Origin of the sequence: Clostridium cibarium (assembly GCF_014836335.1) — a bacterium.
GTDB classification, from domain to species: Bacteria; Bacillota; Clostridia; order Clostridiales; family Clostridiaceae; genus Clostridium; species Clostridium cibarium.
Map to the genome: position 1 here is coordinate 57,672 of NZ_JACSRA010000009.1, position 93,567 is coordinate 151,238.

General features: G+C 29.9%; 78 protein-coding genes, 1 other RNA gene and 1 pseudogene. 14 read left to right on the plus strand and 66 right to left on the minus strand.

The window, feature by feature from the left end; translation table 11 throughout:
• Nucleotides 1-13: 13 nt before the first annotated feature.
• From H9661_RS07395 to H9661_RS07425, 7 genes are all read right to left on the minus strand, one after another.
• On the minus strand, nucleotides 14-1,186 hold the full coding sequence (locus H9661_RS07395) for an iron-containing alcohol dehydrogenase (protein ID WP_191768117.1): 1,173 nt from the start codon (nucleotides 1,184-1,186) through the stop codon (nucleotides 14-16).
• A 42-nt stretch (nucleotides 1,187-1,228) separates the two neighbouring features.
• Nucleotides 1,229-1,642: a cupin domain-containing protein gene (locus H9661_RS07400; protein ID WP_185966892.1), complete on the minus strand. Its 414-nt coding sequence runs from the start codon at nucleotides 1,640-1,642 to the stop codon at nucleotides 1,229-1,231.
• A gap of 144 nt (nucleotides 1,643-1,786) precedes the next feature.
• Nucleotides 1,787-2,485 carry a phage replisome organizer N-terminal domain-containing protein gene (locus tag H9661_RS07405; RefSeq protein WP_191768044.1) on the minus strand — a complete coding sequence of 233 codons (699 nt, stop codon included), beginning with the start codon at nucleotides 2,483-2,485 and terminating at the stop codon, nucleotides 1,787-1,789.
• 211 nt (nucleotides 2,486-2,696) lie between these two features.
• Nucleotides 2,697-3,416: an ABC transporter permease gene (locus H9661_RS07410; RefSeq protein WP_143318286.1), complete on the minus strand. Its 720-nt coding sequence runs from the start codon at nucleotides 3,414-3,416 to the stop codon at nucleotides 2,697-2,699.
• Nucleotides 3,413-4,333: an ABC transporter ATP-binding protein gene (locus tag H9661_RS07415; protein WP_143318287.1), complete on the minus strand. Its 921-nt coding sequence runs from the start codon at nucleotides 4,331-4,333 to the stop codon at nucleotides 3,413-3,415. Before H9661_RS07415 ends, H9661_RS07410 begins: the two co-directional genes overlap by 4 nt.
• Nucleotides 4,334-4,444: 111 nt before the next feature.
• Nucleotides 4,445-5,092 (minus strand): YczE/YyaS/YitT family protein, encoded by a 648-nt coding sequence (locus H9661_RS07420; protein ID WP_143318288.1) that lies wholly within the window; start codon nucleotides 5,090-5,092, stop codon nucleotides 4,445-4,447.
• A gap of 278 nt (nucleotides 5,093-5,370) precedes the next feature.
• The gene (locus H9661_RS07425; protein ID WP_143318289.1) at nucleotides 5,371-5,910 is read right to left on the minus strand and encodes a fasciclin domain-containing protein; all 540 of its coding nucleotides are present in this window, start codon (nucleotides 5,908-5,910) and stop codon (nucleotides 5,371-5,373) included.
• A 445-nt stretch (nucleotides 5,911-6,355) separates the two neighbouring features.
• Here H9661_RS07425 and H9661_RS07430 point away from each other — a divergent pair, with 445 nt between their 5' ends.
• Nucleotides 6,356-7,756, plus strand: coding sequence for a cellulase family glycosylhydrolase (locus H9661_RS07430; protein WP_191768046.1), 1,401 nt, complete (start codon nucleotides 6,356-6,358; stop codon nucleotides 7,754-7,756).
• Between the two features lie 112 nt (nucleotides 7,757-7,868).
• Here H9661_RS07430 and H9661_RS07435 read toward each other — a convergent pair whose 3' ends face one another.
• From H9661_RS07435 to H9661_RS07480, 10 genes are all read right to left on the minus strand, one after another.
• Nucleotides 7,869-8,402: an ECF transporter S component gene (locus H9661_RS07435; protein WP_143318291.1), complete on the minus strand. Its 534-nt coding sequence runs from the start codon at nucleotides 8,400-8,402 to the stop codon at nucleotides 7,869-7,871.
• Nucleotides 8,403-8,446: 44 nt separating this feature from the next.
• The gene (locus H9661_RS07440; RefSeq protein WP_191768048.1) at nucleotides 8,447-9,592 is read right to left on the minus strand and encodes a pyridoxal-phosphate-dependent aminotransferase family protein; all 1,146 of its coding nucleotides are present in this window, start codon (nucleotides 9,590-9,592) and stop codon (nucleotides 8,447-8,449) included.
• Between the two features lie 99 nt (nucleotides 9,593-9,691).
• On the minus strand, nucleotides 9,692-10,441 hold the full coding sequence (locus H9661_RS07445) for an alpha/beta hydrolase-fold protein (protein ID WP_191768050.1): 750 nt from the start codon (nucleotides 10,439-10,441) through the stop codon (nucleotides 9,692-9,694).
• 267 nt (nucleotides 10,442-10,708) lie between these two features.
• Nucleotides 10,709-11,758, minus strand: a complete 1,050-nt coding sequence (locus tag H9661_RS07450) for a carbohydrate binding domain-containing protein (RefSeq protein ID WP_191768052.1) — start codon at nucleotides 11,756-11,758, stop codon at nucleotides 10,709-10,711.
• Between the two features lie 179 nt (nucleotides 11,759-11,937).
• On the minus strand, nucleotides 11,938-14,316 hold the full coding sequence (gene lon, locus H9661_RS07455; protein WP_191768054.1) for an endopeptidase La: 2,379 nt from the start codon (nucleotides 14,314-14,316) through the stop codon (nucleotides 11,938-11,940).
• A 120-nt stretch (nucleotides 14,317-14,436) separates the two neighbouring features.
• On the minus strand, nucleotides 14,437-15,003 hold the full coding sequence (locus tag H9661_RS07460; RefSeq protein ID WP_143318296.1) for a TetR/AcrR family transcriptional regulator: 567 nt from the start codon (nucleotides 15,001-15,003) through the stop codon (nucleotides 14,437-14,439).
• Between the two features lie 148 nt (nucleotides 15,004-15,151).
• Nucleotides 15,152-16,108: a siderophore ABC transporter substrate-binding protein gene (locus H9661_RS07465; protein WP_191768056.1), complete on the minus strand. Its 957-nt coding sequence runs from the start codon at nucleotides 16,106-16,108 to the stop codon at nucleotides 15,152-15,154.
• A 16-nt stretch (nucleotides 16,109-16,124) separates the two neighbouring features.
• Nucleotides 16,125-16,883: an iron ABC transporter ATP-binding protein gene (locus tag H9661_RS07470; RefSeq protein WP_143318298.1), complete on the minus strand. Its 759-nt coding sequence runs from the start codon at nucleotides 16,881-16,883 to the stop codon at nucleotides 16,125-16,127.
• Nucleotides 16,880-17,830 (minus strand): iron chelate uptake ABC transporter family permease subunit, encoded by a 951-nt coding sequence (locus tag H9661_RS07475; protein WP_191768058.1) that lies wholly within the window; start codon nucleotides 17,828-17,830, stop codon nucleotides 16,880-16,882. Before H9661_RS07475 ends, H9661_RS07470 begins: the two co-directional genes overlap by 4 nt.
• The gene (locus H9661_RS07480) at nucleotides 17,827-18,774 is read right to left on the minus strand and encodes an iron chelate uptake ABC transporter family permease subunit (RefSeq protein WP_191768119.1); all 948 of its coding nucleotides are present in this window, start codon (nucleotides 18,772-18,774) and stop codon (nucleotides 17,827-17,829) included. The genes H9661_RS07475 and H9661_RS07480 overlap by 4 nt, the downstream gene beginning before the upstream one ends.
• A 181-nt stretch (nucleotides 18,775-18,955) precedes the next feature.
• Here H9661_RS07480 and H9661_RS07485 point away from each other — a divergent pair, with 181 nt between their 5' ends.
• On the plus strand, nucleotides 18,956-19,729 hold the full coding sequence (locus tag H9661_RS07485; protein WP_191768060.1) for a helix-turn-helix domain-containing protein: 774 nt from the start codon (nucleotides 18,956-18,958) through the stop codon (nucleotides 19,727-19,729).
• A 321-nt stretch (nucleotides 19,730-20,050) separates the two neighbouring features.
• The gene (locus H9661_RS07490) at nucleotides 20,051-26,572 is read left to right on the plus strand and encodes an OmpL47-type beta-barrel domain-containing protein (RefSeq protein ID WP_191768062.1); all 6,522 of its coding nucleotides are present in this window, start codon (nucleotides 20,051-20,053) and stop codon (nucleotides 26,570-26,572) included.
• Nucleotides 26,573-26,715: 143 nt separating this feature from the next.
• On the opposite strand, the gene H9661_RS07495 is transcribed toward H9661_RS07490, so the two are convergent.
• Together H9661_RS07495 and H9661_RS07500 are read right to left on the minus strand one after the other, a co-directional pair.
• Nucleotides 26,716-27,771, minus strand: a complete 1,056-nt coding sequence (locus H9661_RS07495) for a C45 family autoproteolytic acyltransferase/hydrolase (RefSeq protein WP_185966876.1) — start codon at nucleotides 27,769-27,771, stop codon at nucleotides 26,716-26,718.
• A gap of 266 nt (nucleotides 27,772-28,037) precedes the next feature.
• Nucleotides 28,038-28,652, minus strand: a complete 615-nt coding sequence (locus tag H9661_RS07500) for a sugar O-acetyltransferase (RefSeq protein ID WP_143318055.1) — start codon at nucleotides 28,650-28,652, stop codon at nucleotides 28,038-28,040.
• 221 nt (nucleotides 28,653-28,873) lie between these two features.
• Here H9661_RS07500 and H9661_RS07505 point away from each other — a divergent pair, with 221 nt between their 5' ends.
• Both H9661_RS07505 and H9661_RS07510 read left to right on the plus strand, forming a co-directional pair.
• Nucleotides 28,874-29,725: a Cof-type HAD-IIB family hydrolase gene (locus tag H9661_RS07505; protein WP_143318054.1), complete on the plus strand. Its 852-nt coding sequence runs from the start codon at nucleotides 28,874-28,876 to the stop codon at nucleotides 29,723-29,725.
• Between the two features lie 66 nt (nucleotides 29,726-29,791).
• Entirely contained in the window at nucleotides 29,792-30,640 is an 849-nt protein-coding gene (locus H9661_RS07510) for an SIS domain-containing protein (RefSeq protein ID WP_191768064.1), read from the plus strand.
• A 220-nt stretch (nucleotides 30,641-30,860) separates the two neighbouring features.
• Here H9661_RS07510 and H9661_RS07515 read toward each other — a convergent pair whose 3' ends face one another.
• The 16 genes from H9661_RS07515 to H9661_RS07590 form a co-directional block, all read right to left on the minus strand.
• A complete protein-coding gene (locus H9661_RS07515) occupies nucleotides 30,861-31,784 on the minus strand; it encodes a DMT family transporter (RefSeq protein ID WP_143318053.1) in 924 nt (307 codons plus the stop codon).
• 183 nt (nucleotides 31,785-31,967) lie between these two features.
• On the minus strand, nucleotides 31,968-32,924 hold the full coding sequence (locus H9661_RS07520; RefSeq protein ID WP_143318052.1) for an ABC transporter ATP-binding protein: 957 nt from the start codon (nucleotides 32,922-32,924) through the stop codon (nucleotides 31,968-31,970).
• Complete coding sequence (locus H9661_RS07525; RefSeq protein ID WP_191768066.1) at nucleotides 32,896-33,717, minus strand: ABC transporter ATP-binding protein; 822 nt, start codon at nucleotides 33,715-33,717, stop codon at nucleotides 32,896-32,898. Before H9661_RS07525 ends, H9661_RS07520 begins: the two co-directional genes overlap by 29 nt.
• Entirely contained in the window at nucleotides 33,714-35,246 is a 1,533-nt protein-coding gene (locus H9661_RS07530; protein WP_191768069.1) for an ABC transporter substrate-binding protein, read from the minus strand. The genes H9661_RS07525 and H9661_RS07530 overlap by 4 nt, the downstream gene beginning before the upstream one ends.
• 15 nt (nucleotides 35,247-35,261) lie before the next feature.
• A complete protein-coding gene (gene nikC / locus H9661_RS07535) occupies nucleotides 35,262-36,092 on the minus strand; it encodes a nickel transporter permease (protein ID WP_191768071.1) in 831 nt (276 codons plus the stop codon).
• Nucleotide 36,093: 1 nt separating this feature from the next.
• Nucleotides 36,094-37,062 (minus strand): nickel ABC transporter permease, encoded by a 969-nt coding sequence (nikB, locus tag H9661_RS07540; RefSeq protein WP_185966875.1) that lies wholly within the window; start codon nucleotides 37,060-37,062, stop codon nucleotides 36,094-36,096.
• 525 nt (nucleotides 37,063-37,587) lie between these two features.
• Nucleotides 37,588-39,009 (minus strand): cellulose binding domain-containing protein, encoded by a 1,422-nt coding sequence (locus H9661_RS07545; RefSeq protein WP_243240357.1) that lies wholly within the window; start codon nucleotides 39,007-39,009, stop codon nucleotides 37,588-37,590.
• Between the two features lie 54 nt (nucleotides 39,010-39,063).
• Entirely contained in the window at nucleotides 39,064-39,804 is a 741-nt protein-coding gene (bglS, locus tag H9661_RS07550) for a beta-glucanase (protein ID WP_143318048.1), read from the minus strand.
• A 445-nt stretch (nucleotides 39,805-40,249) separates the two neighbouring features.
• On the minus strand, nucleotides 40,250-41,509 hold the full coding sequence (locus H9661_RS07555; protein WP_143318047.1) for a response regulator: 1,260 nt from the start codon (nucleotides 41,507-41,509) through the stop codon (nucleotides 40,250-40,252).
• A 14-nt stretch (nucleotides 41,510-41,523) separates the two neighbouring features.
• On the minus strand, nucleotides 41,524-43,344 hold the full coding sequence (locus H9661_RS07560) for a sensor histidine kinase (protein WP_191768073.1): 1,821 nt from the start codon (nucleotides 43,342-43,344) through the stop codon (nucleotides 41,524-41,526).
• Nucleotides 43,345-43,502: 158 nt separating this feature from the next.
• Nucleotides 43,503-45,140 (minus strand): extracellular solute-binding protein, encoded by a 1,638-nt coding sequence (locus H9661_RS07565; RefSeq protein ID WP_143318045.1) that lies wholly within the window; start codon nucleotides 45,138-45,140, stop codon nucleotides 43,503-43,505.
• 354 nt (nucleotides 45,141-45,494) lie between these two features.
• Nucleotides 45,495-47,711, minus strand: a complete 2,217-nt coding sequence (locus H9661_RS07570; RefSeq protein WP_207729647.1) for a serine hydrolase domain-containing protein — start codon at nucleotides 47,709-47,711, stop codon at nucleotides 45,495-45,497.
• A gap of 629 nt (nucleotides 47,712-48,340) precedes the next feature.
• Nucleotides 48,341-48,697, minus strand: coding sequence for a hypothetical protein (locus H9661_RS07575; RefSeq protein WP_191768075.1), 357 nt, complete (start codon nucleotides 48,695-48,697; stop codon nucleotides 48,341-48,343).
• A 677-nt stretch (nucleotides 48,698-49,374) separates the two neighbouring features.
• A complete protein-coding gene (locus H9661_RS07580; protein ID WP_143318044.1) occupies nucleotides 49,375-49,737 on the minus strand; it encodes a hypothetical protein in 363 nt (120 codons plus the stop codon).
• 103 nt (nucleotides 49,738-49,840) lie between these two features.
• A complete protein-coding gene (locus tag H9661_RS07585) occupies nucleotides 49,841-51,418 on the minus strand; it encodes a multicopper oxidase domain-containing protein (RefSeq protein WP_191768077.1) in 1,578 nt (525 codons plus the stop codon).
• Nucleotides 51,419-51,744: 326 nt separating this feature from the next.
• The gene (locus H9661_RS07590; protein WP_143318042.1) at nucleotides 51,745-53,478 is read right to left on the minus strand and encodes a solute:sodium symporter family transporter; all 1,734 of its coding nucleotides are present in this window, start codon (nucleotides 53,476-53,478) and stop codon (nucleotides 51,745-51,747) included.
• 329 nt (nucleotides 53,479-53,807) lie between these two features.
• Here H9661_RS07590 and H9661_RS07595 point away from each other — a divergent pair, with 329 nt between their 5' ends.
• From H9661_RS07595 to H9661_RS07605, 3 genes are read left to right on the plus strand one after another with little or no spacing between them, the layout of a single operon-like run.
• Nucleotides 53,808-55,538: a sensor histidine kinase gene (locus H9661_RS07595; protein WP_191768080.1), complete on the plus strand. Its 1,731-nt coding sequence runs from the start codon at nucleotides 53,808-53,810 to the stop codon at nucleotides 55,536-55,538.
• A gap of 26 nt (nucleotides 55,539-55,564) precedes the next feature.
• Nucleotides 55,565-57,193, plus strand: a complete 1,629-nt coding sequence (locus H9661_RS07600) for a response regulator transcription factor (protein WP_191768082.1) — start codon at nucleotides 55,565-55,567, stop codon at nucleotides 57,191-57,193.
• A gap of 39 nt (nucleotides 57,194-57,232) precedes the next feature.
• Nucleotides 57,233-58,240 carry an arabinose ABC transporter substrate-binding protein gene (locus H9661_RS07605; RefSeq protein WP_143318037.1) on the plus strand — a complete coding sequence of 336 codons (1,008 nt, stop codon included), beginning with the start codon at nucleotides 57,233-57,235 and terminating at the stop codon, nucleotides 58,238-58,240.
• Nucleotides 58,241-58,403: 163 nt separating this feature from the next.
• On the opposite strand, the gene H9661_RS07610 is transcribed toward H9661_RS07605, so the two are convergent.
• The 7 genes from H9661_RS07610 to H9661_RS07640 form a co-directional block, all read right to left on the minus strand.
• The gene (locus H9661_RS07610) at nucleotides 58,404-59,315 is read right to left on the minus strand and encodes an EamA family transporter (protein ID WP_143318036.1); all 912 of its coding nucleotides are present in this window, start codon (nucleotides 59,313-59,315) and stop codon (nucleotides 58,404-58,406) included.
• A 260-nt stretch (nucleotides 59,316-59,575) separates the two neighbouring features.
• Nucleotides 59,576-59,950 carry a DUF956 family protein gene (locus H9661_RS07615; protein WP_191768084.1) on the minus strand — a complete coding sequence of 125 codons (375 nt, stop codon included), beginning with the start codon at nucleotides 59,948-59,950 and terminating at the stop codon, nucleotides 59,576-59,578.
• A gap of 152 nt (nucleotides 59,951-60,102) precedes the next feature.
• Nucleotides 60,103-61,014, minus strand: a complete 912-nt coding sequence (locus tag H9661_RS07620; RefSeq protein WP_143318033.1) for a PTS system mannose/fructose/sorbose family transporter subunit IID — start codon at nucleotides 61,012-61,014, stop codon at nucleotides 60,103-60,105.
• A gap of 19 nt (nucleotides 61,015-61,033) precedes the next feature.
• Entirely contained in the window at nucleotides 61,034-61,840 is an 807-nt protein-coding gene (locus H9661_RS07625) for a PTS mannose/fructose/sorbose transporter subunit IIC (protein WP_143318031.1), read from the minus strand.
• A 35-nt stretch (nucleotides 61,841-61,875) separates the two neighbouring features.
• Nucleotides 61,876-62,853 (minus strand): mannose/fructose/sorbose PTS transporter subunit IIA, encoded by a 978-nt coding sequence (locus H9661_RS07630; protein ID WP_143318030.1) that lies wholly within the window; start codon nucleotides 62,851-62,853, stop codon nucleotides 61,876-61,878.
• 353 nt (nucleotides 62,854-63,206) lie between these two features.
• On the minus strand, nucleotides 63,207-63,938 hold the full coding sequence (gene nagB, locus H9661_RS07635) for a glucosamine-6-phosphate deaminase (protein WP_191768086.1): 732 nt from the start codon (nucleotides 63,936-63,938) through the stop codon (nucleotides 63,207-63,209).
• A gap of 21 nt (nucleotides 63,939-63,959) precedes the next feature.
• Nucleotides 63,960-64,685, minus strand: coding sequence for a GntR family transcriptional regulator (locus tag H9661_RS07640; protein WP_191768088.1), 726 nt, complete (start codon nucleotides 64,683-64,685; stop codon nucleotides 63,960-63,962).
• Nucleotides 64,686-64,962: 277 nt separating this feature from the next.
• On the opposite strand from H9661_RS07640, the gene nagA reads away from it, so the two are divergent.
• Complete coding sequence (nagA, locus tag H9661_RS07645; protein ID WP_191768090.1) at nucleotides 64,963-66,093, plus strand: N-acetylglucosamine-6-phosphate deacetylase; 1,131 nt, start codon at nucleotides 64,963-64,965, stop codon at nucleotides 66,091-66,093.
• Between the two features lie 239 nt (nucleotides 66,094-66,332).
• Here the strand turns inward: nagA and H9661_RS07650 are convergent, their stop codons facing one another.
• Complete coding sequence (locus tag H9661_RS07650) at nucleotides 66,333-66,968, minus strand: flavodoxin family protein (protein ID WP_191768092.1); 636 nt, start codon at nucleotides 66,966-66,968, stop codon at nucleotides 66,333-66,335.
• Between the two features lie 276 nt (nucleotides 66,969-67,244).
• Here H9661_RS07650 and H9661_RS07655 point away from each other — a divergent pair, with 276 nt between their 5' ends.
• Complete coding sequence (locus H9661_RS07655) at nucleotides 67,245-67,586, plus strand: winged helix-turn-helix transcriptional regulator (RefSeq protein ID WP_143318023.1); 342 nt, start codon at nucleotides 67,245-67,247, stop codon at nucleotides 67,584-67,586.
• A gap of 195 nt (nucleotides 67,587-67,781) precedes the next feature.
• On the opposite strand, the gene H9661_RS07660 is transcribed toward H9661_RS07655, so the two are convergent.
• The 11 genes and pseudogenes from H9661_RS07660 to H9661_RS07710 all read right to left on the minus strand — a co-directional run bounded on the left by H9661_RS07660 (nucleotide 67,782) and on the right by H9661_RS07710 (nucleotide 76,802).
• Complete coding sequence (locus tag H9661_RS07660; RefSeq protein WP_143318022.1) at nucleotides 67,782-68,522, minus strand: NADPH-dependent oxidoreductase; 741 nt, start codon at nucleotides 68,520-68,522, stop codon at nucleotides 67,782-67,784.
• A gap of 51 nt (nucleotides 68,523-68,573) precedes the next feature.
• Nucleotides 68,574-69,323: an MBL fold metallo-hydrolase gene (locus H9661_RS07665; protein ID WP_191768094.1), complete on the minus strand. Its 750-nt coding sequence runs from the start codon at nucleotides 69,321-69,323 to the stop codon at nucleotides 68,574-68,576.
• Nucleotides 69,324-69,800: 477 nt separating this feature from the next.
• Nucleotides 69,801-70,853, minus strand: coding sequence for a LacI family DNA-binding transcriptional regulator (locus tag H9661_RS07670; RefSeq protein ID WP_191768096.1), 1,053 nt, complete (start codon nucleotides 70,851-70,853; stop codon nucleotides 69,801-69,803).
• Nucleotides 70,854-71,064: 211 nt separating this feature from the next.
• The gene (locus H9661_RS07675; protein ID WP_143318018.1) at nucleotides 71,065-71,376 is read right to left on the minus strand and encodes a PTS sugar transporter subunit IIA; all 312 of its coding nucleotides are present in this window, start codon (nucleotides 71,374-71,376) and stop codon (nucleotides 71,065-71,067) included.
• A 30-nt stretch (nucleotides 71,377-71,406) separates the two neighbouring features.
• Nucleotides 71,407-72,774, minus strand: a complete 1,368-nt coding sequence (locus tag H9661_RS07680) for a PTS sugar transporter subunit IIC (protein WP_143318017.1) — start codon at nucleotides 72,772-72,774, stop codon at nucleotides 71,407-71,409.
• 16 nt (nucleotides 72,775-72,790) lie between these two features.
• Nucleotides 72,791-73,093 carry a PTS sugar transporter subunit IIB gene (locus H9661_RS07685; protein WP_143318016.1) on the minus strand — a complete coding sequence of 101 codons (303 nt, stop codon included), beginning with the start codon at nucleotides 73,091-73,093 and terminating at the stop codon, nucleotides 72,791-72,793.
• Between the two features lie 65 nt (nucleotides 73,094-73,158).
• A complete protein-coding gene (locus H9661_RS07690; protein ID WP_143318014.1) occupies nucleotides 73,159-74,598 on the minus strand; it encodes a glycoside hydrolase family 1 protein in 1,440 nt (479 codons plus the stop codon).
• A gap of 101 nt (nucleotides 74,599-74,699) precedes the next feature.
• Nucleotides 74,700-75,596 carry an ROK family protein gene (locus H9661_RS07695; protein WP_191768098.1) on the minus strand — a complete coding sequence of 299 codons (897 nt, stop codon included), beginning with the start codon at nucleotides 75,594-75,596 and terminating at the stop codon, nucleotides 74,700-74,702.
• A 322-nt stretch (nucleotides 75,597-75,918) separates the two neighbouring features.
• Nucleotides 75,919-76,071: a hypothetical protein gene (locus tag H9661_RS07700; RefSeq protein WP_191768100.1), complete on the minus strand. Its 153-nt coding sequence runs from the start codon at nucleotides 76,069-76,071 to the stop codon at nucleotides 75,919-75,921.
• Between the two features lie 8 nt (nucleotides 76,072-76,079).
• Nucleotides 76,080-76,421 (minus strand): annotated as a pseudogene (locus H9661_RS20005) (FUSC family protein); the annotation flags it as partial.
• 24 nt (nucleotides 76,422-76,445) lie between these two features.
• Nucleotides 76,446-76,802, minus strand: coding sequence for a MarR family winged helix-turn-helix transcriptional regulator (locus H9661_RS07710; RefSeq protein ID WP_191768102.1), 357 nt, complete (start codon nucleotides 76,800-76,802; stop codon nucleotides 76,446-76,448).
• Nucleotides 76,803-77,080: 278 nt separating this feature from the next.
• Between H9661_RS07710 and H9661_RS07715 the strand changes: the two genes are divergently transcribed.
• Together H9661_RS07715 and H9661_RS07720 are read left to right on the plus strand one after the other, a co-directional pair.
• Nucleotides 77,081-77,374, plus strand: coding sequence for a zinc-ribbon domain-containing protein (locus H9661_RS07715; RefSeq protein WP_143318009.1), 294 nt, complete (start codon nucleotides 77,081-77,083; stop codon nucleotides 77,372-77,374).
• 1 nt (nucleotide 77,375) lies between these two features.
• Entirely contained in the window at nucleotides 77,376-77,738 is a 363-nt protein-coding gene (locus H9661_RS07720) for a DUF2085 domain-containing protein (RefSeq protein ID WP_191768104.1), read from the plus strand.
• Between the two features lie 342 nt (nucleotides 77,739-78,080).
• On the opposite strand, the gene H9661_RS07725 is transcribed toward H9661_RS07720, so the two are convergent.
• From H9661_RS07725 to H9661_RS07740, 4 genes are all read right to left on the minus strand, one after another.
• Nucleotides 78,081-79,037 (minus strand): hypothetical protein, encoded by a 957-nt coding sequence (locus H9661_RS07725; RefSeq protein WP_191768106.1) that lies wholly within the window; start codon nucleotides 79,035-79,037, stop codon nucleotides 78,081-78,083.
• Nucleotides 79,038-79,410: 373 nt separating this feature from the next.
• Nucleotides 79,411-79,560, minus strand: a complete 150-nt coding sequence (locus tag H9661_RS07730) for a hypothetical protein (RefSeq protein WP_191768107.1) — start codon at nucleotides 79,558-79,560, stop codon at nucleotides 79,411-79,413.
• A gap of 284 nt (nucleotides 79,561-79,844) precedes the next feature.
• Nucleotides 79,845-81,572 (minus strand): methyl-accepting chemotaxis protein, encoded by a 1,728-nt coding sequence (locus tag H9661_RS07735; RefSeq protein ID WP_143318005.1) that lies wholly within the window; start codon nucleotides 81,570-81,572, stop codon nucleotides 79,845-79,847.
• Nucleotides 81,573-81,727: 155 nt separating this feature from the next.
• Nucleotides 81,728-83,362, minus strand: a complete 1,635-nt coding sequence (locus H9661_RS07740; RefSeq protein WP_143318004.1) for a PucR family transcriptional regulator — start codon at nucleotides 83,360-83,362, stop codon at nucleotides 81,728-81,730.
• Nucleotides 83,363-83,675: 313 nt separating this feature from the next.
• Between H9661_RS07740 and H9661_RS07745 the strand changes: the two genes are divergently transcribed.
• Nucleotides 83,676-85,640: an alpha-L-arabinofuranosidase C-terminal domain-containing protein gene (locus H9661_RS07745; RefSeq protein WP_191768109.1), complete on the plus strand. Its 1,965-nt coding sequence runs from the start codon at nucleotides 83,676-83,678 to the stop codon at nucleotides 85,638-85,640.
• A gap of 231 nt (nucleotides 85,641-85,871) precedes the next feature.
• On the opposite strand, the gene H9661_RS20010 is transcribed toward H9661_RS07745, so the two are convergent.
• From H9661_RS20010 to ssrA, 4 genes are all read right to left on the minus strand, one after another.
• Nucleotides 85,872-86,102, minus strand: a complete 231-nt coding sequence (locus H9661_RS20010) for a nitroreductase family protein (RefSeq protein WP_341480413.1) — start codon at nucleotides 86,100-86,102, stop codon at nucleotides 85,872-85,874.
• Nucleotides 86,072-86,197 (minus strand): hypothetical protein, encoded by a 126-nt coding sequence (locus H9661_RS19855; RefSeq protein ID WP_279232124.1) that lies wholly within the window; start codon nucleotides 86,195-86,197, stop codon nucleotides 86,072-86,074. Before H9661_RS19855 ends, H9661_RS20010 begins: the two co-directional genes overlap by 31 nt.
• A 334-nt stretch (nucleotides 86,198-86,531) precedes the next feature.
• Entirely contained in the window at nucleotides 86,532-86,897 is a 366-nt protein-coding gene (locus H9661_RS07755; protein ID WP_191768111.1) for a DUF1304 domain-containing protein, read from the minus strand.
• Nucleotides 86,898-87,306: 409 nt separating this feature from the next.
• Nucleotides 87,307-87,661: a transfer-messenger RNA gene (gene ssrA, locus H9661_RS07760) on the minus strand.
• A 274-nt stretch (nucleotides 87,662-87,935) separates the two neighbouring features.
• On the opposite strand from ssrA, the gene H9661_RS07765 reads away from it, so the two are divergent.
• Nucleotides 87,936-89,234 (plus strand): amidase domain-containing protein, encoded by a 1,299-nt coding sequence (locus H9661_RS07765; protein WP_191768113.1) that lies wholly within the window; start codon nucleotides 87,936-87,938, stop codon nucleotides 89,232-89,234.
• A gap of 171 nt (nucleotides 89,235-89,405) precedes the next feature.
• On the opposite strand, the gene smpB is transcribed toward H9661_RS07765, so the two are convergent.
• From smpB to secG, 4 genes are all read right to left on the minus strand, one after another.
• Complete coding sequence (gene smpB / locus H9661_RS07770) at nucleotides 89,406-89,876, minus strand: SsrA-binding protein SmpB (RefSeq protein ID WP_143318000.1); 471 nt, start codon at nucleotides 89,874-89,876, stop codon at nucleotides 89,406-89,408.
• A gap of 35 nt (nucleotides 89,877-89,911) precedes the next feature.
• Nucleotides 89,912-92,137, minus strand: a complete 2,226-nt coding sequence (gene rnr / locus H9661_RS07775; protein WP_143317998.1) for a ribonuclease R — start codon at nucleotides 92,135-92,137, stop codon at nucleotides 89,912-89,914.
• Between the two features lie 174 nt (nucleotides 92,138-92,311).
• Nucleotides 92,312-92,929, minus strand: a complete 618-nt coding sequence (locus H9661_RS07780) for a DUF2238 domain-containing protein (protein WP_191768115.1) — start codon at nucleotides 92,927-92,929, stop codon at nucleotides 92,312-92,314.
• A gap of 179 nt (nucleotides 92,930-93,108) precedes the next feature.
• Nucleotides 93,109-93,342 carry a preprotein translocase subunit SecG gene (gene secG / locus H9661_RS07785; RefSeq protein WP_143317996.1) on the minus strand — a complete coding sequence of 78 codons (234 nt, stop codon included), beginning with the start codon at nucleotides 93,340-93,342 and terminating at the stop codon, nucleotides 93,109-93,111.
• Nucleotides 93,343-93,567: the final 225 nt, after the last annotated feature.

Below are 93,567 nucleotides of genomic sequence, written 5' to 3' on the forward strand. Positions count from 1 at the left end.
CCTTCTTTCTGTACTATCCCGCAGCACATGCAATCTTTAAAATTTCTAATATTTCATCTGCTGTCAATACTTTATATCCTCCTAAAAGCACAGTTGAATTTGCAATTAGTGGAAGTATCTCTTCTGTTGCACCAAGTTCTTTTATATTAGTTACTATACTGCATTCTTTCATAAAACTTTCCATAGCATCAATACCAGCTAAAGCAACTTCTTCCTTTGTCTTTCCAGTTTCATCTACAGCCCATACTTGCTTAGCAAAACGAACAAACTTATCTAAACCAAACTTATAGATATATCTGTAATATGGAAGTGATATTGCCGCAAGGCCCATACCATGTGCACAATCAGTATAAGCACCAAGTTGATGTTCTATCATATGCACTTCCCAGTCTTGTGTCTTGCTCAATCCCATAATAGGATTCATTGCAAGGGTAGAACTCCACATTAAATTACTTCTTGCTTCATAGTCATTAGGATTTTGTACTGCAATTCTTGCACTGTTGATAACAGAACGAAGAAGTCCTTCAATTAAATAATCACTAGTAACATCATCTTCACCTGAGAAATAAGCTTCCATCAAATGTGACATCATATCAAAGATTCCGCTAACCATCTGATATTTAGGTAGTGTAAATGTATATTCAGGGTTTAATATTGAAAATTTAGGATTCATTTCTGATGAAAAAACACGTCCCATTTTAAGTTTCACATCATTATTGGTAATAACTGATCCCCCATTCATTTCAGATCCAGTTCCTGCCAATGTAAGAATAGATGCAACTGATACTATTTTATTATCTACAGGTTCAAAGTTTACCCAGTAACGTGTCCAAGCATCTCCTTCGCAATATGCAGATGCGGAAATTGCCTTTGCACAGTCAATTACAGAACCACCGCCTACAGCTAAAATAAGATCTACATTATTCTCACGTACAAGTTTAGCTCCTTCCATGACTTTTTCATAAGTTGGGTTTGCCATAATTCCACATAATTCAACTATACTTTTACCATTTTCCTTTAAGATAGATATAACCTGGTCATAAAGTCCGTTTTTCTTAATGGCACCTTTTCCATAAGCAAGCATAATAGTATCACCATAATTTGCAAGCTCACTACTTAAATTATCTAAAGCTGATTTTCCAAAATGTATTGTTGTTGGGTTTTGATAAGTAAAATCTATATTCATTCTTTTCTCCATTCCTGCGCCTCTTTTGCGCATCAACATTTTTTATTTTAGTTTTCCATATTCCTCTTCAGATACAGGCTCTAACCACTCATTAGATGCTCCTTCTGCTGGAACTTCTACTGCAAGATGTGCAAACCAGCTATCTGGTGCAGCTCCATGCCAATGTTTTACTTCTGGCGAAATATTCACTACATCTCCTGGATGTAACTCTTGTGGTTCTTTTCCCCATTCCTGATAGTATCCTCTGCCAGCAGTACATAATAACACCTGGCCCCCCTTATGGTGTATATGCCAGTTATTTCGGCATACTGGTTCAAAAGTTACATTACCTATCCCTATTCCTTCCATCGTCAACATGTTTAAGTAGCTCTTTCCTATAAAATACTTTTCAAACATTCTATTTTCTTCTCCCATAGGGAATACTGTAGCTCTTTTTAATTCTTCTAAACTATTCATTAATATCACCTCCAAATTTTTTACTTTCCTATATTTTATGTTGTGAATCTTATACTAATTTAATTACGCAACAAAGAAATATTATATTTCCATCCTACTACTTAGAGCTAACTCCAAGTCAAGTTTTTTTATTTTAATCATTGGTCAGCAAAAAGCCCACCTATGAGCAATAGATTCATTTTTACCTAAAGGACTTTCTTCATATCCATCATGAAAGCAAACTAGTTCACTATCTTCAATTTCTTCACCTGTAATGTCAGAGTTTTTACTTTTCTTTTTCCTTTTATGTGTCTTCTTATTATTTTTGGCATCTAAAAATAAAGGAATATGCCCCTGATCGTTACAAACTATATCTTCACTTCCATTATTAATTACATTTATTTCTTTATTAAACTCATCATTAGTATCTTCTATTTTATTTTTATATTCCTCGTCCTTATTATGTATATCATCTTTCATATTAATTTCTTGCTCTTCTATTTTCTCTTTATTATCATTAAGTTTATTTTTCTCTTTAACTTTAATATTTTGATGTTTCACAAAATTTTTCACCCTATAAATCTTACCTTCATCAAATTCAATCATCTCTAAATCTATTAAAACATCTAAAGCTAATTTAATCTGATCTACATCCCTGTTAAATTCTATAGCCAAAGTTTCTACTGTATATGGAATATTTTTAGAAAGATATAAATTACCTTCCAAATTTACCTTTCCAGCTAAAGTTACAATTCTAGTCCAAACATAATGAATAAGGTCCCTTTCTGGTTTCATATCTATTATCTTAAATTTAGTATCATCGTACATATCAACTCTAAATTTCACATATTTTCTCTCTCTCATGAATTATCTTCCCCTTAACTTTTATTTTTTTATGCTTCTTCTATTTAAGATATATACTAAAATTAATAAAAGTTCAGTTAAATTCAAAATTTTTTTTATTTAAAAATTAAAGCATGACATAAAAAAACTGTAGATGATTTGTATTCACACAAAATCTATCTACAGCCCTATTTTCTTATACATCACTATTTTCAGTTGCTTCCTTTTACTATTAAATATACTTGTACTTTTTTATTGATATACCAACACCAATTATGAAAATTATTATTAGAGATACCATACAGAAAAGAGATGGTACATAATTTCTTCCTACATTTTCATGAGGACTAAGTAAAATTGGTGCGCTCCATGGATAAAATGATGCAATTTTTGTATTCACTACTACTAAATTTGCAAACGAAACAGAAATTATAAATATTATAGCAGGCAATACACTCTTTGACGAAATAGCTACAGCACTAACTATACAAATAAGCATAAAGTGAAATACCATCATTTTTATAAAAGCACCTAAATAATATAGAAAAATTGCTGCTGTTAAACTTTCATGTTTTATTAATAGACCTAATCCTATTGAAAGTAAGAATATGCCAACCAAGGTGCTAACTATAATAATGAAAATAAATAATAGCTTTGACATTAGAATTTTCATTCTGTTAATAGGATAAGTAAAAAGTATATTTATTGTTTTTGTTTCATACTCATGTCCAAAAGTATAAGCAGTTATTATTCCATAAACTATTGAACAGACAATATAATTTAAAAATGTTATTATGTTATTTAAATATCCATCCCATTCAACTAAATCATATTTTTCATTAAAAGCATACATTAAAAATGAAATAATAGTAGGAATACACAATACTAATAAACAATACTTTATTTTTTCTTTTCTAAACTTAAAGATTTCTTTCCTTACAAATCTAATCATAACTTTACTCCTCCTGAAAGACTTACAAAATACTCTTCAAGATTTTCTCTGCGATTAATTAGTTCAAATAACTCCAAATTATTATCTATTAATAGCTTACTTATAAGATTTGTTTTTATATTTTTTTCTTTTAAATCAATTCTTATATATTTATCTTCAATTAATTCACTATTCAAACCAAAGTGACTTTCTAAAATCTTTTGTGCTTTTTCTATATTATCAACCCTTATATCAGCATATTCTAAGCAGTTATTTTTAACTTCTTCCATAGCTACTTCTTTTAATAAAACGCCTTTATCTATGATTCCTAATTTATTTATCATAAGTTCAAGTTCACTTAAGATATGGCTGGATATTATTAATGTTAATTGATTTTCTGATGCAAGCCTTAATATAAATTGCCTAAGCTCTACTATTCCTAATGGATCAAGCCCATTTGTAGGCTCGTCTAATATTAAAAGTTTAGGCTCATGTAAAATTGCACGAGCTATGCCAAGTCTTTGTTTCATTCCCAATGAAAAATTTTTCACCTTTTTATTCCTATCTTTTAATAACCCAAGCTTTTCTAAAGATTTATCTATTGTCTTTTCATCTCTTATTCCCATATAATTTATGTGAAGCTTTAAATTTTCATAAGCAGTTAACTCTTCATACGATGAAGGAAATTCTATAATTGAACCAATATCCCTTAAATAAGAAATATCATTTCTTCTTACTTCACTTCCAAAAATATTAACACCTCCACTTGTAGGAGGAATTAATCCTAATATCATTTTTAACGTAGTAGTTTTCCCAGCTCCGTTTTTTCCTATAAATCCATATATATCTCCCTTTTCAACATTCATACATAGATTGTTTACACTTATCTGCTCTTTATATCTTTTAGTTAAATTTTTAGTTCTTAATATATATTCCATGCTAATCTCCTAAAAATTAAATCATCCATAATTTTTGCCTGTATTATTCATTGGATTATAATTTTGCACAGAACTTATTATAACATATTTTCAAAAATATTACATGTTAATCTAAGCTTGATTTTGCTCACTTGTAAGTATAAACATTCTTTCTTTAAAAAACATATTAAACAAGGCAATAGAACGACCTATACCAGGCACAGCTACTAAAGTTCCTAAACCAATACCGATTACTTTCCCTGAAAACACCATACCTATAGTAATGGCAATAATAACAGATGATATATCTACAATGTTCTTTGCAAATCCAAGATTTTTCCCAATTCTCTCCCCTAAAGCTTGTGTAAAACCATCTGCAGCATTAGGAACTAACTTCATTTCAACTGAAATAGCCACCCCTATTCCTGTAAGCACTATTGCTATCATAAGTAAAATTAGGTTTATTATAAAACTATCAATATTTATTTTTATCATCCCATCAAAAATATTAATCACTCTACTAAAAATAATACTCATAGGAATCTGTAACAAGTCGAGCGTTCTAACTCTCATTCCTCTAAGTGCTATCTGTCCAATTACACAAAATATATAAACACACAAAGTAGCATTACCTAAGTTAATTTCGAATATTTGCGAAATACTATAAGGAATTGCATTAATAGGAGAAACTCCAAGTCCAGTCTTTGTGTTCAAGGTAATTCCTAATGCAAGTAATACAAGTCCAATAATATACATAATTCCACGAAAAAATTTCTTCATATAAATTCCTCCATTCTCATAACATTCATTATATTGATTTTTAATCTAAAATTCTACTTTGTAAATTTATATCAAATATTTAAAACAAAAAATAATAGAAGCTATCTGTTAACAAATAACTTCTATATTTTACGTATTCTTATAAAGAATCTAGTTTAAAATGCTAATGAAAAGAAAATTAAATAGTGCAATAATTTTATTGCACTATTTAATCACCATTATTTAACTTTAAAAACCCCTCTATGTTTATTGATTCTTAAAAGATATATACATGCTTATTATGGCATCATTACTGTTTCTATTACATGTATAACTCCATTTTTCCCAATAATATCTTTACCTACAATCTTAGCCCCGTCAATATACACCTCATTATTCCTAACTTCTATTTTTGCATTCTTCCCATTTAACATTTTTATTTCCTTACCATTTAACTTTAATATTTCTTCTGACACGAGTCTTTGAGGTGTAACATGATAAGTTAAAATATTTTCAAGATTCTCCTTGTTGCCTGGTTTTAAAAGATCTTTCATAATATTTTCAGGAAGCTTTGCAAATGCATCATCTGTAGGTGCAAATACTGTAAATGGCCCTTGCCCCTTAAGTGAATCCTCTAACTCAGCAGCCTTTAAAGCAGCTACTAAAGTTTTAAATCTACCATCTCCAACAGCAATATCAATAATATTTTTTGAATTATCTTGTTGCTCCTTTTGTTGCGAATTTGTGACTTGTTCACTTGCGTAAGAACTTAACCCCACAGTGTTAAATAATAATACCATTATTAATATAGGTATTAGCTTTTTAATTTTCTTTTTCATAATAAATCTCCCTTTCTAAATTAAATTCAACGAACTTAGTATGCACAGTTACTTCTAGATTTATTAGACAATTTATAATTTTACATTTAATAATAATATATAAATAATTAATTATACTCTGAATAAAAGAACATTTTTAGCTACTGATTTTTCTGTAAATACCCAATATTTATGCATAAAATCTAATATAATGTAGATTACGATAATATTATTGTATTTTTTTATTTTTTAACATAAAATGTTAGCAAAGGTAGCTACTTTACATTTATATTCTTCATCTTAGCTTAGAATATAAATTTACGAAGTAAGCTTATTAATACATAAATAGATGATTTATTATACTTTACATAATAAATCGTTGTAACGTGAGACAAACTATCTTAGATTTTCTATTTAGAAAATGATGGATATATTAAATAAAAAAATATGAAAGGATGATTTTATAATGTTAAAATCAAAGTTATCTAAATTTTTCAAAGTATCTATACTAGCTGTAACTTTTCTATTTACAACTGCTATTTCTGGTTTAAATAACGCATCTGCAGCTACTACGCTATCATCTGACTTTAATCAATTAAACTCTACAAAAATTGTGTATGAAATGGGTGCAGGTTGGAATTTAGGAAATCAACTTGAAGCCACAGATGGGAATGGTAACCCTAGCGAAACAGCTTGGGGAAATCCTACAATTACAAAAACTCTAATCAAAAAAGTAAAAGAAGCTGGATTTAGAACAATTCGTATTCCTGTTTCATACTTAAATAAAATAGGTAGTGCCCCAAATTACACTATTGCTTCTTCTTGGTTAACTAGAATCAAAGAAGTAGTAGATTATGCATATAGCGAAGGTTTATTTGTAATTATAAATATGCATGGTGATGGTTATCCTACAGTTTCTGGATCATGGCTTTTATGTAATTCAAATGACCAAGCAACTATAAAAGCTAAATACCAAAAAGCATGGGAACAAATTGCAAATACATTTTCAAATTACAATGAACGTTTAATATTTGAATCAATGAATGAAGAATTTGATGGTACTTACACTCCACCAAACAGAACATACTACTCAAATATAAACGCTTATAATCAAATATTCCTTGATACAGTAAGGCAAACTGGTGGCAATAACAGTGCAAGATGGCTTCTAATTCCAGGTTGGAATACAAATATTGATTACACAGTTGGCGATTACGGTTTTGTTATTCCTACAGACAACTACAGATCAAATACAATTCCAAGTTCTGAAAAAAGAATAATGATATCAGCCCATTATTACTCTCCTTGGGATTTCTGTGGAGACCAATCTGGGAAAACAACCCAATGGGGACAAACTTCTAAAGACAGTACAAAAAAATCAACTTGGGGACAAGAAGATTATTTAAATTCACAATTTAAAGCTATGCACGATAAATTCACAGCACAGGGATATCCTGTTGTAATTGGAGAATTTGGTTCAGTAGATAAAACAAATGATGATTCCACTAACAATACTTATCGTGCTATATTTACACAAAAAGTATGTTCAACTGCAAAAAATTATGGAGCTGTACCTGTTGTATGGGATAACGGATATAATGGACAATATGGCTTTGGCTTATTTAATAGATCTAATGCTACTGTAACACAACAAGGGATTATTGATGCTATAATGAGCGTTGAAGGTGCACCTACCGTACTTAAAGGTGACGTAGATGGTGATGGTGAAGTATCAATGTCAGATTGTATTGCATTGAAGAAATATTTATTAAATCCTTCATTAAATATAAAAGAAAAGAATGCAGATATTAATGAAGATGGAGAAATAGACATTAGTGATTTATATGCCCTTTATGATTTATTATAATTATTAATAAAAATTAAAACTGGCAGTATGTTTATAACATATTGCCAGTTTTCTCATATCATAAAAGCAATTTAAATATTGCTGCCAAGTGATTCAAACTTATTAAGAATTTTTATATATATTTTGCATATCTTTTAAGAATCTTAGAAATAGGTAAAGCTAATATCAATCCAACGATAATTTGTGTTAAATTTCCAGGCATTGAAGCCACTGGTGTTATCCAATTCCCATAAAGAATTCCTTCTGTAATATAATATCCAAAAATCATCCAAGCACCAGATAAAATTATTCCAACTATATCTAAACAAAGACTATTTCCATCTCTTTTTTTACTCCATGCAATAGACCCAAGCATATACCCCATAACTCCTCTTACAACAAAGGTAAATGGTGCCCAAAGTGCCCATCCTGAAGATAAATCAAAAATTGCCATACCTACAGCTCCAGCTATAGCACCTTTTTCTTTTCCAAAGACTATTGCTGCAATAAATAACATCACAGTTCCCAAATGAACTAATCCACCATTAGATAAAAAGGGTAATCTAATATTAATAAATGCAGTTGATACAAAAACTAATGCTATTAATAGTGCTGTCTCCACCATGTCCTTCGTTCTTAACCTAACTTTTCCTTTACTTTCTTCCATTTTTTCTGCCCCACCTTTATTTATTTTTATAAAATCAATTTTGCTTATCTATCCAAGTATTTATAAAACAGACCCACTAATTCCTTATCACTATTAAAACCTAAATCCTTTAATCCATTATCAATGACATTTAATGCATAAACTATTTTATCTTGACGAGCATTTTCTCCCATATGTCCTATTCTTAAAATTTCATTATCGTATGGTTTCAATGATGTTATTATTAAAGTATTATATTTTTTTAACATATAATCTTTAAGCTTTAAAGCCCCTATATTTTCTGGCACTTTAACAGCAGTAACTGTATTAGAATAGCCGCCATTTAAAAATAACTGAAGACCATATTCCTTTATAGCTTTTCTTGTTGCATTTGCTATTTTTTCATGTCTAATAAGTACATTTTCAATACCCTCATCTAAAATATTATCCAATGCCTTACTTAGTCCCATAATATCGCTTATTGGCATTGTATATGGAAACCATTTATCTTTATAATAATTTTCCCAAATTGTTAAATTACAATAAAACCCTACTATAGGAGTTTTTCTATTCTTCATTGCTTCTTTAGCCTTTTCACTAATACTGACCATAGTTAATCCAGTTGGAGCTGAAAATGCTTTCTGTGATCCTCCTAAAGCTATATCAATTTTCCACTCATCAACTTTTATTTCTTCACCAGCCATTGCTGAAACAGAATCAACAACAGTTAAAATACCATATTTATTTAATAGAGGGCATATCTTTGATAAATTATTTAATACGCCTGTTGGAGTATCGCAATGGACTATTGTGGCATACTTAAAGTTGTGATCCTTTTCTAGAAACTCACTTAATTTCTTTTCATTTATAGCATTATCGTAGAAGTCTGAAAAATATACTCCTTCTCCTCCATACATTTTTACAAAGCCTTCAAACCCTCTTCCATAAATCCCATTATCTATCACAAGAACTCTATCACCTGCTTCTGTAAGAGATGCACATGCTGCTTCTAGTCCTAAAATACCTTCTCCACTTAGTATGTAAACTGGATTTTCCGTTTTTATAATTTTACCTATCTTATCACAAGTATTTTTATAGAACTCTACAAATTCTTCATCAACATCTGGATTAGTAGTTATCTTAGCTCTTTCTAATCTGACATTTTCTCTTACACTTGTAGGCCCTGGTGCATAGACAAATTTATTATTCATTAACAACACCTCCATCTTCTTTCTCCGCTTAATATTGATAAAATATCATATAAAATAAAAAAAGTAAATTGTACTGATACAATTTACTTTTTTGCTATACTATTTATTTAAAACTTTTTTACTTAGCAAAAACTCTAATGCAATTTTATATCTATTTAATACATTTTCATGATGATCATATTCATCCCAAACCATTTTTACATTCTTTATCCCAATTCTTCTTTTAAATATTTCATAAGATTCCTCAGAAAGCTTAGGTAAGTATTTATGTATAGTAATTTTATTTTTCCCCTCATTTCTACCTGCAATCATAATAAGTTTGAAATCATTATTTAGCATATTTTCTTCATTAATAAATTTAATCCAATTTTCATACCATTGAGAAGCACATATACTTGCAATTTCACCATAATCATCATTTTTATAGATTGAATATAATGAGACTAATGCCCCAAGAGAATACCCCATAATTTTTCTATCTTTTTTATCTTTGTTTACTCTAAATTCACTTTCAATATAAACCTGTAAATAACCTGATAAAAAGTCAAGATATTCGCCACCATTTCCTTTGAAATCCTGAAATCTCTTATCTAATGCTTTTGAGAACCATGGAGTATATTCGTTTACTCTATTCTTAGGCGTAATCCCTACTATTATATGCTCTTCTAAAGATCTCTTTAAAAATTCATCTTCTATATAATCAATTAATTCATTAAAAATCTTTTTAAATTTATCTCCATCAAGAACATAAATTACAGGATACTTTTTATCATTAGTTTTATATCCTTCTGGCAAATAAATCAACACTTCTCTATCCAATACTACTTTTTCTAAAATTAATCCTCTCACTCTTGTTTATCCTCTCTTTAATCTATTAAAAATAATCCACCTTCTGCTATTTTAATTTATTCTTTTAATACATTATAATTTTCATATTGTTGATAATAATTATCAATTACTATTAGTATATATTATTTTTTCTACCTATTCAAGGAATTATATTGTTATGAAAGATATAAAGAACTATCGCAAATAAATTTTAACTACTTTGGATTTGCGACAGCTCCCTTTTATAATTTATTATGATGTGCTAGTTTCCATCAAATATTTTTTAATTTAAATTATTGGTCTTATTAGCCTAATTGCATCTAACCCCATATAGCTATCAAGAGAAGAATCTAAAGCATTTGCAATTTGAGCCTCTATTGTAAATGTTCCATCTGCTGTAAAAGTGTGACTCCAATAAGTCCAAGGTGTATGCCCATAATCACCAACATCACTCACACTATAATTAAATGGTGTTGCTATTACATTATTTCCTGCTTTTATCCTTACTTTACTGTTATCATTAAAAGGTAAATAATCATTTGCCTTAAAAAATGCCCATCCTTCAATTTTATCTCCAGCCTTAGCAGCAAATGTTTGTGATATTGTTGTATATGATCCTGGACCATCTGTCTTCAACAAAGCAAAATAACATTCATCAATTGGTCTATAAATAAGTGTGGAAGATGGCTCAAAAATAAATACTGTTTCAGCAGATGCTCCTGTGGGAACAACTACATTCCAATCTGCAAAAGCATTCTCAAAACTTCCATTCCGTAGAGTTTCTACAATGTTCCCTACATTAATGATAAAGTTTCCTTTAATTTTTAGCGCATGATCTTCTCCATATACAAATTCTTCTGGACTATCAAATTGTAAATCCTTATAGCCAACTGAAACATGATAATTACTATTAAAATGCTCTAACACAAATCCAAGTATTCTATCTATGCGCATAGTATAAATTCCACTTATACTAGCATTGCTATCTGATATTCCCAATTGAGATGCCGTATATTGTGCACTTATTATATAATTTATAGATCCAACTACTCTCAATTTCTTTAATTTTAATTCATAATCTTTTACAACATGCTTTTTATTGCATGGATCATTAAATGTTATATCGGTTTTCTCTATACAAGGTTCTACTATACAATTTAAAGATGGCATTATAGAAATTTTCAAGCTATCCCAATCCCCACCAATAGATTTGGGTAAGAAATCCTTTGGTACATTAAGAAGGTTGTTGAAAGGTATTATATTTTTACAATCCCCTTTACAATCTCTAATACCACATTTATTGAAATTATACTTGTCAACTACTGATTTTGCTTTCATCTGGAGTTCCCCCTATGATTAATATTATTTTAAGAAAAACTCGTCCTTCTTCTTACTTATAATATATTCATTTACAATATGGCTTGATACAACTTTAGTTATGTAATCTAAATTTACGTATTTTCCCAAAAGAAAAAATAGGTTTGTAAAAAACCTATCTTTCCTAAATGTTTATTAAATTAAGCTTCATTTGTACTAAATGTTCCTTCTATAAAATTCTTAGGATTAAATACACGTTCTATTTTAGGTAATGTTATACCCAAAGTCTCCTTAAGAACATCCTCTACAGTTTCTACAGGTATTATAGTTATTTGTTCTTTTACCTCCTCAGGAACATCTTTTAGATCAATTACATTATCTTTTGGAATTAGAGCTTTTCTTATTCCAGCCCTTTGAGCTGCTATCAACTTTTCTTTAAGTCCTCCTATCGGAAGTACTGCTCCTCTTAATGTAATTTCTCCTGTCATTGCAAGTTTTGAATCTATCTTTATTCCTGTAACAAGAGATGCAAGTGCTGTAAATAATGTTATTCCAGCTGATGGACCATCCTTATGAACTGATCCTGAAGGGACATGAATATGTAAGTCTCTTTCCTTAAAATTCATTGCATTTACTGGTAACCTTGATTTTAATAAACTCAATGAAATTCTTGCTGACTCCTTCATAACATCTCCTAATTGTCCAGTTAAAATAACTTGTCCATTTCCTGGCATATCAGTAGCTTCAATAAATAATATTTCTCCCCCTACTGCTGTCCATGCAAGTCCAGTTACAACTCCTGGTGCATTATCCTTTTGAGCTTTATCATGACTTGAAATCTTTCTTCCAAGTATATCATCTAACTCTTCTGCTGTAATTTTAAATGGTAGGTCAACCTTATTAGCTACAATCTTCTCTGCTGCTACTCTGGCAAGTGTTGCTAACTGCTTTTTAAGTCCTCTTACCCCAGCTTCTAAAGTATATTCACTAATAATTCTTCGTAGTCCTTCATCTTCTATAACAAGTTGTGTGTCGGCCAATCCATGTTCTTCAAGAACCTCTGGAATCAAATACTTTTTACCAATATGGAATTTTTCATTCATAGTGTAACTAGATATTTGAATTACTTCCATTCTATCCAATAGCGGTCTAGGAATGGTATCTAAAGAATTAGCTGTTGCTATAAAGAATACATCCGATAAGTCATATGGTAAATCTAAATAATGATCAGTGAAAGTATCATTTTGCTCTGGATCTAATACTTCTAATAAAGCACTAGCTGGATCACCATTATAGCTAGAAGATAGCTTATCTACTTCATCTAAAACCATAACAGGGTTTGTTACTCCTGCCTTTTTTATACTTTGAATAATTCTACCAGGCATTGCTCCTACATAGGTTCTTCTATGTCCTCTTATTTCTGCTTCATCTCTTACACCACCAAGACTTAATCTTATGTACTTTCTATTAAGAGCTTCTGCAATACTCTTACCTAAACTTGTTTTTCCCACACCAGGAGGTCCTACTAACAATAATATAGATCCTTTTTTATCCTTTTTAAGTTGCATAACTGCTAAATGTTGAATTATTCTATCCTTTACTTTTTGAAGACCATAATGTTGCTGGTTTAATATACTTCTTGCACCTTCTAAATCAACTGTTTTTCCTTCATTCCTTTTCCAAGGCAACTGTATCAATAACTCTAAATAGTTACGTATTACATTATATTCAGAACTATTTGGACTTTGGTTTTGTAATTTTTCTAGTTCCTCTAAAGCTGTTTCACGAGCTTCATCTGGCATTTGAGCTTCTTCAATTTTTTTATAATAATCTTTATCTTTTTTAGCTTCTTTGCCTTCATTTAACTCATTTTGAATAGTTTTTAGTTGTTCCCTCAAAACTGATTCTCTATAATTTTTATTAGCTTTTTCAGTAAATTTTTGTGCCATTTCTAATTGTAATTTTATATGTTCTTTCTGCTTTAATAGATAATCCATAAACTTTAAGCCTCTAGCCTTTAAAGATTGAGTCTCTATTAAATCATATTTTTCTTCATTTGAAAGTGGCATAAAAGGTGCTAAAAGTCCAATAATTTTATTTAAATCCTGCTGTTCTTCCACACTTTCTATAAAATCTTCTGAACCTTTAAAATTCTCACTAATTTCTCTAGTGATCCTTTTAATGTAACTTACCATTTCTTCCTGATTTTTTTCTGTAATATCAACTATATCAGATGCAAATTCAAATTCTGCACTAATTAAAGCTTCTTCAAAGTTCATAGATTTTATCTCTACTCTATCTAATGCTAAAATTTCAATTTGATATCCTCTTCCCATTTTTTGAATTTTATTTATTTCAAATGAAACCCCTATACGATAAAAATCTTCTTCTTTTAAATTATTCTGATTGAAGTTTTGTTTTAAAGGTACTGCAACATTAACTGTTTCATCATTAGATAAATTTTCAATTTCCTTTTCACTAAATCTATTTAACCTTAAAATATGAGTCATTCCTGGAAGCAGAACTGCTTCTGATACAGGAATTACAACTCCTTGGTTATATTTTTTCTCTATATTCATCGTCTTAATCATCCTTTCTTTTGCTATTTAAATAAATGAGCATTCGTTTATATGTTTTTTAAAAAATAGCGAAACATTTCTGCTATTTACAAAATTTCTCGCTTACTCTTATATTAATCTCTATTTTATTAATATTGCATCTTGTATAATTTCAATCAATTCATTTAATAATTCAATCTTTTTATCATTATCGATACAGGAATTCATCACAATTGATTTAGTAGGATAAAAAAGTATTGCTCTCAAGTTATCATTTTCAAAATCTTTGAAAACTCCTCTTTTCTTCATTTCATCAAACAAGTTGTTAAGAATACTTATTCCATTTCTTGCTGAACATTGATTGGCTAATGCTGGACAACTAGCAAACTGATCAACAAAGTGAAAAATTTCATTATTATCATTGATATACAAATAATATTCTCTTACAAGTACCTCAATAATTTTTTCACCTTTGTTACAATTATTAAGTTTATCAAGCAGGTAATAAAAAACATCTTCAGAGTATTCACGATATATATCTTGCAACATAACTTCTTTATTTTCATAATATATATATACCGTAGCTGGCGAAACCCCAGCTTCTTTAGCTATCTTTGAAATAGATGTACCATGAAATCCTTCTTTAAGTATTAACTTAATAACAGCTTCTTTTATGCTTTGTTTCTTTTCATCATCTTTCCTTCTCATTTACACACCTCTATTGTTATATTTCTATAATAAACGAACGTTCTTTTATAGTCAAGTTTTTTATTACTTACCCTACATAGAGGACTAAATGTATATAAAAAACGCACAACAATCGGAATTTTATTGTTGTGCGTTACATATTATGAATTTATTTTTCTATTGCCTTTGTGATTTCATCAATCATAGTATTAGTTCCTGTAAATCCTCCAGAAGATACATACCATACTTGTGAATCAAGGTATATAATCCTATTGTTTTTATAAGCAGAAGTTCCTTTAATAATGTCATTATCTAGAGTCTTCTGAGCACTAACTCCTTTCCCTGTTACAGCTGATCTATCTACAACAAATAAATAGTCAGGATTTTTTTCTGCTAAATATTCAAATGATACATTCATTCCATGATTAGATTCTTCTATATTTTCATCTGCTTGTTTAAGTCCAAAATCTCTATGTATAATCCCAAATCTTGATTTTTCACCAAATGCACTTAAATTCCCTTCATTAGCCATTATCATAAGAGCTTTTGAGTTCTTTTCTTTAACTTTTTCATTAAGTTCTTTAATTTTAGTATCTATTTTATCTAATTGGTCTTTTACAACATCTTCTTTACTGAATATTTTACCTAAATTGTCCATATTCGCTTTAAAAGACTCAAAATAGCCTGTATCTGAGATACTTACATATAAAGTTGGTGCTATTTCTTTAAGCTTATCATACACACTTTCTTGTCTTCCTGAAATTATTATTAAATCTGGCTTCAATTCTTGTAACTTTTCAAAATTAGGTTCAAATAAAGTTCCTGCATCTACATATTTTTCATCTTTAAATTTACTTAGGTAACTAGGCAAACTACTCTTTGCAACAGCTTGTACCTCAATCCCAATAGTATCTAATGAATCCAATACACCATAATCAAACACAACGATTTTTTGTGGATTTTTCTTTATACTCACTTCTCCTAATTTATGATTTATCGTTATATTATCTTCTCCATTACTCTTAGTTTCATCCTTTGTTGAACTAAATTTAGTATATGTAAAACCTCCTACCATAACTATTAATATAACCAATAGGGATGATATTATCTTTTTATTTGTTTTCATTATTTTTCTCTCCTTACTATTTAAAATAAATACAGATTTTATTGTTTTCTATTTCTTGAATATTAAATTTCATATCATATATTTCTTCTAGCACATCATTTCTTATTATTTCATCCGTTCTCCCAGCCTTAACAAGTTTTCCATCTTTAAGAGCTAATATATAATCTGAATAACAAGATGCAAAATTTATATCATGTATTACAATAACAACTGTTTTATTAAGCTCTTCTGCTAAAGTTCTTAAAATTTTCATTATTTCCACTGAATGCTTCATATCTAAATTGTTTAGTGGCTCGTCCAACAATATGTAATCTGTATTTTGAGCTATTATCATTGCAATAAATGCCCTCTGTCTTTGTCCTCCACTAAGTTCATCCATGTACTTATCTTTTATATCTGTAAGTTTCATATATTCTATTGCATTATAAACATGTTCTAAATCTTCCTCTGTTAAATTTCCCTGACAATAAGGGAACCTTCCAAAGCTAACTATTTCTTTTATTGTTAATCTCATGTTGATAGAATTAGATTGCTTTAATACTGATATTTTTTTTGCTAAATCTTTATTATTCCACGACTCTAATTTAGCCTTATCTATTATAACTTCACCACTATCTCTACTTATTATCCTGCTCATTATTGAAAGCAATGTGCTCTTGCCTGCTCCATTAGGACCTATAAGAGACGTTACTTTTCCTTCTTTTATAGTTACAGAAACATTATCAACAACATTCTTTCCATTATATTTTTTCACTATATTCTTTAATTCAATCATGCCTTATTCCCCTTTAATAATAGAGATATAAAATATATACCTCCAACTAAATTGATCACTACAGAAACTGGTGTTGAAAAATTTAATAATCTTTCTATTACAAATTGACCACCAACCAAAGTGATTATGCTAATTAAAACAGAAGCTGGTATTAGATATCTATGTCTATAAGTTTTTAAAAACTCATGTGTTATATTTACTACTAATAATCCTAAAAAAGTTATTGGCCCAACTAAAGCTGTTGATACAGATACTAAAATTGATGTTACTATAAGCAAGGATTTAACTGTCTTTTCATATGATAATCCAAGATTAATAGCATGATCCCTACCAAGCGACAAAACATCTAATATATCAATGTAATCATACATATAAATCATTACTAGTAATATTATTACTATAGAAATTAACAATACATCGCTATTTACATTATTAAAACTTGCAAACATCTTACCTTGAAGAACTGAAAACTCGTTTGGATCTATTATCATTTGCATAAAAGAAGCTCCACTACGAAATAATGTTCCTAATATTAAACCGACTAATAAAAGAAAATAAATATTCCCTTTTTCTTTTTTAAGCATTACCTGAAATAGTAATATAGAAAATATAACCATAACCCCTACTGAAAGAATAAAATTTATATTACTTGCAAAAATCTCATTTTTATTGCTTGATAATATGAAAACTATAAAAGTTTGTACAAGCATATATAAAGAATCTAATCCCATTACACTTGGAGTCAATATTCTATTATTGGTTATGCTTTGAAATATCATAGCTGAAAAAGCTATAGCTGCACTTGTTATTACAACTGCCACAATCATTATTCCTCTTCTTTGAAGAATATATTGCCAATTATTATTGTTCATACCAACACATATAAAAAGAAGAATAAGTATAACTGATAAAATGAACATAAGTATTAAATTTCGTTTTATTTTCATGTTAACTTCCTCCTGAAAAGTAGATATAAGAATACTCCACTTCCTATGACCACAACCATAAGGCCTATTGGAATTTCATATGGATAAATAATCAACCTACCTAATATATCACAGAAAAGAAGAAATACTGCTCCAAATAAAGATGTTGAAACAAAATTCTCTTTTAAATTATCTCCATTATAAATCCTAATAATATTAGGAATTATAAGTCCTAAGAATGGTATTTTCCCAACAATAATAATCATTATGGAAGATATAAGCGCAACTATTACAACTCCGATATTTACCACTTTATTGTAATCTAATCCTAAATTCTTTGAGAATTCTTTTCCCATCCCTGAAATAGTAAACTTATTTGCAAATAAATAAGCTATTATCATAAGGGGAATACTTAAGTAAACTAGTTCATATCGATCCTTTATAATCATAGAAAAATTTCCTTGTGCCCAAGATTCTATATTTTGAATCACATCAAATTTATATGCAAAGAAAGTATTTATAGATTCTATTATTGCTCCTAACATAATTCCAATAAGAGGAACAAATATATCATTCTTAAATTTAATTTTTCTTAAAATGTACATAAATAAAAAAGTACCAGCTAGCGAAAATATAAAACATATTATCATTTTGCTAAAATAGCCTGCTGAAGGGAATAATATAATAGATACTAATATTCCAAATTTCGCACTATCTTCAGTAGCACCTGTAGTTGGTGATACAAAACTATTGCGACTTATTTGCTGCATTATAAGTCCACTTACAGCTATACTTGTACCAGCCGCTAGAATACTTATTAATCTTGGTATTCTACTTAAAATAAGTATTTCTAATTTATCTTTTTCAAAACTTAATAAGTCAATAATCTTTATATCTTTTGAGCCGATAAATATAGATATAATTGATAAAATAATTAAACTTATTACTAGATATCTTATCTTTATATCTCTTTTCTTTAAAATTTTTTCATTTTCCACTAAATTCCCCCTTACTATTAAATTCTTAGTAATTGATATTGATTATCACTCTTGTGTTATGTTATCATTAAACTCAATATTTGACTTAAATATATTTACTTTTTTTAAATATATTTAGGCTTTTTAATAAGGGAGGATTTATATTACAATGTTTAACAATTTTTCCGAAGAGAAGTGTATTAAAGAATCTTTAGATAAATTCTATTTTTGTACTAATGTCCCTGTTAAAGCTTATAGAAATGATGGTAACAGTATATATTCTAAAGGATATACCATTCATTTTGAGTCTTTAGCTGATCAATTTAATATATGTGAAAATCTTTCAAAAAAATTATATAAAAAATCACCTGATTCCTCAGTAAATATTTTCTATGATACTCACGTTATAGTTACAGGTTTCTCTATATGCCCTAATAATCTTAATAGAGGCATAATAATTATTGGTCCTTATACCACATCTAAAAATATGAACACTAAAGATATTTTATATAAGCCTAAAAGTTGTATAGCTCATCTTATTACTTTGTTTTATAACATAATGAATGATAGCGAATATATAAAACTGCAAAAAAAGTTCTCAACCACAGCTAACTATAGCCTACATATAAAAAAGGCCATAGAATACGTTGATTCAAAATTTTATGACCCTATTTCCTTAGATGTGATTGCTGAATATCTCAATATAAACAGATGCTATTTTTGTAATTTATTCAAAAAAGAAACTGGGAAAACCTTCTCTCAGTATCTTAATCAAGTAAGAATTGAAAGAAGTAAAGAATTATTATTAACTAAAGATTTACCTATAATTGAAGTTGCTATGTCTGTGGGATTTAGTAGTCAAAATTATTACAATATGGCTTTTAAAAAAATAACTAAAAAAACTCCATTAGAATTTAGAAATGAAAACTTTCAAGAGAATTAATTCAACATCTACCAATTTTTTCTTCAAAAAAGTATAATTTATAACATTTTTTGATTAATATTGCGAGTTTTGACTATATATGGTAAAATTATTATAGGATACATTTGCATGAAAATTAATCAATAATATTAATAAACTTACATCTTATACTGCAAGAGGATATATATTATATAGTTTTATTGACATTTTTTTTGCATACAGTATCCCAAAAATTATATGTGGAAATGGGGAAATTTTGTGCTTTTAACTAGTCAAAACTTTAAGATGCAAATCATTATAGGGTTTTCTTTTTTCATTTTCACAAAAAAAGGTGGGATTTTAATGAAAAAATGTTCTTTTCCAAATTGCAAGCGATTTGTATCGCTATTGATGGCATTTATACTAGCATTTGTACTAGCATATCCGCCAGTACGCTCATTTGCATCAACTAGTAATGATGTGTTGCCGCCAAGTAACTTAGCTTCTCAGCTAATTACCCCAAGTAATGCTAAACTTACATGGGATCCTGTACATGGAGCTACTGGATATAAGGTGTATGGAATTACTGATGGCCAACTCACAGTTCTAGGTACTACAACATCGACATCTTACACGTTTAATGACCTTAAAGAAGGTTCCTATAAGTATGTTGTATCCACCTTGAGTGCACAAGGTGAATCTGGTCCTTGCGCGCCTACTTCTTTTACCGTGACTTATCCAACTATGGCTGCACCAGCAACATTAACTAACAAAATACAAAATGTCAATGACGTGGTGCTAAATTGGACTGCCTCACAGTATGCCAATAGTTATAACATTTATCAAATTGCTGCTGATAATACTAAAACATTAGTTTCTTCAGTAAAGGCATCTACCACTTACACAATTGTTAATGCACCTGCTGGATCTTATACCTATGCGGTTTCTTCAGTGAATTCTCTTTATGGCGAATCTTCACTTTCGACTTCTACACAGGTACAAATAATTCATCCAACTATGACAGCACCTTCAAAATTAACATACTCTTTAGCAAATATTAATGATATAAACTTAAGCTGGAGTGCTGTAACTAATGCAACAAACTATAAAGTTTATCAGGTTGTTGATGGGCAAAAATTATTAAAAAGTACAACTACAGGTACTAATGTTGCATTTGCTAATATGCCTGGTGGTGATTATGTATATGAGGTTCACTCATTTAGCTCCCGCTTTGGAGAATCACAAGATGGAAGCCAAGTTTCCTTAAACTTAGTTCTTCCAGCTATGCAAACACCAACAAATTTATCTTATGAAATTAAAAACGAAAATGATATTACTTTAAAATGGGATGCAGTAAGTAATGCAACAAACTATAAAATTTATCAGATCATTGATGGGCAAAAAATATTAAAAAGTACAACTGCAGGTACTAATGCTACATTTAGTAATATGCCTGGTGGCGATTATGTATATGAGGTTCATTCATTTAGCAATCGTCTTGGAGAATCACAAGATGGAAGTAAAGTTTCCTTAAGCTTAGTTCTTCCAGCTATGGAAGACCCAACAAATTTATCTTATGACATAAAAAACGGAAATGATATCACTTTAAAATGGGATGCTGTAGACAATGCAACAAGCTACAAAGTCTATCAGATTGTTAATGGACAAAAAATATTAAGAAGTGCAACTGCAGGAACTACTATTACCTATACTAACATGCCTGGTGGTGATTATGTATATGAGGTTCACTCATTTAGCACTCGTCTTGGAGAATCGCAGAAGGGAATTAGTATTACTTTCTCATTAACTCCACCAATTATGCAACCACCAACAGACTTGGCACACAAAATTAATAATGCTACTAGCCTTAGTCTAACTTGGAGTCCTTCTGAAAATGCTACAGGTTACAAAATTTATCAGATAACTAATGGACAAAAAGTTTTAAAAAGTACAGTAAATAGTACAACAGTTTCTTATACAAACATGGCACCTGGTGAATACAAATTTGAAATTCACTCTTATTCCGCACGTTTTGGTGAATCTCCAGATGGAAGTACAATCACTGTTACCATGGATGGACAAACAATGCAAGCACCAACCAATTTAGTTTATAACATAACAAACCTTAATGATATAACATTAAGATGGACAGCTGTTCCATTTGCTACAAGCTATAAGATTTATCAAAAAGTTGATGGACAACTAGTTTTAAAGCAAACTGTTAACACTACTTCAGCAACATTTACAAATATGCCTAGTGGTGATTATGACTATATTGTTAATTCGGTTTCAACATTATTAGGCGAATCTCCAATAGGAGCTGAATCTACTTTTTCTCTATCACTTCCTAAAATGGGAGCACCAGATACCCTTACTTACAATGTAATAAACGGAAATGACATTACATTAAGATGGGCATCTGTACAATATGCAAATAACTATAAAGTTTATCAAATTATAGATGGTGAAAAAGTTTTAAAACAAACAGTAGCTGGTACTAGTGTAACTTTCACTAATATGCCTGCTGGAGATTATACTTATGAAGTTTGCGCATTTAGTACCCGCCTTGGTGAATCAGAAGTTGGACCAAAAACTACACTTTCTTTAACTTGGCCAACAATGCAAACACCAGAAAGCGTTACTTATACTTTAACAAATACATCTACTATTACGCTAAAATGGGCTCCTACATTATATGCAACCAACTACAAGATTTATCAAATTGTAAATGGAGAAAAGGTTTTAAAGCAAACAGCAAATACTAATAATGCAAGCTTTAATCTGCCTGCTGGAGATTATAGCTATGAAGTTCACTCTTATAGCACCCGTTTTGGTGAATCACAAGACGGAGGCCAAATTTCATTTACTTTAGACAATTCGCTAATGAAAGCACCTGGAAATTTAACTTCCACTATAACAAATGGAAATGACATTACATTAAGATGGACAGGTGTGCCATATGTAACTGACTACAAGGTTTATCAAATTATAGATGGCAAAAAAGTTTTAAAACAAACACTACCTGGTACTAGCGTAACTTTCACTAATATGGCCGCTGGAGATTACAACTATGAAGTTCACTCATTTAACAGCTCCTATGGTGAATCAGAAGATGGAAGCCAAACTTCATCTACATTAACTTGGCCAACAATGCAAGCACCAGCCAAATTAAACTACAATATCGCAAACGGAAATGATATTAGATTAAATTGGCTACCTGTACCATATGCAACCAGCTACAAGGTTTATCAAATTGTAAACGGAGAAAAAGTTTTAAAACAAACACTACCTGGTACTGGAACAACTTTCGTCAATATGCCTGCTGGAGATTATAGCTATGAAGTTTACTCATATAGTAGCCGTTTTGGTGAATCACCAATTGGAAGTACACTAGATTTCTCATTAACTTGGCCAGTAGTACAAGCCCCAACACTAAGCAGAACAATTTCCAACATTAATAACATTACTTTAACTTGGAATTCAGTTGCTTGGGCTAATGAGTATCGTGTTTATGAAATAGTAAATGATACAAAACAACTACTATTTAAGGGAAATGCTCTAAGCTACAAAGCTTTCAATTTATCAGAAGGTACTCATAATTTTCAGGTTACTGCATACAATACTCGCTTTGGTGAATCTGATCCATCTAATACATTAGCAGATAGTATTATATATCCTATTATGCAGGCACCTTTAGCAACCATAAAAGTTAAAGACAAGACAACAGCTTTTATTTGTTGGGATTTTGTTACTTTCGCTAATGGCTACAATATTTATGAGCTTATAGATAATAAGCCAGTTTTACTAGTTAAAAACTTAAACAATTTATCTTATACTTTCAATAATCTTCCTGCTGGGGATCACTTATATTATGTTACTTCTTGTAGTAACTCTTTTGGTGAATCTAGTCCATCAAGTACGCTTTTGGCAAGAATTATTATTGATGGAAAAGCACCAGTTACAACTTCTAATGCACCTACTAACTGGTCTAAAGATGACGTAACAGTTAACTTAACTGCAACTGATGATATCAGTGGTGTAGCTAAAACCTTCTATTCAGTTGATGATGCTGGTTATAAAGAAGGTACTACTTTTACAGTAGCTAATGAAGGTACTCACAAGATTTCCTTCTATTCTGTTGATGCTACTGGAAATACCGAAACTGCTAATACTGCTTATGTAAAGATTGATAAATCTGCTCCTGTTACTACTTCTAATACACCTACTAACTGGTCTAAAGATGATGTAACAGTAAGCTTAACTGCAACTGATGATATCAGCGGTGTAGCTAAAACTTTCTATTCTATTGATGATGCTGATTATAAAGAAGGTACTACTTTTACAGTAGCTAATGAAGGTACTCACAAGATTTCCTTCTATTCTGTTGATGCTGCTGGAAATACTGAAACTGCTAATACTTCCTATGTGAAAATTGATAAAGCAGCTCCTGTTACTACTTCTAATGCACCTACTGACTGGTCTAAAGATGACGTAACAGTAAGCTTAACTGCAACTGATACACTTAGCAGTATAGCTAAAACTTTCTACTCTATTGATGATGCTGATTATCAAGAAGGTACTACTTTTACAGTAGCTAATGAAGGTACTCACAAGATTTCCTTCTATTCTGTTGATGCTGCTGGAAACACTGAAACTGCTAATACTGCTTATGTAAAAATTGATAAATCTGCTCCTGTTACTACTTCTAATGCACCTACTAACTGGTCTAAAGATGACGTAACAGTAAGCTTAACTGCAACTGATGATATCAGTGGTGTAGCTAAAACCTTCTATTCAGTTGATGATGCTGGTTATAAAGAAGGTACTACTTTTACAGTAGCTAATGAAGGTACTCACAAGATTTCCTTCTATTCTGTTGATGCTACTGGAAATACCGAAACTGCTAATACTGCTTATGTAAAGATTGATAAATCTGCTCCTGTTACTACTTCTAATGCACCTACTAACTGGTCTAAAGATGATGTAACAGTAAGCTTAACTGCAACTGATACACTTAGCGGTGTAGCTAAAACTTTCTATTCTATTGATGATGCTGATTATCAAGAAGGTACTACTTTTACAGTAGCTAATGAAGGTACTCACAAGATTTCCTTCTACTCTGTTGATGCTGCTGGAAATACTGAAACTGCTAATACTACTTACGTGAAGATTGATAAGGTAGCTCCTGTTACTACTTCTAATGCACCTGCTGACTGGTCTAAAGGTGACGTAACAGTTAACTTAACAGCAACTGATGCACTTAGCAGTGTAGCTAAAACTTTCTACTCTATTGATGATGCTGATTATCAAGAAGGTACTACTTTTACAGTAGCTAATGAAGGTACTCACAAGATCTCCTTCTACTCTGTTGACGTTGCCGGAAACACTGAAACCGCTAATACTACTTATGTGAACATTGATAAAACAGCTCCTGTTACTACTTCTAATGCACCTACTAACTGGTCTAAAGATGATGTAACAGTTAACTTAACTGCAACTGATGCACTTACCAGTGTAGCTAAAACTTTCTACTCTATTGATGATGCTGATTATCAAGAAGGTACTACTTTTACAGTAACTAAAGAAGGTAGTCACAAGATTTCCTTCTACTCTATTGATACTGCTGGAAATATTGAAATTGCTAACACTACTTACGTAAAAATTGATAAAACTGCACCAACTATAGAAATGAAACTAGATAATGAATATACAATTGGTAGTATACTACCTGCTTATATTGCAAATGACAATCTTTCTGGTGTAGCTACTGAAAAGATGACTGTTTTCGCACCAAATGATGCTACTGGAAAAGTTATTGCAAAGGGTACAAGCTATATTCTTGATAAACCTGGTACTTACAAAGTAAATATTACAGTTACTGATGCTGCTGGCCTTACAACTACAATAGAAAAAGAAATCTATGTAATGGAAATATCAGATGCAGATATACAAGTATACTCAAGGGATGCCTTCCAATTATGTCCTTTTAGTAATACACTTTATCCAAGAATAATAGTAAGGAATACATCAAATAAAGAAATAAACTTAGCAGATCTTCAATTAAAATATTTCTTTACAAATGAAGGAAATGGACAAAGTATATTTGAATGTGATTGGGCTGGTTTAAATTGTTATCCAATAACATGTAGCGTAAGAAGTAATTTTGTTAGAGATAATTTTGGAAATAGCACATTAACTCTTTCTTTCCAAGGTAATAGAAAGCTAAAACCAGGCGCAATATTAGAGATTCAAGGAAGAATTCATGAGCCAAATTGGAAGATATATAATAAATTTAACGATTACTCATTAAACACTGAATGGTATTCAAAAAATGACAGAATACCTGTTTACTACAAAGGTCATAAAGTTTGCGGAACAGAGCCTAAAATAGATGTTGTAGATGATACAAAAATAACAAGTAATGACTTTACACTTTTATCTCAAGATGCAAACCAACAAGTACAATATACCCATACTCTTTATCCTAGAATAAAGATAAAAAATATTTCAAATAAACAAATAAAATTCTCTGATATGAATTTAAAGTACTTCTTTACAAGTGATGGAATAAGATGCAATATATTTTCTTGTGATTACATTTCAATCAATAATAGAGGAATAAGAAGCAATATCAACGGTAATTTTACTTGGGACAACTCTGGTAATACAGTTTTAAATCTTTCATTTGATGATGATGGAACAGTCTTTATGCCAGGAGATGAAATTGAAATACATTGCAGAATTTATAATCTAAATTTCTGTAGGGTATATAATAGATTTAATGATTACTCATTAAACACACAAAGTTCAAGAGGTTTTTCACCTAATGATAAGATATGTCTGTATGTAAAAGGAATAAACGTTAATGGTATAGAACCTCAATAAATAATAACTGTTAATAGTAATTTTTCAAAAAACAGCTCAAGCTATTTTTAAATAGCTTGAGCTGCCTTTCTTTGTCTAAAAAATAAAGTTTTCTTTGAAATCCACTACTTTATAACTTAATTCTTCTATAAAATCACTATATTCTAAAACTCATATCGTACATACTCGTATTCACAAGGATTGCCAGCAGCTATATATATAGCCCCTTCTTCAGGTACCATGATAAATGATGCAAGTGTCGCTGATGATACTGGAACAGTAGAATCAATGTGTCTGCATATAGAATTTGGCTTTTTGTCATGATCCACCAAGATTTTCTTAATGATTTCAATATTTATTTCTCCATAATGCTGATTCATTAAATTGAGAATTCTATCTAAACGATGGTAGCTGTCTGGCTGCAATTGTGGTGCAGTATCAACTTCCTTGAATCGTTCTGTAATATAATGATTAGAATGCAATATTATATCCCTTTCAGGATATATAAGTTCAAAGTCGTTATGAATACTCTCAATACCTAACATATGCCCATTTTTATCAGCTAAATGATAGTAACCAAGGCCACGAGCAACTTGTTTAAGGATATTTATGGCATCATTAATATTTTTCTCTCTCATAACTCTTGGGAGGTAACATCCTACAGGAATATTAAATGCGTAATTTTTACCTATAGTAGCGTTTGCACACATCCCGAATCCAGTAGATGAAAATGTAAATTCGCTTGAATTTGAAAAACTTAATATGAATTGTTTAAGACCATTGGCGTGATGAATTTTTAATAGATCTATAGGAACTTCAGGAAGAAAATCTATATTTTGTCCCAGTATAGTTTTCCCATCTTGTGTTGCCTTTCCTGTTACTGCAAATGAAGTGCAAAGTCCTGAGATATTGTCATAACAGAAAGTGAGCTCATTATAACATTTCTGAGTAAATATTTCTTCAAAACTAAGTCCAGTTGCGTCAGCCTGACCACGCATTATCTCAATTAAATAGGGATCGAATGCTTGAACCGCAGGAAAAAACTTCATAGCCCTAATGATAACATCTTCCTTTGATGCTTTGTGAAAAAGTGTCATGCTATTATAAATATTTTCTGAAATTTTTAGGATACTGTCTTTACAGCCTTCCCCCCATTGCCGCCCGATTTCATAAGGAGTACCTTGACATTCAATAAGTTTAAACTCTTTAAGATTCTTCATTGTATTTTCTCCTTTCATCTTCATTAAAATTAATCTTACCTATCTCTACAGACAAAAATATATTCAGCGTAAGTATATAGCATATTTTCATATTTTTGTAAATTTGTTTTAATTCTATTCCCTACTATTTCTTTTGTCAAGAAATAAAACAACTTAATTTTTTAGTACATCGCTTAACTATCTCATAAAAATAAAATATTACTGAAAACTTTAAATTCCAGTAATATTTTATAATTAAATTATACTTATTAACTTATAAGTCATGGTTAAATGCTGTAATCATCAACATCGAATTTACAATTTTTATAATAATATTTACGATCTTCTTCTGTAATCTCACGAACAACCTTGCATGGATTTCCTACTGCTATCATATTATCCGGAATGTCTTTAGTAACAACACTTCCTGAACCTATAACAACATTATTTCCAATATGAACTCCAGGATTTATGACAACACTTCCTCCTATCCATACATTGTCTCCAATTACCACTTCAACACCATATTCATAACCTGAATTTCTTGATTTAGGATGAATTGGATGCCCTGCTGTATAAATTGAAACGTTAGGTGCAAACATAACATTTTCACCAATTGTTACCTTCCCTACATCTAGTATTGTGCAATTATAATTGGCGAAAAAGTTATTACCAACTTCAATATTCTTACCATAATCACAGCGAAATGGTTGTTCTATAAAAACTTTATCACCAGTTTTCCCTAATATATCTTTAATTAATTCCTCCATTCTATTTGTTTTGTCTGGAGAAAGTAAATTATACTCATGTATTTTCAACTTATTTTCCATTCTCTCTTCACTAAGACCATCTAACCAAGCTTTATATGGTAATCCTGCTAGCATTCTTTCTTTTTGATTCATCTTTTATCCTCCTTTTTTTAGCTCTATTTGTAAATAGTAAATTATATAAAGCTCTATGTAAATCCACCTAATGAAAAACAAAAACAAAATGATAAACTCCTTTCATTTATAATTTACTAGTCTTATTATTTTTGATAGATATTATTCATTTTTTAATTAATCTATTCATTTACGAAAACGATATTAGTATAATCAAATTAAGAAAGCTAGGAGGAAGATATATGAGTAATATAAAAGTAATTATTATGGATGTAGATGGCACATTAACTAATAGTAAAAAAGTAATTACCCCAAAAACTAAAGATGCCTTAATAAGAGCACAAAAAAGTGGAGCTATTTTAATTTTAGCCTCAGGAAGGCCTACATCTGGATTAATGGATTTTGCTAAAGAATTAAAGATGGATGAAAATCATGGACTTTTAGTTTCTTTTAATGGTGCTAAGGTTGTTGATTGTGAAACTAACAAAGTTCTATTTAATGAAACTATGACCATCGAACAAGGACAAGCAGTACTTGAACATATGAAGAAATTTGATGTTAAACCTATGATTGATAAAGGTAACTATATGTACGTTAATGATGTTTTTAATAATGAGATACATTATAATGATACGGTTCTTAACATAATCCAATACGAATCGCGTGGTGGCAAATTCAAGTTATGTGAAAAGGATGATTTAGCAGCCTTTGCTGACTATCCATTAAACAAAATCTTAACTGCAGGTGATCCTGAATATTTACAAAACCATTATGATGAAATGATGGAACCTTTTAAAGATACTTTAAGTTGTATGTTTACGGCAGATTTCTACTTTGAATTTACTGCCAAAGGAATTGATAAGGCTAAAGCGTTAGATACTGTACTAATTCCTATGGGATATAAAAAAGAAGAAATGATTGCTTTTGGAGATGGTCACAATGATGCATCAATGGTTAAATATGCTGGTATAGGGGTAGCCATGGCTAATGCAGTAGATGATTTAAAAGCTATTGCTAATGAAGTTACTTTATCTAATGAAGATGATGGTATTGCTTATACGCTAAGTGAGTACATAACTCATATAGATATTTAAACTATACTTAACCACACACCACTAAACTTTAATAAAATATTATATAATATTCATGAGGTGATCTTTGTGAATATTTTTAGCAAATTGAATAAGCTAATCGACTTAACTGAAAATGAAAAAACATTGGTTAGCTATATGCAAGACAATCCTGAAATCTTTGTAAAAATGAGTGCTCTTGAAATTAGTGAAGCTTGCTTTATTTCAACCTCAACTATTTATAGACTATGCCAAAAACTAGATTTATCAGGTCTATCAGAATTGAAAGTGCAAGTATCTGCATCTATTAATGAGTATTTAAAAGAAAATAGTTCAATAGATTATAACTATCCATTTAACCAAAATGAAACACAAAACCAAATTGTACTTAAAATGAAAGAATTATATGAACAAACACTAGTTTCTTCATTAAATTTAATAGATCTTGAACAATTAAGATTAATTTCTAATGTTTTAAAAAACGCCAAGCACATTGATTTTTATACATCTGCTGGAAATATTTATTTTGCAGATAACTTTAAGTTTCAAATGCAGGAAATTGGAACCTTTATTAATGTTCCAATTGAAGAGTATCATCAACTTTTAACTGCATCAACCAGTGATAAAACTCATGTTGCAATAATAGTTTCCTTTGAAGGTAGAGGAGTAATAATAGAAAAAATAGCTAATATATTAAAAACAAATAAAACACCTATTATTTTAATTTCTTCTACAAATGAAAATCCTATTACCAAATATGCAAATTATCACTTGTATTTGAGTTCAAATGAAAATCACTTTAATAAAATTTCATCTTTTTCAACAAGATTATCTTTATTATATGTTTTAGATTGTATATACACATGTTATTTTAAATTTGACTATGATAAAAATGTAAGCTATAAACTTAATGCATATAAACAATTATCTGAAAAGTAAGTGTAAATTTTATACTTACAACAATGCATTGATATTTCAATATTATATAACCTAATAACTGATTTCATATTTATCCTTATAGTGTATTTTTCATAGAATACTCTGTTGTAATAGGAAAAAGGGATATTGCAAGCTTCATATTGCTTGTAATATCCCTTTTCTTAATTATGCCAACGCAATGTATAGCAAACTATTTTCTGAAAAATTAAAAAATTAATCATCACTTTCGATTAACAATCCATATACCAATACAGGCTAAAGTCAAAGCTACCAAGTTTTTAATTTCAAATATTGACTCTCCAAGTAAAAAAGCAGATAATATTGCACCAAATATAGGTGTCAAAAAGTTATACATAGTTATATTTCCTACTTTATTATATTTATATAGGGTAGACCATATCACTAATGCCACTGATGATATAAGTGCCATATATAATAGTAATATTCCTGATTCTGCAGATATAATAGGTAGATTTCCACCAGCTGATTTTCCTATTATTATAAGCATTAAACTCCCCAATATAAGTTGCCACCCTGTTATAACAAAAACATCGTTAGTCTTTACTAAATTTTTATTATATATACTTCCAATCGATCCCATTAATGCTGAAAAAATTAGAAGTCCATCCCCCATTAAGTTGAATGAGCTACCTATTGTTCCTATTTCAAAGTTAAGTACTATAATTGATAGAAAACCAATAATACAACCTATAATCTTTTTTCTTGATAGCTTGTCGTCCATATAAATAAAGTGAACAAGAAAAATATTTATAAACGAACCTAAAGATCCAAGTATAGAGCTCTTTACCCCTGTGGTATTAGTCATACCTATATAAAGAAATACATATTGCATCAAAGTATATATAGCCCCTAATAACGTAATCTTTTTGAAATCTCCTATAGATTTAGGCATTATACTCTTCCCCATTAACTTCTGTATAACAATTAAAATTATCCCAGCTATTAAAAATCTATATCCTGCGAATATTAATTTTAAAAAGCTCTCATCTGAACCTATCCCAAATACGTCATACCCAAGTTTAATTGCTGGATATGCACTTCCCCACAAAAACGTACATAAAATTGCTAATAAAATTATATATTTTCTGTTTGTAAATATTTTTTCTATATCTAATTTAATCATCTTTAGCTAAATCAACTCCTGTCTTCATATATCATTCCTATGTTTCTGTAACTTATAGTTAATGAGCATTTTTCATCTACTAACTAAAATAAAAAGCACTACTTATAACTTTTATATATCATAAGCAGTGCTATTTCTATTCGACAATTCATTATCTAATAGTCAAAATAATCTTTTCTATACTTAGTATAAATGACAAGCAACGGAATGATTTCTTCCTATTTCTTTTAGCTTCGGTTTTTCATTTAAACATTTATCCATGCATTTTGTGCACCTAGAACAAAACACACAACCTGCTTGTATATCTAAAGGGCTTGGCGGCTCCCCTTTTATGCCTTCTATCTCACTATTATTTCCCATTTTAATAGAAAAAACTGAATCCAATAATGCTTTAGTATATGGATGGATAGCATCAGTAACAAGCTTATCACTATCAATTACTTCAACAATTTGTCCAAGATACATTACTATAATTCTATGACTTATATTTCTAACTACTGCCAAATCATGGCCAATAAAAATATAAGACAAATTCCTCTCTTTTTGCAAATTCATAAGAAGCTCAATCACTTGTTCCTGTATAGAAACATCTAAAGCAGATGTAGCTTCATCACATATTATAATTTCAGGATTTAGGGATATTGCTCTGGCTATTGCAACTCTTTGCTTTTGCCCACCACTTAGCTGATGAGAATATCTTTTCGTAAAATCCTCAGTTATGCCAACCATTTTAAGTAATTTTTTTGTTTCTGCTTTAGCCTCATGTTTATTCATAAGATTAAAGTTTAGCAGTGGTTCACTTACAATATCTCCAATTTTCATACGAGGATTGAATGACTCAACAGGGTCTTGAAATACCATCTGGAATTTCTTTCGATTTTGTCTAAGCTCTTCGCCCTTTAAATTAGTAATATCCTTACCATTATAAATTATGTTACCTGAAGTCACAGTTTCTAATTGAGTAAGAATTTTTGCTATAGTACTTTTACCACATCCACTTTCACCAACAATCCCTAAACATTCACCTGGAAATAATTTAAAACTTACATTATCAACTGCAGTTAATGTTCTGCCATCTTGTAAATTAAACTTCTTTGTAAGATTCTTTACCTTAAGTATTGCTTCTTTCTTTTTCCTCAATATTGTATCCTCCTAGTTCAGGCACTGCTGCTAATAGACTTCTAGTATATTCACTTCGTGGACTATTTATAACCTGATCTTTAATCCCCCACTCAACTAATTCACCCTGTCGCATTACTCCAATCTTATCACACATATAAGACGCTACCCCCATATTATGAGTAACTATTATTATGCTTGTATTAAAATTTTCTCTAAGCTCCATCATTTCTCTAACAACCTGTGCTTGAATAGTTACATCAAGGGAACTTGTAGGCTCATCAGCTAGGAGAAGTTCTGGTTCCATTGTCATTGCCATTGCTATAGCAACTCTTTGCTTCATCCCACCACTAAGCTCAAAAGGATATGAATTCATTATACGCTCTGCATCAGGCAACCTCATTTTTCTAAGCATATCAACAGCTTTATCATGTGCATCAAGCTTAGAAATATTAAAGTGACTCCTTATAGTTTCAATAAATTGATCTCCAATCTTTAATATAGGCGTTAATGACCTCCCTGCATCTTGAAATATCATTGCTATCCTATTGCCTCGAATCTCTCTCCACTCTTTCTTAGAATATTCAAGAAGATTTCTATCCTTAAAAATAATATCTCCAGAAGAAATACTACTTCCAATAGGGGGTATACCTAGTATTGAACGCAGAAGTGTTGACTTTCCACTTCCGCTTTCACCTACTATCCCAACTATCTCTTTATGTTTAATTGACATGCTTACATTTTTAACTATAGAAGCTTGCTTCCCATAGTTTATACATAAATTATTTATATCTAGAATTTTTTCACTTATCATTTTAAGTCTACTTTATTATCCAACATATAGAAGTCAATTGGATAAACATCCATTCCACTAACTGTATTTTTGCTTACTCTATTACTCATTGGTGTAACTAAGAATAAACCAGCATTATCATCAATTAGAATCTGTTGCACTTTTGTAGCTATATCATATCTTTTTTCAGTATCATATTCATTTTTATATTGATCTATTAGGGCATCCACATTTGCATTGCTGTATTTCCCAAAGTTTGTATTTCCACCTGTTTTAAAATATAACTCTAAGAATGACTGAGGATCTCCTGTAGTTGCTGTATTTACATTGTATAAGCAAAGATCAAATTCTCCGCTTTTTAATACTGGATTTACTGTTTCATAAGATTTTAAGCTAGCATCTATACCAATTTCTTTAAGCTGCGCTTGCATTGCTTCCCCGATTACAGGAATCTCTGCACGTGTTGGGAATACAGCAATACTTAAAGATAACTTCTTACCATCTTTTTCTACTATTCCATCACCGTCAGTATCTTTATATCCTGCATCACTTAATATTTTAGTAGCTTCAGCTTTATTATACTTATATCCTGTAAGATTCTTATCTCCAAAAGGCAATGATCCTGGGAAAGGTCCAGTTGCAGGTACAGCAGTACCCTTTAGTAACGTATTTGCATAAGATTCTCTATCTACTCCTAAAGCAATAGCCTTACGAACTGCTGGATCTTTTAGGAATTCGTTTTTGAAATTAAAATATGACATCACTATTCTAAGACTAGTAGTTGTACTTATTGCATATTTAGACTTATCTTCAAATAGAGATAAATTATTAATTGACACATTGTTAGCTACATCTATCTCACCTGATTGTAGTGCCATTGAACGTGTATTGTCGTCTTTAATATACTTGAAAGTCGCCTGATTTATTAGTGCTTTTCCATCCCAATAATCCTCAAATCTTTCTACTACTACCTCAGCACCATCAGCATATGACTTAATTTTAAATGGACCTGTCCCCACTGGATTTTTAGCTATAGTCTCCTCAGCCACACTAGTATCTATTATTGAATTTATAGGATCTGCAAGATTTCCAAGTAGTGTTGTATGGGGTGCTTTAGTAGTTATAGTAAGCTCCTGCCCATCTGCTGTTATAGAATTAACATTTAACATTTCTTGTGTTCTAGGATTTGCTTTTAATGCTCTTTCCATGGATGACTTTACAGCACTTGCTGTAAGTGGATTACCGTTTTGAAACTTAACACCTTCTCTAACATGAAACTGCCAAGTTAAATCATCAACCTTTTTCCATGAATCAGAAAGCATAGGTACTATCTCCATATTTTTATCAAACTTCACTAAAGTTTCACCTATACCATACATTGAAACATACCAACCATTCCACTCAAGAGCAGGATCTAGATTGGTTTGATATAGATTTAATCCAACTACAATGTTTTTTGGTTCATTATTTACAGAATTGTTTTTTGTACAAGCAACAAGGCTGGTAAACAACATAATTACTAAACTTAAAATCGCTACTTTATTCTTCATTTGCTAATCTTCTCCTTAATATTGTTTATTGGGATCTAATATATCTCTGATGATTTCTCCAAGTAAATTAAATATAGTTACAGTTATGAACATTGCAACCCCTGGATATACCATAAGCCAAGGGGCAGTTTGTATGTAGGTTCTACCTTCATTAATCATATATCCCCATTCTGGAGTAGGTGGCTGAGCCCCAAGACCTAAAAATGAAAGGGATGAAATCTCGAGTAGCATGCTTCCTATATCCATTGTAGCCATTACAATAAGGGCTGAGATAATATTAGGGAACACATACCTCAAAATTATCTGATACTCCTTAGCTCCTCCCATTTTTGCAGCTTTAATATAATCTTTTCTTTTTACAGACATGGCCAATCCACGACTTAAGCGTGCATATTTAGGCCAATGTACTACAGCTAAGGCTATAACAGTATTTATTGAACTAGGCCCAAGTACTCCTGCAACTGCAATAGCAAAAATAATCCCAGGAAATGCAAGGAAAATATCACAAAATCTCATTACTATTGTGTCAACAATTCCTCCCCAATACCCTGCTAGTGTTCCTAATGCTGTTCCAATTATAAATACTGTTATAACTAAACTAAACGTCATTTTTAAAGAATTCAATGCACCATACAAAATTCTAGAAAACAAATCCCTTCCTAATTGATCTGTACCTAGTGAAAATATAGCATTTGGCCCCCTAAGTGAATTCGTCATATCTGTTTTAAGAGGATCATGGGGCGCTATATATGGTGAAAGTATGCCTATTGTAACTAAAGCAAATGCTAACATACAAATAACTACGAATGATTTATTTTTTCTTATAGCTAAGATTGTACTTTCCAAATTAAGCCCCCTTTTCTAGCCTCATACGTGGATCTAAAATATAATATGAAATATCGACTAACATATTAATCAACATATAAATAATAGTCATCCATACAACATAGCCTTGTATTAGTGGATAATCTCTAGTAAATATAGCCTCTATAGCTAATTTCCCCACTCCTGGCCATGAAAATATGGTTTCTATAATAACCGCACCTCCAAGTAGCACCCCAAAGGATAATCCCAATTGAGTTATAATTGGTGATAAAGTTGTCCTTAGAACATGCCTTAACAATACAGATCTATCTCTAACTCCTCTAGCTCTTGCACCAATTACATAATCTTGAGATATCTCTTCAAGTATGTATACCCTTACCTGCCGCACATATCTGGAAGCCATTAAAATAGTCATAGATGCTGAAGGCAATATAATACTTGTCCAATTTGTGCTTCCCATCACTGGAAGCAGTTTAAACTTCAGAGCAAATATGTACATTAAAATTATTGCTATCCAAGGTGCTGGAAGTGATATTCCAAGAAACGATATCCCTCTTATTACGTTATCTAATAACCTATTTCTATAGAGAGCTGATAGTATTCCAAGAGGAAGTGCTACAATCACTGTCATTAACATTGTTAATCCCGCAAGCTTAAAGGTTGCAGGTAAAGCTCCTAATATCAAATCTAATACCGGCTTACTATATTTATAGGAAATTCCAAAATCGCCACTAAACACACTTGCTAGCCAATTCAAATACTGAACGAAAAATGGCTTATTTAATCCCAATCCTTCTCTAACTTGCTGTATAAGCTCCTGTGAAGGTGTATTTCCAGTAGCACTAAGCATTAATTCTGCTGGATCACCTGGCGAAAGATATGTGAGCGCAAATGTTAAAAATGTTATTCCGAATAAAACAGGTATAACATATATTAATCTGTGTATTATGTACTTTCTCAATTTCTTTTCATCACCCTCTCTATTTATCATCAGAATTCTTTTTTAATATTTATTAAGCATCATTTATTTTTTCTTATAAACAATATAAATCTCTTAGGATTTTCAATGAATTCTACCAGAAATAATGTCGATACTTAGTATTAACTGTAAATGATATTTATTATCAGTTAATTTGTAAAATCATTATATATGAATTTTTATTAAATAGCAATATAATTTATTTTATTTAACCATTACTTGTTCATGATTAGATTTCTTAAACTTGAATCCAATTCAATAGAAATTTAAAAAAATCCCTATTTAGCCCCTTTATCAGCTATGATAGTGCTCTTTTAAAACCCAGAAATTACATTTTTAAAGTATTAAATAACTACCGATTGAATTTTGATCTATAACGAAAGCTGACTTTGATGAATAAAAATAAAGTCAATGTTCTCTTCATTTAGAAACATTGACTTTACTCTTAGATATTATATATGATTATTTTTTATTAACCTGTAACTTATTTAAATAATAAAATAGTATTTACATTAAATCTGGCGATGTACCAGTATATTATGGTTCCATTCCCCAATTTAAATTATCTGATAAATATGTTGTAACCTTATTCCAGTCACCATAAGTAGATGCTGTAGAATTAAATGAATAGTCTCCTACCTGTGTATAATTAGTCCAATCTGTTTTGTTTATTCTAGATTGTATTTCTATACTTTGACCTGCTCCAAGGCTACCAGCTCCATTTCCGAAACTAATCTCTAAATAATTATCTGCACCAGATTTAGCTTCAGGCATTTTAACAAATGTTCCAATTACATTGTTAGCGCCTATTGAAGACCAATCACAAGTAAACTTTTGTTCTTTTTCATTATCACTAGTGTAGTAATAACGTATTTTTACATCTGATAAGTTAATATCTGTATTTCCTGTATTTATTACCTTCAATCTTGGGCTAAGTGTATTTGCTGTACCTGATAAAGAATTATTAAACTCTTGTACTTTAAGATTACCTGATTGTTCTGGCTGACTTGGTTTTACAGAGTCAGACATGTGTATCCCTGCAATATATGCCTTTAATGCAGCCTCACTAGAATTTATTCTCCAATCAGTTTCTTTATCTATACTAAAAGTAACAATTGTATTAATTAAACTATATTTATCTGAATTAATACTATTAAAAGCATCTGTATACCACTCAGCTTTATCCCCCCCTATTTCTGTAGCTGCAAATTCTGATATTGAAATAGGTTTATTTTTTACTTTTACTGCATTGTAAGCTTGTGAAAATATTTCATCAAAAGATTGCCAAGTGCTACCCCAGCTTTGAGTTGTACCCCAGTTATATCCATCCATAGATATAATATCTACATAATCATCACCTGGATAATTACCTAAATAACTAGCACCTTTTCCCACGCTTGAAGCATTAACATTAAAATCCCACTTAACATTACTAGCTCCTACTTCTCTAAATATATCTACAACATGTCTAAATGCAGCTATAAATGTTTCATTTGTATTTACTTTACTGTCTCCTAAAGCCCAGTCATACCAATTACCATTTGACTCATGAAATAATCTTATAATTATATCTTTATTATAAGTTTTAATATCTTGAGCCATTTGTCTTATATATTCATCTTTTAGTCCATTTGCTATATCTAAGTTAGACATACCCCAAGCTTCCCATGTAAGCGACATTTTTGAATTATTTCCATATACCGCATCAAAGTTTGCTTTTATATCAGAAAAGTTAGTTTTCCAATTAATGAACATATTTACTACATCAAGGTGTTTTTGTTGCAAGTTTTCAAAATCCTTTATACCTTGTGTTGTTGGCTGATCAGCAAAAAAAGCTCCATATTTTATCTCCCTAGTACTACTTGCAGATGCCTTTTGTCCATTTCCACATAGAACTAAAGAGCATACTAATATTACACTTAATGCAAGAAATGATTTAGTTTTTCTTTTCAAATTCATTTTATCCCCCCACAATTTTCATATTGTTATCTTCCAAAATAATGTTTATTTAGTTTAATTGTAAGACGCCCAATTATAATATGCCTTTACTGGTGTTACTCCATCGAAATGATTTAACCAAGAATCTACACCAATCCCTGGCCATAAATTCATCATAATTTTTCCTGGATGTTTTGGAATATTAGTAGTTGCTTTATGCACTTCTCTGCCATCAACATACCATGCTATATAATTTGGTTGCCAATTAAACGCATAAGTATGAAATGAATTTGATGCATCATAACCTAAATTATAAAGATATTCATGATTTCCTACACCATTTGTATAATAGTTAAATTGTACCTTTGTGGTGTCTTTTCCTAAGAACTCTATATCTATTTCATCCCATGGAGTATTATCACTAGGACCTGTATAAGTAAAGAATGAAGAAACTACTCCAGTATGCTTTGCAGGTTTCATATTTACCTGATAAAATCCATAACCGTATTTATTATTTGAACGATACTCTCCACCTGCATATGGTACTGATCCACCTTTATTATCCTTAGTTATAGAAAGTTCCATTTGCCCATTTCCATAAAAGTTAACATTACTAGCTCTCCATGTACAATTAAACATGTCACCGTTTGACCATCCATCTGACTTTGACCAATTACTTGTATTGAAATAACTAAAATCTTCTCCCATCTTAGATGTAGTTGCTGCATGAGCATTTGTAGATAATAATGCTACTGATGCAAAAACCCCTAATGTTAATACCGAACAAGCTAAAGTTTTTAATTTTTTCTTTATCATATTTATTCCTCCTAATTTTTATTTGCTTTAAAATTCAACAAACGTTTACAAAGTGATAATTACATAACTAAGCCTATAGTTTTACTAAATATTAGTCACTTTTATCTACCACTTATGTATCTTTATTATATATCCACATCTTATTTCAATATATAGCATAAATTTACTATTTTATAGGAACAAATTACTATATATAATCATATATCCTTACAAATAAATATGACCTTACCCAATTTACAAGAATGGTTAAGGTCATATTTAGTACTTAATAATATTTACTACTTGCCTAAAGAGTATTAGATTCCTATCGTAAAGCATTTATTCAGTAATGGAGATGGAATTCTGATATAGAAAGCTTTAGCCTAAACTAACTACTCTTTATTATCTATGTCATCTTCATTATATTGTAATCATTTACCAATAAAAATAGCACAAATTTACTATTTTATAGGAAATTCTTACTATTTTTCTTATATTTTGCAGGTGTATATCCTGTATGCTTTTTAAAAAGTTTGCTAAAGTATGCTGTTTCTTTATAACCTAATATATCACTAATCTCATATACTTTATAATCATATCTTTTCAACAAAATTTTTGCTCTATCCATTTTAGCCTTAGTCAAATATTCTAAAAAGTTCTCTCCAGTTTGCTGCTTAAATACAGAACAAAAATAGTTTTTACTTATATTCAAATGATTTGAAATAGATGTTAAAGTAATTTCCTCTTCTACATGATTAAGCACATACTCACGTGCCTTCTGAACTACATTATATCCCTGATTTAGTTCATTAAAATGGATAAGTTTATTAGTTCCTAAAATATATTTGTAATTCAATGCTTCCTTTGCATTTAAGTAACTTTTGTATAAGGAATATATATGATTATATACTTTTCCAATGCCTATGTTTATTTCTATTTCAAATTTCTCATTACTTGTTTTAAGAATACTTCTCAATGCATCTGAAAATATATGATCAAAATCTGTTGATTCAATATTTTCTGCTTGTGCAATAATAAATTTCATTCCCAATTCACCATCTATTATTGAAAAGTGTATAACACCATTATTTTTCAACTCTTTTTCAATAATACATACAACACTCTTCTCTAAATAGTCTCCTTTATCATTTCCAATTAATTCTTCACTATTAATAACAATATCATTTATTTCAACAATGGCCACTTGTACCTTATTTTTAATAATAGGAAGGTTATATTTTAAAATATATTCATCCATCTCCATTAAGTTTTTACCTCTTAATAAGTCGTACAAAACCTTCTCTTTAGATATTGTTTTATTAATGTTGAATTCATAATTCTTCTTATCACTTTCAACTAATTTTTTATGCACAGCAACTAATACATTTTCTAGTTTTTCACGATCTAAAGGCTTTAGTATATAATCAAAAGCTCCAAGTCTAAGACCTTCCTGGGCATATGAAAATTCATCATATCCACTTAAAAGTACCACAACAGTATCAAGCTCCATGTTCCTTAGATTTCTTAATAATTCTATTCCGCTAAGCTTATGCATTTTGATATCTGTAATTATAAAATGAATTTTTTGCCTTTTAAGCTGCTCTAAAGCCTCTTCTCCGTCAGTACATACACATTCAACCTTAAATCCATACTCTTCCCATTTAACAGTTTTCTCCAATCCCATTCTAATAATTGGCTCATCATCTACAATCATTACTGAGTACAAACGAATCCCTCCTTTTAAGTAAAACCTTTCTGCTTATATAAACTAATTGTAAATCTTGTATAACTTCCTTGCTCTGATTGAATATCAAGGCCACTGCTTTTGCCATAAAAAAGTTTAATTCTGTCATTTACATTTTTAATACCTAGCCCAAATCTTTTATCTATATTCCCATTAATATGATTTTTCAAAGCTTCTATCGCTGCTCTATTCATCCCTTTTCCATCATCCATTACATTTAAATATAAATAAGTTTCATCTGATTCCATAAATATATTAATATTTCCCTCTTCACTTCTTAGTTTTTCTGAAAGTCCATGCTTAACTGAATTTTCCACTAGAGGCTGAATAATTAATTTTAGAATTTTTAAATCTAAAAACTGCTTGTCTACATTAATATGTAAATTTATATCATACTCATATCTCAAAGTCATTAATGAAATATACTTCTTAATATAGTTTAATTCTTCATTTAATGACACAAAATCATCTTCCCATTTTATGTTATACCTCATCATATCTCCTAAAGAAACCAAAGAATCAGCCACTACATAGTTTTCTTCAATTAAGGCCATTACTCTTATATTTTCAAGAGTATTAAATAGAAAATGTGCATCTATTTGACTCTTTAATGCTTTTAACTCTGTTTCTTTCCCTACAATCTCTTTTTTAATATTTTCTTTTATTAATTCGTCTATTGTTTTCATCATTTCTCGAAAATTATAAGCTAATATACCTATTTCATCTTTACCATATACAGGTATTTTAGCAGATAAATTTCCTGTTCTTACTTCCTTAATTGAATTTATAATTAAATACAATCTCTTTAATATCGTTTTTGTAACAAAATATATAATAATGGATAACAGTATTAGTAATAACAAACTTTGAAATAATAAAGTTCTTTTTGAATCTGCTATACTTTGGTTAATATTGTTTAAAGGTATAACACATACTAAATAATTATTTGCTATTGGTGATTCTTTATATAATAAAGTATAATTTTCCCTTCCTTGTTTATATGATATTTCACCATTACTATCACCTAACTTGTCCTTAATAAATTCTCCAAACTGTTTTTTATCAAAATTTATTTTCTGTAAAAAAGAATTATTTTCATCTGTATTTAACTCTAAACTTTTTGTATTAAAAAGGAATATTTGTCCACTTCCCAGCTTATCTTCATTAAACATATTGGGGAAAAAATCTTTAGATAACATCGTTACTCTTATTATTCCTATATTTTTGTTCTTTACAGATTTAATTTCTTTATTAAGTGAAACAACCAAGTTTCCAGACTTTTCACTTGCTTTTGAATAAATTTTAATATCATTATCATATTTATTTACATTCCAGTATGCAGCACCATCTTTATCTAAAGTTTGTTTGTACCAATTATTATCCTCAACTCTCTCTTTTTTATATATCAATGGCCAAATTTCGTTAACATCTAAGCTGTTAGCAAATATATTTATTTGTTTTACATTTGGATTATTATTTTGTAGGTTCAACAGCCCGCGATATGATATGTTATTAAAACTTATAAGCTCTTTTGTGTCTATGCTTTTCTCTGGATCAATATAGTTTATAACATCTTTATTATTTATAACTGTATCTATTATATTTCTCATAATATAGATGTTTTTTTCAATAGTATCGTATTCAAGATTAAGTTCATAGCTATGCTTATTTACTTCATCTTTTTTTGCATTTGCTTTAAGGGATCTAAATGAATATACAGAAAAAACCATTATGGGAATTGCAATAACTAATATATAAGCAATTATCAATTTTTTCATTAAGCTCTTTTTTATAAATGATCCATTATAACTTTTCATTGAAAACTCCTAATCCTAAAACTACTTAATTTATCTGATATCTAGCATCCGTAACACTCCCAAGTGAGAGATAACGTCTGCACGCTCCTAGACTTGGTGCCCCTTGAGGGTATAAGTTCAACTAAATTCAGCTGGAGTTAAACTCCACCTGAAAAGTTTCACTTTATATTAAGTCTTTTCTTGTTCTCTTCAAATTTTTTCTGTCTATAAGCTTGTATTTTTTCATATCCCTCCCTTTCTCTATAATTCAAGAATTCATCAAATATCTTATCGAATTTATCATCACTATTTGCTAAAAGTAGGCTTTTCAAAGTATTTTTCCACTTACTATTTATTTTAGAATAAGCTATACCTTCCTCAGTATCTCCATATGGAGCTGTGTGATCGTATATAGAAAAATTATAAGTTTTTCCTCTAGTCCAATCTTTTAATATCTTTAGTGGTTCTGGTTCTGGTGCTTCCAATTTCTTTATTAAATTAGTGTCCATAAGCATCCAATATGTTTTTTCTGCTCCATATTTTTCATAAAAGCTTTTTCTATCACTATTTAACAAATCCATTGCTTCTGGTTTAAATTGTTTTTTTCCATCAACATCTTCCCACAAAACACCCTTTTCCCCTAAATATAAATCCTGGTTTCCCTCTTCACTTATCAGATAACTTAAAAATTTTATAGCTCTATCAGGATTCTTACAATCCTTCGATATAAATGTTACAGTCCATCCAGAAATGCTATCAGAAGATAATCTAGGCTCTTGAAGTTTTGAGTTAGCTGGTCCATCAACTGGTATGTAAATCTTATCTTTATCAGCGTTATACAATTCTAATTGCTGTTCAACCATATCAGTTCTTTGATAGAGCATTGCAAAATATCTGCCATTAACAATCTTTTCTGCCATCTGATCTCTTTTATCCCCAAATATATCTTTTGAAAGTAATCCAAGTTCATTGGCTTTCCTTAAAGTTTTTAACCATCTTACATATTCAGGATCAGTTAACCGATCATAAAATTCACTTTCTTTCTCAAAAGGTATTGCTAAAAAATTAGGGAGAATGCTATCTAAAGATAAATTCCCTGAATCATTAAACTCATCTAATCCTAAGGGTATGAGTGGCTGATTATTTACAGTAGGGAATTTCTCCTTTGCTTTTTCTAGTGCACTTAAAAAGCCCTCTGGAGTTCTCATATCTGGTTTTCCTATTGCTTCATATATATCTTTTCTTACTAAAAAGGTTTGATTAGAAGGATTTTCTTCTTTATAATCCTTAGTATCTCTTATAGACAAAGAAAAATTAGGATAACAATATACCTCTCCATCATTTTCTCTATACCACTCCAACTTTTGTTTATCTGTAACCTTGAAAAAATAAGCATCATATTTTTCTGCCAATTTTTCTAAAGGTAAAGCTAATTTTTCTTCTATAATGTTTCGATACTCATCATCCCAAGCATTTATAGTAATAAAATCTGGTAAGCTTTCTCTGTCTATCATGGCATTTAGCTTTTCTGTTCCATTTCCACTAGGAGCTATAAAATTTATACTTACACCAGTTTTTCTTGTAACATAGCTAGATACAGAATTGTTTCCCCACTTAGTTGTAAACCATGGATAATTTACATACCAATCAAAAGTTATTGGTGAAGTATCCGACTTCCATCCTTCTTCGTTCTTTGCACTGTTTTCTTTCTTAATTTCTTCATGACTTCTTTTAAATATATTAACCGAGGCAAATATTATAGAAAACATGATAAAAATAATAATTATTTTTGAAACCCTTCGCTTCTGTGAACACATAAATCATACCTCCTATAGCTTCAGCTCTTATGTATAACGTATACAAAATAGATAATTATTATCTTTACAAACAATCTCATATTTTGATAAATATATACTTATTCCTTAAAAATAATAATATATTGTAATTATAACATTTTTCTCCTATTACTTGATATGAATGCTATAAAAAAATAAACTAGTCAAATTTTAAGCTCCATCTTCATGGAATTTTCCTTTCATAATTCTCTCTATATTTATGAATTTAAAAAGAAAAAGCTATATTTCATGTTTCTATTTACGAAATATAACTTCTTCCCTAGTTTCTCCTACTTATTATAAAAATAGCTTGTACATCATAAGTATAGGATATTTTTATTCATATTTTATTGTAAACTTAGCATGTGAACCACCTAAAAATACGATTTTACCATCCTTAGGTAAGGTAACCTTATTACTGCCTGAAATTAAAGAATTGTTTAGTACTTTGCCATTACTATTATAAACTACAAAAGCTGCATTTTTAGGTATATCTACAGTAATTTTCTTATCAGCTGATTCATCACCAATAGCATACCATTTAGCATATCCATCCTTACCAATTTTACAAGAGAACTTATCTTTTGTTGGTAAAGCTTTCATTGCATCCTCTTCTACATAAACTCTACCTCCTGCACTTAGATATTCATGCTTGTCCTTCATATAAAATTTATAATCATTTTGATCCCTTGACATCATGCCTGGTCCATCTAATGTAGAAATTGCTGAATTTTCATCTACTATTTTATCTATACCAAAATATCCTTCAATTCCTTTTACATCGATACTTTGTACTGCTTCAAGTGGAAGAATATAATATACTGAAGAATACTTTTCATTTAATAAGTAATATTTTTTCCCATACCTTTTTTCCCATACTTTAGAAACTCTTTCATTTAAATTATTAGCCTCTTCCTTTTGTGCTACATAGGCATCAATTACTGTTTGACCTAAACCTGACAGATTTAAGTAGCCAAACTGTTCAAGATATGTCTCCCCATTTGATTCTTCTACAAATTTTATATTTGTTGATCCATCACTAGTTACAAAAGTTCCATCCTTTGTATAATATAAAGTTTGTTTAGCTCCTTGTGGTTCTAGAGGATTGGATAATATTAAGGAACCTGATTCATCTATTTTCACATCAATAAACCCTTGAGACAATTCATATAAACCTTCATATTTTTTTTGCTCTGAAGGAACAGCTACTTTTTGTGGTGGAGTAAAAGTCTTATCTAGTTTTATATCACTAATTACACCTTTTTCCTTTAAAGCAGCAAGAAGTACTTCTTGAGCCATTACACCATCTGAGTTACTCCCACCTCCAGAACTTAGTATTGCTATAGCCATATTTTGTTCTGGTAAAACAGTTAAATAACTATGATAAAACTCAGTATCTCCGCCCTTTGATAGTGCTTTAATATTATATTGGTTGAAAGGATAAAGATTTACACTATCCCAGCCTAATCCATAACCTAGTATATTATCTTTTTCTTCTGGCCAAATTCCTTTCAAGTATTCCTTATTCTCCATTGCACTTAAAGAATTGTTAGAAAGAATTTTATTTGAATTTTGCGTAAAAGTTGTTGCAAATCTACATAAATCTTCTGCACTTGAATAAACTCCACCAGCACCAATGGAATTTAAATTTTCTGTGGGTACAGCGTTATTTATTTCTGGATAATATGTCTTAGCTAATTTATCTCTATCAAATTTACTGACAGGTGTTTTAGTATTATTCATTTTTAAAGTATTTGTAATATTTTTTGTTATATATTCTGTATAACTATCTCCTGTTACATGTTCTACTAAAATTTCAGCAAGAGAGAATCCATCATTACAATATACTGAGCAAGTACCTGGATCTGTCTTTAATCGTTGTGTTTTTAATTGTTCTAAAAGGGTATCATGTGCATAAGTATCATTATCTCCAAAAAGAAGTGCATTAGAATAACAACTACCCATTAAGCCTGATGAATGATTTAAAAGCATCCTAACTGTAATCTTTTTGTATCTATCATCCGCCATCCTAAACTCTTTAATATATTGGTTTACTGGAGCATCAAGGTTAACTTTACCTTCATCCACTAATTTCATTACTGCTGTTGTTACAAACATTTTACTAACAGAAGCAATTCCATACATATTATCGGCTGTTAATAATTTATTTTCTTCTTTTGAATATGCCCCTGCATTACCAGATAGTACAATTTTCCCATTATTTACTAAAGCATATTGTACACTTGTACTTCCATATTGAGAAATTAAGCTTGAAGCTTTTTGTTCTGCAACTGCTTTTGCTTGTTCATAACCATTATCTGCAACACTTTTAACTTGACTATTATTTTCCCTTCTGAACTTTTGAACATCATTTGTATCTGGTATTTTTATTTTTTGTCCGTCAATTGTTTTAGGTGCAAGATCTAGTGTAATTGTATTATTGGGGTTCTTTGTATCCAATATCCCAATTGAATTTTGATCTACAGCGAAAACTGACTTTGATGATGCACTTATTAATGCTACCAAAATAAGTGAAACTACACGTTTTTTCATTTTAATATTCCCCCTTTTTTTATCTTCTAACAATTCATGTATAGCTAATACACTCAATTATTATATTGTTTTATAATATCACTTATATTATGGAACTTAAAGGATATATTTCTAAAATAAACCTTAAGAATTTTTAATATAGATTTAATTTTTATTTATTTCGCTTCTCTTCTTTGTAGCTTTTTGCTGAATGAAAATAAAGCCAATGTTTCCCTCATTCAGAAATAGTGACTTTATTCTTACCTATATAATTACCTATTTATCCGCTATTAGTTCCTAGAAAGTAATTTATCTGTATCTAGAAGGTTCCTCTTAGATGCTTCTTATTATTTGTCCCAGCACCCGTACAATGCCTACCAATTTATCTCCATCCCAATCTGTTAAGACTGTAGAAGAATTAATCAATGCCTTATACAATCTACTTGGATTCTTTAATTACTAAAATTTTTAACATACTCCAAAAAATTTCAAAAAACCAGATGATGGAGGTATGACACCTTTAGGATATGGATAATATCTAAAATCTGAAACATAAAATATCGCCAATCACAAAAGTGATTGGCGATACTAAGGAGTAATCAAATATTAATTTTACAACTCCTTTTTTATTTTTATTTTCTTTGACCGAGTTATCTATAAGTTACATAATACCTAACTATTTTATAATAGTTACCAGTTCCACCTTCTTCATATTCCTTATGAATTACCGAACTAGTACGACTTACTATTCTACCTGCCCTTCTAAGTTCCTTATATCTATCATAGTTTGCTTGATCACTTGATGTATCAGGTGATTCACTAATAAGATCACCATTAGCTTTATAAAATTTAGCAATATCATAACTAAATGATGAAGTAGAACGTGAAACTGAAATTTTAGTAATATCATTTGTAGTACTAGCAGATACTTTTGTGGAAATAAAGCTTGTCCCACAAACAGCAAGACATAGAACCATTGTTAGACCAATTATCTTATTTTTTAACATAATTAAAACACTCCTTTTTTATTTTTACTTGTCATACATATTTTATATTATTTTTACTTATAAGTAAAAAGCTGTATTTTTTGTTATTTCATTATTTTATTTAAAGAGTCTTTAAAATACGAATTTAACCAATTTTTTCTAAATAATACTAGTTCTATCTAGATTCTGTGCCTATTATATGAAACATATCTACTTGGTTTATTAAAAATCTATACTTAATTAGTAAGATAATTGTCTTGGAAAATAATTTTCCATAGAAGAGTGTAAAGAAAAGCCTGTTTATGAATAACTCTAAAAATTACCAATCTCATTTAATCATAATATATATCTTAACTTTCACGCTTTTCTATAGCCCAATCAATCGATCTCCTAAATCCATTTTCAATATAACTAGGTTTGCTGGCAATTGTCATTCTCAAAACTCCTTCCCCACAGCTTCAAAATATAGATCTTCTTTTTTCATATTCTTCCACCATATTTTTTGCATTTTCATTTACTTCACTATTATTTACGTACTTAGCGATGGCCTTTTGAACAGAAGATTCAATTAATGAAAGTCCTTATGATTAATTGGATGAAATTATAACTTAAATATTTTTTAACATAAAAAAAATAACCCACTAAAATCTAATATTTAGATTTTAGTGGGTTTTATATCTGGTTACCTGCATAGTTTATTATTTTATTATTATGCCTTTTACTTCTAACTTTCCAAAAACTAATGTAATCTTTGACCCTGATTTTATCGTATTCTCAAAATTTTGGAATAGTAATATCCCTGTATATTGATATTTACGGTGCTTTGTTTGTATTGCTCCATACCTAGGAAGTTTCATTAGATAAAATTTTTTCTTACTTTCTTCATCAACTAAATATATATTCTCTATACCTTTCACCCGATCAGGTCTAGTTATCCTATACCTAATATCAATGAAAGCCCCCTCCCCACTTAATTGAGCCTTTATAATATACAGTTTTTCTCTTTTAAATCTATAGGTTAGTAAATACCATATCTTCATTAACCATTGTATAATTATCAACTAAAACCACCTGCCTAATCAAGGGGCCCTACTTTAAACAGGTACCCCCTACTTTATAAGATCAACATTAAAATTTAATTACAGCAATCATCTTGCTTATTGTTTATTGTAACGTCATTTTCATGACATTTTTTGGTGCATCAGTTTGAATAAAAATTAGCTGACCTCCTGGGTAAACCCCATTGTTTGTAACTTTATAGTCATCATGATTATGAGCTGGATAAAACTGTGGGAAAAATTTATCATCACCTTGATTTCCTTGACATATATCAATATAGTTTACTGTATTATAATTTGGGCAATTAACTGGTTCTGTAGGAATATCAGCAACTTCCATATCAGCTAATTGTGAGCAAAGTGATGGAATTTTATCTTGAATACTATCTTCGCCTTTAACAATATACTTTCTGTACACAGGTCTCTTATCTTCAGCTATTAATAGTAAGTCATAAGTCTCTCCCGAACCTATAGTAGCTGTAAATCCCATGTTCTGCAATTCATGATCCATCTGCTCCATATTGTCCATATAATCCATATCGTCTATATATCCCATTGGGTCATTACGTTCTAAATAATTCAACTTAGTAGCAATCTTTAGGAATGGACTTGGGTGAGCATCTTTACCCACAACTGTAAAATGCCATCCGTGAATGTGCCAAGGAACAACCTGATAACCTAGATTAATCATCCTTAATAAGAACTTTTCATTTGTTGATATATGAACGTATGATTCATAATTAATTTGTGTCAAATTTGAATTACTTCCTGAGGACGGTGTTTGAGGATGTGGAAGTAATGTGTCTGGGAAGGCACGGCCATTGACAAGCCAATAATCTGGTTTAAAATTCACTGCATTGAAAGGATTATTTGGATCCGGTTTCCATACCGCATCATGCCATACAGAATCAATATCCGATAACAACATTACATACTCTTTATCAAAATAGGTGTTTATATCATTATAGGCAAAGTTTCTATTAGTAGCAGTTATTGGAATCTGACATTGATGCTCACGATGTAAATACCATCTTCCCTTTTGATCTTGAGTAATACCTGCTTTTTCTAGACTTTTCTTTGAAGGATAGACAACTAATGCTCCATACATCCCCATCTGGACGTGCTCAGAAGCCTCTACATGACAATGATACATTTGAGTTCCTGGATGTTCAGGTTCAAAGAAATAGGTTGCATTAGGAGGCTCTTCTGTGGGCTTCATCCACATTGGTACTGCAAATGATGCCTCTGGAAACCCATCTAGTTGTGTTGCTACATGTGCACCATGAAGATGCACAGTATGTGGGTCCATAAGATCAGGTCTACACTTCATACCTAGATTAATAAGTGTAATATAAATTCTGTCTCCAACTTCCCCCCAAATCATAGGAGCTGGTATTGTCCCAGTACCTCTTAAATTGAATAAATCTTGCCATTTTCTAGAATCCTTCCAATTAAGTTCAGGGTTTTCATACTGTACATTACCTTCATCTATAACCTTATAAAGTCCACCAATAAAACTAAAAACATAAACTTTTTTTCTATCTTCAGAGCACGGACACTGCGGATCAGTGCACGGATTATCTGCACTAGTGCATGGATTAGGTGTATTACTGCACAAATCAGGTCCATTTGGTAAACAAATAAAACCATCTGTTGCTAGTAAAACATAGTGCCTTATTGCCATATATATACATCTCCTTGTGTAAAAACAAACTTTATCTTTTGACTCAATATATAATATGATTATTAAATACTTTAGGTTACTTCCAGGAATTAAACAAATATAAAATAGCAGCTTCCAATAAATACTTCATACATTTCGTTTTCTATCAGTGTTACGATATATCACCTTCATAATGTCGACGAAAATATAAGAAGAATATAAATTAATTTTGCTATATTTTACCGAAATTCTATCATCTTTAAAAAGATAAAAAACTTAGGGGATATATCAAGATAACCTTTTGATACATCCCCTTATTATAATTATATTCTACTATACTATCTAAATTAACATGAAACTTCATCTGAGTTTTTGTAATCTAACTCCACATCAGAATCCTTTTTACACTTCCATGCCTTCACAACCTTTACCAATGCATACAATACTGCTGCAACTAATGCTATAGGTATCAATGTTTTAACTCCTATTCCATTTTCACTTGCAAATCCTAATTTTGAACAAACTATATACATTGATACCATTAAGAATAATACAACTCCACAAGCTTCATAACGATATTTCCATGGTTTTATATCTACAACTTTATTGTCTCTTAATATATATTCTTCATCTCTTGGTTTGATTTTACCAATAACAAGCATAATTATACAGCTGATTACAAATAAAATAGCTAATTGATAAAGATAATGTATATCTGGTTTTATTACTAATTGAAGTGTTCCATAAGTTAGTACAAATAATACTATAGATACCTTTGCTGCTATTGCTGGAACTTTTTTTGTCACATAACCTATAAAGACTATTGTAAATATAGGAACATTGAAAAACCCATTTACTGTTTGTAAATACTCAAATAAGCCTTGTGGTGCATACATTATAAATGGCGCTATAGTCATAGAGATTATGGCTAAAACAAGACCAAACTGCTTACCTTTTGATATAATTTCTTTATCAGATTTTCCTTTTCCCAATATAGGACTATATACATTTAATGCAAATAAAGTTGATGCACTATTTAGGACCCCATTAAATACACTTAATACTGATCCAAACATAGCTGCTGCAAAGAAACCAATTAAAGGTTTTGGTAAAACTTCATTTACTAGTTTTGAATATAAAAGATCTGGATTTTCAATTCCTGATCCATATACATTAAAAGCTATAATTCCAGGTATTATAACTATTAAAGGCGTTAATACTTTTAAAAGCCCTGCAAAGATTATTCCTTTTTGACCTTCTGCTAAATTTTTAGCAGCTAATGCTCTTTGTATAATTGCTTGGTCTGTTCCCCAGTAATAAAGATTAACTAAAATCATTCCTGTAAATATAGTTCCAAAAGGTATAGGATCATGTGATGTTCCTATAGCATTGAACTTATCCGAATTATTCACTAACATATTTGATAATCCTGTAGAAAAGCTACCATGCCCCAAATATATTAATCCAAATACAGGAACCATTAATCCACCAATAGCTAGTCCTATACCATTTAATGTATCAGATACTGCAACTGCTTTTAAGCCTCCAAGTATAGCATAAATAAATCCTATTATACCTATAACCCAAACCATAATCCAAACACTAGCTGTATAGCTTATTCCAAACATTTCTTGTACGTTAAAGATTTGTGCTAGTGCAATAGCTCCTGAATAAAGAGTTATTGGAAGTAAATTTGAAACATATCCTAATAAAAATAATAATGAAACTATCTTTTTAACTCCTGAATCAAAACGTTCTTCAAGAAAATCTGGTACAGTTGTAATACCTTGCTTCAAATATCTTGGAAGTAAGAATAAAGCTACAATTACAAGAGTAACCCCGGAACCGACTTCCCATCCCATAACACTCATATTACTACTATATGCCTGAGCACTCATCCCTACAAAATTAGATGCACTTAAATTCGTAAGAAGTAAAGATGCTCCTATTACTCCTCCTGTTAAACTACGTCCTCCTAAGAAATAAGAATCCTTCGAGTTATTTTTTTGTCCTTTTAACTTACGATAAGTAATTGTTGCTACTAATATAATACAAAATAAAAACGAAATAATGGTTAACATGTTTTTTCTCCTTTTTAATTAATGAATATTATTACATACCATAACGTTTACTTATTATCTAGAATAAAGCTATGGATATAAAACAATAACATCCTCGTAAACTACAGGATGTTATTGTTTTCTGTAACCGTTAATCATATTATATTGAAATCGTTATATTATAAAAATCTTAATTATTAACTTTTCTTATAAAATATTAACTTAATACTTAATTTAATTTTAAATTTGAAAAATCACATAGACTCCTACAACTACTTCTCCTATGCAAACTTCATTTTTACTTTGAAATCGCTTAACCTTAGTGCTATAATTGCCTAAGGTGATAATTAATGAAGATAAAAAGAGTAAGAAATAGGATAACTATATATTTTTCCATAATAATATTTAGCCTTACAGTAGCCATTACATCATCCATAAGCTCTATATTTTCAAAAGAAATAATTAAGCAATATAATAATGTTGCAACAGAAAAAATAACTGTAATCTCTAAAACACTTAATGAAAATTTAGATTTTATACGGCATGATTCTTATATGATTGAAAACGATAAGACTGTTTATGATTTTATGTCTAAGGTTAACAAAAATAAATACATTGATTCAACAACTAATACTGAATTTTTGAGTTCTCTATCAGACTATTGCAAACGGAGTAACTATATAACTTCCGTTATTCCTTTAACGACTGATAAAAAAATAATGGATCCTCTTTATTCACAATATCCTTATAGTGATTTAATTTATGGAAATAAGGAGTTTGATAATTTTATAGAAAGTAACTATTCAAACAAATTCTCATCTCCCAATACTTTTCCATTTAATTATGTAGATCCTGATTATGATAAAAAAACAACCATAACTTATTTTTCTAGATATTTAGATAAAGAAAATTACTTTCTCATAGGCTACCTTATGCTCAACATAAAGAAAAAAAGTTTATTTACAAATATAGATGACTATTGTACTGGTGTCTTTGATAGTACTTTTATTGTTGATAAGAACGGAAGTTTAATATATAAGATAGGAAATATGGATTATGATAAAACGATGCTAGAAAAAGTTAATGATGATACTTTGAAAGTAAACGATACAAAATATATTGAATTTAATAGTGTTATAGAAGCATATCCAGAATGGAGAGTAATCGGATTAATTTCTTTAGATTCTCTAACTAAAAACCTAAATGCTATTAAAGTACTAATTTATTGTATAGGTATATTTAGTATCATAATTGTAATCATTATCAGTCATATTACATCAAAAAAAATAACAGATCCTATACATGCTATTACAAAAGCAATGAATAGATTTGAAAATGGTGAATGGCCCGACAAGTTAGAAGTTAACACTGAGGATGAACTTAAATATCTTGTAAACAATTTCAACAAGATGATTTATAATATGAAAGACTTGATTAACCAAATATATAAGGAAGAGGAAGAAAACAAAAAACTTGAAGTAGAATCTGTGAAAACTCAGCTAGATTTATTACAATCACAGATAAATCCTCATTTTATACATAATACACTTAATACAATAAATTATTTAGCCATAAAAAATAATCAAGGAGAGATAAGAGAACTTATTCAATCCTTTAACAGTCTCTTAAGACAAAGTATATCTACAAGCAAAAAACTTATAACTTTAAAAGAAGAGGTAACCTGCACGAAAAATTATTTAAACATACAAAAATATAGATATGGAGACATAGTTAGATTAGTGTGTAATATACCTGAAGAATTAAGTAACTGTTTAATACCAAAACTGATACTTCAACCTCTTATTGAAAATTCTCTTTATCATGGAATAGTACCTAAAGGCTCATCTGGTACTATTAGAATAGACATATTGGCAAAAGTAGAGTTTATAACCATAAGAGTCATAGATGATGGTGTTGGATTTAGCAAAGAAAAATCCTCTCATAGAGGTTCTAATGGTATTAGTTTAGATAACATAAGAGAAAGACTAAGACTATATTTTGGAAATGAATATAATTTAAATGTATATAGCAAAAGTGGAATTGGGACTTGTATAGAATTTAACATTCCGTATATTTATTAGAAATACTACTTAAGGAGAATAACAATATGTACAAGGTAATGATTGTCGATGATGAAATACCAGCACGTGAAATTCTTTCCTATATAATAAATTGGGAAGATACTGATTTTAAAATAGTATCTAGTGCTTCAAATGGTAAAGAAGCGCTTAACAACTATTCTAATATAAACCCTGATCTTATAATTACAGACATACAAATGCCTATTATGGATGGCTTAGATTTAATAGAAGAAATACAAAAGATAAATAAATCTCAAAAATTTTTAATACTTAGCTGTTATGAAGATTTTACTTACGCTCAAAGGGCTATGAAAATGGGAATAACAGATTATTTAATAAAAGATTTAATATCTCCTAATGATTTATACGGTATATTGGCAAAAACAAAAACTGACCTTGATAATATAAATGTCAAAAAAACTGAAATTAGAAAAGAACATAAACTCTTGAATTTTTTTAGAGAAAACAAGGATGTAGCTCTTAGAAAACTTATATTTAATGATATAAATGAAGATGATGGTCTAAGTCTTATTGAAAACCTTAACCTTAATTTAAACGGAAAACTTTTCGCCCTATTTTTCATTCAAATAGATAACTTTTTTAAGTATATAAACAATGAAGAGTTTTGTACAAAAACTCTTAAAGAAATTATTAAAACTTTTTATGAAGTTATGGACGAGCTTAATATTGGTGAATGTTTTTATAGTGAAAATGGAGAATTTACAGCTATCGTACGCTTAACTCCAACAGCTAGTGAAGCTGACATAATAAATCAATGTTATTCTTTAGCACAAGAAATACGAAGGAGAATTTCTCTGATACATAATGTTAGTTTAACCATAAGTATAAGTTCTACCTTTAAAAAACCTTTTGGAATAAAAAAGTATTGGGATGAAGTATTTAAACTTTCTAAAATGAAGGTATTCCTTGGAAATGGAACTATAATTTTAAATAATACCTTTGTTAAAGGTCTAAACTTAGATAGTAATACTTTAAGTAAAAGGATTAATTCTATTTCTGCAGCTATTGAACAAAACCATATAGAAAGCTTAAATTTAGAACTAACCCATTTATATGACAAAGACATAAGAGGATTTATGCAGTTTAATTATCTTAATTATATAAACTCCTCTCTTTTAGATTTGATAATAAAAACTTGTAACAGGTATTCCATAGAATATAAAGATATTTTTTCAACTTCGTATATACCTATGGAAATCCTATCAACAAAGGAAACTATTGAAGAAATGAGAAGTTGGTTTATTGAAATTTTTACTAAAATAATTAATTATAAAACAAACAATTTTTTCAAAAATAAATACAGCAAAAAAGTATCAGATTGTATAAATTACATAAATAAAAACTTATATAATCCTTCACTAAGCCTAACAGATATAGCTACAAATATTAATGTTCATAAGGTTTATTTATGTAGGATATTTAAAGAAGAAACAGGTGAAAATGTAACACAGTATATTCTAAAAGCTAGAATAGAAAAATCTAAAGAAATAATATTATCCACTAATTACAAACTTTACGAAGTATCAGCTAAACTTGGCTTCAGTAGTCCTCAACAATTTAGTATACTTTTCAAAAAAGTTACAGGTATTACACCAAACCAATTTAGAGACTCCACCTTCGAAAATCATAATTAATTTTATATTTCTAAACTAATGAAAGGAATTTATATTGACATGAATAAAAAAATACCTTTAGTTGTAATTGTAATTTTTTCTACCTTTATTTTTTCTTATAACAAGATATCTAATACGGAAGATAATAAAAAATCTGATTTAGTTATTGCTGTTATTTATAAAACTTTAGACGAAACCTGGTTTCAAGAAGAAAGTGAAGCTGCTAAAAATAAAGCTTTAGAAATGGGTGCAAAAGATGTAATTACCATAGATGCTAAAATGAACCCTGATGTATATTTATCTGCTTTAGACAACTTAATTACTCAAAAAGTAGATGGTATATTAATATGTATTCCTGATCAAAAATTAAGTAAAATTACTGTTGATAGATGCAAAAAAGCAAATATTCCTATTATCGCCTGTGATGATCCCCTTACTGATGATAAAGGCAATTATCTTACTCCTTTCGTCGGAATAGATTCTAATCAAATAGGTCGAGATATGACTAACCTTATGGTAGATTACTTAAAAAATAATAATAAACTTACTGACCCTAAGTCCTCAGGCCTTCTACTTATGACAATGGATTCAGTTTCTAGTTGCATACCTAGAACTGAAGGGCAATTAAATACATTCAAAGAAAGCTTTCCTGATTTTCCTAAAGAAAATATTTTTCAATCAGAATATAATGGACAGTCTGAAAAAAGTTTTTATTCTGCAGCCTCCACTATAAACGCTAATAAAAATATAAAAAATTGGTTTGTCATGTCTGCCAATGAAGCTGGTACAATTGGAGCAATAAAAGCACTTGAACAATCGGGCCTTGCAGAAAGTGCTGTAGTTGTAGGCGTAGGCGGCTATGTAGCAAAGGACGAATTTCAAAAACAAAACTCCCCTCTTATAGCCTCTGCATATATAAGTGCTACTGAAGTAGGAGAAATTGCTGCTGAAAAACTCATTGAAAATCTGTTACTTAATAAAAAAATACCTGATAAATATTTAGTTAATGACAAAATAATTACAAGAGATAACTATCAAGACCAAACCACTTTAATTAATGGTCTGTGAAATTAAAAGGGACATGTATGTATGCTTAAATTTAAAGCTACTAAGAAATTGACTTTACCATTGCTAGAAAAAGAGTTCTTATACCAATAAAAACTCTTTTTCTTACTAGGTTTTAAAGTACCATTTAGTATCTCCTTGTTTTCCTTTATGAATGAACTAAAATTTAAACACAACTCTCTTGTACGTCACTAGATGATTCCCTAGCATCTTTTTCACTTCTTATATTACAGCCTATAATTGACACCAATATAAGTATTACCCCTATCCATTGCATCCAATTCACGTGCTCTGATAAAACTAATGATGACATAGTCACAGCCGTTGGAAGCTCAGAAGCAGATAGTATAGTTCCAAGTCCTGGCCCAACATGTGGCATTCCAATTGAGAATAAAAGTGGCGGAAGACAAACCCCAAATATTCCCAGTATCAATCCATATTGAGTTAACCCTTTTAGCACAGAAAAGTCTAATAAAAATTTTGGTGGAAACAACAAAAATATGACTATTAAAGCACCTGTTGAAATAAGTGCACTTTTTAATACTGGTGGTGTATCTTTCTCAACTGAACTACTAAGAAAAATAAAACCTGTATAAGTGAATGAAGCAAGCAATCCCCAAATTGCTCCCTGCCATGAAAAGTTTCCTCCTTTCTGTGAAATAACATTTGCAGCTAAAACAGAACCAATCAGTACAATACCTATGGACATAAGTTTTTGTTTACTAGGTTTTTTATTATTAAATATCCAATCAAATATTGTACCAATCCAGACAAATTGAAATAGAAAAATTATTGCTAATGAAGCATTGAGTGTTTTTAATGATTGATAATAAAACAAACCTGTTAACCCAAATGGAATTCCAGATAAAACAAGCTTTAAAGTTTGTTTCAATGATAATTTTTTCTTTTTTGTAAATAAAGCAACACACCATATAAGCACTGTTCCAAAAAAATATTGTCCTCCTGTTACCTCTGTTGATGAAAAACCTGCTGAATAAGCAAGCTTTACAAATGTTGATAATATTCCATAACTACATCCGCCTAAAAAAACAACCAATGCATAATGCCATTTTCTCAAAATTATTCCTCCTCCTTTAAAACACAAAAAAGCCACACAATTATCACATTGATAATTGTGTGGCGAAAATAGAACTTCTCTAGAAAAATCCACATCCTAAAAAGGTTTTATTATTAAATTTTTTATTAAAGTATAAAATCATTGCTGTAAATTGTCAAGTAAAATATATTATGTTTTACATATTAATTTTATTTTCTAATACTATGTTAACTTATGTATATGCCTAATTATAAATCATAAAATTATATAAAGCATCTAAATCAACTCTTCTTAAATATGGATTTCACCGCTCGTTTCACTACATCAAAAAAGCTTAACGAATAAACCATATGATCTGGGTCAACATAATTTCGAATAGCACGAAGTACTTTTTTTGAATCTTTAGAAGCAAAAGTATATGTACCATTTTTCTTCGTTCGGATTGCATATCGTGGAATCCACTTTCCTTTAAACAATACGGATGCAATGACATAGTCAACCTCTTCCCAAGGAATTTGTATAAACTTACTAATATCACGAGAATTATAGAATTCAAAGCCTTTGTCACCAATCATAATTTTGCCATAATCTGAAAAGCCAGTAAAAGCTGTTGCATCAATTGTTAGATCCACCTTTGTATTGAGTGATTGAACCATCTAATCTACCTCTTTTCTACTTATACACACATTTATTTTTAATTATATACTTTTATTATATATTCTATATATATTTCTATCAATTATTCCAAAGTCCATTAAAAGTGGTTAAAAAAGCCCAGGCTATAAAAGCCTAGGCTAAGTAAAAAATATTACATTAAACCGATTAAGTGGAATACAATACCAATTACAAATAACCCAAGAATAATAACAATTGGAGATACTTTCTTCTTAAGTAACCACATACAAAGAAGTGTAATTAATAATCCTGCAAGTCCAGGAATTAATGAATCCAAGTTATTTTGAAGCGTTGTAACCTTAGTATCAGTTAATGACATACCAGATCCTTGTTGTAATAGAGCTTGTTTAACACCTTCTGCTCCATCAGCAAGTTTGCTCCAATCAATGAATGCACCATCACTTAATTTAACGGATGATACTACTGGCGCAAATTTAACTGATACCCATCTATTAACCAATGATCCTAAAATGAACATACCAAGGATGGATGCTCCTTTTGTGATATCTTGTAGTAAACCACCTGATAAATCATCAGTAATACGAGATCCTGCTTTGTAACCAAATTCTTGTGTATACCACATAAATGACATACGAATTGCATTCCAAGCAAAGAAATAAATAAGTGGTCCAAGAATGTTACCAGTCATAGCAAGAGAAGCAGCTAATGCCCCTAAAATTGGTTTAACAGTAAACCAGAAAACTGGATCTCCGATACCAGCTAAAGGTCCCATCATACCAACTTTAACCCCTTGAATAGTTACATCATCGATTGGTGCACCATTTGCACGTTCTTCTTCTAAAGCCAATGTTACACCAATAATTGGTGAAGCTACATATGGGTGAGTGTTAAAGAACTCTAAGTGACGTTCTAATGCAGCTGCTCTATCTTCTTTAGTTTTATATAATTTTTTGATTGCGGGAATCATTGCAAATGCCCAACCACCGTTTTGCATTCTTTCATAGTTCCAAGAACCTTGAAGGAAAAATGAACGGAACCAAACAGAAATACGATCTCTTTTTGTTAATTTTAATTCTTTTGACATTTTCGTTTCCTCTCCCTTCTTAGTAATTATCTATGATATTGCCTAATGGATCTCCTGTATTTGAGCCTCCACCATTGCCTGAGCCACCTTGTTTACCAAGTGCTAAGTAAATAAGAGCTAATGCTACACCTATTGCACCTAATCCGATAAGTGTAATTTGTGAAACAGTTGCTAATACAAAACCGATTGCAAAGAATGGCCATACTTCTTTTGTAGCCATCATGTTGATTACCATTGCATAACCAACAGCTACAACCATTCCACCACCAATTGCTAAACCATCTGTTAACCAAGCAGGCATAGAATCAAGTAATGAACTAATAGGACCAGCGCCAATTGCTAAGATCAATGCTGCTGGAATTGCAATACGTATACCTTGCATACAAATAGCAGCGATTTGCCACATTTCGATAGCTTTTAGATTTCCTTGTTTAGCAGCAGAATCCATAAAATGTACAAATGCTGTAGCAATAGTACGACAAATAATAGTTAATAATAACCCTGCAACTGCTAGAGGAACAGCAATAGCGATTGCTGAAGTAACTCCTTCTTTACCTTGTCCTCCAAGAACTAGGATGATTGCAGATGCAACAGATGCTAATGCTGCATCTGGTGCTACGGCAGCACCTATATTTGCCCAACCTAAGGCAATCATTTGAAGCATACCACCTAAGATTAAGCATGGAACTAAGTTACCTGTAACTAAGCCGATTAACGTACAAGCAATTATTGGTTGGTGAAAATGGAATTCATCCAAAATACCTTCTACACCAGCTAGAAATGCTACAATAATGACTAATATTATTTGAATTATATTTAAAGTCACGATTATTAATCCTCCTTTTTATTTAAATTATTAGATTATTTTATTTTATTTAATTCCTCTTGTGCTTTTTTAAGTATTTCGTTCATATTTCCCTTTGAATCATTTGGTACTTTACGAACATCGAAATTAAGTCCAGATTGTTTAAGCTTATTGAAAGTATCAATATCTTCTTGATTGAAAGCAAGAACTTTGTTTGGTTGAACTTTACCTATAGAGTGAGCCATCGAACCAACATTAACCGTTTTCAAAGGGACTCCACCTTCTACTGCTCTAAGTACATCTTTTGGATTTTCAAAAAGAAGCATTGCACGTTGTCCACCAAAATGTTGATCATCTTTTGCAAGCTTAATCATATGATCAACTGGTACAACATGAGCCTTAACCCCTGGAGGAGCAGCTTGTGTGATTAAATTCTTACGAAGCTCATCTTTAGCCACCGCATCTGACACTACGATAATTCGTGTAGGATTTACAGTTTTTGTCCAAGCAGTTGCTACTTGACCATGAAGTAAACGAGAGTCGATTCTAGCTAAAACATATTCAAATGTTCCAGGTGCACCTGCATTAGATTGCCCCGCTGAAGCTACATTAGATTTACCAGTATCTACTGGTTCCAATGCCTCAGGCTTAACTTTAACTCCTTCTTTAGCTGAATTTAAAATAAAAGCTGCAATTTCCTGTGCAGATTCCATTGAAAGACGTGAACCATAAGCTTCAATCAGCATTGGTAAATTCAAACCAGCTACGATTGCCCATTTATCTTTATGTTCTTCAAATAGAGTATTCGCTTGGTTGAATGGTGTACCACCCCAAAGATCAACTAAAAATAAAACCTCATCTTGGTTGTCAAAGGATGAAATTGCATCTTTCATTTTTGCTTTAATATCATCAGGTCCTTCACTAGGCATCAACGTAACAGCTTTTACGTTTTCTTGTTCTCCAAAAATCATTGCTCCAGATTGCAATATGCCTTTAGCAAAGTCTCCATGACTAGCAAGAATAATTCCTACCATTTTTATACCTCCTATTTTTTATTTGCTACAAAAACAAAAGGCATAAGCATTCAGAAATAAAACCCAATAATATATGTTTAAATCTCATTACACTACTTGTACACTAAAATTGAATCATAAAAAAAATATGATGATACCTTGTAAGACTGTACAAAACTTGTAATATAACAAACAAATACTAAATTATTTTATTTACCTATGCTTATGCCTGATCGAATCAGTAACACGCTAGATATTATTATTATTTTTATAATATATTCAGGAATCTTTATTAGATTCCTTTCTTATGGCTACGTTTTCATAATAACATTCTATTCTCCAATATGCAACATATTTCTTAACTTTTTTTAATTTTATTTTTTAATTCTATTTTTCATTGTTTCATCTATTACTATAGTTGCATCTTTATGTAATTTTAACATTGTTGCAGGATTATTTGTTGTAATATTTCCATCTAATAATTCCTTTATAACTTCTGTTTTATCTTCTCCCTTTACTAACAGTAATACTTTTTTTGCTTTCATTATTTGTCCAATTCCCATAGTTATAGCCCTAGTAGGCACTTCATTTATTGATTTAAAAAATCTTGAATTTGCTTCGATAGTACTTTTAGCTAAATTAGTTACATGTGTTTCTGATATCAAAAAATCATCTGGTTCATTAAATGCAATGTGGCCATTGCTTCCAATTCCGAGAATTTGTATATCAATACCACCTAATTCCTCTATTTTTTCATCATAACTTTTAGTTTCTTTTTCAAGATCTTCTGCTAAGCCATTTGGAACAAATGTATTGGCTTTATCTATATTTATGTGATTAAACAAATTGTTATTCATAAAATATCGATAACTTTGAGGATCTTCTTCTCCAAGTCCAACGTATTCATCTAAATTTACTGTTTTTATATTACTAAAATCTATTTCTTTATTTTTATTCATTTCTATAAGTTTTTTATACAATCCAATTGGAGTACTTCCTGTTGCAAGCCCTAAAACAGCATCTGCTTTTTCAGTGATTATATCTTTAAATATTTCAGATACAACAGAGCTCATTTCCTCATAATCTTTAACTACTAGTAACTTCATTTATAATACTCTCCTTTGTTGTTAATTAGTTAAACAAACCCTATACCTATACTTGTCTCCTCTTGCTATAGTTATAGTATATTCAATGATTCCCTTTTGCTCATATACTATTCTTTCAAATTTTAATCCAGCTTGTCCTTGAGGTATTTTCAAATAAATGCTTTCCAATTTATTTATTAAAACACTCTCAATCACTTCCTCTGCTGATGTAATATTTACATTGAAAGTATTCTTTAACAATTCATACAGCGAAAATTTTTCAATCATTTCTTTAGTTAGTTCTTCAAATCTTTCATATGGCAAATATGTTGTTTCATATATCATCGGGATATCATCTGCAATCCTTATTCTTGAGATCTTAAATACGAGTTCATTTTTTTCTATTTTTAATTTTGTAGATATTTCATTACTGGCTTCAATAATCTCAAAGTTTAACAATTTTGAAGTCGGTTTTTTTCCATGCTTTTTCATTTCTTCTGTAAAGGACGAAACTTTTATTAAATCTTGTTCTACTACTCTAGGAGATATGAAATTTCCTTTTCCTTGTACTTTATAAATATATTTGTTCTTTTCTAACTCATCTAAAGCTTCCCTTACAGTTGTCCTACTAACCCCATACTTTTTACAAATTTCTCTTTCAGAATCCAATTTATCATGTTCTTCCATTTCATTTTGTATTTTTTCAATAAGAATATTCATTAGCTGAACATATAACGGAATTGTCAACTTCTTATCAATTTCAATCATAAATGCACCTCTTTTAGTTCTAGCAGTTTATGATTATTATACCCTTACTTAATATAAAATAAAACATGAATTGTTTAATAAAGGAATTCCTTTAACCATACCAGCTATAGAAATTTATACTAAAGTGGTAATTATCACTACAATAAAATTATAATTAATTATTATATTTGTGTCAATATGCACTTGAAAATTCCTTTACTAATCATATATACTTAATATAAACAACTGGCAATATCCAGTTGTACAACATAAGAAATTACACTTAAAGGAGCATAATATGATAATAGAAAATTGCAATATTATTTATCTAGATAGAATAGAAAAAGGCTCAATTCTTATAGAAAACGGAAAAATTAAAGAAATAAATCCCGCTAAATACCACGATGAAAATACATTAGACGCAAAAGGATTATATGTTTCACCTGGTTTTATTGATGTTCATATTCATGGTGCAGGTGGTTATGATACAATGGACGGTACCAGTGAAGCAATCAATACCATTGCTAAAACAATAGTTAAGCATGGAACAACTGCCTTTACCCCTACTACTATGACTGTTTCTATAGAAGATATCAGAAAATCATTAGGTGTTATAAAAAGTCTGAAGAAAATTGGTTCTGAAGGAGCACATGTTTTAGGCGTTCATTTAGAAGGTCCTTTTGTAAGTCCAAAAGCAATTGGCGCACAAAATCCTAAACATATTCTATCCCCGTCTATTTCAACTTATAAGGGCATAGTAAAAGATTATGAAGGTATTATTGTTTCCATAACCCTATCACCAGAAATTGATGGTGCCAAAGAACTTATCAAGTACATATCAGATACCGGAGTTATCTGCTCACTAGGTCATACAAATGCAACTTACGAAGAAATGATTGCAGCAATAGAGTGTGGCGCTAGTCATTCAACTCATTTATACAATACAATGACACCTTTAAATCATAGAAATCCAGGAGCTGTAGGGGCTATTTTTGACAGCAATATAACTACAGAAACAATTGCTGATGGAATTCATATTTCATATCCAGCTTTAAGAATTGCATATAAGCAAAAGGGGACTGACAATGTGTTGTTAATATCTGATGCTATGATGGCTTGTTGCATGCCAAATGGAGAATATTCATTAGGTGGACAAAAAGTTATAGTAAACAATGATGAAGCCCGTTTAGAAAATGGAGCTTTAGCAGGTTCTGTACTTACTATTGATAAGGCAGTTAGAAACGTATATAAAAATTCAGACTTACCTCTACATGAAATCGTGAAGATGGCTTCATTCAACGGAGCTAGACATTGTAAAGTAGATGATCATAAAGGGCAAATTAAAGAAGGTTATGATGCTGATTTAATACTATTTGATGATGATATTAATATAAAGAAAGTTTTCATTTTAGGAAAGGAAATATTGTAATACTCAATGAGATAAACCAATACTTCTTTCAATTTAAGAAAAAACAAAAAGCCCACAATATCCGAATACTGGACTTTGTGGGTTTCATAGTGGAGGAGAAGTATGCTCTATCAACTCTATCTATCATATCCATAATATTCATCTGGATCTTCACTCTATCATTTTACAGTCATGAATCAATTTGCTGTACACCCGTAGAGATCTTTATTGCATAGTTTATTTACATTTACCTTCAACGCTTATCTTATGAAGTTGGTAAATATTTTATCTTCTCTTTCATTTTCCTTTACATTATTTTTACCAGAATCAATAACCTTCAATAACCATGCCATATTCTTTCCTAGAACACTCATAATTTGCATCCCTTCGTGATCCTGTACTGCTTCCCCTGGTTCTCTGCCATGAACTACATTCCAATAATTTGATGATGGTATTACCATCTCTGAATAATTGATATAATTATTCAACTGTTCAAATGTTGGAACACCACCGGATCTTCTTACTGCCACCACACTAGCCCCTACCTTATGTCTAAGCATTCCATTATTCACAGATGTAACTAAAAATGCACGATCCAAAAATGATTTCATGGTTCCTGGTATAGCTGAATAATGTACAGGAGAACCTAGAATAATTCCATCAGCTTCCTTCATCTTTTGAATCCAATCATTAACCTCATCATTCTGCATAACACATCTTTCATTCATGTTTCTACTGCATCCTCCACAATCAACACATCCACGTATTATCTTATTTCCAACATGAATAATCTCTACCTCTATATTTTCTTTCTCTAACTCTGCTACTACGACCTTTATTGCCTCATAAGTATTTCCATTCTTTTTAGGACTTCCATTAAAAACAACTACTTTCATATATATACCTCCATATAATTTATTTCCAAACATATGTTTATTATATGGTTCACTAATATAGGTAACAAGTACGCACTTTTTAGTTAGATTACTTACCTTTAAGTAAGATTTATTGCAATATCTATGTTAGTATAAAGTAAAATTTCACTTAAAAATAATATATGTTTATTTTAATTTAGAAATTTGTTATTATGAAGTTACTTGGTATATACTGTAATTCTACTGCATGGTTAATCAAGTTTTATTAAATATAAAAGATTAAAGGTAGGTAAGCAAATGATAAATTATAATGGTAGGCACTATGTATGTTTATTAGATTTTGCAATGGATTTTATCAGGGGTAAATGGAAGGCAGTTTTATTATGTCATTTATATGATGAACCTAAAAGATTCTTAGAGCTTCAACGAATAACTAAGGGAATAAGTCAAAAGGTATTAAATGAAAAGCTTAAAGAATTAGAAAATGACGACTTAATAAATAAACATATTTATCCTGAAATCCCACCAAAAGTTGAATATTATCTTACTAAAAAAGGAAGAGACCTTACTAAAATCATTAAAGAAATTGAGTCTTGGTCTATTAAATATTATTCTCACTTAGACAGTGGATGCAAATAATTCAATTTAGTATATTGAATTAAAGATATTATATAATTCTTCGAATATACTTGCAGCCTAAATATAACTAACTCTCATTTTCTCTAAAAAACATAAAACCCACAACAATACACCTCTGTATTATCGTGGGTTTCATGATGGAAACAAAGCATGATCTTTAAAATCCACCATAATTATAAATAATTTATATACCAATTACTTAGTTTTTAATCCTTGTTTATTAATAGCCTCTTTAACTTTAGGATAATAAACTGATTGATAAATTCTTGAAGTGAAAGTACTCCAATTTGTCTCTTGCTCAGATCTTCCAATTTCCTTTAAATATTCATCCATTTGTTCATCATAAACATTAATTGAATCTTCAACAGCTTTTATATCATAACTTTCGTTATGCTTAAAGCTATCAAAAGGAACTCTAGGTTTTTTATGTGATTCATCGGCTGGATATCCAATAACTAAACCTACCATTGGAAAAGTATATTTAGGTAATCCTAATATTTCTATAACTTCTTCTGGATTTTTTCTGATACCTCCAATAGGTACTGTGCCAAGTCCAAATGATTCGGCAGCAACAACAGACGCTCCTAAAGCTATTCCAACATCTACACCTCCTGCAAGAATACCTTCTATATCTTCATGAATTACTTGCTTAAGACCAGTTTTTTCACCTGCAAGATAAGTTCTATAGAAATCCATCACAAATACTAAGAATACTGGAGCTTTTGCAACATATTCTTGATTACCAACGAGTTCTGCTAATTTTTCTCTCTTCTTTTTATCTCTTACAACTATAACAGATGTTTGTTGTCCATTTATTGAGTTAGGCATAGCTTGAGCACTTTTGACAATTTCATCGATTAATTCATCTGAAACATCTTTATCTAAATATTGTCTTATTGATCTATGATTTTTCATTGTATTTATTGTATTATTCATAAATAGTCCCTCCATAAAATATTTTAACTAAGTAAAAAATAGATTATATTTTTATAGTTTCATAATAATATTATTTTGTAATGAATCCAAAGCTTCAGGAGTATGAGTACCTAAATAAACAGTGTCATTTTCTTTAACAAAAGTTCTTACATTTTCTAATGTTTGTTGTGCCAAGTCCTTATCCTCGAAAACTACAGATAATTTATTTCTCCTTAAAGCTTCATCAGTATAAGTTACGTCACCATGAATCATATAATTTAAGTCGTTATTTTCAACAATAACTAATGAGTTACCAGTAGTATGTCCATAAGCTGGCAACATTATAATATTTTCGCTTATAATTTGACTTTCTGCAAAGTTTTTATATTTACCATCAGTAAAATCAACCTTAATTATATTTTCACCATTTATCTTCATAGCATCAGCTTCAATGCGTGAAATATAAATTTGTGCATGCTCAAATAATCTTAATTCACCAGCATGATCAGGGTGTTTGTGAGTTAAAATAATTTTATTAACATCTTTTGGCTCATATCCTATATTTTTTAATGCTTCTGTAAAGTTTGCAACCTTTTCTCCCATATAAAGTGCTTGATCAGGCTTATCTTCAAAGTCAGGTGTTTCAACAGGAAGCCCTGTATCAACTAATATAACTTCACTCCCTGTATCGATCAAATAGTTTTGCAAACTTGCAGGATATTCTTTAGTAGTATCAATCTTTTCTTTTTCAAGAGATCCTCCTAAAGCAAACGCTTCCTTCATTCTTCCATTATTATAAAATTCTAAGGCTAAAATTTTCATAACCTATCCCTCCAATATATTATTATTTTTTATTAGTAAACTAATTAAGTTTTAAAAAACTTAATTTTATCTTTTTAAAAGTATTAAGGAACCTATATAAGAATTTTATATAGGTTGCAATTAAATTTTATTCAATTTAATTGTAATTGTCAATACACTATTTAAATATTTTCATTAAAAGTTAAATTATTTATCTCTTCTTTTGCGATTACCCTCTGCATTGATGATGTATCTTGAATTTGAGATTTTAGTATTGATACTTAATAATATTTTTATTTAACTTGCAACTATTAAATTCCTATATAATTAGAAATATCTATTTTAAGAAAAAATTTAATTTAAACATATAAAAAGTCATAAAAAAAACACCTATTTAGCGTAAAATTTATCTGCAACAATAAAATTTTCACTAAAAGGTGTTTTTTATGATTAATAATCAAGAATATATTACTATAAGTTCTAAAAAAATTCATATAATCATTTTGAATTATTATCATAACAGCTTTTTCTTTCTACAAACTTAACTGGAATAACATAATTAGCTGAAAATACCACATTATTATCTATTGATGTAATAATAGATTTTGTTGCTAATTCTGCCATTTGTACTAGCTCCATTTTCATTGAAGTAAGTGGTGGATTAAAATATTTTGATGCTTCAATATCATCAAATCCTATTACTGAAATATCTTCTGGCACTCTAAGTCCTGCTTCTTTTATTGCCTTTATAGCTCCAAAAGCTATTTTATCATTACTTGCAAAAATAGCTGTAAACTTGATATTTTTGTTAAATAGTTTCTTAACAGCATTATATCCACCATCTTCAATAAATTCACTATTTATAATCAAGTTTTTATTTATAGGTATACCTGCTTCTTCCAATGCTTTTTTATATCCTCTAATCCTATCCTTTGATGAAAATTTACCTGTTCCACCTGTAATATGTACTATTTCAGTATGATTAAGATCTATAAAATACTTTGTAGCATTATATGCACCACCATAATTATCAGCATTTACTATCATACATTTTTTATAAGAAACGTCATCAGGTTTAATTGACTGATCAACTAATACAACCTTATATCCACCATCAATTATTTTTTTTATTACTTTATCATCATCATTTTGTCCTATAAATATACCACCAGAAATTGTTTTATTATAAAAACATTCTTTAATCTTCTCATACCCTTGTACATTATGTATTATATAAACAAGAACTGTATATCCCATTTCACTAGCAGTTTCTATTACCGAACTAGTAAATTCTAAATAATATGGACTTTTTGTAATTCTACTTTTTAATCCATATGATCTATATACCATATCTATAATAAATAATCCAATAACTTTGTTTTTACTTCCTGCAAGCATTCTAGCCGAAGCATGTGGCACATAGTCATATTCTTTAATTATTTTCAAGACCTTTTCTCTTGTTTCCTCTGGAACATTTGAATAATTATTTATAACTCTAGATACTGTACTACGTGATACTCCTGCAAGTTTTGCAATGTCACTACTATTCATAATTTTTTAATACCTCCACTTATAAACCCGTGTTCATACTATATATTATAATATTAGTATATATTTTTCAATAACTTTTACCAATAAGCATACTGTACACTACCATGTTAAAACAAATACATCTAATCATCATCATAAAAACTACATAATTATAAAAACTTAAAGGATGTATCAGAGAAAATATCAGATACATCCTTTAAATATCTACTTTTTATTTCTTTAACTCTTTAAATATTTCTATCATTTCTTCAACCAACGATTTGATTGTTTCTGCCGCCATCATTTGATCTTCTGCATGCATTATTATTAATGAAAATTCCACTTTTTCTCCTGCTGCTTCCTTTTGTATCAATGATGTATGTGCATGATGACCCTTTACAAGATACTCTGATGCTTCAGACATCTTTTTTTCTGCTTCATCATATCTGCCTTCTCGTACATCTCTTAACGCTTCAAGAGCTAGTGATTTAGCCATTCCAACGTTACTTATTATTTCAAAGGCTATTAATTCAATTCCTTCCATATGTAACTCTCCTACCTTATTAAAAATATTTTAAATTGATTCTACTATTTCTCCATTATTTTCATAATCCTTTTCATTTTCATCTTCTATTCCTTCTGCTTTATTTGCTGCAATTACAAAAGGTGCATATATTAACACGCTAACTGCAAGGCAGATAAAGCCTATAACTAACGCCATAATGTTTCCACCTGTTCCCAAGAAAGGCATTAATGGTCCTGGTGTTGTCCATGGAATTCCATATACTACTGGTGGTATTATTTTCAAAACCATAATAGATATATATCCTATTAAAATATTTACCAAAGGTGTTAATATAAACGGAATTATGTAAATTGGATTTAAAACTATAGGCAAACCAAATATAACCATTTCATTAATATTGAATAATCCTGGTGCAAAAGAAAGTTTTGCTATACTTTTTTGTTCCCTTGCTTTGCTGAATATTAAAATAGATATTACTAAACCTAATGTACATCCTGATCCTCCATATTCAGAGAAAGCACTAGCTAATCCGCTATATGTTATTGGGTAAGGTGCTCCCCATGCAGTAGCATGCTGAGCTACATATGAAAGATTTGCATTGCCAGCTTCTGAGAACATAGTATCACGTATTGCTGCTATAGTATTAGGTCCATGTATACCCATAACCCAAAGTGCTTGAGATAAGAATGATAATATTATTACAGAACCTATACTTTGACTCATCTTTGTTAATGGTGTCTGAATAATGCTGTAAATTAATTCATGTAATCCACCTGGTGCTATTTTTTTAACGAAAAAGTTTACAATTGAAAATAACATAGTTGTTATAATTATAGGTAATAATACTTTAAATGATCTTGCTACTGCTGGAGGTACTTGTTCTGGCATTTTAATTTCTAGTTTTTTAGATTGTGATAATCTTGACATCAATTCGCCGACTAGTAATCCAATTATTATAGCTACGAATAATCCTTGAGCGCCTGTATACTTTGTTGTGATATAATTTACACCTTCTGAATTGAAATAATCTGGATAAATTATAAAGTAAACAGAAATTGCAGTCATACCTGTTAATAAATCATCACCCTTAAGCTGTTTCGCAAGGTTTCTTGCGATTAAGAACACTATTAGTATTGCAAATATATCTGCTGAACCCTTTAAAACTGGACTAAATATTGCTTGATATTGTCCAATATTCTCAAAAACCTTATCTAATCTCAATATCTTTAAAATAAATCCATCTGGCGATAACAAAACATTATTAAGCAATACCATAAGAGATCCTGCCATAGTTAATGGGAATGATAATATAAACGCATCTCTCACTGCGCATATATGTCTCTGTGAATTTAGTTTTGATGACAGAGGGACTAACATTCTTTCAATTAAACCTTGAAATTTCTCAACAATACTCATAGTTATTTACTCCTTTTTATTTAATTTTAGTAAGTGCATCTTCTAAGATTACTTTTCCATTCATAGTTCCATACGCTCTCATATCTATTACTTCTACTGGTATTCTTCCACTTACAAGTTTTTCAACTTGTGGTTTTTGAAAACGAACTTGTGGTCCTAAAAGAACTATATCTACACTATCAATAACTGTACTGCATTCAGCTACTGGGAGAGCTTCAATTCCTATTTCAATACCTTTTTCTTTAGCTGCAGCTTGCATTTTAGTTACCAACAAGCTTGTAGACATCCCTGCTGAACATACTAATAATATTTTTTTCATAATTAACCACTCCTAACAATATTTTTGTCTAATGTTTATATAAAATTCAATTATTGGCTTAAGCTTTATAATTCTTCTCCATTAGTACTTATAACATCCTTATACCAATAGAAACTTTTCTTTTTAATTCTTTTTAATTCCCTTTCATCATTCTCATCTCTATCTACATATACAAATCCATAACGCTTCTGATATCCATTTAACCAGCTCAATAAATCTGTAAACGACCAAGTACAATATCCTAAAAGATTAACTCCATCTGCGATTGCTTCTTTACATACTTTAATATGTTCTTTAAGATACTCTATTCTATAATCATCATTTACAACTTCATTTTCCTCCAGCTTATCAAATTCCCCAAGACCATTTTCAGTAATTAATATAGGAAGATTATATCTGCTTGTTAATCTTCTAAGTCCAACTCTTAATCCTGTAGGATCAATTGCCCAATCCCAATTTGTTGTTTTTAAATGCTGATTTTTTACGTTTTTATATACACCAGGGATTCCACTTTCTTTTGTTGTACCTTTTTTTCCTGTATTATTCATGCTTTCAGCTGCACCAACTCCATCTAATGGATTCATTGCAACAGTAGCAGTCTGATAATAATTTATACCTATAAAATCTGGTTTTGCTCTTTTCAATAGTTCTAAATCACCATCTTCAATTAATGGTGCTATTCCTAATCTCTCATAGTATTTAAATGCAAATGCTGGATATATACCTTTGCAATAAACATCAAGCCACCAGTTACAATTTAAATCTTCTGCATTTTCTGCTGCCAGAACATCTTCTGGATTACAGCTGTATGGATAAGTAGGTCCAAATGCAAAGCTTGGCCCAATTTTTCCATTTGGTACATAATTTCTGAATGATTCAATAACTTTTGCATTCGCTATATTGGCAATATGGTTAGCTTGTAGCATTCTTTTATGATCTTTAACACCTGGTGGGTGTAATGCTGTCAGATAACCTAATGTTAAAAATACATTTTGTTCATTAAGCGTTACCCAGTATTTTACCTTATCACCAAATCTCTTAAATAGTGTTATGCAATATTCATCAAAATCCTTAATTATCTCTCTTGATTCCCATCCGCCATATAAATCTTGTAAATATTGTGGCAGATCCCAATGATACAATGTAATTATTGGTTTTATATTATTTTTTATTAATTCATCTATTAAGTTTTCATAAAACTTTAATCCATCTTCATTTATTTCGCCTCTTCCATTAGGATATATACGGCTCCAAGCAATTGAGAATCTATAGGCCTTTAACTTCATTTCAGCCATTAACGCTACATCTTCTTTATATCTGTTATAATGATCTACTGCTATGTTTCCATTTGTATCTTTATAAGTTGTACCAGGGATTCTCGTATATAAATCCCATATACTTTCACCTTTTCCATCTTTGTTCCATGCACCTTCAATCTGATAAGCAGCTGATGCTGATCCCCATAAGAAATCATCTTTGAATTTTTCTACTTTTTCATATATCACTTAATCATCCCCCTACAATCTTAATTTATAATCTATTATAATTTTGTCTATTTCCAATCTTTATCATGACTATTGCTCTTTTTATATTAAGAAATCCATTATTATTTTATATTTGCATTTATAATAGCTCCTAGTATATTTGCATCATTATTATACATACATCGTTCAATTTCTGTAGTAATAAAATCTGCTTCAAAATATTTAGTACAAATATCTTTATACTCTTTCTTGATTTTATCTATAAACCAATCTGATTCTGATATTCCACCGCCTATACATATAATTTCAGGGTTGTAAAAAACAGTTATAGCCACTAATTGAATTACTATGTTTTTTATCCATTCTTCAATTGAAACTTCTGCTATTTCATCTCCCTCTAAATATTTCTTACATACTTCTTGTCCATATTTGAGATAATCGTTTTCATTAACTTTGCTATTATATATGTTTATTAGCCCCGTTATTGATGAATAATCACCCATTTTTTGAATTTCCTTAGTCTTATCGTTTACAAAAGGAATATTATGAAATTCTCCTGCATATGAATCCTTACCGTATATAACACCATTTTGATCGCATACACAACCACCTGTTCCTGTACCTATAATTAAAAATGCCGCTGATTCACTCCCTTTTGCATTTCCAATTTGAAATTCACACAATCCTGCTGCTTTCGCATCATTTATTGATACAACTCTTTTGTCCATTCTTTTCATAATCTCATCATTTATGTTTGTATCATACATAACAGTAATATTAGGAGCCGCATATGATTTTACATTTGATTTTTTATCTATAAGTCCCGGCGCACTGACACCGATTACATTGATTTCATCAATATTATCTACATTAGAGCATATATAATCATACAAATCATCTTTATTAGGAAATTTGATAGTTTTGTTCTTCCACTTTTTTTGAATATTATAGTGCTCATCTACTAAAGCATATTTGATAAAAGTTCCTCCTATATCAATTCCTAAATTATATTTTCTCATAACATCTCTCCTCAAATTTAATGATTTTAATATGATGACTTTTATAAGCTTCATATAACTTCATTAACATTCATTATTTAAATATCATAATATGTTCATAAATCTCTGTTTAATAAACGCGCGTTTATTAGCGTTTAAAAAAATTTATTTTTTTTGTTGTATATAACTATTCTTTTCACAATACTAGTTCAAATCATGATTATTACCGCCATATAGTAAATATAATAATTTAAAACTACTATAATTTATATTTTTATTTTAGAACTCATACTAAGATTCTACTGTGTGAACACGTGTTTATGTTTATATAATACACTATATGTTATTGCATTTCAATATATTTTTTATATTTTTGTATAAAAAATACCACAGGCTTAAGAAAGCTTTTAGCTATAAGTACATCTTCTGGATTTTTAAAAAGAATCATTGCACGTTTCCTACCAAAATATTGATCATCTTTTGCAAGTTTAATCATTAATTTTTTTACCACGCACTCTTCATAGTCAGTGCTTCTTGAACTGAATTAATTTCTTCACAAATTTGAGATATTTCTTCTATAATAGTGAGTCTTTTAGGTTTTATTGCTTTTTTCTGCTCAATAGATGTTGCCATTGTTTCTAATACAAGCAATAGTTGTGCTAAATCTTCATCAGATAAACTTAAATTCCCCTTTGTTGGGCAGTATTGATCAAGCAATTAGCTAACATGTTCTAAGGAGAAAAATACTGGCCACATCATTTCAAGCATTTCCTCATTATGAGGAATCTCACCTAATGCTGTATTATACGCAGTTTTTAAGTTCATAAGATTTATTCCCATTTTTTCTAAAATATTATTAAAAATCTCTAGTTAATCTCTATCAATGTTACTTATAGCCTCTATTTTTAAATCTTGAGCAGCTTGATGCCATTTAGGAAACATCTCATACGCTTTTTCTGTTAGTTTTATAAGTCTTTCACGCTTATCTTTTCCCTCATTTCGGATTACTAATCCCATTTCTTCCATCCTAGTTAATGTCCTAGTAACTGTAGGCGCTTCTACACCGAGATATTTACACAATTGAATTTGTATACATTGCTTTTTTTCATGCAAATATAATATAATAGCCCATTGTAAAGAATATAAACCAAGAAGAGAAATTTTCTCATTTAATTTCTTTGTAAAATTCCGAGCCAGCTGATTTACTTTATGACCATATAAATTCAATTTTATTTCACCTCACATTTAGTTACCCTTAAAAGGTTCATAAATATCAAATTCTAGTTATCCACTGCCCTGATCTTCTTTCATTTAACAATTAATTTCATCTTCACTCCTATACATTTTTATATTATTTTTATGATTAAGCTAAAATTGAGTATTGGTAATTTCTTAAGAATATAACATACTTAACCAAAAAAGTATACAATTTTACAATAACTCTAACATATTGACAATTAGTTAGTATTTATATATAATTTCTATGTTAAGGGGGTGGAATTATAATGTTTTGTAAGAATTGCGGAAAAGAAATTGATGATAAGGCATCTGTATGCATCCATTGTGGAGTTTCTACAAATCTAAATCCAACAGTTGTAGATAATGGTGGTTTTGCATGGGGATTATTAGGATGTTGTGTTCCAGTTGTTGGACTGGTTTTATTTTTAGTTTGGAAAGATACTAAACCAAGAACATCAAAAGCAGCTGGTATTGGAGCTTTAGTTTCAGTTATTTGTATAATAGTATTTTATGTACTTATGTTTATGCTTGGAGCTGCTGGAGCTATGTCTGGTTTATAAAATGGAAAAAGGTTTTTTTTATAAATGGTTACCAATTATTTTTGGCTGCCATTGTAGAGCAGATAGATCTTTCTATTTTAGAAACAAGAAATTTCCTATATGTGCTAGATGCACTGGTGAGCTAATCGGAATGATTTGTTCACCTTTTCTATTTTCTTTATATCATCCCAATGTAATATACAACTTACTTTTAATGACTCCACTGATTTTAGATGGTTTTATGCAATTACTAACTAATTATAAAAGTAATAATTTGAAAAGATTTTTTACAGGTCTTTTTTTTGGCTATGCTTTGTGTAATATCTTTATAATATCAATTATTTTCACATTGAAATGCGGCCATAATTTTGCTAAAAATCATTAAGGTTTGTACTTAATAAGTAAAGAAGCTAATACTAGAACCCTCGACTAATTTATTTAGCCGAGGGTTTCATTGGTGGAGGCGAAGCGTGCCCTTTGAAATTCACATAGATTGTTTGAATAATTCTTATAATATAATATTTCTTTATTAACTTCGCATATTGTAATGTTGCCACTTACAGAATAAATATATTTTAGTTTTCTATTGTAAAATAGCTAAAGCTAGCACTATACTAACTTTAGCTATTTCAGAATTACTTTATTGATTAACATCAAATCCTTAAGTCATCTTTTAGTAACCCAAATATCCTTTTATTCTTGTTCAATAACTTTAGGGATTACTATTCTAAGGATGTTTACGGATTTCAGTTAAAGTACTATACACAGTTGAAATGCTATATTTTCCATTCCAACTGATTCCATTTCTTCCATCAACATTACATTCAACAACATATATGTAATTACTATCTCTTCCAGTTACAATAGCAGAATGTCTGTCATTTTTGAATCTGATATAATCTCCAGGTCTTAGGTTATAAACATCACTCTTTGACGTACTCCTTGTCCATTGTCTTGGTGATTTCCCGTACAAATCAGCTCCTACTTTCAAAGCAAATCCATAACATTGTATCGCACCATCATAACTGTTACAACCACAGGTACCATAATAATTATGCCCTGAATGACTACTTGGTGTTGATGAATATCCATCAGGATTGTTTCCTCCAAATGGGTGATTCCAATACTTTCCATTTGGGAATTTAATCCTCTCTTTTTCGAAGATATCTTTTGTTGTTGTTGTTGTATAAATCCAGCCTATTTTATAACCACCTGACACATTGTATATTATCTGCGCCTTACCATTTGATATAGGAGATAACATATATATCGTATCTGTAGTATAAACAGAACCAAATCTAGTACTCATATCTGATTTAGTATAGACCGTTTCATTGGCACTTATGCTTATTCTTTTAGAATAACTTGTGCTGCTAAGGATATTTGCTTTATTTACATAAGCTATCTTTGCACCTTTTGATGTTGGATAACTAACCTTCCAGTAGGTTCCTGTAGCATCTAACACCTTGCAAAGATCACCAGGATAAATTGCTCCAGATACTGTTGTACCAGAAGAAGTGTTATATGTAGTAACATTCGATGAACCTAATACATAGAACTGAGCATTTGTAAAATTTGCTGTTCCATCAGCACCAACACTTACTGTTGTTGCTAATGCATTTGTAGACATCATAAAAATAAATATCATTGTAAAAATCAAATGTCTAGAAAATAATTTTTTCATAATAATCCCCCCCATATAGTTTAAATAAATTTCTCACTTATGATTTAAAAATAAGTTATTTAACGCTTATTTTGCGTTCTTAATTAAGAAAGTTTCTATATTACCACAAATAAATTTACAGTTATTTCAATACTTAGGCATGTGCCAGGTACTGAATATATATTAAAATTAATATTAATATCACTACAATAACTGTATATGAGCTTGTCCTTTTTTCACTAACACTATAGTTTGAATTAGTTTCATTTATTACCCATTATTACATTATATGTCAATATACAAGTTTATTTTACTATAGATTATTTATTAATGTCAACTAATAATCGACTGAGCTTACTTATAAGTATTTTTCCCATTATAGAACTCATATATCTTATTCTGTTAATATTATATAAAATTCTTCTACATCAGTAACAGAACAAGCAGTAGTTTTATTTCCATCAGCTTCCGCCACCTTAATAATAGCAGTACAAGTTCCTACTGCTGTTATACCCCATAATGGACACGTAAGAAAAAGACCCACGACATCACTGTCATGGGTTTCATTGGTGGAGTCGAATGGTGACCTTCAAAATCCACAATTACTTAATGTTATACAGAATACTATCTACATATAATGTTTCAGTATCTATATCCGCTTCTTTCTATGATTATTTTTTACTTTTAATATATCCTTTCAAACAATTCTTTCTATAATAAAGTTGCGATCAACAGAAAAAAAGATTTTCCCATTGTGTTTATTTTACATTTACATTAATTTACTGTCACACGTAATTCTTTAACGCTTGCATTTATTCTAATTTTTTATTATATCTTGAATTTTTGTATCATTTGATTAAGTTTCTGTAAAAATTCTGCCTGAACTTGAGATGATTTTGAAACTTCATTAATAGCATGAGTGATTTCATCAACACTTCCTAATATCTCCTCAGAACCTGCTGCAGATTCCTGTGCCACTCCTGACACATTTTCAATTGCACTGCTCACTTGCATTATTACCTCATCAATTTGCTTAGATGAAGCTGCAAAATTATTTACTATATTACTCATAAACTCAGCATCTTTTTCATATTGAAGACCTGTACTCATTAGAAACTCGTAATTAGGCTTTACATTATTAGATATAAACTCAAGAATGTCTTGTCCACTTTTCGAAAGATTATCAACTGAATTTTGAATTTTTGCCACCATACTTCTAATATTTTCTACCGATTGAGATGATTGTTCAGCTAACTGTTTAACTTCATCAGCAACTACAGCGAAGCCTTTTCCTTGTTCACCAGCTCTTGCGGCTTCAATTGCGGCATTTAAAGCAAGTAAATTAGTTTGTTCTGCTATATCTGCAATAGAATCCGCCATTATCTTAACTTGTTCAACAACCTTTGCATCTTCAATAGCCTGTGTTATATTAGAGCAATTCTTTTCGTAAATCAAATTTCCTTCTTCTATGTTTTGAGATGCAGTATTCTTTATATCCATAGCACGTTCTTTTATTTCATTTACAGAAATCATTGTATCAGCAGCATTTTTCGAAAGAATATTTGTAGTCGTAGTTACTTCCTCAGTTGAAGCATTCACTTCTTCTGTAGTAGCACTTAAATCTTGAGTTCCCTTTGATATCTGCTCTGTAGATTTATTTACAAGTTCCATTTTAGAATATATCTCTTCTGTATTTGCTGAAAGTTCTTCACTTTTAGAACTAATTTCACTAATACTGTTAACTAATTCACTAATTAAATTATGTATATTGCTTTTTGCATTATTTAAAGCAACTGCAAGATTTCCTATTTCATCTTTAGATTGTATTTCTATCGATTGGGTTAAATCACCATCACCAAGAGCATTAGCAAAACTCAAAACTTTTTTGAGCTGTTTTGAAATTAGCATCGATATTGCTAAGCCAAGTATAATTGCTACAATAAAACTTAATATTACTAAAACAGTTGTAATATATGAAGAATTTCTGTATGTTAATTTATTTGCAGTATTAAAGTTGTCCGCATCAGCAATATTATTATCTATTAATTGATCTAGAGTAGATTCTATAAATCTTCTAACGTTAACAACATTCCCTTTAAATTTTTCATTAGCAGCATCATAATTATTTTCCTCTATAAGCTTTGATATTGAATCCATCTCTTTTTTATAAACATCTTGATTTTGCTTCAATTCAGAAAGAGCTTTCTTATCATCATCAGAAGTTAGTATATTATTATATGTTTCCATAATCTTGCTGTTTTCATCAAATAAAGAATCAACCTCTTTAGGTAAAGATTTACCCGCATTAACTAAATTACCACCTTTACTTTGAAATAATATTCTTATAACATCCGTGCGTATTTCAGCAAAATTAAGTCTTAAATTATACAAGTACTGTATTGAATTTAAATTTTCATCATGCATTTTTATTGCATTAGTGTTAATTTTATTCATATTACTTAATCCAACCCCCCCAACAACACCAACTAATATTGCAACCGTAATAAAAGCTGATATCAATTTTTGAGAAATTTTTAAATTTTTAAAGTAGTTCATAATTAATTACTCTCCTTTGTTTATTAGTTCAACATGCTTATAATTTAACTTACAAAACATGTATGATTACTTTGACGTACAGTTAAATTTATGTATGTTATTAATATTACATTAGCCTAGAAACATCCAAATAATCTTTTTGCCTATTATACCTTTCATTTATGATTGAAAATTTTTCCACCAGTATATTCCAATATTTTGAACGATAAGTAAATACTTACAAATTCATCTATATTATTTAAGTTAATATTAATTATTTCTTCTATTTTAGAAATTCTATAATATAAAGTATTTCTATGTACATTCATTAATTTAGCAAGTTCTGTCTGATTTTTAAAATTTATTATGTATGAATATAGTGTATTTACATAATCTGTATTATACTTTTTATCATAATCAATAAGTTCCAAAAGCGAAGGGTGACAAAATTCCTTAAGTGATTCATTACCAGAGCATAAAGAGAAAATATGCTGCAAAATATATGAATCATAGAAAAAAATAAATTTATCACCATTTAAGTGTTTTCCTAATTCTATTGATTTAAGTGACTGTTTATAATACTTACTAATATCAATTAAATTTGAAAATGGTCTGCTAATTCCACAAAATATGTTCTGATCATCTAAAAAAGTATTTAATTTTTTCGAATAACTTTCAAGGAATGTTTTATCGTCAATGTAATTAATTACTATAACAATATTTCCATCGTATAAAACACATACAGAGTCTGGAAAAATTTTTTTCAAAAAATTCAGAATAAACTTAAATTGAATTAATGATATTTTTTCTTGCTCCATAGTAATACTGATAATACGCAGCCATTCGTTTAAATTCCAATTAGCAAATTTTAAATTTTCATTAATGGCTTCTTGATTTTTAATTTTTTCATTTAGTAAATCTAAGATTAGTAAATCTCTATTGTCTGCATTTGTTGTTTCATAATATTTGTGTTTCTGAAGTTCTATAGACAGTGTAGCACTTAACTGATTGATCAATGATATATCACTTTCCTTAAACGGTTTAAATACTTCAAGTATTACAGCTTGCCCTAAAAACTTATTTCCACAATAAATATTTGACCATATTCTTGATTCAGCAAACTTAATATTTTTATTAGAATTAACATATAACACAGACTTAGAATTTTCAGTTATTTCATTTCCAGTCTTTTCTCTAATATTGAACCTGCTATTAGGCGATTTTAGGTATATAGGTATCGCAGAACTTAATATTTCATTTGTTAAAAACTTGTGCAATTTATTATATATTTGATAACCTCGTGATTTAATATTTTCCCATACAGGAATATCAACTTCAATATTTTCTGTAAAAGTAAGTATATTCAAATTAGCATTTCTAACAAAAATAGGGTTCCCAATAAGTTCAAAACCAATATTAACAATATTCTGAAGACCATTATCTTGTAAAAGAGCATCTAACATTCTTGAGGAGCTATAGCTTAATCTTTGATATTCAGAAAAAATATCTAAAATGGAATTAAAAATTGATACAATACTATTGCTAGAAATAAATATTATATTGCAATTTATTTCCTTAGCAATAGAATGAGGCAATTTATCTTTGGATATAATTAAAAAATTAGCTTCATGTAAGTGAATGTGATTAATTGGAAAATTTGACATCTCCCCCACATAAAGTATATCGGGAACAAAATCTGTAATAGTATTTTCTAAATATTTTACAGATTGGATAAAAGTTATACTTTTATTGTTAATGTAGCTTTCTGGAGCATACATTTTTAGCTTTTCTATAATAATATTAATAAACATTCACATATAACCTCCATAATTGTATATTTCTATAGACAAAAACAATAAGCCTTTGTGCACATGCAAAAATATTATATGTTATTATTTATGCTCATGCATATTGTTGTCGGAAAATATTATCTATAATATTTTATATATCTAGATTTAGCTAAATATTTAATAAATATATAATGAATGAACAGTAAGATATATAACTATTAATCTACAGCTATATAAGTTTAATATTTTCATTTGTTTCTAACGAAACAGTAGAACAATGCTAAATTTAAATTAATGTTATATAGAATACATCAATTTAAGGGGGAATATTACAATGAAAAAGATAAAAGTAAAAGCGTTGCTGCTAGCTCTCATATTTATAGTTATTATTCCATTGCAAACTACTAGTTATGCGAATGAACAACAACCTTCAAGCCAAATTACTATAAATGTGTCTGAGGAAGGTAAAGTTATAAATCCTGAACTGTTCGGAGCCATAATAAATTGGACGAAGAACGGAGAAGGTGCTGCAAATCCAAAAACCGGAAAGGCATATCACTCATTTACAAAAATGGTAAGACAGTTAGGAATCACTTCAATAAGATATGGAGGTGGTACTATAAGTGCAACTTGTTTTGATTGGAAACGTGCTATCGGCCCAATGGATCAGAGACCTATGAACCGTGCAAGAGATGGTGGACCTGGTCAGCCTTCAACTTTTGGGCCTGATGAAATAGGTGATTTACTTGACAAAACCGGAGCCAAAGGTGTAATGATTCTAAACATAAATAGGGATGATGTACAAAGTGCTTCTCAGTATTTGGCTTATATGACAACACCAATAAGCGAACATCCTTCTTCTGATCCTAATGATCCAAGTTATTGGGCTGCTCTTAGAGCAAAGAACGGTCACCCTAAACCATATGATTTTAATTGGTGGGATGTTGGAAACGAGGATGACCTCACTGTAGCTACTCATTGGCGCGATGGTAAACCTATTGAAATTGGAGAGCATACAACTAATGCTACAAATATAAAATCAGCATTATATGCTTTTGGTGGTACTACCTTATTTGAGAATCAAGATACTATTGGTTATGCTGATTTAACACCTGATTCATCGATTAGCAAAGGAACAGCAAATCAAGATTTCTATGCAAGTTATCCACCAGTTGCACCTGAAAGCCAAACAGTTTACGTCAACGGAGTTGAATGGAAACAAACATATAATTTAAAGACAGCTTTACCTATTAATGAGGTTTATACAATTGAAAATAAAAGCGGTAAAATTACATTTGGTGATGGTATACACGGTAAAATTCCAGCTAAAGGAAGTAAAATTACAATTACATACAAATCAGGACCTCATGGCGGATTTGTTGATTATTACAAAGCACTAAAGGCTGTTAATCCAAATATTAAGGTTGCTGCACAAGATGGAGAAACTGGATTTTTTGAGGCAATGGGTTCAACATATCAATATGATGGTGTTGCCTACCATCCACTTACAGATGGTTTTCCGAAAAATAATCTTCCTGTAGATGAATTTACAAAACAGTTATTTCTCGCACCAGAATTCCAAAAAACTAAATTAAATAATATGCAAAATGAAATAGATGGTTATGCTGGAAAGCATGTTCCGCTCATTCCATCAGCATATGGTCATGGTCAAGGAAATATACCAAAGGATGGAGATAAAGCTTTCCATTTAAACTTATCAGAAGGTCTTTTGAATGCAAGCGAGCTTATCCAATATCAGAACATTGGAATTCCACTTGCACATAGATTTTTACTTAACGATACTCCATTTAACCCAGATGAAACTGATGCACCGACAGCTCGAAGATTTAATGCTGCAATTATAAGTAATGGAAAAGACGACAATTTTGTTGCAACACCAGCAGGTTTATCTATTGAAATGATGTCTAAGTTAGGTGGAATGACTCAAATTAGCACAAAAATAAAAAATAATCCTCAAATTGAACTTGCAAAAGGTGCTAGTTCTCCAAATGTAGGTGCATTATCTACAATTGCTGCCAAAGATAATCATGGAAATGTTAATCTATTAGTTGTTAACCAAAGCCCAGATAGTGATGTGACAACAAATGTAGTTTTTGACAAATATACTCATGCTAAAAAAGCAAAAGTGTTAACGATGAATGGTTCAAGTATATATTCTATGAACACATTAGATCAACCCAATAATGTCACTATCAATAGAAGTAATGTTTTTGTAGGAAAAGGAGATTTTAATTATACCTTCCCAGCTCATTCAATAACTAGAATTGAGCTAGAATAAATATATGTAAATATAGAATACACTATAACTTTATAAAACCTTGTTTGCTTTATGCAGTAAGCAGCTATTCGATCAATATGCAAATAGTTGTTGATTTTATAATTGAGATGAAACATTACCTTTGGAATCTTCTATAGTTTTATACTTTATTTGTGTGTCGATTTATCATTAATAATTCAGAATCTATAATTAAAATAACCCACGAAAATCCAAATTAGATTTTCGTGGGTTTCATTGTCTAACGACTATAATTTTGATACAATTTAGCGATATAATCAAAGGAAGCCGTAGGCAAAGGTAAGTAGGCAATCCTAATATTTCTATAAGTTCTTCTGGATTTTTTCTTATACCACCAATAGGTACTGTGTCAAGTCCAAGAGATTTGGCAGCAACAACAGAAGCTCCTAAAGCTATTCCAACATCTACATCTCCTACAAGAATACTGGAGCTTTTGCCACATATTCTTGATTACCAACTAATTCTGTTAATTTTTCTCTCTTCTTTTTATCTCTTACAACTATAACAGATGTTTGTTGTCCATTTATTGAGTTAGGCATAGCCTAAGCACTTTTAACAATTTCATCGATTAATTCATTTGGAACCTCTTTATCTAGATATTGTATTATTCATAATAAATACCCTCCTAGTTTAAATTATTCTATATAGTGATAGTGAAATTTACTTTGTAAATTGTTATTTTAAAATTTATCTGTTATATTATCATATTATCTGTAAATAATTATTATACAGCTTAAACAAAATAATTCAGCTTTAAAATATTGTTTGTTTTAGTATTCAATTTTAAAATAAGAGCAACTTATTTCTGACTTCCATAAATAAAATTCCATTATTTAAACATTTCAATACGGTCTCAAATTTTAAATTTACCATTCAAATTATTATTAATATAATCATCGCTAATATGGCTAAACCACCTTGCTTTAAAAGAATATTTTTATTAGATGTAATTGCTCCATATATGGCAGCAATAATTACACAGCCTAAAAAGAAAAATTTTAATTGAGTTGACATTGATTCTGGTATAAAAAAGCTCCAAAATAATCCTGCAGCTAAGAAGCCATTATATAATCCTTGATTTGCAAACATAACTCCTACTTCTTTTCTATCAAGAAGTTTACTATCTATATTAAAGGTTCTTCTAGCAACTGATGATTTAATAAAAAACATCTCAAGTAACATTATAAAAATATGTTCAACCGCTACTGCAATTACTAAAATATCTAAGACAATCTTCATAATATCCTCCTTTTCACATTCATAATCTTATTTTCTTGTAAGTCTCCATCTTTTACATAAACATCTGCCTAAAACTATAAATAACAGACTTTTATGAAAATATACCAACTAAAATTTATTTTTTAAGCATTAAAAGTTCTGTATAAATTTAATTTGTTACAATCAAATTTTACTCTGCTAAATTGTAGTTGTCAATATATTATTATCTTGAAAATGATAAACAAAAAATATTATTTACTAAAAACTACACCCACCTAATATTGAAAACATTAGGTGGGTGCATTTACTCTATATAAATCCCAAAAACTAACTCAGAAAATTAAAATTCAACCATACATTTTGGCCTTAAAAACAACGAAAACCCTTGAAATCAAGGGTTTTTCGTTGTATCACAATCTCAGTGATTATTTGGTGGAGGCGAGGGGTATCGAACCCCTGTCCGAAAGCAGACCAGTCTGACTTTCTACGAGCGTAGTCTGCATATTAAGATTCGCTCCTTAGAACCCCTACAGACGGGAGACTAATTTGCTAGCTTCATAAATACCCCTCTAGCTCAAAGCTTTGCTAGACTTCGTTTCCTACTTTAATGACACCCGTTATCCAAGTCGTAGGCAACCTGGGCGGATGAGCTGCTTAAATTAAGCTGCTAATGCAAAATTATCTTCTGCGTTTATCTTTAATGCATACTTGATTATCGAGGCACCATGCTTTCCTCGGCCCGCTTATCAAACCCACCTTACCCCCGTCGAAGCCATAACGCCCCCATGTTTGTAAGAAGAATTCTCAAAACTCTTTATTCAGTTTTAACTTCTTCAGTAACTTGATTATATATCACATAAAAATTCATGTCAAATGTTAATGAATTCTTAGTTTGCTAATAACATTAGACTTTTCCTTTTTCTTTTGATTAAAAAATTTATAGATTTTATATAATCTTCACATATAGCTATGAACATCTTCATAAGGCACTTATTTCCGTTATAAAATTAGCTAAAAATGCAAACACTATTTTTATTCATAGGCAAAGGAGGAAATATCATGTCACTTTGGTTTCATGACTTTAAAAAATTTATTAAAGAAAAGCATATTACTCTAAGAATAGTCTTTTTATCATTTATTTTATTATATTTAATTACAAGCGCTCTTATTATGATTTCAAAAGACTATCCCAGAACTACCAGTTATGCTAATAGTTTTAATACAAGTACTGACTTCAAATCTTTAAAAACATTAAGTTCCCATACTGATCCTGTAGAAATTCCTGATGATGAAGAGGCCTCAAAGGCCTCTATTTCAGCCTTCTTTGATGAATTTTATTCTACTCGAAATTCCTCCTTTATTACAGGAAATGTAGAAAACCTCTACAAATACTTTATATTAAATACTAACCTTAGCAGCTATTCTTTGCACCATGAATTTCAAAGAATAGCATACTTACGAGATTGGGCAAATGAACGGAACATTACCTTTACTTCAATCACTTCTTATCCTAATATTCGCTATATTAAAGGTGGTCCTGATTATTTTAATATAAGGATAGATGAAGAATATAAATTTGAATACGTCTATAATGATGAACCAAATGTTAAAAATGAATTTGGAGTATCTTTATTCCATACTATTGGCTTAAAAAAAGCTGATAATTCTTATAAAATAACAAAAGATTATTACTTAGATTGCTTTGAAGATGGTCTAAAAAAATATTCTTTTACTTTAAAAGAAAAGGAAATCCCCCTAACAAAACAATCTGCCTATAATATAAATTTTAAGAGAGATGATGTTAAAGCACCTACTAATAAGAAATTTAAGAGAGATGCATGCAAAAACTATGCAAATAAATATTGTGGTGTAACATGGGCTAGTAAAAATCCTGATAAATATAACAAAAAGTATTTTAACTTTACAGGCTCTGGTGGTAATTGCACTAATTATGTATCTCAATGCCTTGGAGATAAAGAGGGAGGTGCTCTTCCTAATGATTATACTTGGTACTTTATACCTAAGAGCCAGCAAGGCAGTGCTGCTTGGCTAAATGCTGATGGTTTTAAAAATTATATTCTTTATAGCGGCAAAGGCAAGGTAATTAAAAAGTCTGACTTTGCAAATTCATTAAAACCGCTTAAAGATGGCACTTTTGTATTTAAAAATCTTTCCATAGGAGATCTTGTTTCTTATGACAAGAAAAATGATATTGATCATAACGCTGTAATTACTGGATTTGATTCTAAAGGTTATCCTTTAATAAATTCCCATACAGTTGATAGATATCAAGTTCCTTTTGATCTAGGTTGGGGTGATAAGAATATTAACTTTTACTTTATTCATATAATCGCCTAATAATACACAATTTTCCTAGACAATATTTGTAATTTGATGTAAACTATATATTATAGCGATTAATCAGCCCAACAATTTTTTTATATACATCTTTACATTTCCACCTAAGAAAATGTAAAAATGAAAAGAGGATTAAAACTGACCCCAACTTAGTTTTAATCCTCTTTATTTTTAATATTTATTTCTTTCCTTCATCTCTCTGTCAATATCTCTCTTATGAGCCTTTTCAAGCATTGCATCTCTCTTATCGTAATTTTTCTTACCTCTACAAATTCCAAGAGCTACTTTTACTCTTCCATTCTTAAGATATAAAGACAATGGCACTAAAGTATATCCATCTCTTTGAACTAATCCAGTTAATCTAAATATTTCTTGCTTGTGAAGTAACAATTTTCTATCTCTTAAAGGATCTACATTAAAGATATTTCCTTGTTCATAAGGGCTTATGTGCATATTTTTAATAAACATTTCCCCATTCCATATATCTCCATAACAATCTTTTAAATTACACTTACCATTTCTAATTGATTTTACTTCTGTCCCTACTAAAGCGATCCCTGCTTCTATTGTCTCTTCTATAAAATAGTCATGCCTAGCTTTTCTATTTTCAGCTAAAGAATTACTATTTTTCTTTCTTACCATACTCTCACCCACTTTAGGTATATATTTTTATATAATTATAATATATCCTCACTCTTTTCTTCAACTTCTTCTTTTAAATCTTGCTTAACTTCTGGCAACTTTTCTAAAAGTTCCTTTGTTGCTTTTATTTCTTCTCTAGTATATTCATCTTCAATCATATCAAAATAGATTTCACGATTTGGAATATCTACCTTGCTACATCTAACCTTAACAGAATCCCCAAGCCTATATACCTTCTTGGTTCTTTCTCCCATTAAGCAAAGATGAACTTCATCATAAACATAATAATCATCATCTAAAGCTGTAATATGAACTAACCCTTCTATAGTGTTTGGAAGTTCTACAAACATACCAAAAGAAGTTACTGAAGACACTATTCCTTCAAATTCTTCTCCTATTCTATCTTGCATATATTCAGCTTTCTTTAAATCATCTACTTCTCTCTCTGCTTGTTGTGCAACCCTTTCAGTATCAGATGATTGTCTTGATGCAAATTCAACTAGGGTAGTAAGCTTCTTATGTCTTCCTTCGTCTATTTTTCCATTTAGATGTTCCTTAATAATCCTATGAATTTGCAAATCTGGATATCTTCTAATTGGTGATGTAAAGTGGCAATAATATTTTGCTGCTAATCCAAAGTGTCCTGTACATTCTGGAGAATATCTAGCTTGCATCATGCTTCTTAAAAGCAATGTACTTACTACAGTTTCTTCCTTTTTACCTTGAACCTTTTCTAATATCTCTTGAAGGTTTCTTGGTTTGACCTCTCCATTCCACTTAATAACATATCCAAGATTATATATAAACTCTTTAAACTTTTGTAATTTTTCTTCATCTGGCTCTTCGTGAATTCTATAAACAAATGGTAAGTTAGCCCAATACATAGTTTCAGCTATTGTTTCATTACAAATAAGCATAAACTCTTCTATTATTCTATTTGCAATCTCTCTTTCATAAGGCTTTACATCAATTGGCTTACCAAACTCATTTAATATAATTTTAGATTCCTCAAAATCAAAATCTATGGCACCTCTTTTAAGTCTCTTATTATTCAAAATATTGCAAAGCTCTTCCATTGTTTTAAAATCATCAACAAGATTACTATATTTCTTAATGAGCTCTTCATCATTATCTTTCAAAATCTTTGTAACATCTGTATATGTCATTCTTTCATTTGTTCTTATTACAGATTCCATTATTTCACTATCAAGAACTTTACCATTGTTATCTATAATCATAAAACAACTTAAAGCAAGTCTATCAACCTTAGGATTTAATGAGCATATTCCGTTAGATAACTTTTTAGGAAGCATTGGAATAACCCTATCTATTAAATATACCGATGTTCCTCTATTTAAAGCCTCCTTATCAAGAGGATTCTTTTCTCTAACATAGTGAGAAACATCTGCTATATGAACTCCAAGTTTGTACCTTCCATTATCTAATTTTTCTATAGACACCGCATCGTCTAGATCCTTAGCATCTTCACCATCTATAGTAACCATAACCACATCTCTAAGATCTGTTCTTCTCTTATATTCTTTTTCATCTATTTCTTCTTCAATATTTTCAGCAAAGTTTAATACCTTATTAGGGAACTCTTCTGGAAGTCCAAATTTCTTAATAATAGTTAATATATCTAATCCCTTGTCTCCCTTTTTACCTAATACTTCTGTTATTACACCTTCTGGGCTTCTTCTTTTTTCTGGCCACTTAGTAATCTCTACAACTACTACATCTCCATGTTCTGCTCCGTTTTTATCTTTTTTAGAAACAAATATATCTTGGTTTATTCTAGTGTCCTCTGCTACAACAAAACCAAAATTTCTGCTATCTTCATATACTCCTATTATTTTAGAGTTTCCTCTTTCAAGAACTTGGACTACTTCCCCTTCTCTCTTCTTACCATTTTTATCTTCTCTAGTAATTTGGACAAGTATTTTATCTCCATTCATAGCCCCATTCATAAAAGATCCTGGAATGAAAACATCCTTTTCTCCTTCTTTTTCAGGAATAAGGAATCCAAAACCTTTTGCATGAGCTTGAAGTTTTCCTGTAACAAGTCCTAATCTTTCAGGCAAGGCAAATTTATCATTCTTGGTTCTAAGAATAATACCTTCCTTTTCCATAGTTCTTAAAACCTTTTTAAATGCCTTATATTCATCTTTATTTATATCAAATACTGCTACAAGTTCTTGGATATCCATAGGTCTGTATGCTTCTTCCCTCATGAATTCCAATAAAGCTTTTTTTATTCCCATCAACTTACCTCCTACTAAAACATAATATAACTATATTTTAGCCAACCTTTTCTTTTCTTATGTATATCTTACCATAAGTAATAGCCTCACGGCTTTTTTTATTAGCAAATTTAAGAAAAAAAGTAGATTAATCAAAAATCCACTTTCTTTGATTTATTAATTTTTATTATATCTTCATATAGAATTATTCTTAATACCTCTAACTTTTTTTAAATCCTTCAGATAGAAAATTACAGAAGTAATAAATGCAGCTAAGATTTTTGCAATTAGATCTGTTGCTGTATCTTCAATGCCACCTTTAACCATAGTTGTTTTAAAAAAATAATCCCCTAAGAATTCAAATACCTCCCATAATGTGCCTAAAGTTATAGAAAAACTTGAAGCAAATGTTACCTTAAAAAAATTAAATCTCTTATCTGTTACTTCTTTTTCCTTTGTAATTATCTCTTTTATAATATATAAGCCTACAATAGTAGCATAACTACCAAATATCCCATGAAGAAGTAAATCCCACCACCAGAATCTATCATAAAATTTAATAATCTCACCTAAATATAAGGAAAGAAAAATAAACAATAATAATACAAGCTTAAATCTAGGAGGCAACATTATCTTCTTTTTATTTGCAATAGCATAAACTATAAAAGGCAGTGTAGTGCAAACAATGGCTAATGCTACTGATCCTAGCCCCTTCCAATCTCTTGACATAATATTAATAATAGCACTTATAACTAAGATTATTTGAAATACCACTAATGCTGCTATGGTTAATTTAACATTTTTAACTTTCATAAAAATTCACTCCTTTCCAGAAGCTTTAACTTACACTAAGTATAAATCCTTCCTTATATATTCTTTCCGCCTTATAGAAAAAATATAAAGATAGAAATACAAAACTTTTATTTAAAATCCTATATTACTTAATTTTAGGCAAAAAAATAAACAGCTATATAAATAGCTGCTATCTTACATTATTTTATTATGTTTAATGCTAAAGCCACTGCTGCAAATAATATCATTGCTATCATTGTTAATCTCTCAAGTTTAACCTCTTTTGTTCTAGATTTATTTCTTGAGTAGAAAGTTTCATTTTTACTTCCTTGTACTAATCCACTTAACGCATCTGACTTACTTGGTTGTACTAATACAGCAACAATTACTACTAATCCTAAAATTACTTCTAAAACTAAAAGTGCATTTTTCATTAGAACACCTCCTAATTTCTATAATTCCTTACATAATCAATTGATATTAGCATAACATAATATGTATTTTTTTTCAAGTTAAATATGCTATCTATTTTTCTATTACAATTTATAATCGAGTAGGAGGTAGATAATTATTTTATCTACGGACCTCTCACACCACCGTACGTACCGTTCGGTATACGGCGGTTCATTAGAATTTAATGCATCATTTGATATGTTTGT

Excerpts from the sequence above, each read along its gene's own strand:
- H9661_RS07395 (WP_191768117.1), bottom strand. The coding sequence starts at position 1,186 with ATGAATATAGATTTTACTTATCAAAACCCAACAACAATACATTTTGGA.
- H9661_RS07400 (WP_185966892.1), bottom strand. The coding sequence starts at position 1,642 with ATGAATAGTTTAGAAGAATTAAAAAGAGCTACAGTATTCCCTATGGGA.
- H9661_RS07405 (WP_191768044.1), bottom strand. The coding sequence starts at position 2,485 with ATGAGAGAGAGAAAATATGTGAAATTTAGAGTTGATATGTACGATGAT.
- H9661_RS07410 (WP_143318286.1), bottom strand. The coding sequence starts at position 3,416 with ATGATTAGATTTGTAAGGAAAGAAATCTTTAAGTTTAGAAAAGAAAAA.
- H9661_RS07415 (WP_143318287.1), bottom strand. The coding sequence starts at position 4,333 with ATGGAATATATATTAAGAACTAAAAATTTAACTAAAAGATATAAAGAG.
- H9661_RS07420 (WP_143318288.1), bottom strand. The coding sequence starts at position 5,092 with ATGAAGAAATTTTTTCGTGGAATTATGTATATTATTGGACTTGTATTA.
- H9661_RS07425 (WP_143318289.1), bottom strand. The coding sequence starts at position 5,910 with ATGAAAAAGAAAATTAAAAAGCTAATACCTATATTAATAATGGTATTA.
- H9661_RS07430 (WP_191768046.1), top strand. The coding sequence starts at position 6,356 with ATGTTAAAATCAAAGTTATCTAAATTTTTCAAAGTATCTATACTAGCT.
- H9661_RS07435 (WP_143318291.1), bottom strand. The coding sequence starts at position 8,402 with ATGGAAGAAAGTAAAGGAAAAGTTAGGTTAAGAACGAAGGACATGGTG.
- H9661_RS07440 (WP_191768048.1), bottom strand. The coding sequence starts at position 9,592 with ATGAATAATAAATTTGTCTATGCACCAGGGCCTACAAGTGTAAGAGAA.
- H9661_RS07450 (WP_191768052.1), bottom strand. The coding sequence starts at position 11,758 with ATGAAAGCAAAATCAGTAGTTGACAAGTATAATTTCAATAAATGTGGT.
- lon (WP_191768054.1), bottom strand. The coding sequence starts at position 14,316 with ATGAATATAGAGAAAAAATATAACCAAGGAGTTGTAATTCCTGTATCA.
- H9661_RS07460 (WP_143318296.1), bottom strand. The coding sequence starts at position 15,003 with ATGAGAAGGAAAGATGATGAAAAGAAACAAAGCATAAAAGAAGCTGTT.
- H9661_RS07465 (WP_191768056.1), bottom strand. The coding sequence starts at position 16,108 with ATGAAAACAAATAAAAAGATAATATCATCCCTATTGGTTATATTAATA.
- H9661_RS07470 (WP_143318298.1), bottom strand. The coding sequence starts at position 16,883 with ATGATTGAATTAAAGAATATAGTGAAAAAATATAATGGAAAGAATGTT.
- H9661_RS07475 (WP_191768058.1), bottom strand. The coding sequence starts at position 17,830 with ATGAAAATAAAACGAAATTTAATACTTATGTTCATTTTATCAGTTATA.
- H9661_RS07485 (WP_191768060.1), top strand. The coding sequence starts at position 18,956 with ATGTTTAACAATTTTTCCGAAGAGAAGTGTATTAAAGAATCTTTAGAT.
- H9661_RS07490 (WP_191768062.1), top strand. The coding sequence starts at position 20,051 with ATGAAAAAATGTTCTTTTCCAAATTGCAAGCGATTTGTATCGCTATTG.
- H9661_RS07495 (WP_185966876.1), bottom strand. The coding sequence starts at position 27,771 with ATGAAGAATCTTAAAGAGTTTAAACTTATTGAATGTCAAGGTACTCCT.
- H9661_RS07500 (WP_143318055.1), bottom strand. The coding sequence starts at position 28,652 with ATGAATCAAAAAGAAAGAATGCTAGCAGGATTACCATATAAAGCTTGG.
- H9661_RS07505 (WP_143318054.1), top strand. The coding sequence starts at position 28,874 with ATGAGTAATATAAAAGTAATTATTATGGATGTAGATGGCACATTAACT.
- H9661_RS07515 (WP_143318053.1), bottom strand. The coding sequence starts at position 31,784 with ATGATTAAATTAGATATAGAAAAAATATTTACAAACAGAAAATATATA.
- H9661_RS07525 (WP_191768066.1), bottom strand. The coding sequence starts at position 33,717 with ATGATAAGTGAAAAAATTCTAGATATAAATAATTTATGTATAAACTAT.
- H9661_RS07530 (WP_191768069.1), bottom strand. The coding sequence starts at position 35,246 with ATGAAGAATAAAGTAGCGATTTTAAGTTTAGTAATTATGTTGTTTACC.
- nikB (WP_185966875.1), bottom strand. The coding sequence starts at position 37,062 with ATGATAAATAGAGAGGGTGATGAAAAGAAATTGAGAAAGTACATAATA.
- H9661_RS07545 (WP_243240357.1), bottom strand. The coding sequence starts at position 39,009 with ATGAATTTGAAAAGAAAAACTAAATCATTTCTTGCATTAAGTGTAATA.
- bglS (WP_143318048.1), bottom strand. The coding sequence starts at position 39,804 with ATGATAAAGAAAAAATTAAAAACTTTAGCTTGTTCGGTATTAACATTA.
- H9661_RS07560 (WP_191768073.1), bottom strand. The coding sequence starts at position 43,344 with ATGAAAAGTTATAATGGATCATTTATAAAAAAGAGCTTAATGAAAAAA.
- H9661_RS07565 (WP_143318045.1), bottom strand. The coding sequence starts at position 45,140 with ATGTGTTCACAGAAGCGAAGGGTTTCAAAAATAATTATTATTTTTATC.
- H9661_RS07570 (WP_207729647.1), bottom strand. The coding sequence starts at position 47,711 with ATGAAAAAACGTGTAGTTTCACTTATTTTGGTAGCATTAATAAGTGCA.
- H9661_RS07575 (WP_191768075.1), bottom strand. The coding sequence starts at position 48,697 with ATGTTAAAAAATAAGATAATTGGTCTAACAATGGTTCTATGTCTTGCT.
- H9661_RS07585 (WP_191768077.1), bottom strand. The coding sequence starts at position 51,418 with ATGGCAATAAGGCACTATGTTTTACTAGCAACAGATGGTTTTATTTGT.
- H9661_RS07590 (WP_143318042.1), bottom strand. The coding sequence starts at position 53,478 with ATGTTAACCATTATTTCGTTTTTATTTTGTATTATATTAGTAGCAACA.
- H9661_RS07595 (WP_191768080.1), top strand. The coding sequence starts at position 53,808 with ATGAAGATAAAAAGAGTAAGAAATAGGATAACTATATATTTTTCCATA.
- H9661_RS07600 (WP_191768082.1), top strand. The coding sequence starts at position 55,565 with ATGTACAAGGTAATGATTGTCGATGATGAAATACCAGCACGTGAAATT.
- H9661_RS07605 (WP_143318037.1), top strand. The coding sequence starts at position 57,233 with ATGAATAAAAAAATACCTTTAGTTGTAATTGTAATTTTTTCTACCTTT.
- H9661_RS07615 (WP_191768084.1), bottom strand. The coding sequence starts at position 59,950 with ATGGTTCAATCACTCAATACAAAGGTGGATCTAACAATTGATGCAACA.
- H9661_RS07620 (WP_143318033.1), bottom strand. The coding sequence starts at position 61,014 with ATGTCAAAAGAATTAAAATTAACAAAAAGAGATCGTATTTCTGTTTGG.
- H9661_RS07630 (WP_143318030.1), bottom strand. The coding sequence starts at position 62,853 with ATGGTAGGAATTATTCTTGCTAGTCATGGAGACTTTGCTAAAGGCATA.
- nagB (WP_191768086.1), bottom strand. The coding sequence starts at position 63,938 with ATGAAGTTACTAGTAGTTAAAGATTATGAGGAAATGAGCTCTGTTGTA.
- H9661_RS07640 (WP_191768088.1), bottom strand. The coding sequence starts at position 64,685 with ATGATTGAAATTGATAAGAAGTTGACAATTCCGTTATATGTTCAGCTA.
- nagA (WP_191768090.1), top strand. The coding sequence starts at position 64,963 with ATGATAATAGAAAATTGCAATATTATTTATCTAGATAGAATAGAAAAA.
- H9661_RS07650 (WP_191768092.1), bottom strand. The coding sequence starts at position 66,968 with ATGAAAGTAGTTGTTTTTAATGGAAGTCCTAAAAAGAATGGAAATACT.
- H9661_RS07655 (WP_143318023.1), top strand. The coding sequence starts at position 67,245 with ATGATAAATTATAATGGTAGGCACTATGTATGTTTATTAGATTTTGCA.
- H9661_RS07660 (WP_143318022.1), bottom strand. The coding sequence starts at position 68,522 with ATGAATAATACAATAAATACAATGAAAAATCATAGATCAATAAGACAA.
- H9661_RS07665 (WP_191768094.1), bottom strand. The coding sequence starts at position 69,323 with ATGAAAATTTTAGCCTTAGAATTTTATAATAATGGAAGAATGAAGGAA.
- H9661_RS07670 (WP_191768096.1), bottom strand. The coding sequence starts at position 70,853 with ATGAATAGTAGTGACATTGCAAAACTTGCAGGAGTATCACGTAGTACA.
- H9661_RS07675 (WP_143318018.1), bottom strand. The coding sequence starts at position 71,376 with ATGGAAGGAATTGAATTAATAGCCTTTGAAATAATAAGTAACGTTGGA.
- H9661_RS07680 (WP_143318017.1), bottom strand. The coding sequence starts at position 72,774 with ATGAGTATTGTTGAGAAATTTCAAGGTTTAATTGAAAGAATGTTAGTC.
- H9661_RS07685 (WP_143318016.1), bottom strand. The coding sequence starts at position 73,093 with ATGAAAAAAATATTATTAGTATGTTCAGCAGGGATGTCTACAAGCTTG.
- H9661_RS07695 (WP_191768098.1), bottom strand. The coding sequence starts at position 75,596 with ATGAGAAAATATAATTTAGGAATTGATATAGGAGGAACTTTTATCAAA.
- H9661_RS07700 (WP_191768100.1), bottom strand. The coding sequence starts at position 76,071 with ATGATTAAACTTGCAAAAGATGATCAATATTTTGGTAGGAAACGTGCA.
- H9661_RS07715 (WP_143318009.1), top strand. The coding sequence starts at position 77,081 with ATGTTTTGTAAGAATTGCGGAAAAGAAATTGATGATAAGGCATCTGTA.
- H9661_RS07720 (WP_191768104.1), top strand. The coding sequence starts at position 77,376 with ATGGAAAAAGGTTTTTTTTATAAATGGTTACCAATTATTTTTGGCTGC.
- H9661_RS07725 (WP_191768106.1), bottom strand. The coding sequence starts at position 79,037 with ATGAAAAAATTATTTTCTAGACATTTGATTTTTACAATGATATTTATT.
- H9661_RS07735 (WP_143318005.1), bottom strand. The coding sequence starts at position 81,572 with ATGAACTACTTTAAAAATTTAAAAATTTCTCAAAAATTGATATCAGCT.
- H9661_RS07740 (WP_143318004.1), bottom strand. The coding sequence starts at position 83,362 with ATGTTTATTAATATTATTATAGAAAAGCTAAAAATGTATGCTCCAGAA.
- H9661_RS07745 (WP_191768109.1), top strand. The coding sequence starts at position 83,676 with ATGAAAAAGATAAAAGTAAAAGCGTTGCTGCTAGCTCTCATATTTATA.
- H9661_RS19855 (WP_279232124.1), bottom strand. The coding sequence starts at position 86,197 with ATGCCTAACTCAATAAATGGACAACAAACATCTGTTATAGTTGTAAGA.
- H9661_RS07755 (WP_191768111.1), bottom strand. The coding sequence starts at position 86,897 with ATGAAGATTGTCTTAGATATTTTAGTAATTGCAGTAGCGGTTGAACAT.
- H9661_RS07765 (WP_191768113.1), top strand. The coding sequence starts at position 87,936 with ATGTCACTTTGGTTTCATGACTTTAAAAAATTTATTAAAGAAAAGCAT.
- smpB (WP_143318000.1), bottom strand. The coding sequence starts at position 89,876 with ATGGTAAGAAAGAAAAATAGTAATTCTTTAGCTGAAAATAGAAAAGCT.
- rnr (WP_143317998.1), bottom strand. The coding sequence starts at position 92,137 with ATGGGAATAAAAAAAGCTTTATTGGAATTCATGAGGGAAGAAGCATAC.
- H9661_RS07780 (WP_191768115.1), bottom strand. The coding sequence starts at position 92,929 with ATGAAAGTTAAAAATGTTAAATTAACCATAGCAGCATTAGTGGTATTT.
- secG (WP_143317996.1), bottom strand. The coding sequence starts at position 93,342 with ATGAAAAATGCACTTTTAGTTTTAGAAGTAATTTTAGGATTAGTAGTA.